Below are 115343 nucleotides of genomic sequence, written 5' to 3' on the forward strand. Positions count from 1 at the left end.
TCAGATAAATTCATCTCTTCGTTATTTCTAAATCGATAGACTAAATAGAGTTTAGCTTCTTTTACACTATCCCAAGATAGTCTTACTGTATTTTTAATATATTTCACTAATAATCGGTCAACAGCTTTAGGTGGTTTATTATCGACAGATTTAATAACAGGATGAATTGTAATATTATGCCAATATTCTGTTTTTATAGTTTCTAATAACTTGGTAATTCTATCATTATTTTGATTATTTATTGTATGATAACTATAAAGTAAACTCCCTTTAATTTCACTATAATTTTGATTAAATCTTAGTTGATTTAATATTTGATGTTGATTTTTTAAATTCGGATTAACATAATGACTAATATATAAGTTGACTTGAGTATCTTTTACTGTCTCTGCCCACCATTGTACTACATCAGCATATGGAGTAGATGGATCTTCAAATTCCCACTTGACTTGTGGGGCAATATAATCTACATATTCTTTTTTAACCCAAAATCTTGTATCAGCATATTCGTTACCATAACTCGTATAACCCGTTGTTTTAGAACCATTTTTATTATCTAAATTATAATTATCCCAAACACCATAAGGTGTTACTCCTAATTGAATACGTTTGTTATATTTATTATTATAATAAATAATCTCATCTTTTACATTTATAATTAAATCTGTAATATTCTGTCTTCTCCAATTATCAACCGTTAAATTGTCTTCATTGTTATTGTTAAACTGTTTCGAATCATTAAAATTACCAAGAGCACTCATTGGATAAAAGAAGTTTTCTAAATTTATCGCATCTATATCATAATTTTTAACAATTTCCATAATACTATCCAAAACAAATTGTTTTACATCTTCTTCTCCAGGATTTAATATATATTGATATTGACCATTAGTATTAGTTAAAGTTAATACATACTCAGGATGTTTATTGGCATAATTTTTTTCGCTTAAAGAATTAATAAAGAATACTTTTTCTAAATTAGTAGCATTAGATACTCGAAACGCATTAAATCCGGCATAAAATGAGATTCCCCTTCCATGAGTTACTGATATCATCCATTTTAAAGGATCCCACCCTGGGTCTTGGTCTTCTGTCCCCATTAAATATTTTGACCAAGGATTTAGCTCAGATTGATAAAACGCATCATTCGTTGGTCTAATTTGAAAAATGATCGCATTCATATTATATTCTTCTAAAGTATTTAATATTTCTTCATATTGAGCTTTAAATGCTTTAATAGAATTTTCTGTTTTAAAGTCTAAGTTTTTATTGGTATAAACATAGACTCCTCTAAATTGCTGTTTTACTACCTTTATTTCCTTTGGTAAAAACACTGGTTTTTCTGAGTAGCGAAAGATTATAGGTTTTGATGAATCATATTGATTCATTAACATCTCTTGTTCTTCTTCACTAGCATATACATTATTACAACTTATAAATAATAAAATGGTCATTAAAAATAACAACTGCAATTTCTTCATTTTTCATCACCTTAATCAACTAAATATCTAAAATCGATACTCTTATTATAACAAATAATATATTTATTATAAACCAAAATAAGGAACTAGTTATAAAATATAATTGAGTTATCTATAAGTCACAAAAACAATATTTAGTTATCACAATTTAGTCACACAATATAAATATAATGATATCGGTGAGAGAAAAGAAGATTATAACTAAATGTTAAATATTTAATTCTTTATATATCTTTTCATTTTTCTTTTCTAATGATATACTTATATGTGCATAGGAGGGATAAAATGGAAAATTGCAAAAAAATATTATCAACATTTTCTGGAGGTAAAATATTAGATGTCGGAACAGGTCGAGGAGAATTTATAAACTTTCTTAAAAATACCCTAAAAGATTACACAGATATAACTGGAATTGATACAACTCCTCAAGCAATTGAATTTTGTAAAAATCAATTTAAAGATGAAAATATTCAATTTATAGAAATGGATGCTGAAAAGATGGATTTTAATGACAATACATTTGATACAGTTTGCATTTCTAACTCACTTCATCACTTACCAGACGCAAAAAAAATACTGCAAGAGATGAAGAGGGTATTGAAACCAAATGGTCGTTTTATAATAAGTGAGATGTTTTGTGATAATCTAACGAATGCCCAAATGTCTCATGTTTTAATTCATCACTGGTCAGCAAAAATTGATTCAGCTCGTGGGGTTTATCATGATGAAACTTACAAGAGAGATGAAATTATTCAAATTGTTGACTTTTTAAACCTAAGTGATTTACAAATTTTCGATTATAAACATGAAACTGAAGATTCTAAATCAGAAGAATTATTCAAATACTTCGATGATTTAATTGATAAAGTTTTAGGTAGATTAGAAGTTGAAGGAGATTTATACTCATCATTAGAACAGGAAGGTAAGACAATTAAAGATTGGATTAAAGATTATGGCTTTGAATCAGCTACAGTATTAATGATTATTGGTAGCAATTAAAAATATATATAATAAAAAATACTTTCTAAAAAAATTTAGAAAGTATTTTTTTATCATTATTCTATCCAACCCACTTTTTTCGCCCATTCAGTTCGTTCTTTAATTCTTTCTTTATATGATTTAGTAGGTTTTTCATTTGTTTTTTTAACGATTTCCCTCATTCTTTTAATAGTTTCCTCCAAAGGTGGCAAACCCACTTGTTTTCGATAAGAATCTACAAGATTCATATCTTCAATTTCCCATGGACTTAACTCATCATTTTCATCAAATTCAAATTGTGTCCCATATTTTTGAGGGCGAAACTCAAAATAACAAATTCTATCATATAATACGGCTACTTCACTAGGATATATCTCATTTTTATTTGCAAGTTCCATTAATAATGGTAAGTTATCTCTTTGTAATGATGGACTACTAATTGCATGTTGTAAAATTAACCAAGCAGCATAAGCAGCTTCAGGACCTACTTTCGCAACAGTTGACCATCCTATTTCATATATAATTCTCTGTAGTTCTTCCGCATTTTCTAGATGTAGTGATTCTAGTTTAGGATGATAACCTTCATCCAAATCTATTGTTTTCTCTAATTCATTTTGAAGGGATATATCTTTCTTAATCATCTCTAGTAATGCTAAGGTTATCTCTTCTAATCGATTATTCATTATTATCACCTTCTTTTAGTTGTTTAAGTATATTCACTTAAATACTAAAAGATGACAATTCTATAATCCTAATTGCTCAAAGATTTCATCAATTGCTTCTAAATGATAAGAAACATTAAAGCAATTTTCTATTTCTAAATCAGTTAAATATTGTTTAATCGTTTGATCATTTTTTAATACTTCCTTAAATGAAACTTGATTTTGATAAGCTAACATTGCTTTTGGTTGGACAAGGTCATAAGATTCTTCTCTTGATAACCCTTTATCAACTAGTTTTAATAATACCCTTTGTGAAAATATCACACCATGTGTAGCGTAAATATTTTTCATCATTTGTTCGTCATATACGACTAATGTATCTATTACTTTTGAGAATCGATGCAACATATAATCTAGAAGAATAGTTGCATCTGGCATAATAATACGTTCGACAGATGAATGAGATATATCTCTTTCATGCCATAAGGCAATATCTTCATATGCTGGAACGATATACCCTCTAATTACTCTTGCGCATCCTGAAATGTTTTCTGATGAAATTGGATTACGCTTATGAGGCATCGCTGAAGATCCCTTTTGATTTTTATTGAAATACTCTTCCACTTCTTTTACTTCAGTTCTTTGTAAGTGTCTTATTTCAACTGCCATTTTTTCTAAAGACGATGCGATTAATGCTAAGGTAGATATGTAATTAGCGTGCCGATCTCTTTGAAGTGTTTGAGTTGATATTTTAGCAGCATGGATACCAAGATTTTCACATACATATTTTTCTATATAAATCGGAATATTAGCATGCGTTCCTACTGCTCCAGATATTTTTCCCACTTCAATTTCATTTGCAGCTTCATTAAAACGGTGCAGATTGCGGTTCATTTCTTCATACCACAATGCGAATTTCATTCCAAAAGTTGTGATTTCTGCATGTATTCCATGGGTTCTACCCATTTGAACAGTGTGTTTATATTGAAGCGCCTTTTCTTTTAAGATTCCAATAAAATTAGATAAACCTTTTCTTAATACTTCATTGATTTGTTTATAGATATATCCATTTGCTGTATCTACAACATCTGTAGAGGTTAATCCATAATGAACCCATTTTTTTTCTTCTTCTAAACTTTCACTGACTGATCTCGTAAATGCAATCACATCATGCTTTGTTTCTTTTTCTAATTCATTAATACGATTCATATCAAACGCAGCATTATCTGCAATTTTTTGAACATCTTCAAATGGTATATGACCTAATTTTGCCCATGCTTCACAAGACAAAATTTCAACTTTTAACCATGCTTTAAATTTATTTTCAACACTCCATAAATCTTTCATTTCTTTTCTGCTATATCTATCTATCACATTAATCCTCCAATGTTTTTATTTAGTCATTCGCTTACATGCCTCTAATGTGTTTTCTAATAACATTGTAATAGTCATAGGACCAACTCCACCAGGGACTGGTGTTATATAACCAGCTACATCTAATGCATTTTCAAAATCTACATCACCACATAATTTATTGTCAACACGATTAACTCCTACATCTATAACAACTGCACCAGGTTTAATCATATCAGCTGTAACAAATTTTGCTTTGCCAATCGCTGCGATTATAATATCTGCTTCTTTAGTATGCGATTTTAAATCTTTTGTTCTTGAATGACAAATAGTAACTGTCGCATTTTCACGTAGCAATAAATGAGCAACAGGTTTACCTACTATATTACTTCTACCCAATATTACAGCATGTTTCCCTGACATGTCAATATTAGTTTCTTTGATTAATTTAATAATTCCTGCTGGTGTACAAGGTAAGAAACATTGTTCTTTCAAAACCATTTTACCCACATTGATTGGGCTAAATCCATCAACATCTTTTTCAATACTAATTGTATTTATTATTTTACTTTCATTAATATGTTTTGGTAATGGTAATTGTACTAAAATACCATGAACGTCTGTATCTTGATTTAGTTTTTCCACTAATTCAATTAGTTCTTCTTCTTTAGTCTCTACTGGTAATTTAATTAAAGTAGATTTCATATTCGTTTGCTCACAGCCTTTTTGTTTTCCTGTAACATAAGACAATGAAGCTGGGTTGTCTCCCACTAAAACGACTACTAAATGCGGAACAACGTTAGTTTCATCAATAAATTGACACACTTTTTCTTTTAATTCTGATCTTATTCTTTTAGCTAAATCTTTTCCACTAACAACTATAGCGCTCAATCTTAACATCTCCCTATTTATTTTTTAATAATAAATGAAGTCTATTAATAGACTTCATTTATGCCATCTTTTAATTATTAGTAATATTATTGTCTTCAATAGCCTTAAACTCTAATATTTTATTTACCAAATCATCAATATCTTCAAAGGTAAATTCACTAATAATTCCAATCCGTAACATTAGGTTTGTTAATTTTCCCTGTCCCTTAGCAACTGAAAAATCATATCGATTATCTAAAAATTGAACTAATTTTTCAATATCATAATTATTATTGGCTAATACAGGAACCAAGGCATTACCTTTTATTTTTTCATCTTCAATAAACAATTTGAATCCAATTTCTTCCATCTTTTCTTCAACATATTTTCTTAGTGTCATTTTTTCAATAGCGATACATTCAATTCCTTTTTCCAATATTGCATCTAAAACAATATCTAGGGCTAATATTAATGAAGTAGATGGTGTATAAGGGTTTTGACCCTTTTTAAAATAATCTAAATATTTTTGATAATTCCAATAAAATTTCGGTAGATTAGAGTGTTTCATCACTTCTTTTGCTTTCTTTGATAACGCAACAAAAGCAAGGCCTGGTGGTAATAAAAACCCTTTTTGACTTGATGCTAATGCACAATCCACATTCCACAGGTCAAACTCAAATGGATGTATAATCATACCACTTATACAATCTGCGATTAATAAAGCATTTTTAGTGTGAATATATTGACCTAATTCTTTAATATCATTTAATACACCAGTTGATGTTTCATGATAAGTGACAAATACACCTTTGATATGAGGATATTTATCAAACATATCTTTTACATCTTGAAGATTATAAGTATCTCCCCAGTTATAATCAATAGAATGTACAGTAAGTTGATAGGTCTGACATATCTCTATAAAACGAACTCCAAAAAAACCAGTATTAATAATAAGCACTTCATCACCTTTTGAAAACAGATTTACAACAGATGATTCCATAGCCCCTGTACCAGATGATGTTAAAATAAGTACATCATTTTTAGTCATAAATACTTGTTGTAGTTTTTCAGTCACGCGATAGAGAAGGTTTTGATAATCACTCATTCTATGGTGTATGATATCTTTTGACAATTGTACCCGAACAAATTGTGGTATATTGCCAGGTCCTGGTGTAAATAATTTTTTCGACACTCTAATCGCCCCTTTATTTCAAAATCGTCATATTAGAATAATCCGTAAGCATTTCCTTCATCATCAACATCCATTGCAAGTGCTGCTGGCGCTTTTGGTAATCCCGGCATCGTTAGAACAGTTCCAGTTAATGCTACTAAGAATCCTGCACCTATAGAAGGTCTTAATTCTCTCACAGTAATTTTAAATCCACGTGGACGTCCAAATACTTTTGCATTATCTGACAATGAATTTTGTGTTTTTGCCATACAGATAGGCAGTTTATCCCAACCAAATGATTCATACTCAGCAATTTGTTTTTTAGCTTCAGCAGTAAACTCAACACCATCTGCGCCATATACTTTTTTACAAATCGCTTCGATTTTATTCTCAATAGAATCATCTAATTTATATAGTTGGTCAAATTTATTTTCTTTCACATTATCAATTTCTTTAATAATTCGTTTAGCAAGGTCTACTCCACCTTTGCCACCAAATTCCCAAACTTCTGACATCTCAATCGGATGATTATTCTCTTTACCCCAGTTTAATAACGCTTCAAGTTCGTTATCTGTATCAGTAATAAATTTATTTAATGCAACAACATAAGGTAAATTAAATTGTTTTATTGTATCGATATGTTTTTCTAAGTTTTCAATACCTTTAATTACTGCATCTACATTTTCTTCTTTTAAGTTTTGTTTGCTTACGCCACCATGCATTTTTAATGCACGTACTGTTGCTACAATAACAACAGCATTTGGTTTCATATCAGCTATTCGACACTTGATATCTAAGAACTTTTCAGCCCCTAAATCTGCACCAAATCCAGCCTCTGTAATCAAATAATCAGCTAATTTTATTCCTAATTTCGATGCGATTATTGAATTACATCCATGAGCAATATTCGCAAAAGGGCCACCATGAACTAATACAGGTGTATTTTCTACTGTTTGAACCAAATTCGGTTTAATTGCATCTGTTAACAATAATGTTAACGCACCTTCAACTTTTAATTCTCCTACAGTAACTGGCTTCTTATCATAAGTATAACCAACGACAATTTGAGCTAAACGTTTTTTCAAGTCGCTTAGGTCTTTAGCTAGACAGAAAACTGCCATTATTTCAGATGCACTAGAAATATTGAATCCATCTCCACGCATCACACCGTTAACACGGCTTCCTGTACCAATAATAACTTGACGTAATGCACGATCATTAATATCAACACAACGTTTAAAAGTAATATTTTTTGGATCAATATTTAAAGCGTTCCCTTGATAAATATGATTATCAATTAATGCTGCTAAAGTATTATTAGCCGCTGTAATCGCATGAATATCTCCAGTAAAATGTAAATTTAAATCTTCCATTGGAACAACTTGTGCATATCCCCCACCTGCAGCTCCACCTTTAACACCCATTACAGGTCCTAAAGATGGTTCTCTTAACGCAATAATTGCTTTTTTATTTATTAAAGCAAATGCTTCTCCTAATCCAACAGTTGTTGTTGATTTTCCTTCACCTGCTGGCGTTGGATTAATTGCGGTAACTAAGATAACTTTCCCATCTTTTTTCTCTTGTAACTTGTCTAACAAGTTAAGCGATAATTTCGCTTTGTACTTCCCATACAACTCAATGTCTTCTTCAGAAATTCCTAAATTTTCTGCAATCTTTTGAATCGGAAGCATCTTTGCTTCTTTGGCAATCTCTAGATCAGATTTAAACATTTTATCCCTCCTATATTTTTAGCAACAATCTAAAAAATTGTGCTCAACATGAAAACAATATTTCGATAGAAATATTTACTTCTATTTTAAAGCGTTACTAAGATTTTTGCAAGATGATTTGATTGATTTATCAGATGTTTTTAAATTATATTTAGCAAAATTTATTTTGATAAAGTAAAAATTTCATTCCTATAAAAAATGAAAGTCTTTACATACGTTTTGATTCACCGTATAATGAAATTAAATTTATATGGAGGAATAAATATGAATACGAAAAAGATTGTTTATTCAGGATTTTTAATCGCATTTGGTGTTTTGTTACCCATCATTTTTCATTTCATTCCTGGTAATTTAGGGCTTATATTATTACCTATTCATTACTCTGCATATTTTGCTGGTGGATTTTTTGGTCCTATTATTGGGGGAATTGTAGGATTGTTTACACCAATTATTAGTTATCAACTGACTGGTATGCCTCCACAACTTTCCTTTATATATATCGCAGCTGAAACCTTTGTTTATGGATTAGTATTTGGGTTTTTATATTATAAAAGACATCTTAACATATATGTTTCATTATTAATTTCTATGATTTTAGGTAGAATAACTAATTTTACAGGAACTTATATTATTGCTAATGTTATCTTAGGTAATATGGCCAAACCTTATCAAATTGTTAATATTTTTTATAACTTTTCTATTGGATTAATGGGTGCTGTTTTCCAATTTTTGATTATTCCGCTTGTTATCAAAAGAATTAATATGGTTTTTTCCTTTGATAAGCAAAGGCATGGTGTTTAATATGTTTAAATATCTAGAACCTGATAAAACTTGTGTTTTAATTCATGAAACCAAAGTTATATACGAATCAAAAGAAAATAGTGTTAAACCCTTCGTAAAATATATCTATTATCATGGTCTACCAAAAGAAAATACAATCTTAATCGATAAAGTTATTGGTGTTGCAATTGCCAATGTAGCCTTATATTGTAAACTAAATACCGTTTATGGTTTAATTATCTCTAAACCAGCTTTAGATTTACTTCAAAAAAATAACGTTAATGTCCATTATGAAACATTAGTTGATCATATCTTAAGACGTGATAAAACAGATATTTGTCCTATGGAGAAAAAAATATTAACAGCCAATTCATACGAAGAAGCATTTAATTATTTAAAACAGATTGTTATTGACAATAATCCAATTCACTTAAAGTAAATAAAGTTATCCACAACTGTGGATAACTTTATTTTAATATATATTTTTAAGAATAATTGTTTGTTCTCTATCAGGACCAACCGAAACCATAATTACTGGTACTTTAGTAATTTCTGAAATCTTTTTCACATAATTCTGTGCATTAATTGGTAAATCGTCAAAGTTTTTGATTTGTGATATATTTTCATTCCAACCAGGCATTTCAATATAAACTGGTCTACATCTTGAAAATTCTTTAATAGTTGAAGGGATGTATTTTATTTCTTTACCTTCTAATTCATAACCAACACAAAGTTTAATCTTCTCAAGTCCGGTTAGAACATCTAACAAATTAATAGATAGACCGGTTAATCCACTGACACGTCTTGTGTGAGAAACAATGACAGCATCAAACCATCCTATTCTTCTTGGACGACCTGTAACTGTTCCATATTCTTTTCCGACTTTTCGGATATAATCACCTGTTTTATCTTTCAATTCTGTAGGAAATGCTCCTTCACCAACTCTTGTAGAATATGCTTTAGTAACACCAACAACCTCATCAATTAGAGTAGGTCCTATTCCAGCTCCAATCGTCACAGCTCCAGCCACTGGGTTAGAAGAGGTTACAAAAGGATAAGTACCATGGTCAATATCTAACATGACCCCTTGAGCACCTTCAAATAAAATCTTTTTATCATTTTCTAGTGCCTCATCAATTTCAAAAGAAGTATCTGTTACATATGGTTTTAAAATTGATGCATACTTGCTATATTCTTTAAACATCTCATTAAAATCGAATGTTGGTTTATTATATTTTTTCAATATTTCATTTTTTTCTTTAATATGAAACATTAGTTTGTCTTTAAATATTTCAGGATCAATAAACTCTCCTACACGTATACCAGTTCTTGCATACTTATCAACATATGCAGGACCAATTCCCTTTTTAGTAGTTCCAACTTTTAGGTCTTCTCGTAATTCCTCTTGTAATTCATCTAGTGCCAAATGGTATGGTAAAATAACGTGTGCTCGATTAGATATTCTAATAGAATTTGTTGAAATCCTACGAACACTTAAATAATTCATCTCTTCTATTAATGATTTGGGGTTAATAACCATTCCATTACCTAAGAAAACTTTTTCAGCACTAAATATACCCGAAGGAATTAATTTTAATTTGAATTGTTCCTGATTAAATACTATTGTATGGCTAGCATTATTTCCACCTTGATATCTAACAACAATATTCGCTTTATGAGACAAGTATTCAGTAATTTTACCTTTACCCTCATCTCCCCACTGAGTTCCAACAACAACAACTGTTTTAGCCATGATATTTCCTCCACCAATTATATTTTTAATTATTAACTTTTATATAAACAACAATTAATCTTGATTGATTATATTAAATCTTTATGAATAATATTACGTGCAATCCACACACCATTAGCACCAGCTTGTGCTAATCCTCTTGTTATACCTGCTCCATCACCACCGACATATAATCCGTTTATTTCGGTTTCAAAATATGTATTTACTTTTGGTCTAGCAGAATAAAACTTAGCTTCTACTCCATAAAAAAGCGTATGTTCAGAAGCGATTCCAGGCGTTAAATGATCAAGCGCTTCTGTCATTTCAATTAAAGACTTCATAGTTTTGTAGGGAAGTACAAGACCTAAATCACCAGGTGCTGCTTCTAGTAAAGTTGGACTTACAAAACCCTCTTTAATTCTCTTTTCAGTTGTTCTTCGCCCTTTTAAAATATCACCATATTTTTGAACGATAATAGTTCCGCTTGATAACATGTTAGCTAACTTAGATACAACATGTGCATATTCATTAGGCTTATCAAATGGCTCTTCAAAAGTATGTGATACTAATAATGCAAAATTTGTATTATTACTTCCAAGTTTAGGATTTTTATAAGCATGTCCATTTGCTAGCATTGTACCTGAATGATTTTCAATAACAACATGACCAGAAGGATTGGAACAAAATGTTCTAACCGTTGTCCCTACACTTGTCCTAAAAATAAATTTCCCTTCATAAAGGTGTTCATTGATTTCATCCATGATGATGTTATTTGTTTCAACTCGAACCCCGATGTCCACTTGATTATTTGTCATATTAACTTTATATTTATTCATCATCTTTGTTAACCAACTTGAACCATCACGACCAGGTACAACAACAATATATTTGGCCTGAATTGATTGACCATCTTTTAAAATTACACCTTTAATTTTATTATGTTCAACAATTAAGTCTGTTACTTCGGTTTTGAATAAATAATCAATTTTGTTTTTCATTTCCTCATAGATATTCTTTAAAATATCTAAATTTTGTTCGGTACCTAAATGTCTTAATTTTGCTCTTAATAATTTTAATCCAACCGCATAACCTTTTTTTTCAATCTGTTTAACATCATCTGTATAAGGATCCGTAATGTGTTTTGTTGCTCCATGTTTTAAATTTATGGCATCGACATATTCAATTAAAGATTCTACTGTATTGGTAGGTAAATAATCTGTCATCCAACCACCGAATTCACTCGTGATATTAAACTTACCATCAGAATATGCACCTGCACCACCAAAACCATTCGTAATTGAACAAGCTGGATGACAACTTGATATTCCTTCACGATTTATTGGACATTTATCAATCTTTTTTTCTAATATAGGACATCTTCTATGATATATATCATGTCCCTTATCAATTAATAAAACTTTAAGTTCAGGTTTTTTTAACATTAATTCATAACAAGTAAATATTCCAGCCGGACCAGCACCGACTACGATGACATCATAATGCATTTTAATCCTCCTTATTATATCTCAATGTAAAATGCACCTATTTAAGGTGCACTTCCTCCATTAATTTTTTCCTCTATATTCAATTGTGATATATTCTTTAGTTTTCATATTTAAACCTCGAAATTTTTATTACCAATGTAATTATATAAGATAACAAGATATTTTTAAAGTGTTTTATGAATATTTTTATCCTAAGGCAACATCTAATGTCATCATTATAGCAAATCCAGCAATCGCTCCTAGTGTTGCTATCTTAGCTTCTTTATTTGATTTAGATTCTGGAATTAATTCTTCTACAACCACATATATCATTGCTCCAGCAGCAAAAGATAATGCATAAGGCAATAAATTTCTCATTGAAATAACTAGTACTGCTCCTATAATGCCCGCAATTGGTTCAACTATTCCTGATAATTGACCGTACCAAAAACTTTTTTTTCTTGAAAGACCTTCTCTTCGCAATGGAACACTAACAGCTGCGCCTTCTGGAAAATTTTGTAAACCAATTCCTATTGCAAGCGCAATTGCACCATATAAAGTTGCTCCTTCTAATCCTAATTTTGCAGCACCAAAAGCAACGCCTATTGCAAGACCCTCAGGAATATTGTGTAAGGTAATCGCTAATACCAATAAAATACTACGATTCCAACTTGTAGGAAGACCTTCAGAATGCTTCATTTCATTATCAGCATGAATATGTGGTAAAAATATATCAACAATTAGTAAAAAACCTGCACCTATTAAAAACCCTATTAAGGGTGGAATCCAAGGAATATTTCCATTCAATTCTGCAATATCTATTGCCGGTGCTAATAAAGACCAAAAAGAAGCAGCAATCATCACACCAGCACCAAATCCTAACATCATATCTAATACTTCTTTTTTGACATTTTTAAAAAAGAAAACTAATGATGCACCACACATCGTCACAAAATAGGTAAATAAAGTTCCTAATAAGGCTAATGTAGGTGCATTAAACTGACTTAACCACTCCACAAATATCACTCCAATTATTTTCATCCAATATTAGTATATTGTTAATATTTATTATTTGATATTGTAGAATATGAATTGGGTACTTTCATTAGGACTATTTATTAAGTTCATTGACTACTCCTATTTATTTATAAAAAGAAAAATACCAAAGGAATCAGTAATTCCTTAGGTATTTTTTTTATTATTCTATCTTTACTATAACAATTCGGAAGCTTTATTCGCACATCCAAAAACATCAATTTTATCTTTAACTACTTCAATAATTTCTTTAGCACCAGGACCAATTACTTTACGTGGGTCATAGACTTTCGTATCTTTTGCTAATACTTCACGTACAACTTTTGTAAAGGCTAATTGATTTTCGGTATTAACATTAATTTTACTTGTTCCACACGCAATTGCTCTTTTTATTTGTTCATTAGGAATACCAGTACCACCATGTAAAACTAATGGTGAATTTGTCGCAACTTTAATTTCTTCCATTTCTGTAAATCCTAATTTAGGTTCACCAACATAAGGTCCATGAACAGATCCTAATGCAGGTGCTAAACAATCAATATTTGTTTCAGTTACTAAACGAATACATTCTTCTTTATCAGCATAGCTAATACCACCGATAATTCCATCTTCATTCCCACCAACTGTACCAATTTCAGCTTCTACTGATAAACCACGAGCATGTGCATATTCCACAACTTTTTTAGTTTCAGCAATATTTTCATCTATTGGATGATGAGAACCATCATACATAACTGAAGTAAATCCAGCTTCTGTTGCTTTTTTAATATTTTCAAATGTAGTTCCATGATCTAAGTGAATCGCTACAGGAACAGTTATTTCTAAATCTTTCATTAACCCTTTAACCATATTAACAACTGTATTATATCCACCCATATATCTTGCTGCACCTTCTGATACACCTAAAATTACTGGTGCATTTTTTTCTTGTGATGCTGTCAAAATAGATTTAGTCCATTCTAAATTGTTAATATTAAATTGACCAACAGCGTACTTTCCTTCTTTTGCTTTTTCTAACATGATCTTCATATTCACTAATGGCATAAAAAATCCTCCTTAATTTATTCATTATTATAATAACACTTTTTTTTACGTTTTAACATTAATTTGTTAAATTTTTTAGTCGTTTAAACTTTTTTTAGAAGCTTCAACAAAATCTCTAAATAATGGATGCGGTCTATTTGGTCTAGATGTAAATTCTGGATGAAATTGACAAGCAACAAAAAATGGGTGATTGTCTATTTCAATTATTTCTACTAAATTTGTTTGCGGATTAAAACCTGAAAAAGTTAAACCTTTTTCTTCTAATAATTTTTTATATTGATTGTTAAATTCATAACGATGTCGATGACGTTCTTTTATTAATGTTTTATTATAGGATTTATAAGCTTTAGTTCCTTCTTTAATTTGACAGTCATATAAACCTAAACGTAGTGTTCCACCTAAATCAATTCCCTTATATTGATCTGGTAAATAATCAAAAATTGGATATGGCGTATTCTCATCCATTTCTGTGGAGTTCGCTTTTTTAAGATTCGCTACATTTCTTGCAAATTCAATCGTTGCAAGTTGCATTCCAAGGCATAATCCTAAGTAAGGAATTTTATTTTCTCTTGCATATTTAATTGCCTTCATTTTACCTTCAATCGCTCGAGCACCAAAACCACCTGGTACTAAAATACCCTGTACATTTTTTAAGTATTCATTGATGTTATCATCATTGATACACTCAGCATCAATCCACTTAATATTAACAATTAATTGATGGAAATAACCAGCATGCTTTAAAGCCTCAGAAACTGATAAATAAGCATCATGTAATTGGACATACTTTCCTACTAAAGCAATTGTAACTTCTTGTTTTAAACCTTTAACAGTTTTTACTAAATTTCTCCATTCACTTAAATCAATATGAGGTACATTTAGTTGTAGATGTTTACATACATACTGATCTAATCCTTGTTTATGTAAATCTAATACGACTTCATATAATATTTGAACATCTCTAGCCTCAACAACAGCTTCTTTTTGTACATCGCAAAATAAGGCTATTTTATCTTTTACTTCATCCTCTATTGGAACTTCTGTTCTTAAAATAATGACATCTGGTTGTATCCCTAAAGACCGTAATTCTTTTACACTATGTTGCGTTGGTTTCGTCTTTATTTCTCCAGCTGCTTTCAAATAAGGAACTAATGTATTATGAATAAAACATGTATTATGTACACCTACATCTCTTCTTACTTGTCTAACTGCTTCCAAAAAAGGTAATGATTCTATATCACCTACTGTACCACCTATCTCGGTGATAACGATATCTGCTTGACTTTCTTTGGCAACAGCAAATAGTTTATCTTTAATTTCATTTGTAATATGAGGAATTACTTGTACTGTCCTTCCCAAATATTCCCCTTGTCTTTCTTTGTTAATGACTGATTGATAAATTTTACCTGTAGTTATATTGGCATTTTTAGTTAAATTTTCATCGATAAATCGCTCGTAATGTCCTAAGTCAAGATCTGTTTCAGCACCATCTTTGGTAACGAAAACCTCTCCATGTTGATAAGGACTCATAGTACCTGGATCTACATTTATATATGGATCAAACTTTTGCATAAATACCTTTAACCCACGATCTTTAAGTAGACGCCCCAAAGAAGCAGCAGAAATACCTTTTCCTAACGACGATACAACTCCACCAGTTACAAATATGTATTTAGTCATAGAACACCTCCGGTTTGATATACATATTATTAATTTTTTCGAAAATCAAAAAAAAATGCTTTCCTTTTAAGGAAAGCGTAAATTTTTCGAGTGCCCTTATATATATTATCAAATTTAGTGGTAATATTCAACCATTTTTTATAAGTCTTCATCACCATCATAATCTTCTTCGAAATCTTCTTCGATTTCTTCTTCATCTAAATCTTCTACATCTTCCTGATTTCCTAAGTTATCAACACCACTTGAACTTTCAGAATCAAATATAAATTGATTTTCAAAAACATCATATTTTTGTCTGTTTTTTAAATCCCATTTATCGCTACTTACATTAACAAATTTACCACTTAATGTTAAGTCTGCATAAAAACGAGTAACTCGTTGTCTTAACTCATCTTCAGTTAATCCCATTAATTCACTTACTTCTTGAGCTATCTTTTTAAAAGATTGTGGTGTTTTTTTTCTTAGCATTAAATTTTCTGCTACTTCTAGCATTGACATGTTTGAAAAATTTTGAGTCATAATAAGTCCTCCTATTTTTAATTTACATCTTATCCGGTGCACTAACACCTATTATACTTAATGCATTACGAAGCGTAATTTGAGTGGCTTTAATAAGTGCTAGTAGTTGTTTTGTTTTTTCTATATTTTCTTCATTAATAACTTTTTCAGCATTATAAAAGCTATGAAAAGCTTGGGCTAACTCATTAATATAAAGCGTCATTCTATGAGGTGCTCTTTTAATGGCTGAATCAATAATTGATTTTGGAAATTCAGCTAATTTTTTCAGTACATCAAAAGCTTTTTCTGAATTAATATGATTATAATCATCTAATAAAACATAATTTATTTTCTTTTCATCTGCTTGCTTTAAGATACTACCTATTCTAGCGTGAGCATACTGAGCATAATACACTGGGTTTTCATTCGATTTTTTGGTAGCTAAATCAATATCAAAATCCATTTGTGAATCACCACTTCTCATCGCAAAGAAATATCTAATAGCATCTACTCCTACCTCATCAATTAAGTCACGAATCGTAAGTGCTTTTCCAGATCGTTTTGACATTTTATATTCTTCACCATTTTTAATTAAGCGAACCATTTGTATAATAAGTACTTCAAGCTTTTCTGAATCGCCAGATAAACACTCAATACTTGCTTTTAATCTTGGAATATATCCATGATGATCAGCACCTAGAATATCGATTAACTTATCATAGCCTCTTTCTAACTTATCAATATGATATGCAATATCAGGTGTTAAATATGTCAAAGTTTTATCAGTTTTTCTTAATACACGGTCTTTATCATCACCAAAAGCAGTTGATTTAAACCAGGTAGCACCTTCGTGTTCATAAATATAACCTTTAGCATCTAATTTAGTAATCGCTGTTTCAACTTTTTTTTCATCATATAATGCTTGTTCACTAGACCATACATTAAATGTGACATTAAATGTTTCTAAATCCTTTTTGATTTTCTCTAATTCAACTTTTTTCGCATATTCTCTAAATAGTTGATATCTTTCATTTGAATCATTTAAATATTTGTCACCATATTTTTCCACTAATTCTTTTGCGATGTTAATAATATCTTGACCATAATACCCATCTTCTGGCATGGTAGATTCTTTCCCTAGTAATTGTTCATAACGACAAATGGTTGATAAAGCTAAATTATGAATCTGATTACCTGCATCATTAATATAATATTCTCTTGCAACAATATAACCAGCTTTCTCTAATACTCTACATAAAGTATCACCAATAGCTGCACCTCTAGCGTGACCAATATGTAAATCACCAGTTGGATTAGCAGATACAAATTCAACATTAACTTTTGTTTGATTTCCATAATTGGTTTTTCCATAGGCTTCATCTAGTACTATTACATCTTTAATAATTTGAGTTAAATAATGATTATTCATATAGAAATTAATGAATCCTGGTCCAGCAATTTCAATTCTTTCTACATTATATTTTTCTTTATGAAATTTTTCTACAATTTCTTTCGCAATTATTTTTGGTGATTTACGAAAATCTTTAGCTAATTGCATTGCACAGTTGGTAGAATAATCTCCATTTATTTTTTCTTTAGGCTCTTCTAAAATAATATTTAGAGATTGATTTGTACAACCTAAATCGATAATAATTTGCTTCAAATGTTTTTTTATATCTTCTTGTAAACTTAATATTTTATTCATATTCTTCAACTCCTTTAATATATACTTGCATTTGATAATTCCCAACCACATGATCATCAAATAAAATATCATAATCTAAATAAATATTTTCATCAGAAAAATCATATTGATTCGTAAAAGTGGTTATTTCAGATGACACATATTCATTATTATAGAATCCCTTTGTTAGTTCTTTTTCAATATAAGGTTGTTTCATCCTAACTGAACCATTTCTAATGATAACTATCTGTTTTTCATCACATATTAACATTAATTGATTATATTTATTATTTTCCATTGATGGTTCCTTAAACTTGATGAAGGTTTTCTTATTCATAACATACCTTTTGCCTATTTCATTAAACTGAATTTCATGTTTTTGACCTTCATTAATTATATTCATTTTAAAATTGATATTTATTTTTTCATGCATAAAATCACCATATAAAGATAATTAACAATATATAAATTATATATATTATTTTAAAAAAATCAACAATTTAGTGTAATTATTATAAATTTTTTTTAACAAGGAGCAAACTCATCTGTTCGCTATAATATTCTTAATACAACTATTATAATCTCAAATGTCTATTTTATTCAAATTAAATGATACTTTTTTTGACTATTGTTGACAATTATAACTAATAAATCAAAAATCGTTTGTAAATATCTTTTATGAGATAGCTTTATATAAATCAGCATAGTATCCATTCCTACTAACTAGTTTTTGATGTGTTCCTCTTTCAGATATACCTTTATCATCCAACACGATGATTTCATTCACATTTTTTAGGGTAGATAAACGATGAGCAATAATTATACAAGTTCTTTCCAATGATAATTCCTCAAGTGCTTCTTGAATTTTTCTTTCAGTGATTGTATCTAATGAAGATGTTGCTTCATCAAGTATAAGTATTGGAGGATTTTTTAAGAATACACGAGCAATTGATATTCTTTGTTTTTGTCCCCCAGATAATTTAACACCACGTTCACCTGTTATTGTATCATAACCCTTTTCTAAAGAAATGATAAACTCATGAATTCTTGCTTTTTTAGCAGCTTCAATTACTTCTTCCATTGTTGCTGAGGGATTACCATACATAATATTTTCTTTTATTGTTCCATAAAAAATATAAACATCTTGTTGAACATGACCAATCGCTTTTCTTAAAGTATTTAAATCATAGTTTTTAATATTAATACCATCTACTAGTATTTCACCTTCAGTCACATCATAAAATCTTGGGATTAATTGAGAAATGGTTGATTTACCAACACCTGTTTCTCCTACTAAACCGATACTTTCACCTTTTTGAATAGATAAATTAAAATTTTTTATCACATATTTTTCATGATTAGTATACTTAAAACTAACATTTTTGAACTCAATAACACCTTTTGGATCTTTTAATATTACTGGATTAAGGGGATTTTGTATAACAGGTTCCATGTTCATAATTTCATAAAATCTTTCAATACCAGCAAGTCCAGTTTGAATTTGTTGAATTGAATTCATTAAACGTCTAATCGGTTGAATTGTATTATTAATATATAAGATAGAAGCAATTAAAATACCATCTAATATATTACCTGTATATAATAAATATCCTCCAATTAATAGAAAGGATAAATTGAAAAGGTTTATAATAAAATCATTACCCGTTATGAAAATTGTCATTGCCTTATAAGCCCCACTCCAACTATCACGATACTTGGCATTGTTTTTATTAAATTTATCATATTCATACAATTCATTTGTAAATGATTGTGATAATCTAATTCCACCAATTGAACTTTCAATCTGAGAATTAATTTCAGCATGTTCAACACGTACTTTTCTAAATCCATTTAACATTGCTTTTCTTCTTATAATAGAAAAGACTATCAATATAACAACATAAGTTAAAGCAACTAAAAACAAACGATAATCATACGTAAATAAAATTGTTAATGAACCAATAAGCATTATTATGGAAATAAAAATATCTTCAGGAACATGATGTGCCATTTCCCCAACATCCCTAATATCAGCAACTAATCGGTTCATAATCATCCCTGTTTTATTATCATCAAAATATGAAAAATTTAGTGTTTCTATTTTTTTAAAAAGATCATTACGCATATCATATTCAATACGTGTCCCCATAATATGACCCCAATAATTGACGATTACTTGTAATATAACCTTAAACAAATAAAGTGCTAGTAAAATAGAAGCAACAGTCAACATCATTCTCATGTTTTTATCAGGAATGTAATCATCGATTAATTTTCTTGTAACTGCAGGAAACAATAAATCTAAACCTGCAATTAATAATGCTGCAAACATATCAAGAATAAATAATACCATATGATTCTTGTAATAACTTATGAATTTTTTTATCATATTTAACCTCCATTCATACAAAAGAGACAAGTTACTTACCTGTCTCAGAAATATTAGTGACTTTTTTAAGCTTTCTTTCAAATTCTGTACGTGGCATTAAAATACTTCTACCACATTTTAAACATTTTATTCTAATATCAGCACCCATGCGGATGATTTGCCACTTGTTTTCACCACAGGGATGTGCTTTTTTCATGACGACAATATCATTTAAATTAAATGATTTATCTTGCATTTTTACACCTCACTAATCAACTAAATTTGCGATTTCATCTAAAGTCATGACTTTTAGAATTCGATTTAAATCTTCTGAATTGCTAAAATCAATAACCAGTTTTCCTCCCATTTCTTTAGAGAGGATTTTGATTGATGTTCCAAATTTATTCATTAATTGCTCTTCAAGATAAATTAAATTGACATCTCTTTCTACTTTTTTAGGTTTTTTTATTTGATTTTCTGATTTATTATCTTCTTTAATTAATTGTTCTAACGCACGAACTGAAAGATTTTCTTCTTTAATTTTATTAGCTAAATCTAATATTTGTTTCTCATCATTTAAACCAGCTAATACCTTAGCGTGTCCAAAATCAATAGATCCTTCATTAAGCATATTTTGAATATCTTCAGATAAATTTAATACACGTAATACATTTGTAATATGTGCTCTACTTTTCCCTATTCTTTCAGCAACTTCTTGTTGTGTTAAAGAATATTCATCAATTAACATTTTATATGCTAAAGCTTCTTCAACAACTGTTAAATCTTCTCTTTGTAAATTCTCTAATAGTGCAATTTCAGCCATGATTTGTCTGTTTATTTCACGAATAATAGCCGGTATTGTCTTTAAACCTAACTTACAACAAGCTTTATATCTTCGTTCACCAGCAACAATATAATAACCTATACCATCTTTAATTTTTGTGATGATAATTGGTTGAAATACACCATGTTCTTTAATTGATTGCGCTAATTCTTCAATTTTTTCTTCATCGAATATTTTTCTTGGTTGAAAAGGATTCCTTTTTAAATCTTTTAATGGAACTTCATTTATTTGTTCATTATCTTGTCTTTCTTCATCAAAATTTAAATTATCTTTAAATAACGCATCTAGTCCTTTACCTAAACGACTACTCATTATACTTCTTCACTTCCTCTGCTAACTTTAAATAGACTTTAGCCCCTTTAGAATTTGGTGCATAATCAATAATTGGAAGTCCGTGCGATGGTGATTCTGCCAAGTGCACATTACGTGGGATAATGGTAGAATACACTTTTTCACGGAAAAATGTTTTTACTTCTTTAGTTACTTCAATCCCTAAATTAGTTCTTGCATCAAACATCGTTAATAAAACACCTTCTAATGCTAAATTACTATTAAGATATTTTTGTGTAATTCTAATAGTATTTAATAATTGTGTTAGTCCTTCTAAAGCATAATATTCACATTGAACAGTGATAATAACAGAATCAGCAGCAGTAAGTGCATTAATTGTTAAAAGTCCTAAAGAAGGTGGACAATCAATAATAATATAATCATATTGTTCTTTATATTTTCTAATCGCATTACTTAGGCGATACTCTCTACTTTGAATGCCAACTAATTGTACTTCAGCACCAGCTAAATCCATAGTAGATGGAATAATATCTAAATTGCTTGTTCTTGTCTTAATAATAAGATCATCTGCATCAATTTGGTCAATTAATATATCATATACACTTTTTTTTAGTTCCCCACGATTTATTCCAATACCAGTTGTGGCATTTCCTTGAGGATCTATATCAATAATTAATACTTTATCTCCCAGACGGTTTAAACTTGCTGCCAAATTAATACTTGTTGTTGTCTTTCCTACCCCACCTTTTTGATTAGCAATCGCAATTATTTTACCCATTTTTATGCTCCTTTTATCAATATTATATTAATATTTTATCACAGATAATGGTAAAAAGATAGTAGAAAAACAAAAAGTTATCCACTTTTTGTGGAAAACTTTTATAAACTGTGGATAATTTACTTGGTTTTTGGAATCTTTATTTGGTAAATGTAAAATTCTTCATCTTCTAAATGATTAGTTTCTAATTCAATTCCTGATTGTTCTTTAATCATAAATATAGCGTGATTAATTGTATTAATCGCTATTCTAGCATCTTTCGATACTTTACTTATGATTTTACCTTTAGGTTTATTTTCTATATTTAATATTTTCTTTATACAATTTTCTGTTTCTTTTACAGTTAATTGTTTATCAATAATTTTATTCAACACTTGATATTGTTTATCTTCTTCTTTTAACATTAATAAAGCCCGTGCATGACGCTCTGTTATCTGTTTATTTAAAATACATTTTTGAATCTTAACTGGTAATTTTAACAACCTAATTTTATTCGCAATCGTAGATTGTGACTTCCCTAATTGATTGGCTAAATTCTCTTGTTTTAATTGATTAACTTCCATTAAAACTTTATATGCTTTCGCTTCTTCAATCGCAGTTAAATCTTCTCTTTGAATATTTTCTATTAAAGCAACAGATGCTGCATCTTCTTCATTTAAATCTTTTATAATTGCTGGTATTGTTTCTAAATTTAACGAAACACATGCCCGGTATCGTCTTTCTCCAGCTATTATTTCATATTGGTTATTGATAGTTCTTACAATAATTGGCTGTAAAACACCGTGGATTTTAATTGAAGCAGCTAATTCTTGAATTTTATCTACATCAAATATTGTTCTTGGCTGATTTTCATTAGTAATTATTTGTGTTAATTTAATGTGAACTATTTTCTCTTTATTATTTGAAAATATATTCATGTTCTCATCTCCCCAAATGAATTTGAGTTACTATTATTATTATACGAATATTTTTTTGTCGAAAAATAATGAATTATGTTCTATATGTCAAATTTTTACATGCTATTATTATATTCATCTTCTTCATCATTAATTTTCTTATTCTCATAAATATTTTTAATTATTTCTTCATTAGTAATAAAGAACTCTAATATTTCCTTACCAAATATTTCTTTGGCTTCATTAGATTTGAAATAGGCTAGAATCTGATCATGACTTAATTGATGAATATATGGCTTATCATTTCTTAAATGTTCATATAAAAAGATAATACCTAAAATTTGAGTTTCAATAGACATATCAGGGTTCATAAATAATAAATCGTAATTTTTTATATCATTTATTTGATTTCTTTTTGAATTTTTATAAGTTATAGATAAAACTAAACTAATTAATTTAGTTAATTTATAGGTAGACATTTCTTCAAAATGACTTATTTCTTTTTTTAATTGGTAACTTCCTAAGCTTTTACCTAGTATTTTATGAGGGCTTCGATGTTTTTGTAAATTTAAATATCGTTCAATTTTTTCTTTTAAATCTTCTTTAATATAAAATGATTCATTGATTAAATCCACATAATTAAATAATCTTTCTTTTGTTTCATCATTTACATATTGATCAGTATATGTGATTAATTCTTGATTTTTACCTAATAGATCAAAAATTGTTTTATGATACTTTAATTCAACTTCTTTTTGAATATCTAATTGATCATATAAATCATCAATTTCTTTTTCATTATAAAAAGCTCTAGCTGCTTGTACTAATAAAATAAGTACTAAAATACTTTCATATAAATAAGGTGTTAAATTATTAATTAAATAATTTGCGTTATTATAATTAACTATCGCTTCATCATATTTAAAATTAATAATTGTACCAAAAACAAAAATGATTAAATAACCTAAACCTACTGCCTTTTTGTCTTTAAATACACCAATAATCGCAATACCTAAGTAAATTAACATATACGTTGCAGGATTCTGTACATTAATAAATATATTAATCATAACAACGATTGTACCAATTATGGATATGTACATTGCTAAATATAATTGCTCATGACTATCCTTATTAATTAATATCGCATATGAAATAATTAGGTTAAGTACAAACACAGGTAAAACTAAGTTCAAAAAATTTATGAATGGCATCCGATTAAATAATAAAATTAACGTCGCAATAAAATTTGACACAAACATCGTTAAATTTACTAAAACTATTCTTTTCTTTAATACCATCATCTGTTTTTCATAAACTAATTCTTTATCTTCATATAAATAAGCCAAAATAACACCACCTTACATTTATTATAATGGTTTGTTTTTAATTTGACTATAGTTTCGGGGATATTTATTAGGAGTTTTATGTTTTTTTGTAAAGATTAGGATGTTTCGTGAACCTCCATTTAATGGAAGAGAAAACTCATGAACTGCTTTTAGTTCACACCCTAAAGTTTTTATTGCATTTTTAGCTTCTTGCAACTCCTCATGACCTGTCTGCCCCTTCATTGCAATAAATTTACCATTCTCTCTTACTAGTGGAACACATAATTCTGAAAGAATATTAAGTCTAGCTACAGCCCTTCCGGTTACAATATCATAACTTTCTCTATTGTTGACAGAAAATTCTTCTGCCCGACTATGAACCATGTTGACTTCATTTAAATCAAGTTTTTTGATTAAATGATTCAAAAACTGAATTCGTTTCCCCAAAGAATCAACAATTGTTATTTTTAAATCAGGTCTTACTATTTTTAATGGTATACTTGGGAACCCAGCTCCTGCACCGACATCACATAATTTAAAATTTTCTTCTATAGAACAATAAAACAATAATGATAATGAATCATAAAAATGTTTTAAATACACCTCATCCTTATCTGTAATTGAGGTTAAATTCATTTTTTGATTATACTCAACTAATATTTCATAATATTGTTTGAATAAAGAAAGTTGTTTCTCATCGATTTCAACATTATGTTTCTTTAAATCCTGAATAAATTCTTTTTCATTCATCAATGTTCTCCTTACTTCTTCGGTTATAGGTCTCTAAATAAACCATTAAAATTGAGATGTCACTTGGATTTACACCTGAAATTCTTTGTGCTTGTCCTATCGTAAGCGGTCGAATTTTATTTAATTTTTGTTTTGCTTCTATAGCTAAGTTTGGTATTTTATGATAATCAATCAATTGTGGTATGATTCTTTGTTCTAATTTATTCATTTTTTCAACTTGTGCTGACATCTTGCGAATATAACCAGCATATTTGACTTGTATTTCTATTTGTTGGATTTCTTCTTTCGAAAGGGTTGAACGTTCATTTAACAACGACATAAGATGTTGATATTTAATCTCTGGTCGTTTTAATAAATTCAATGGTGTAATCCCATCTTTTAAAGGTGCTGAATTAATACCAATTAAATAATCATTTACTACTTGTGTTGGATTAATTTTTAAACTATCTAGTCGTTTTTTTTCTGTTTCAATATGTGTTAATTTTTGTTTGAATTTTAAATATCTGTTTTCATCAATTAGACCCATTTGATATCCATACTCACGTAAACGTATATCAGCATTATCATGTCTCAAAAGTAATCGATACTCAGCACGAGAAGTCAATAAACGATATGGCTCATGCGTTCCTTTAGTAACAAGGTCATCAATCATTACACCAATATATGCTTCATTTCGTTTTAAAACAAATGGTTCTTTCCCTTGAATTTTTAATGTGGCATTGATTCCAGCCATAATACCTTGTCCTGCAGCTTCTTCATACCCACTTGTTCCATTGACTTGACCAGCAAAATAAAACCCTTTGATCAATTTTGATTCTAATGTAGGCCATAATTGTGTTGGATCGATTGCGTCATACTCAATTGCATAAGCATAACGAACAATCTTACAATTTTCTAACCCTGGAATTGTGTGTATCATTTCATCTTGAACTTCTTTAGGCAAACTTGTTGAAAATCCTTGAACATATATTTCTGGAATGTGCAAACTTTCTGGTTCTAGAAAGATTTGATGACGTGGTTTATCATTAAAACGTACGATTTTATCTTCAATTGAAGGACAATAACGTGGTCCTTTACTTTCAATTTTTTCAATCGCACCATACATTGATGATTTATTAAGATTACTTAAAATAATTTCATGTGTATCTAAATTTGTATAAGTTAAATAACAAGGTACTTGGGCTTCAAGTGGTTTATAATCAGTCGTATCAAAACTAAATGCATGGTATTCCATATCACCTGGTTGTATTTCTGTTTTTTCATAATTAACACTATCAATAGCGACTCTTGGAGGGGTTCCAGTCTTCAATCTCATTGTTTTAAAGCCCAATCTTCTTAAGTTATCTGACAACCCAAGTGATGGTTTTTCATCATCTGGACCACTTGACCAAATTTCACTACTAAGCATAATTTTTGACTGCATATAGGTACCTGCGGTAAGAATTACTGCTTTTGCGAGATACTTCTTATTATTTTCTAATACAATTCCTTTTATAACATTATCCTCAACAATCAAATCATCTACCATATCTTCTAATATCGTTAAATTTTCTTGATTTAGCAATGTTTCTTGCATGTTTTTAGGGTAATCTACTTTGTCAGCTTGAGCTCTTAATGCTTGTACACCCGGACCTTTTCCTGTATTTAGTAGACGCATTTGAATATGTGACTTATCTGTATTTCTTCCCATTTCGCCACCTAAAGCATCAATTTCTCTTACAACAATCCCTTTTGCAGGACCTCCTATTGAAGGATTACATGGCATATGAGCAATTTTAGATATGTTACCTGTGATTAATAAGGTCTTTAACCCCATTCTAGCTGGGGCTAGGGATGCTTCACATCCAGCATGACCGCCACCTATTACGATGATATCATACATAAACTCATGTTCCTCCTTTATAATATTAAACTTATTTATTATCATATAATATTATTTTACCATAATTGGTATTTTTATATCACCATTTCCAACATTTAATTATTCTAACACGATTTAGTTTTATTGTAAAATAATTACTACATTAAAAACATAAATTTTATATTGAATTTACTCACTATTTTTATATTATTCTCAACTAATGTATTATCATTAATTAAAATTCAGTTAAAGAAAAAAACCGCAAAGTATGCGGTTTTAAAATTCACAATTATTCGGAGTTCTTGGAAATGGAATGACATCACGAATATTTTCAATACCTGTTAGATACATTAACATACGTTCAAATCCTAAACCATAACCTGCATGCTTAACACCACCATATTTACGTAAGTCTAAATACCAATCTAGTTCTGCTTTAGGAATCCCAATTTCATCCATTCGTTTTACTAGTACATCATATCGTTCTTCACGTTGAGACCCGCCAATTAGTTCTCCTACACCTGGAACTAAAAGATCACATGCAGCCACTGTTTTTAAATCATCATTTAAACGCATATAAAAAGCCTTAATATCTTTTGGATAATTTACAATAAATACAGGGGCTTTAAAATATTCATCAGTTAAATAACGCTCATGCTCACTTGCTAAATCTATTCCCCATTTTACTTCATTTTCAAAATTTATCTTTGCTTTTTTTAGAATTTCGATAGCTTCTGTATATTCACAACGATGGAACTTGCTTTTTAATAATGTATTCAAACGATTTAATAATCCTTTTTGAACAAATTGATTAAAAAACTTCATTTCTTCAGGTGCTTTCTCTAAAACATATTGAATAATATATTTTACCATATCTTCTGCTAGGTTCATATCATCATCTAAATCTGCAAACGCAATTTCTGGTTCTATCATCCAGAATTCAGCTGCATGCTTATAAGTATTAGAATTTTCAGCTCGGAAGGTAGGACCAAATGTATAAACATCTCTAAAAGCCAAAGCAAATGCTTCTGCCTCTAATTGTCCTGTTACCGTTAAATTTGTAGATTTTCCAAAGAAATCTTGTTTAAAATCTACTTCTTTATTTTCATCAAGAGGGAGTTGTTTCATATCTAAATTCGTTACAGCAAATGTTTCTCCTGCTCCTTCAGCATCAGATGCTGTAATTAATGGAGAGTGCATATAGATAAAACCTTTATCTTGAAAGAAAGTATGAATTGCATGAGCAGTGATAGATCGCACTCTAAAAACTGCACTAAACAGATTCGTACGTGGTCTTAAATGAGCTACTTCTCTTAAAAACTCTTTTGAATGGCGTTTAGGCTGAATCGGATAATCTTCTAAACTATCTCCTTCTAAGAATACTTTCGTTGCTTTAATTTCAAATGGTTGTTTAGCTTGTGGGGTTAGAACAATTTGTCCTATTACTTTTACCGCAGCTCCCACACGGAATTTTTGGATATCTTTAAAGTTTTCTAAAGATTGTTCATATACAATTTGAACAGTTTCAAAGAAGGTTCCATCATTCACCATTAAAAATCCAAATTGTTTTTGAGCTCTGTTGTTTCTTATCCATCCTGATAATTCAATCGTTGAATCTTGATATTTTTCAATATCTCGATGTAACTGTCTTACGACTATTTGTTTCATTTTCTTCCTCCTCGTTTAATTTAGTATATGATAACTCATCAAGCTTAACTTCAATATCTGCTTTAGATATCGAGTCAAAATGTTTTTCTATTTTATGAGATGTTGTATGTAAATCTTTAACGTTTTTTGAAACTTGATCTATGCTTCTTGAAAGTTTATCCCATCTATCCTTATATCTTTTAAACTCTGTACCTAATTTATTCAATTCTTCATGAATAATCGCTGAATATTTATCACGTTCAATATTTTGTAGAATCACTTGGACTGTTGTTAATAGAAACATTAATGTTGTGGGAGATGCAATCCATACATGCGCTTTTTGTGAATAGTTAATTAAATCTGAATGATAGGCATTAATTTCAGCAAATATTGCTTCAGCTGGAATAAACATGATCGCTGAATCTGATGTTTCATTATAAATAATATATTTATTTTTAATATCATCAATATGTTTTTTTACATCTTGTTTAAATCTTTTTTTATTCTCATTTTTTTCTTCTAGACTCAAATTATTATCCATCATTTTTTTATAATTTTCTAGAGGGAATTTTGAGTCAATACATATATTTCCGAGTGGTTCTGGTGTATATAGAATAGCATCGGTAATTTTACCATTACTTAATTTTTTTTGTAATTCATAAACTTTAGAATTATGCTCCCCAAATGTTGAAATTAATATTTGTTTTAATTGTATTTCCCCAAAAGTTCCTCTTGATTTTTTATCTGTTAATACTTCTTGTAAGGAAATAATATTCGTGGAAAGACTCTCAATTTTTCTTTGGGCTTCATCTATTTTACTAATTCGTTCTAAAATATTATTGAAGGTTTTTGTCGTCTTTTCAAACCCTTCATTTAATCTTAACTCAACTTTATTATTAATTTGATCTAAACTATCTGAAATATTACGATTTAAATTTTCAAATAATTGATACATTTCTTTTTGTAGTTGATCTTTAAATCCATATAAATCAGTGTTCATCTTATTATGTAATGATAAAAATTCTTTAATAGTTTGTTCATTATATCTATTTATATTTATCACTATATTTTCTCTTAAATTTGAAAAATCTTCAGATAATGATTTTTGAATATTCAAAAACTGTGTTTGTTGATGAAATTTAAAATCATTCATCTCTTTTATAAATTGCTCATCATTTTCTTTTATCAAAAAGAATTTTATGACAATATAAAGATTTAATAAACAAAGAAAGCTTAATAAGCTAATTACGATAATCATATCAACTCCCAAAACATCACCACCTTTTAATTTTATACTTACTATCAAAACCGGATAAATAGTCTAGTTATGATATTATGAAAAACAAAAAAACAGCCAATCGTGTAAGGGACGAATGACTGTTATCCGCGGTACCACCCTGTTTGTCTTATAGACCTCTTAGGTATTCCTTTTTAACGGTAGGACTTCCGTCTTATTCTACTCTTAAAAAATTTCGATAAGAAACTCCGAGGTGTTCTTCTCTTTTAAATCTGTAATCGGCTCTCATCATCCCGACTTTGCTGTATCGACCATTAAAAGATACTCTCCTCATCAATGCTATTTAATATATAGATAATATATACACTATTTTTTTTGAAATGTCAACCATTTACTTAAATTGTTTGTTCTATTATTTCTTTTACTAGTTAATACATCGTCTATTTACCTAAACAAAACTTACTAAATAATTCATTAATCAAACTATCCCCTACTTCTTCTCCTAATATTTCACCTAAATAAACCCATGCTTCTTTTACATCAATTTCAATCATATCAACTGGCATTTCATCATCAATTGATTGTAGTGCATCAACTAACGATTTTCGAGCATTTTTTAATTTCGCAATATGTCTACTATTTGATAAATAAGTCATATCTTTATTCTTAATATCACCTAATTCAAATAATTTAATTATTTCTTTTTCAATTAACCTAATTCCTTTATCATTTAACATCGATGTTTCAATATAATGATTTAATTTACTCTTATCAATTTTAGAAACTAAATCAACTTTATTTATAATAATAATTCTTTTTTTATGTTTTGTTAATTGTAGTAAATCAATATCATCTTCTGTTAGACTTTCACTATTATTTAACACTAATAGTATTAATTCTGCTTCATAAATTACTTTACGCGTTCTTTCTACACCAATAGCCTCAACGATATCTTTTGTTTCTCTAACACCCGCAGTATCAATTAAGTTTAATGTAATACCACCAATATTTATATATCCCTCTATTAAATCTCGAGTAGTTCCAGCAACTTCTGTCACAATGGCTTTTTCTTCTCGCATTAATTTGTTTAATAAACTTGATTTACCAACATTAGGTCTTCCAACAATGACTGTTTTAATTCCATCACGAATTATTTTTCCAGTTTTAGCAATATCTAAAATATCATTCATTTCAGTAATGACTTGATTTATTTTTGGTTTTAAAATTTGATTAGAAACAACAACCGCATCATCATATTCTGGATAATCAATATTTACTTCAATATTTGCGATAACTGTTAATATTTCTTCTCGCAATTTTTTTATTAAATCAGATACTTGACCATCTAAACCATTAACAGCAATATTCAAAGATTCTTCAGTTTTTGCGTTAATTAAATCCATCACAGATTCTGCTTGTGCTAAATCAATTCTTTTATTTAAAAATGCTCTTTTAGTAAATTCTCCTGGTTCTGCTAACCTAGTTCCCTGTGTCAATAATATTTCAAGTATTTTATTTGTGACAAATACACCTCCATGACAATTAATTTCAACAATATCTTCTGTTGTATATGTTCTTGGAGCTTTCATCACAGATACTAAAACTTCATCAATAACAGATTGATCTTCGGGGTTGATAATATGTCCATAATTTATCGTATGAGATTTTACTGTACATAAATTCTTACCCTTATATACCTGATTGACAATTTCTATTGCTTGTTTACCACTTAACCTAATAATTGATATAGCACCCTCTCCTAAAGCAGTTGATATCGCAATAATTGTATCATCAAACATTATTTCACCTTCTTTTTTTTATAGTATCGTGTATTTTTATTGATTTTATTTAAAAATAAAACTGCATCATCTTAGATGCAGTTTTTAATTATCTTCTTTTAGGTTTAATTATTAAAGAACGATGTGGTTCTTCTCCAACTGATTCAGTATATACATCTCGCCACTCTGATAATTTTGTATGAATGATTCTCCGTTCATACGAATTCATCGGATCTAATTTAACTTCAATTTTAGTTCTTGCAACTTCTTTAGCAACTTTTGTTGCGATAATTTCTAACTGCATTTTACGTTTTTGTTTATAGCCGCCAACATCTACAACAGATATAATTCTTTCATCAGAATATCGACTAATCACATGTCTAGTAACGAATTGAAGTGCATCGATTGTACTACCTTCTCGTCCAATAAGTAATGGATTATTATCACTATAAATATTATACTTTACTTGATTTTTATTAGTTATCATTTCGATTTTTGCATCTATACCCATCTCTTTGATAACTTCTTTTAGGTACTTAAGTCCTTCTTCAGTTGGATTTACATTAAGAGAAACTGAAGCAGTAATTGAAGATCCTATTCCAAAAAAGCCTTTTTTCTCATTAGTAACATCAATTATCAATTTTTCTTCAGGTACTTTAAAGATTTCAATCGCTTTATTTTTAACTTCCTCGATATTTTTACCTTCAATTATCTTTTTTCTCATTATTTGTACCCCACTTTCTTAATGGTTTATTTAAAATTATTTTTTATTAGATTTCGAAGATTTAACTTCTGTATATTTCGCTTCTATTACATCATTATCTTTATTTTTTTTAAATGGTTTTTTAACCAAAATTATTTGTAATGTTGAGTAAATGTTACCTACAATCCAATAGACTGATAGTGCTGATGCTTGAGAAAAAGAAAATACAAACATCATACCAGGCATTAACCACATCATCATCTTCATCGTAGGATTACTTTTAGCTTCAGCTGTTAATCCATACATTGAGATAAATTGAAGTAAGACAGCTGAGGTTGCAACTAATATTGGTAAAAAATAGAATGGACCTGGTTTTGATAAATCAAGACCCAAGAAACTTAATCTACTTGCTGTATAACCAAATGTTACAGGAACTTTAACAACGGCATTATACATTGCCAAGAATATTGGCATTTGTAAAAATGGCATGACACAACCTGCAAGCATATTAACATTATTATCTTTATAAAGTTTCATCATTTCAATTTGTTGTTTATTACGAGACTCTGGATCTGTTTTACCAGCATATTTTTCATTAAGTTTTTTGATTTCTGGTTGAATAGCTTGCATTTTAAGAGATGTATCATTAGACTTAGTATAAATTGGGAATAAAATCGTTCTAACAATAATTGTTGTTAATAGTATTGCAAGGGCAAAAGATCCTGTATTATCTGTTATAAAGTCTAATAACCAAGCAATTGGTTGAACAAAAACTCGATCCCAAAAATAATCATAATTTAAAGGGTAAATCTCTTTCATATTTTTACCTTTATATACTTTTGCACATCCTGATAAATTAATTATCATCATGAAAGAAAAAGAAAGTAATAGGATTCTAGTAAATAACTTCTTCATATATTAAACCTCACTCTTTAATTAATTTCGATTTACTAAACACATTTAATAATTGCTTTTGTATTTCTAAATATTTTAGATTATTGACACTAGGTCTAACTATTATCAATATATCATAATTTTCAATAATTTCACTCTTTTTTTGATAAATTATGTCTTTTATTTGTCTTTTTATTTTATTTCGAACAACAGCATTGCCGATTTTTTTTCCTATCGACACAACAAAACGGAAGTGTTCCATATTATTTTGTTTTTTATAAACAATAAAATACTTATTTGCAACTGATCTCTTATCTAGAATAATCTTATGTATATAATAATTTTTCTTAATGATATACTTTTTTTTCATTCGTTTCACCAATTTCACGGTTGACGATTATCAAAAAGACCACTGTTTTAGTTTCAGTGGTCTTTATACTGCTAATCGTTCTCTACCTTTACTACGACGTCTTGCTAAAACTTTACGTCCGCCGTGTGTGGCCATACGAGCACGGAAACCATGAGTTTTACTACGTTTACGTTTATTTGGTTGATAAGTTCTTTTCATGATTATACACCTCCGATATAAGAACATATGCTAATAAATTATACTGAATATTTATTAAATTGTCAACCTTTTATTTGCCTTATATTAATGTTTTCCAATTATTCACATTTATTTTTTTATCAACAATCTGTTCATAATCGATTCTGTGGAAAAGTTGATAAGTAAATTTATTTATGTTATAACAAATATATTTATCACACTATCTATGTTAATTCTTTTCTTTTTTGTTTAATTTTATACACACTTTGTGGAAAAGTTGTCCGATATTACCTTTTTTTTCATAAATTTATTTATTTTTCCACAAAAAAATAGTAAAATTATACTGTATAGGTATTCATTATGAAGGAGGAAAATTTTTAATGTATGAGCAATATCAAGAACTTTGGTTAAAAACGCTTGATCGTTTATCAATAGATTTTGATAAAACTGAATTTGAAGAAATATTTAAGCCTGTAAACAAGGTATACAAATTTCATAAAAATCTTATCTATGTGGTTGCTCCTTCTCAATTTCATAAATCTAGAATTGAATCATTTCATATAAAGCATGTTGTTCGAGTTTTAAATGAACTGTCTCGAAATACTTTAGATACAGATGAAAATTTAGATGTTAAAATAATTACTAAGGATTACATCACAAATGACACAAATGTACCGATTAATGGTATAGATCCCAACATTAATAATTTATATCGACATAATTTAAAAGCAATATATACTTTTGAAAATTATGTCGTGGGACCAAATAACCGATTTGCAAATTTAGTTTCTTTGCAAGTTGCAAATCAACCTGGTAAAGTAGCGAATCCACTCTATATATTTGGTGGAGTTGGATTAGGAAAAACACATTTGATGCAAGCAATTGGAAATTTTATTTTAGATAATGATCCCAATAAAAAAATTTTATATGTTAAAACAGAAATTTTTATTGAAGATTATATTAAAAAAATAAAAAATAAAGTAGATTATGAATTTAATCAAAAATATAACAACATTGACGTATTATTAATTGATGATATACAGTTTTTATCCAAAAAAGAACAATCACAATTAGAATTCTTTAAATTATTTGAGAAAATGCATAATGAAAACAAACAAATTGTTGTTACAAGTGATCGACCAACTTTTGAATTAAAAGATATGATGGATCGATTAACCTCTAGATTTGAATGGGGAGCTCAAGTTGATATTAAAGAACCTGATGTAAACACACGAATCGATATACTTAAGAAGAAATTAGCCTCAGAGAAAATTGGATATGAAGAAATTCCAGTAGATATTTTAGAATATATCGCATGTAATTTTACAAGTAACATAAGAATTTTAGAAGGGGCTTTAAAAAGAGTATTATTTTATTCAACTATGATGAATAAAGAAATATCACTACAATTGACAAAAGAAGCTTTAAAAGATGTCATCCCAGAAATTAAAAGTATGAAGAATACAGAAATCATAGTAATACAAAAAACTGTTTGTGAATATTATAATATATCTTTAAACAATTTACTTTCTAAATCACGCAAAGCTTGTTATGTACTACCTAGACAAATTGCGATGTATTTAATTCGAGAAATTAAAAAATCTTCTTATCCTAAAATTGGAAGTGAGTTTGGAGGCAAAGATCATACAACGGTAATGCATGCCATTCAAAAAATTCAAAATTTACGAATAATTAACAATCAAGTAGATGAAGATATTAAGAAATTAATGAAACGTCTAAAATAGATACTGTTAATAACTAACAGTTTATCCAACTTTTATAAACACTTATGGTTTGACAAAATTCTATGTTATATGTCAAATTATTATAGTTATACACTTTTCCACAAGACTAATAATAATAATTAATATATAATAATAAATATATAGGAGGTAGTTAATATGAAGTTTAAAATAAAAAACAATATCTTCTCTGAAGCAATTAATAATGTTAATCGTGCTTTATCAACAAAAACACCTATGCCAATATTAAAATCTATTAAGATGGATTTAACAAATGAAGGAATATTTTTAACAGCTAGTGATTCAAATATTACAATTAAACAATTCATTCCTACTTTTATAAATGATATTCAAGTTATTAATATTGATGAGGTAGGCTCTGCAGCGGTACCAGGAAAATTATTATTAGAAGTATTAAGAAAAGCAAATGATGAATTTGTTGAATTAACAATGTTTGAAGGAAAAGTTATTAATATTAATTTTAAAAATTCTGATTTTACTTTAAATTGTCTTGATGTGAAAGAATATCCTAATATTGATTTAATCTCAACAGATAATCCAATAGAATTAGATAGCAATCAATTAAACGAAATAATTAAGCAAACAGTTATCTCTGTATCAACTAATGAAAGTCGTCCTATATTAACCGGTGTTAATTTTAAAATACAAAATAACATTTTATCGTGTGTTGCAACAGATAGTTATCGATTATCTGAAAAAGTAGTTTCATTTGATTTTGATTTACCTAACATTAATATTGTTGTACCAGGAAAAAGTTTATTAGAATTAGAAAAATTATTAATTACTTCACAAGGGAATGTACAGATACATTTAACAAATAATATTATTTCATTTAAGATGAAAAATATAATTTTCCAATCAAGACTATTAGATGGAAGTTATCCCGAAACATCTCGTTTAATTCCAAAAGAATTTGGATTAACACAACAATTTAACAGACAGGAATTAATAAATGTTGTTGATCGTGTTAGTTTATTATCTCGTGAAGGAGCAACAAATATTATAAAATTTGATATTTATGAAGATAAAACAATTGTTTCTTTGGATTCACCTGAAATTGGTAAAGTAGTAGAAGAAGTTCAACCTTTATCACAAGAAGGATCATTAATTAGAATTGGTTTTAATTCTAAATATCTGTTAGACGCTCTAAAAGTCTTAAGTGACAATAAAGTGACCATTAAATTTACAGGAGAAGTAAGACCATTTATTATTAAAACGAATGATGAATCAATTACTCAATTAATTCTTCCTGTAAGAATTGAATAATATTATCAAAAAAAAGAGCATTTTTAAATTCTAAAAGTGCTCTTTTATATATAGAGTTCCATTTTCATATTTTTCTTAAGATAACCTAGTTTATCATAAAAATGAATTGCATTCTGATTAAAAAACCAAACGTCAAGTTCTATAATATGACATTTTTTTTCATTGGCAAAGTCTACTATTTTTTGATGAATGATTTTCCCAATTCCTAAATTTCTATAATTCTTATCAACAACAAAATCGTAAATGCTAATTAAATGTCGTTCTTTACATAGTAAAGATTTTTTTTGCGTAATATACTTAAAAAATGTATAGCCGATTATTGTATCGTTTACTTCACAGACGATAATTTTTGAATTTTCGTCAAATAAATCCATTTTAAAATTTTCATGTGTAAAACACATTTCAGTATCGTTAAAAATATCAGATCGATTTTTAAAATGTAATTGATAAAGTTGTACTGCTAATTGATTAATTTGATTGTAATCTGACAAGTTGGCTTCTCGTATTCTATAATTCAATTTTATCACTATCCTTTTGTCTATTATATCAATTTCTTTTTTCTATAACAATCTTTTTATATTTTTAAATAATCAGGTAAATCACTACTAAAAACGGTGATTTTGTGATATAATTTATAAGGTTAGACATCAATTTAAAAGGTGATTTTAGATGATTAGAAAAGTTTTTATTCACACAGAATATATTACTCTAGGACAACTATTAAAATTCGAAAACATCCTCGAATCTGGTGGTTTAGTGAAGGATTTTTTAAATCAAGTTCTGATTACAGTAAACAATGAACCAGAAAAGAGAAGAGGAAAAAAATTATATCATGGAGATATCGTTAAAATTAAAGATTTAGGAACATATGAGATTATAAAAAATGGAGATTAAACAATTAACATTAGTTAATTTTAGAAATTATTCATCTTTAGACATTTCATTCAATAATAGAGTTAATATTTTTATTGGAAATAATGCTCAAGGAAAAACAACTTTATTAGAGAGTATATATCTTTTAGCGATATCAAAGTCTCATAAAACTTATAAAGATAAAGAAATTATTCGATTTAATGAAGCTTATTCTAAAGTAAATGCAGATTTATATAAAAATGATTCACTTGTAAATCTCGAGATTATTATTTCATCTCAAGGAAAAAAAGTTATGATTAATAATGTTGAAAAGAGAAAAATAAGTGAATATATTGGCGTTTTTAATGTTGTTATTTTTGCCCCTGAAGATTTAGATATAATAAAAGGTGAACCAACAAATAGAAGAAAGTTTCTTGATGTAGAAATCGGACAAATTTCTTCTATTTATATTTATCACTTGAATCAATATAATAAAGTACTTAAACAGAGAAATGAATATTTAAAACAAATTTCTCATAACAAGCAAGTTGACTATGCTTATTTAGATATTTTAACTGAACAATTAGCAAGACATGGAGAAATCATTACTAAAAAAAGAATTAATTTTATTAAAAAATTAAATATTTACGGAAATCATTTACACAAATATATTTCAAATTTTGAAGAGAATTTAACCATTCAATATAAATCAAATTATCATTTACGAGAAGAAGAGGTTACTTTTGACAATATTTTCAATGTTTATAAAAACAATTATCAAAAAGCGATAACAAAAGGTATTACACAATTAGGGATTCAAAGAGATGATATTAGATTTATTGTTAATAACATTGATGTAAGTGACTTTGGATCACAAGGTCAACAGAGAACTGCTGCTTTAGCGATTAAATTATCTTTAATAGATTTTATTAAGGAAGAAACTAAATATTATCCAATTGTATTATTAGATGATGTTTTATCAGAATTAGATGACACTAGACAAACGCAGTTATTAGATTGTATAAAAGATAAAGTTCAAACATTTGTGACAACAACAAATATATCTGGAATTAAAAGCGACCTTGTCGATAAAGCAGATATTTTTTATATTGAAAATGCACAAATCTTTAAAAGAGAAGGTGAACATAATGGAAAATAAAATTTATGATGCTAGTCAAATTCAAGTTTTAGAAGGATTAGAAGCGGTAAGAAAACGACCAGGGATGTATATAGGTTCAACGGGTGAAAGTGGACTACATCATTTGGTATGGGAAATTGTCGATAATGCTGTCGATGAATCCTTGGCTGGTTACTGTGATACTATTGAAGTAAAGATTTTAAAAGATAATGTTATTTCAGTTAAAGATAACGGAAGAGGTATTCCTGTTGATATACATCCTTTAACAAAAAAACCTGCGGTAGAGACCATTTTGACTGTATTACATGCAGGTGGTAAATTTGGTGGAGGTAGTTATAAAGTTTCTGGAGGTCTACATGGCGTTGGTTCTTCCGTTGTTAATGCTTTATCTGAATATTTAAAAGTCGTTATTCATATAAATGGTAAAATTTATGAACAGACTTATGAAAGAGGTATCCCTAAAACTGAACTTAAAGTTGTAGGAGAAACAAAAGAAACAGGCTCAACAATCATTTTTAAGGTTGATGACACGATTTTTACCGAAACAACCATTTATGATTATATCACCTTAAGAGATCGCATTAGACAGCTTGCATTCTTAAATAAAGGCCTATCCATTTCAATCGAAGATTTTCGAGATGAACATCGTAAAGAAACATTTTTATATAATGGTGGAATTATTGAATATGTTAAATACCTTAATAAAGGAAAAGAAGCAATTAATGATGAAATCATTTATGTTAGTGGTGAAAAATCTGTTCAGACAAATCTAAATTCAGAAGATAATGTTTCAATAGAAATAGCATTACAATATACTAAAGATTACAATAACAAGATTTATGCTTTTACTAACAACATTTATAATGAAAATGGTGGAACACATGAAACAGGATTTAGATCTGCTTTACTAAAAACAATCAATAAGTTCGCTAAAGATAAAGGAATGTTTAAAAAAGATGAATCATTAACAACTGATGATGTTCGTGAAGGATTAACCGCAATCATTTCATGTAAACATTCTAATCCACAATTCGAAGGACAAACAAAAGGAAAATTAGGAAATTATGAGGTAAGGAAAATTACAGATACGATATTTTCTGAAGGGTTAGAGAAATATTTTATTGAGCATCCAACAGATGCTAAAACAATAATTGAAAAAGCAATTAGTGCGCTTCATGCTAGAGAAGCTGCACGAAAAGCAAGAGATATGACGAGAAGAAAATCACCATTAGATTCCTTAGGATTTGCTTCTAAACTAGCTGATTGTCGTACAAAGGATCCAGTGAGATCTGAACTCTATATTGTCGAGGGTGACTCAGCTGGTGGTAGTGCTAAACAAGGTAGAGATAGTGAATTTCAAGCAATATTACCATTACGTGGTAAAGTACTTAATGTTGAGAAAGCAAATATTAATAAAATATTAGGTAATCGTGAAATTGTTTCAATGGTTCAAGCGATTGGAACAAACATTGGTAAAAGTTTTATTATCGATAATGCAAGATATCATAAAATTATTATTATGACCGATGCAGATGTCGATGGTGCACATATTCGTACTTTATTGCTAACTTTTTTCTTTAGATATATGCGGGAAATTATTGAGAGTGGTTATGTTTATATCGCTCAACCACCCTTATATAAAATATCTCAAGGTAAAAAAATCTATTATGCATATTCAGACAATGAGTTAGATGAAGTCTTAAGCAAAATATCTGAAGGTTCTAAACCTACATTGCAACGCTATAAAGGGTTAGGGGAAATGAATCCAGAACAATTATGGGAAACAACGATGGACCCAAGTGTTAGAACCTTAATCAAAGTAAGTATTGAAGATGCATATGAAGCTGAACAAGTATTTGAACGACTCATGGGAGACGATGTCGAACCAAGACGTGAGTTTATTCAACAAAATGCCCGATATGTTCAAAATCTTGATATATAATTTTGAACATTTCTAAGGAGTGAAAATATGGAAACACATAATAATATTGGTGAAACTATAAAAGATATTAATATAAGTCGTGAAATGAAGACTTCCTTTTTAAACTATGCAATGAGCGTTATTGTATCTCGTGCTTTACCTGATGTTCGTGATGGTCTAAAACCAGTTCATCGTCGAATTTTATATGCGATGTATGATTTAGGAATGCACCATGATAAACCTTATAAAAAATCTGCTCGTATCGTCGGGGAAGTAATGGGGAAATATCATCCACATGGTGATTCTGCGATATACGAAACAATGGTACGCATGGCTCAAAATTTTAGTTATCGTTATATGTTAGTAGATGGCCATGGTAACTTTGGTTCGATTGACGGTGATGGAGCTGCAGCGATGCGTTATACAGAAGCTCGTATGTCAAAAATTGCGATGGAAATGTTACGTGATTTAAATAAAAACACAATCGATTACCGTGATAATTATGATAGTTCTGAGAAAGAACCTAAGGTATTACCAGCTAGATTTCCTAATTTGCTTGTTAATGGTTCAACAGGAATCGCAGTTGGTATGGCAACGAATATTCCTCCACATAATTTAGGTGAGGTAATTGATGCTGTATTGGCGATTGCAGATGACCCTGAAATGTCAGTTGCTGAATTAATGGAGTACATAAAAGGACCTGATTTTCCAACTGGTGGAATTATATTAGGAAAAAATGGAATCAGAAGGGCATATGAGTTTGGACGTGGATCTATTGTTGTCCGTGCCAAATATGATATTATAGAAAATCATCATAAAAAGAGTATTATCATTACTGAAATCCCTTATCAAGTTAACAAAGCAAGATTAATCGAAAGGATTGCAGACTTAGCGAAAGATAAGCGGATTGAAGGTATAACTGATTTACGTGATGAAACAAATCGTAATGGAATACGAATTGTGATTGAATTAAAGAGAGATACTAATCCTGAAGTATTTATGAATAATTTGTTCAAACACACAGCTTTACAAAGTACTTTCAGCGTTAATATGTTAGCATTAGTTGATAATCAACCGAAAGTCCTAAATGTTAAACAAGCATTGGTTCATTATTTTAATCATCAAAAAGAAATCATTGTTAGAAGAACAAAATATGAATTAGAAAAAGCAGAAGCTAGAGCTCATATTTTAGAAGGATATAAAATAGCATTAGATAATATTGATCGAGTTATAGAAATTATTAAAGCTTCTGATAATGAAAATACTGCGGTTGAAAATTTAATTAGTACTTTTAGTTTATCTCATACCCAAGCTAAAGCAATTGTTGATATGCGTTTAAAACGTTTAACTGGCTTAGAGCGAGACAAAATTGATAAAGAATATAATGATCTATTAGTTCAAATCGCTGAATATAAAGCTATATTAGCTGATGAAGCTAAAGTGGTTGATATTGTAAGAACTGAATTAACAGAAATTAAAGAGAAGTTTTCTGACAAAAGAAGAACTGAAATTGTTTTATCTGATGAGTTCGATATTGAAGATGAAGACTTAATTCCTGTACAAGATATTATTATTACAGTAACAAGTAGAGGATATGTAAAACGTCTTCCTGTAGATACTTATAAATCACAAAATCGTGGTGGAGTAGGAATTAAAGGAATGGCAACATATGAAGAAGATTATGTTGAACATATGATTTATACTTCAACCCATCATAAAATCTTAGTATTTAGTAATTTTGGAAAAGTATACCAATTACGAGGATTTACTTTCCCAGAATATGGTCGAAATGCAAAAGGAATGCCTCTGGTTAACTTGTTGAATTTCGAAGATGGAGAAAGATTAAATAGTATAATCGCTATCAAAGATTATGATCCGGATAAGTTTTTAATCTTCTCAACTAAAAAAGGTATTGTTAAACGTACTCAATTAGACCTATTTGGTAATATTCGTAGCACTGGTATTAAAGCAATTAATATTAATGTTGGCGATGAATTATTAGCCGTTAGATTAACGAATGGTCAGAAAGAAATTATCATTGGTTCTTCTAATGGGAAATTAGTTCGTTTTATTGAAACCGATGTAAGATCAATGGGAAGAACAGCAGCAGGTGTCAAAGGTATTAGTTTAGAAGACGATGAGCAAGTAGTTGGTATGGATGTTGTTGAGAATGAAGAAGCACATGTTTTATCAATTAGTGAGTATGGTTACGGTAAGTTAACACCTATTAATGAATATCGTTTAACAAATCGTGGTGGAAAAGGTGTTAAGACAATTAATATTACTGACAAAAATGGAAAGTTAGTTTCTGTAAGAACTGTTATGAGAGAAAATCAAGATTTATTGATTGTGACAAATAAGGGAATGATTATAAGACTTCCAATCTCTCAAATCTCCATTACAGGTCGAGCAACACTAGGAGTAAGACTAATCAATTTAAAAGATGATCAATTAGTGGCTAGTGCTGTTATTGTACCAACTGATAATGAAGAAGACGATAATATTAATTAATATATATAGGAGGTAATATAAATGAAAAATATTGGTACTGAAAGAGTTAAGCGAGGTATGGCAGAAATGCAAAAAGGTGGCGTTATTATGGACGTAATAAACGCTGAACAAGCAAAAATTGCCGAACAAGCTGGTGCCGTTGCTGTAATGGCACTTGAAAGAGTCCCTGCTGATATTCGAGCAGCTGGTGGTGTAGCTAGAATGGCAGACCCAACCATTGTTGAAGAGGTCATGAATGCTGTATCTATACCAGTTATGGCTAAATGCCGTATTGGACATATTGTCGAGGCAAGAACTTTAGAGGCATTAGGTGTTGATTACATTGACGAATCCGAAGTATTAACACCTGCAGATGAAATGTTCCATCTTAACAAAAAAGACTATACTGTTCCTTTTGTTTGTGGTGCTAAAAATTTAGGAGAAGCTGCTCGTCGTATCGGAGAAGGTGCATCAATGATGCGTACAAAAGGTGAACCAGGAACAGGGAATATTGTTGAAGCAGTTCGTCATATGAGAATTGTTATGAGTCAAGTTCGTAAAGTAGTGAATATGAGTGAAGATGAAATAATGACATATGCTAAAGAATTAGGTGCACCATATCATGTATTATTAGAAATTAAAAAATTAGGTAAATTACCTGTTGTTAATTTCGCTGCAGGTGGTGTTGCAACTCCAGCTGATGCAGCTTTAATGATGCAATTAGGTGCTGATGGTGTTTTTGTTGGTTCTGGTATTTTTAAATCTAAAAATCCTGAAAAATTTGGAAAAGCTATTGTTGAAGCAACAACTTACTATCAAGATTATGGAAGAATCGCAGAATTATCTAAAGGTTTGGGGGAACCAATGAAAGGTATTGACATTTCAACTTTACAAGGGATAGAACCAATGAACGGTATTGGATGGTAAATCATTCAAATACTAAGCGCTGAGAACAGCGCTTTTTTTTATCTCCTGAATTGTCAATACAAATCCGACAAATAATTATGATACTTAAGCAACTGTAAGTAGTGTATCTACACCGGTTGTTTTATTCAACACCTTTGCAGGTGTTAAATAATTTAAAGACTTACGTGGAATGCTATTCCACTTATTTGCTATTAGGTTTAATTCTTCCTGGGTATAAACTGATAAAATAGTGGATTTAGGTAAATCTTTTCTTACAATACCATTGGAGTTTTCATTCAATCCTCTTTGTCCTGGAGAGCCTGGGTCACCAAAATAGATACCCACATCTACTAAACTCTCCTGCTCAATTTCTTTCCATTTTGAGAATTCTTTTCCACGATCAAAGGTAATTGTTATAATACAGTTATTAGGTAGTTCATTGAGCCAATTACATGTTGCTAATTTCACATCTTCACTTTTTCTACTTGCCTTTAACAAGATAATGTATTTAGTTTGTTTTTCAACTAATGTTACAATTGCAGACTTACGTTTCTCGCCCACAATTGTATCGCCTTCAAAGTGTCCATATTCCTCATTACTACTAGACATAGGGTACTTTTCATTGCGCTCATGAATCGTCTTACAGACGTTTATTTTACCTCTAGTTTCGTTATGCCCTTTAGGATTTCTTTTACCTTTGCGTCTTAGTTTATTCTTGTCTATTAAATCTCTTTTAACCATGTTGTATAAAGTTTTAGTTGAACATCTTTCTTCTACTTGATCTACTTTATCTCTACCAGCTATGGCATCTAGTGACCAATCAGAATCTAACCTATAATCAATTTCTTTTAGTTTTTCTTCAGATAACTTAATATGTTTTCTTCCACATCTTTTTCTATTTTCTTGGTACTGATTATAAATTTGAATTACTGTAAGTCCTTGAATAAACAACTTATAATACGTATAAACTTTATCTTTTCCTATTTGCATTCTAAGTGCACATTCTCTAGCTTTTATACCTAATCTATAATTTGCCTCTATATTTGTTAATTCATTTATGGTAATATGTTTATATGACATGTATGATACTCCTTTATTTGTTTGGCGATGAATTAAGTGTATCATACATGTCTTTTTTTGACACTTTATTTGTCTGATTTAATTATACAATTTGGGTCTTAATTAATATCTGAATTGAATGAATCACAAGTTGTTTACTAAATATTTAAAATGTGAATTAAAAATAATTTTACATAAATATAAGTTGAGGAACATTACGTAAGCAAATTAGAGAATAGGTATATTATTCATTATTTACTAACATTGTTTATTATTTAAGTACTAAGCACTTAATATATGTATATAATTTATTTGTTTTTTATTTATATGATTACAGAAGATAGTCTATGTGGTAAACTACTGGTAATAGATAAACTTTGTATAATCAAATATATCTACCGCAAATTTTATCTAAAAAATATAGGGAGGTATTTAAAATGGATGATTCTTTAAAAAAATTCCATTTAGAAATGGCAACATCAAATTTTAATAAAACCTGGGATTATATTGATCAAGAAAGTAGAACCGACCAAGACAATATTAATATGGTTCACCATGCACACGCTTCAAGATATCACTGGGGTATTATAGGACAACCAATTAATCTACAGCGTGGCGAATGGCAAATCTCTCGAGTATATTGTTTAATTAATATGGGAGAATCCGCCCTTTTTCACGCTAATGAATGTTTAAGACTGACTGAGGAAGAAAACATTAAAGGATTTGATTTAGCTTTTGCTTATGAGGCAATAGCTCGTGCGTATAAAGTTCTAAAAAACACTGATAAGATGAATCATTATAAACAATTAGGACTAAGTGTTTGTGAATTTATTGAAAATAAAGAAGATAAAGAATACACAATTTCTGAACTTAATACCATCTAGTCGTGCAATTTATTCAAGATTATCTGATTTAATTTATAATTACTTTTTTCTACAAAATGTTCCACGTAGAACATTTTGTAGAATTATCAATTTTATGATAATCATATATTGACTTTATAATGTTATGATATACAATATATATGGAATAATAAATTATAGTGAGTGTGATAATATGAAAATTGGAATTTTAGCTCTTCAAGGATCTTATTATGATCATCAAAAGTATTTTGATAAATTGAATGTTGAAACAATATTGATTAAAGAACCAAAACAATTAGAAGAAATAGATGCCTTAGTTTTGCCAGGTGGTGAAAGCACAGCGATGAGACGCTTGATAGACAGGTATCATTTCATGGATGAATTAATCACTTTCTGTACATCCAAGCCAGTTTTTGGTACTTGTGCAGGAATGGTTCTTCTCGCCAAAGAAAACATTGGTTTTCCAACCCATATTGGTGTTCTTGACGTTAAACTTAAAAGAAATGCTTTTGGTAGACAAATTGCAAGTTTTGAAGAAACAGTATGTTTAAAAGAGATAGGGAATGTAGAAGGTGTTTATATAAGAGCACCATATATTGAAGTAGCTAGTAATGAGGTAGAAGTGTTAGGTACTCATAGAGATGCAATTGTTGCTGTAAAGCAGAACAATATATTAGCGACCTCATTTCATCCTGAATTAACAGAAGATTATAAAATTGGTAATTTTTTCATTAATATGATTGACAAACATAAAAAAGAATAATAAAATATATAATAATATTAAAAGCGATGATAAGGATTAGTAATAATATTAGTTATTAAAGAGAGTCAGTATTTGGTGTGAACTGATATAACGGTATTATGAATCAACCTTTGAGTAAAATGTTGAAACATTTTCGGATTAACCGTTATCTTATTAAAGTTGAGAGTGTAAACTCTAACTAGGGTGGCAACGCGGGTAAACTCGTCCCTAATATTGGGATGAGTTTTTTTGTTTTTTCTAAATAATAATCATTAAGGAGGCAATTATGTTAGATGCAAAACTTATTAGAGAAAATTTTCATGAAGTAAAAAAACGTTTAGAATTAAGAAGTGGTGATTTTGGTTATCTAACTAACTTTCAGAAGTTAGATGATAAACGTAGAGACATTATCCTTGAGGTAGAAAAATTAAAAGCTCAAAAAAACAGTGTTTCAAAACTAATTGGTCAATACAAAAGAGAGAAGAAGGATATAAAACCATTATTAGATGAAATGAATCTCGATACAGAGAAAATCAAAAGTCTAGATGAAGAGTTAAGACTTATTGATGAACAAATACGGGAAATCCTATTAATGACACCTAATCTACCTAATGAAAATGTTCCACGTGGAACATCAGAGAGTGATAATATTGAAATTAAGAAGGTAGGAAAACCTACAGAATTTAATTTTACTGCAAAACCACATTGGGAGTTAGCAGAAGATCTTGATGTAATTGATTTTAACAGAGCTGGAAAAGTAACGGGCTCAAGGTTTGTAATTTATAAATCCCTTGGTGCTAAACTAGAAAGAGCGTTGATTTCTTTTATGTTAGATGTTCATACAGAACAACATGGATATAAAGAATTAATGCCACCTGCAATTGTAAATAGAGATAGCATGACAGGAACTGGACAATTACCAAAATTTGAGGAAGATGCTTTTAAAATGTACAACAATGAAAACTATTTTCTAGTACCAACAGCAGAAGTTCCTGTAACGAATTATCATCGTGATGAAATATTAAGTGTTGATGATCTACCTATTTCATATTGTGCCTACTCACCTTGTTTTAGATCTGAAGCTGGTTCAGCTGGGCGTGATACAAGAGGAATTATCAGACAACATCAATTTAATAAAGTTGAATTGGTCAAATTTTGTAAACCTGAGGAATCATACGAAATCTTAGAACAATTAACTTCAAACGCTGAAAAAATATTGCAACTATTGGAGTTGCCATATAGAGTAATTGAACTTTGTGGTGGAGATTTAGGATTTAGCGCTGCTAAGACATATGACCTAGAAGTTTGGTTACCATCATATAATGACTATAAGGAGATATCTTCATGTAGTAATTTCGAAGATTATCAAGCTCGTAGAGCTAATATAAAATTCAGACGTACATTAAAAGGGAAGCCTGAATTTGTTCATACACTAAATGGCTCAGGATTAGCGATTGGTCGTACATGGGCAGCTATTGTAGAAAATTATCAACAAGAAGATGGTAGTATTTTAATACCTAAAGTATTACGTCCTTATATGGGTGGTAAAGAATATGTTAAATAGTTATTTAAAAAAAGCATATTAGTTTATGCTTTTTTTGATTTACTTTACTCTAGGAAATATAATGGATAAATATAATCATATTATTATATGTTTGTTTTAATTTAAAAATAGTTCAATGTATGGTAAAATAGGTTGATGTGAGGATGTGGTAAAATGAAAATAACAGTTTTAGCAAGTGGTAGTAAAGGTAATTGTACTTTGATTGAAACTGAACAAAATAAATTTTTAATTGATATAGGAATTTCATATAAAGCTTTAAAAAATAAATTAAGTGAAGTGAATGTTGAAGTAGAAGATATTGATGCAATTTTTATTACACATGAACACTCTGATCATGTAAAAGGATTAGAAGTATTGATAAAGAGGCATAATATTTATATTGTATTAAGTCATGGTAGTTATCAAGCTATTGTATCACGAAAAAAAATTGGAGTAATGTATGAGTACTATAATGTAATAGATGCAGATGAAGAGGTCTACTTAAATAATACGTGTATAACCCCTTTTCATGTATCACATGATGCTTTAGAACCATTTGGTTATATAATTAAAGGGGATAATAAAAAGGTCGTGTATTTAACTGATTCAGGTTATATTAGCCAAGAGAATGAAGAGCGAATACAAGGTGCAAATGTGTATATTATGGAAACAAACCATAACATTGAAATGTTGATGTGTACGAATAGACCTTGGAGACTTAAACAAAGAATATTAGGAGATAATGGTCATTTATGTAATGAAGATGCATTACATACGCTTTTAAGAATTGTAAATGATAAGACCCAAGCTATTTATTTAGCACATATTAGTGAAGAGGCAAATAATGTTGATTTATTGATGTTGACTGTCAAAGATATATTTTCACAATGTATTCATAATGAAAATATAAAATTTATTATCGCTAAACAACATGAGTTAAGTGAATCAACGGTAATATAAAATGGTGATAAGATGAAAATTAAAATTATTTCTGTAGGGAAAATAAAAGAAAAATATTTAGTTAATGGAATAAATGAGTATTTAAAACGTTTGACACCTTATGTGAAAATTGAAATAAATGAAATACCAGATGAAAAGGCTTCGGAAAGTTTAACCCAGACCCAACTTAATCAAATTAAAGATACTGAAGGAAAAAAAATATTAACTAAAATATCTGATGATGATTATGTGGTTGCCTTAGCAATTGAAGGAAAACAAAAAAGTAGTGAGGAATTAGCGAGCTTTTTCAATCAGCATATGATCTATAATGGACGAGATATTGATTTCATTATAGGTGGTTCCAATGGTTTAAGTGAAGCGGTAATAAGAAGATCAAACGAATTATTATCGTTTTCAAAATTTACATTTCCTCATCAAATGATGCGATTTATTTTATTAGAACAAATATATCGTTCATATAAAATAATTAAAAATGAACCATATCACAAATGACCTAAAACAAAGCGAGATTTTTAGTATTTAGGTTAGTGTCAGTAGTTATAAATAATACATCATAACATATTGTTGGTAAGATGTAATTTAAATAAAAGCTTAATAAAGATTATCGATGTACTTCATAAAACAAATAGTTCAACTTTCTGAGAAAAACCTATTAGAATATAGGAACAGAGAAAAGAAAAAATACAATAAAAAGAATACTTATGGAACACAGTCCATAAGTATTTTTGTCTACTTTGAGTTTTATACCAATTCTTTCTATAGTAATGGTATATTATTTTTTTTAGAGAGGTTGATAATATGAAAAGGTCGATTCGATTTGTACAGATATAAAGATTTTATCAAAAAAAAATAGAATCAAAAATACTTAAATAGTTAATCATAATAAAAAAGTGTGATTGACTATAATAATATAGAGTAAATTTAATTTGTTAAAACTAAATATAGTCAAATTTAAGTAAATGTATATAATTAAGCAAACGTTCAATAAAGATACTTAAGCAAGGAGTATTCTTTTTTTATACGAGTGGAACATGATTTATACTGAGTTCCTAATATTTTTTAGGGCAAAGTGATTATTATCACGTTTTTGAAAACATTTATTATATTATGCTCTTGTCTTAAAAATAAAGGCTCTTTGTCAAGTAGTGTGGGTAGAGAATATCCAATAAACTGACATTAAATCAATTACGAGGATTAAGCTGAATGACTTAGTCCTCTTTTCATTGTTCCCATTCCATGAGAAATGAGAATTCGTAGTTTAAAATGATGATAGCTTCTATAACCAAAAGCTATACGCTTGATAACTTTAATTTTATTATTTATACCTTCAATTACACCATTTGTATAATTAGTAGACATTAGATTTAGAATATAGGATTTATTCTTACGAATAGATTTAACTGATGTTTTCATATAAGCTGATATGTTTGGGTATTCTTGTTCAATTTGATCAAGAGTAGTTGTAAAGAGTTCTGGATTTTTGTTTTTAATACTATGTAAAAGGTCCTGATATAGTTCATATGTATCTCTAAGTTCATTACTTTGATCTAGTAAATAATTTACAATATCTTCTTCACACATCATTTGTTTAAAACAATAAACTTTTCTATAATTTTTGATGTCTAATTTAGCCCGATCTTTCAATATAAGCTTCCAATAACGTTTAAACTTATTGTAGTTCTTTTTATCTTGATTCATAATTCTAACTCTAGTTTTATTTAATGAGCGAGAGATTAATTGAATAATATGGAATTTATCCATAACTATTTTAGCGTTAGGAAAGAGCATCTTTATAAGTTGAATGTAGGGCTTGTACATGTCGATAACGATTAATTTTACACTTCTCCTTGCTTTTTTAGTGTATCGTTGGAAATATTTGATTAATGAATTTAAGCGTCTATCTTCAACGATATCAATTATGCTTCCATTATGAGCATCACAAAAAGAAAAGACATAGCCCCTACTGATGATTTAACTGATTTAAATTCATCAAAACAAAGTTGTTCAGGTAAATAATTATAATTAGGCTTATGCACTTCATAGAAACTGTTTATAACACGATTTACAGTGGAATGTGATACATTATGTTCTTTGGCTAAATCACACTCAGAAATCTTATTAGAAGCTGAAAGAGCAACAGCTACTTTAGTATTATTAGATATATAACAATGTTGATTAACAATAGATGTCTTGAGAGTAAAGGTACTATTACAATGATGACATTTATAACGTTGTTTTTTAAGTTTTAAATAAGCATTCATATTAGATACTTTAGGTAAAGTTATTGTAGATGTCTTAAAGCCATGCTTTTCAAACTGGTTATCAAATACACAACCACATGAATAACAATATTGAGGCTGATATGTGAGAGTTCCATAATAGATTTGTGATCTAACACCCTTAATAATTTCTTCTGAGTAAAAGTTTTCATTAAAAGAAATATTTTCATCTTTTAAATTTAGTACTTTTACGATACAATTGTATTGAGACATATTTCCAATCCTTTCATTAGTGATTTCGTCGTTATTAATTGTATCAGGATATTGGAAATCTGTCTCATTTTTTTATGCAAATTAAATGGTGTGAGTTTATTACCCACACCAAATATTATAGAACCAAAATAAAAAACCCTCTAAAGAGGGTTTTTTGAGTAGAAGAGTAGTTATAGCTTTGTAGATATTAGTAATCCACCAGTTTAGCTGGTGGATAATTTATTTATTTCGTCCAAGTAGTTGGATTTTCATACCAGTTCGATAATTGCTTAAATTCTTGATTTGTTATATAGTTTTCTTCAAGAGCGACATGGATTAACACATTATAATTAGATAATGAATGATAAGATATCTGTTCTTTACTAAAGTTAAGATTAGCTTCTTTAAATAGGTAACTAAATATTGAAACGACACCTAATACACTCACATTTTTTTCTCGTAATGTTTTTACAACTTCTAATGATGATTTACCAGTAGAAATTAAATCTTCGATTACAACTACTTTTTGGTGTTCAGTAATCTTTCCTTCAATCGCATTTGTTTTCCCATGAGTTTTAGCGCTAGTTCTTACATAACCCATTGGTAAATCAAGGATATCTGCAACAAGAGCAGCATGGGCAATGCCAGCTGTAGCAGTTCCCATAATCATTTCAACATCTGGATAATGTTGTTTTATTAATTTAGCTAATCCTAATTCAATCTCTTTTCTTATTTTGGGATAGGATAATGTTAATCGATTATCAGTATAAATTGGCGCTAAAATACCTGATGCCCATGTATAAGGATTATTTGGCTGTAATGTAACAGCATTTATATCTAATAAATATTTCGCTATTTTTTTTTCCATATTATCTCTCACTTCCTATAAATTTTCCAACTATATGTTTATACGTATTGACAGGGTCTTTGGAATGAGTAATGCTTCTTCCAACGACAATGTAATTTGTTCCAAGAGTTTTAGCTATTTGAGGTGTAGCAACTCTTACTTGATCATTTAAATCATCATGTTCTAAACGTATTCCGGGGGTTACCGTTAAAAACGAATTTCCTAATTTTTCATGAATAAGTTTTGATTCTAAAGGTGAACACACGATTCCATCTAAGCCTGCTTTTTTTGTATTTTCCGCATAATGCATAATACTATCATTAATAGATTTGTTAATTAATAATTCATGTTCTACTGTTTGTTGTGATAGTGATGTCAATAAAGTCACAGCTATACACAGAGGTCTTTTATTATTGCCTTCACTTAAACCTTCTATAGCGTATTTCATCATATCTATTCCACCTAAAGCATGGACATTAACCATATCAATGTCTAATTTAGAGAGATTTTTCATAGACTTGTACACTGTATTAGGAATATCATGAAGTTTTAAATCAAGAAAAATTTTATGACCTTTTGATTTTAACTCTTTAATAATATCAGTACCCTCTCTATAAAAAAGTTCCATTCCTACTTTTACATATAGATTTGAATTAAACTTATTTATAAATTGAAGTGTTTCTTGTTTGCTTGGAAAATCAAGCGCGATAATAACATCTTTTTGCATATTAACCCTTCTATCCATAATATACTTCTTCATCTAATAGATTTTCTGATTTCGCAACCACAATTGCCGTCGCACTATCACCTACGACATTAAGTGAAGTTACCAGCATTTCGATTGGGCGATTAATCGCAAGGATTAAGGAATATGCCATTAAAGCAGCTTCATTATTATAACCCATCCCTGTTAAAAGGGTACATAATATAATAGCTCCTGCACCAGGGGCTGCGGGGGTACCAATTGATGCTAAAACTGTCAATAAAGATATTAGGATAATATTACCTAATGATATGTCGTAACCTGCAAACGATGCGATAAATACTGTTGCAATTACTTGCATTATCGCTGTACCGTTCATATTTACAGTCATACCTAGTGGTAGAACAAATGAAGCCACTTCACTATCTACCCCTAATTCTTCAGTAGTTGTATTGGTGTTTAGAGGTAATGTAGAAGCACTTGATGATGTTGAAAACCCAAATAAAGCGACTTTACTAATTTTTTTCACAAATGGTAATGGGTTTAATTTTCCAAATACCATTACATATACAGCGTAACCAAAGATTAAGAACAATAACAAGCAAATCACTACTACAATAACATAAGATAATGCTGGATAAAGATGATCTACACCATAAATCGCAAATGTACGTGTTAATAATACAAAGATGGCGATTGGTCCGAATTTCGATATAACTATATTTAAAAATACAACTATGATTTGGTTAATATCTTCAAGTAATTTCTTTAAAACTAAAATCTTATCGTTTAATGTATTAATCGCTAAACCTGTCACGATTGCGACAAACACAACAGCTATAATACTTCCATTTGTTGAAAAAGCAGATAGTATATTACTTGGAATCGCATTTACAATTACTTGTAAAGGATTTCCACCAACTGTCCCTGATTTACTTGCAATGTTTTCAATACTTGTTTCAAATATACCTAAATGGTAACCTAATAACGCGAATGTACACGCAAGAATCAAAGCAAATAAATAGGTGGTAGAAAAACCAAAGATTGTTTTTAATGATATTCTTCCAAGTTTTTTAGTATCTGCAATTTTGCACATTGCAAGGGTGATAGATGTAAATACCATAGGTACTATTACTAGTTGTAATGCTCTAATAAAAAGTTGTCCTATGATATAAAAGATTCCTATTGCTTGATTGTTTTTGTGAATATCTTCAAATAAGATATTGTTGATACTATTCCAAAGTTGACTATTTCCATTTTTGATCAATTCTTCTCTTAAGAATATAAATCCTGTACCTACTAAAATACCTGCCACTAAAGCAATAAACATATGCTTAGCGAGCTTATTGTTTTTTGATTTGTTTATCATACTAAAATCCTCCTATAATTTTTATAGGATACCAATAAAAAAAACCTTAAGCCAAAAAGATAGCTTAAGGTAAAACTCATAATAAACTATGTACAATTTTCCTTATTAGTCTCACAGGACTATCTTAAAGGCATCCTAATTCTTTTGTATTCTACACTAAACCCTAACTAATGTCAATTCCTTTTTTATAATAATTCACTATTATTAGACGCGTATTTTTCATAAAAAACTTTAAATTTTTCTTATTAAATCATTTAAATTAAGTATATTTAAAAAATAATTTGTATCAAGTCTTATTTAATAACCCAAAAATTACCATTATAATAACTAAAAATATTAATGATGAACTGTACCATAAATGAACTAGAAGAATACCGACTGAGTTGGTATTCTTTTTTGAACTTAATATTTTATAAAAAAGATTTGTTGGTTTACCTTTAGTAAGGTAAATCATTTTTTACCTAATAAATAAATTATAAAACAAAGTATATCTATCTCTATAATATACAAAAGAGTTATAGTAAGGTATAATTAAAAAAAAGGTAAATGAATAGTATTAAGGCTTATAATAAATTGAGAGAAATGAGGGGTTATAATAATGAATGATGTGAAATTTAAACGTAAAATAGCAAATAATAAATTGTGTGCTAAAATATGCTTTATTATTTTTGCTATATCGGCATTACTTTTTTATATTGGTATTATTATTGAGGATACAAAATATAAAATAGAATATGCAAAATTAATGAATATAGGGATGGTCATTATATTACTTTGTGGTATTTTATTTATCATTTTATACTATTTTTTTAAAACGAAAGCAACTAAGTATAGAATCCAATTAATAATAAATATATTACTAAATACTGATTATAGTTTTACTAGTATTCCATATGTAGAAACGAATAAAGCACAAGTATTATTTAAAGAATCAGATGTTATTACTAATATGTTTTTTAAGAAATATATCCAAGGTGAAATTATTGAGACACCATTCACATGGCGTTATCTCAAAGTGATGAAAGAGTATTGGTTCTTTTATCTATGCTTGGGAACTTTTTTATTAAATTTAATTAACATTGAAGTTTTAATAGTATTAACGATTATAACCTATATGTTATTTATCTACTTCAAAGGTGATTATCTTATAATTCACTTTGAAAATCCATTTTCATTTACAGGTTATAGTAAAAACATTAGATTTTTGAGAAAAGAAATAAAAAGCTTATCACATAAAGAGGTAGTTAATGATACTGTGATATACACTGATAATATTAAAGGATTTAAATCTTATGTTTCTAAGGATTTCTTACAAATCATAGAAAATATATCAAATATTAGAAAAGTTGAGTTTGCATTTTATTATAACCAATTTCATCTTGCTATAAAAAATAAGTATAGTATCTTAAATAATTCTGTTTGGATTAAACTAGATCAACAACTCAATCACTACTATCTATTAAATGACAATTTGAAACAACTGGTTCAATTAATAAATAATAAAAATAGGGATTTAATGAAAAGTGAAGTAAAATAGATTTTATATATTTTGAAAGAAATATAATGATACCCTTACTCCTTAAAAAGTATCAAAAAATTATAGTAAAGGTAACTGCAGTATGCTACAGAGGTTCATCAAAGTATAAAGAAAAAAAATATTACTTGTTACGAATAGGATTTAAAAAAGTATGTTGAATAATTTTTGTTAGAAGAATGTTAAATTAGTGTTATTCAATCAATTATTCTGAATATTTACAATTTAATTGATAAAATGGGACTAGTTATGTGAAGTATGGTAATATAGGGTTTTATATAATAATTTGATAATATATAAGGGAGATTAATTATGAGTGCAATATTTAAAATGCTAGTACTTTCTTTATTATTAGTAAGTATAACGGGATGTTACACTAGATACAATCAACGAGAAGTGGATGATGATCGGAAGTACAATCATAATGGATTCAAATGTTATAAAGGTTTTGATTGGGTAACTTCAATTCATAGGCTATATGCAATTAATGATGAATTGAAACAAAAAAAGGAAATTCATTTTTATAAAGTGTGTGAAGAACCATGCACTATTTTTGGTAAAGATGTAGAGGATAAACTCGAAGATGATTTAAACTCTATTAATCTAGAAGTTGCATATATTTATCCTGCATCTAATAATGATAAGTTTCACTATTTAATCAAGAAAAAATTTCCAAATTTAAAAAAAATAATTTTTATGGAAGATATGAACAATTCTATTCCAAATTTTGATGGTATAGAAATATATTCAAGAAATGGGATTTCTATAAAAGAAGAAGGAAATGGAGGGTATATTAAAGAATCAAGAGCTACTTTTTACATTAATTATGACTCTAATGAAAAAGTGATAAGTCCGTATTATCAAATAAGTTTTGATAATACAGATGAAATGATTACTAAGCCATCAAATCCATATAGAGAAGGTTATATATTTGATGGTTGGTATATTGAAGAAGAATGTTTAAATATGTTTAATTTTAATGATGTAAATAACAAAAAAATCGATAGTATTAATTTATATGCTAAGTGGATAAAAAAATAATATGGTTTTGTTATTGAAATTAAAAATATTATTAAAGCCAAAATCAATAATAAAACCTTATTACACACGATTGAAAGGTATTTACATAATAACTGTTAAAGAAAACAAAGGATAAGTTATAATAAATTTATCCTTTTTAATTAAATGTAATCATAACTAATGTATAGTGTAAATTAATTATACATTTAAGGAAATAATAAAATCTATTATATTCAAATGTTGATTAAAGAACATGTTTTTTTAGTAAACTAGTATAACAAAATAATATATTAAACAATTATTTAATTAAAATTATTTAAAAAAAGGTTGACCTAAAGTTAACTCTAGGTAATATATTTATAATGAGCTAACTATTTAGAATGCAAGTGTTTTTTAATAAAAATTTTAAAAAATATTTTCTAAATAAATAAGTATGCAAAAAGAACTCAAGGAACTTTGAGTTTTAGATCTTTGATAATTTAATATGTTAATGATTAGTTACATAAGCTGTATTATATTTCAATATAGAATATATGGTTCTTATAACTTTCTTTCCTACATGGCTTAATGCAACAAAATGGTGTTTACCTTCATTAATCTTTTTTTGATAATATTTAGAGAATTTTTCATCTGAATGAATGATTCTATTAGATACATGATGTATTGCATAACGCATGTATTTTGAGCCTCGTTTTGACATTTTCGAATTACTAGATTCAAATTCACCAGATTGATAAATAGATGGTTCAGCACCAATAAAAGCAACTAGTTTATCTTCACTAGAAAATAATGAAATATCGCCAATACCGGCAATTAATATTGCTCCTGTTGTATATCCAACGCCAGGAATAGAAAGAATTATAGAAAAGTGTTTATCCATTATTTCTTTTATGTAGTTATCGTATTGATCTAGTTGTGAATTTAAAAACTGAATTTTCTCAACAATTAATCGGATTTCAAAAGCATAATATGAAGCATCATCGCCAATAGATTCTTTCGCTAATTGTTTAATTAATTTCGCAGTGGTTAAATAGTGATGGCCCTTAGAATGCTTTTTAAGAAGATTAGATAACGCATCTATACGTGTGTTTTTGATTACAGAAGGAATAGAGTAGGTTTTTAATAATTCTAATGAACAATTTAATCATGTTTTTTCGAAGCAACATCAATACCTACATAAATCATGATATATAAATCCTCCCATATAAATAGCTATTACTAGTAGCGTGTCACTACAAACTTTATAAATGTAACCTCGCTATTGATAAACAGTCTATTCGCTGTAACTAACTAATTAACATATTAAATAAAGCTGTAGCTATAAACTCACTAAAACAGTCTTATAAGCTGTAAGGTGACAGAAAATAGTCTACTAGTTATTAAATATAATTATAATATAAAAAATGTAGTTACAGCAAATTATGACTGTAATTACATTATACGAGGTGATAAGTATGTTAATCAATTGTATTTCTAAAAGATGTGGTGTATCTATTGATACTTTACGATATTATGATAAAATAGGTCTCCTTAGCCCTAGTAGAAGAAATAAAATTAGGGATTATTCGGAAGAGGATGTTGAAATACTAGATACAATAATTGCGATGAAAAACATGTTATTTAGTTTAGAAGAAATTAAAAATATATTGGATTTAGATTATCAGATTGACCAACAAATGAAAAACCAACAGATTGATTATAAGGTATGTAAAGTTTTATTAACTGAACTTAATAATAAATATGAAGCAATGATAAAAAAAGAATCTGATATTAAAAAAATTAAAGGACAATTGAAACACTTAATATCTAAAATAAATGATTTAATTACTAGAGAGGTGAATGAAGATGGTCAGTAATTTACCGATATCTAAAATAGGGTATGGATGTTATGCATTAAGTGGTGCTTATGGTAATCAGATGAGTCATTCAGAAAAGATGACATTAATCAATCAAGCGTATGACTTAGGAATCACTTATTATGATACAGCAAGTAGTTATGATGATACAGAAAGTATATTAGGAGAAACATTAAAAAGCAAAAGGCATAATGTTACTTTTGCTTCAAAAGTTGGAATGGATGGCGTAAAAGCTAATTTAACTAAACAAGGTATTATTAAATCATGTGAAAATAGTTTGAAAAATTTAAAAACAGATTATATTGATATATATCAAGTTCATTATAATGACCCTAATACACCTATTAGTGAAACGATTGCTGGGTTTGAGCAATTAAAAAAAGATGGAAAAATTCGATATTATGGCATTGGTCACTTACCAATATATGAAACGATTGAATATTTAAAAAACGGTAATGTATCAACCATACTAGCAGAAATGAGTGCAATCTCATTGTTTCGTTATCGGGAGTTAGAACCGTTGTTATCTAATTATGACTTTAGGATGGTTGCATTTAGCGTAACAGGAAGAGGAATGCTCTCAGGAAAAATTACTACTGATACGAAATTTGATAAAGATGATATAAGGTCAATTGATCCCTTGTTTAAACGAAACAAATTGAAGTTTGGTATTAATATTGCTAACAATCTTAAATTAATCGGAGAAAAGCATCATAAAACAGCTGTACAGATGGCAATCGCTTGGGTTTTACAAAAAAAAGGAATTCTTACTGCTTTAATAGGACCTACTAAATATGAACATTTGAAAGAAAATACAGAAATATTAAATCATCAATTGAGTAATAAAACCATGAATGATATAGAGATCATGCTTGAAAAAGAACAAAAATTATTAGACAAATGTTTAAAAGATGATGTAGAATGTATCTTGAATCAATCGATGTGCACAAACTATAATCAATTGTATGAGGATTTAGTTTATGTGTTAGAATACTGTATTGAGAATAATGAATTATCATCTGAATTAGGGATTAAACTATTTGAGAAGTTATTAATCAATAAAAAAGTGAAAAATTATTCGATAAAGGCATTAGAAAGTGTAAAAAAAGAGATTCAAGATAATAGAATAATAAAAATATAAAAAGGAAGGTTAAAAATGCGAATAAATAAATACATTAGTGAATCTGGTATTTGTTCTAGAAGAGAAGCAGATAGATTAATAGAAAACAAGAGGGTAAAAATTAATGGACAAATTGCGGAAATTGGGAGTCAAGTCTCTGAAAATGATAGAATAGAAGTAGATGGTAAGATAATTGAGCGAAAAGATAGATCTATTTACATAGCCTTAAATAAGCCAGTTGGTATAACAAGTACAACAGATCGTTCAATAGAGGGGAATATTGTTGACTTCATTAATCATAAAGAAAGGATATTTCATATTGGGCGATTAGATAAAGATTCAGAAGGGCTTATTTTAATGACTAATAATGGAGACATTGTTAATGAAATCTTACGTGCTGAAAACAATCATGAAAAAGAATATATCGTAACAGTCAATAAAAAAATTACTGATGAATTCATAATAAACATGTCAAAAGGAGTAAGAATTCTAGGAACAACAACAAAACCATGTAAAGTAAGTAAATTAAATGATCGAATATTCAAAATAATAATTACACAAGGTTTAAATAGACAAATCAGGCGTATGTGCCAAGTATTTAATTATAAAGTTGTAAAACTACAAAGAGTAAGAATCATGAATATTCACCTTGGTAATTTAAAAATAGGAGAGTGGCGGTATTTAACACCTGAAGAATTACATGAATTGATGAATTTATTAAAATAATTGATAATGATTATAATTAGATATAAAAAGTGCTATGAATTTGTGTTTAATATAACTCATAATAAAATGGTTGATAGTATTTAATCCTCTGTAAAAAGAGGATTTTTTTTTAATATTGTTTTTATATTACCTAATAATGATAAATACATCCATAATATATTAAACAAAAACATAGACAAAAAGAAACTAATCATTTATATTTGAAAAAATCATTGACAATAGGTAAATGTCATAATATACTGTGTTTAGATGTGTATCTAAATGTATTTGATTTATATACAATAATTATTACTTGTTTAGATAGATATCTAAATAACGATAAATCAAAAGAAAGGGGGATTAAATATGAGTGTTGTTAAGAAAATTCCATCAGAAGATATAAAGAATTTTGTAATGCTTTATAGCAATGCATATCCTGGGATGTTAATTAATACTAATGAAGAGATAGAAAAGAGGGTAAGCTATTTTACTAAAATTCAAAATGATTCTTCAAGTGAAAATTTTTATGGTTTATATCGTGAAGGACAGCTACTTGGGGGGATGTTATTACATGATTTTAAAATGAATTTTCACAACAAAATAATGAATGTAGGTGGATTAGGTTCAGTAGCGGTTGAATTTTTACATAAAAAAGAAAAAGTCGCCAAAGAATTAGTTGAAGCTTATTTAAGACATTATAAAGATAGAAATGCGAATCTTGCTTTACTGTATCCTTTTCGTCCTGATTTTTACATGAATATGGGATTTGGATATGGAACGAAAATGAATCAATATAGGCTTGAACCAGGAAGTTTTCCAAAAAGTTCTTTAAGAAAAAATGTTTGTTTCTTAGATGAAAGTGATAAAAAGAATATTATCGATTGTTATAATTATTATGTTTATAATCATCATGGAATGATTGAACTGAAAGAACGTGAATCAGAGAATATGTTTAAAAATCCTAATTTAAAGGTGGTTGGTTATAAAATTAATCAAAAATTAGAAGGATTTATGTTTTTTAGTTTTAAACCAGATAAAAGTAATTTTTTACAAAATGATATGGTTATTCACAGATTAGTTTATAACACTAGAGATGCGTTAAAAGGTATGTTTTCATTTTTGTATTCTCAGCTTGATCAGATAAGACATGTTTTCATTAATACCCAAGAAGAGTCACTATATCATATCTTACAGAATCCAATGAATGATTCTAATCAAATCATTCCTCCTGTCTACCATGAAACAAATACGCAGGGTGTAGGATTAATGTATCGGGTGATTGATACAAAAGGTTTATTTATGGATTTAAAAGAGTTTAACTTTAATCATGTATCTTGCTTGTTAAAATTATCTATACATGATAATTTTGTGGAAGAAAATAATAAATCACTGTATATTGAATTCATTGATGGTTATGCACAAGTTACAAATGAAAAAGAATTTGATGTAGAGATATCGATGAATATAGCTGAGTTTTCATCATTAATCATGGGGGTTGTAAGTTTTAAATCCCTATATGATTACTCATTAGCCGATATTTCAGATATTAGTTATTTAGAAAAAATCAATAAATTATTTGCATTCTCTGAAAAACCAATCTGTATGACAGGTTTTTAAAAATAAATTAAGAATAGGTGGTGTATTAAGTTGGCAATGACATCTAAATATTTAACACAACAAAAAAATGTTGTGAAAGAATTAGTTGACAGACTGTCAAAAAAGTTTGAATTTGTATCTGTTCTTGGTGTAGATACAAACGGAAAAAATTTTCGTGTAAATCGTAGTGGAACATCAATTGAAGATTCGATGTGGACAGAGAGAGGATTTTTAGTAAGAGTTTATCAAAATGAAATGTATAGTGAGTATGCATTTAATAAAATTTCAGTTGAGAAATTGGATACTATTGAAAAAGAAATAATTCTTAAAACTAAAGTTTCTGAAAATGTAAAAAGAAGTCCGTATGTAAAATTAATTAAATATCCACTTTTAGAAGAAGAAGAAGTCGTTGGTTCATTTATTAAAAACAAAGATATTGAAACCGAAAAATTAGATCATCAATTAATTGTGGATAAGTTAAATTCAATCAAGGACAATGCATTTAAAAAATCTGATCTATTGGTAAATGTTATTGTAGGATTTGAACAAGTAAATATTTCGAAAATATATATTTCAAACAGAAAGAATCTTGAACAATCTTATACATGGGGAAATGCTGTATTAGCACCGATCGCTAGAAAAGGTCAGGAAAACAAATACTTCTATGAAGGATTCTCTAGTTTAAATCCAATGGAATTATTGGATCAATTAGAGTCAAATTATGAAGAAGTAGTTAATAAATCTTTAGCGTTATTAGATGCTGAAAAAGTAACACCAGGTGTCTACGATATTATTTGTGAACCTGATATTACAGGGTTAATTGCTCATGAAGCTTTTGGACATGGTGTAGAAATGGATATGTTTGTTAAGAACAGAGCGAAAGCCGTTGAATATATTGAAAAACCTGTAGCATCAGAACTTGTAACAATGCATGACGGTGCAGCTAGTGCAGAAGATGTTTCATCTTATGCATTTGATGATGAAGGTGTATTAGCACAGGATACAGTTGTTATTGACAGGGGGATATTAAAGACAGGAATTTCAGATGTAATTTCTGCATTAAGATTAAATAAAAAGCCTAGTGGAAATGGTAAAAGACAATCATACCATAGAAAAGCTTATTCAAGAATGACAAATACTTTTTTTGATGGTGGAAAAGATAAGTTAGAAGATATGATAAAATCCATTGAATTTGGTTATTTAATTACTGGAATGATGAGTGGAATGGAAGATCCTAAAAACTGGGGTATTCAGTGTGTTGCTATGATGGGTGAAGAAATAAAAGATGGGAAATTAACTGGAAAATACGTATCACCAGTTATTATGACTGGATATGTACCAGATTTATTAAAATCAATTTCTATGATGTCAGAAAAAGTGGAGTTGTTTGGAACAGGAGTATGTGGAAAAGGTCATAAAGAATTGGTTAAGGCTTCAGATGGGGGTCCATACATTAAAGCGAGGGTGAGATTAGGATGAGGTTAGATCGATTAATAGAAATTTTAAATAATAGTGAAAGTATAAATGGATGGAAATTAGAAGAAACTAATCAAAAATCATATGAATTGTATTATATTAGACGAGATTTAGAAATGAACCGAGCAAAAAACATACATAATATTCGGTTAACTGTATATAAAGACTTTGATATAGATGGTGTTGAATATAAGGGAAGCTCTGTAACTAAATTACATCCTACGATGACTGAAGAAGAAATCATTCAAGCAATTAATAATGCTGCTTATGCTTCTCAATTTGCCAAGGTGCTTTATTATCCACTTGTAAAACCAAGTGAAGAAAAATTAGAAGTGATTGAAAGTAATTTTAAAGAAAAACCAATTGAAGAATATTTATCTGCAATAGTGGAAGCTATTTTTAAAGTGGATGTTTATGAAAAAGGATCAATTAATTCAACTGAAATATTTATCACTAAACTGAAAACACGACTAGTAAATTCATGTGGAATTGATTATTCATCTGAAAAATATTTAGGAACAGTTGAGTTTATTACCAATTGGAAAGAAGAAAAAGAAGAAATAGAATTATTCCAACATATTGATTTTGGTGATATGGATAGTGAGAAGTTAACTCAGGAAGTTAAAGAGATGCTAGAAATGAGTAGAGCTAGAGCAATTTCAAAATCAACACCTGCTTTAGGAAAACATCGAGTGATTTTATCAGGAGAATCAGTAAAACAAATGATGGAGTACTACTACAACCAATCTGCTACAGGATATGTTTATGAGAAGTTTTCAACAGCTAAAATAGGTGAAAGTATTCAAGGTGATGAAATTAAAGGTGACAAACTATCGATAACACTAAAACCTTGTTTAAGTGGATCGATACACTCAGCAGTTTTTGATAATGATGGTGTAATATTAAAAGAAGTTAATATTATTAAAGATGGAATAATAAAAAGTTTATGGGGTAATCAAAGATATTCTTATTATTTAGATTTAAAGCCAACTGGAGTTATTCGTAATATGGAAGTAATGTGTGGTAAAAAATCAATTAAGGAATTAAAGAAAGATCCTTATTTAGAAGTAGTATCTTTTTCTAGTTTCCAATTAGATGATTTTACAGGTTATTTTGGTGGTGAAATCAGATTAGGTTGGTATTATGATGGTAATGAAATCATACCAGTATCTGGTGGTTCTATTTCTGGAAATATAAAAGATAAACATGGTGAAATGTATTTATCTTCAGAAAAAATATCTATTAATGAATATTTAGGACCAAAACACATGGTAATAAATGATGTTACGGTTGCAGGAAATTAAAAATGTAGAAGGTTATTCAGGTGAATAACCTTCTTGTCTAAGGAGTAAAAATGAAACACTTGAACAAGGACTTTAAGCTTGATGTTAATCAAGCAATTGAATTTCAAAATGTATTAGTAGCTCTTTATGGACAAAATAATTTTTATAAATTCTTAGAAGAAGATAATATAAAATTTGATTGTTTAGTTGATAAATACATTGAAAAAATGAAAAAGAAACTCACATTATATATGAAATGGGAATTAAACTATTTTTTCAATATGGGAGAATTTACACTGTATAGTATGGGTAGAATGATTTATATGAAATATATTCTTAATCATTCACCTATAAAAAAAGTAGAAGAATTAATCCGAATTATAGAAAATAGTGATTCTATAATATTCGCCAAAGCTATATTTTTATGCCATATGTACATTAATAAGTCTAGGATAAATTTTAAAAAAGTAGAAAAAGAAGTGAATAGTATTTCTGAGATGATAGAAATTATAAAAAACACAACCTATCAATTTGAAGATACGAAAGTAAAAATTATTGAATGTCTAGAAAATCTTGAAGAAACTAAACAACGATATTGTTTACTTCTTAACAATATATATCAAAAGATATACAAAACATATGAAGAAGATATACTAAAATTAGTAATAAAGAAAAAAACAAAATATGAAGATCGCTTTAATCGTGATCCCGAACAATTTTGTAAAGATTGTTTTAATACAGATTTAGAAGTGTTTGGGAATAAAGTGTGTATTCACATCAGTTTTTTCTGGAATATTGGGTATGAGTATTGGCCTAAACAATTTGGTGAAGAAGTGATTATTCTTGGTGCAAACTCACATTTAAAGGATATAACTATACCTCAAAAAGAAAAAATCTTTAACTTTTTGAAGACGATATCTGATAAGAGTCGTTTAGAAATAATCCATTTATTATCAGAAAGGCCATATTATGTAAATGAGTTGGCTGAAAAATTAAATTTTAGTACAGCAACCATCTCTTATCATTTAAGTAAATTACAAGAAATTAATATAGTTGATTTTAAAAGAAGAGATCAACGATTTTATTACTTTTTATTAGATAATCAAATTAAAAATTTATTTAAAGAAGCATCAGAACTATTTGTAGAATAAATAACAAAAAAAAGTGGAAACATTCCACTTTTTTTATATTATCATCTTTTTAATTTGATTGGCTACACCATCCACACCTTGATTATCAGTATTTATTTTTGTTGTGTCTAACTGTTGATACATGGAGAGTCTATTAAGACTGGTATTTATGCTATCTACATCTCTGTTATCGTTTTTCATTCGTTTTTCTAAAGTTTCTTTACTACATACTAAAGAAATATGATATTGTTGTGTCGCTTGTAAATTGAGATTGTTTAATATTTCATTTATGATTTCTTGCTTATGCATAACCCACGAGAAGATGATGTATCGAAAATTATCATTTTGAAGATAGTTATTTAATAAATAGCATATATTTTTAATTACCATTTGTTTATTTGATTCATCAAAGTTCCATGGATTCATTTGCCAACACCAATCACCATCTAACCAAATTGAGGGTTGAAGGATGTTATGAAGTGCCTTACTAGTTGTTGTTTTTCCAACGCCCATTGTACCGCCAATAAAGATTATTTTTTTCATGTTTTCACCTCGTATTATAAGTTTATTATAGCATGTAATTAAAATTTTTAAAAAAAATGATTAAAAAAAGTTGACAAAGATAAATATGTGACATATAATAGACTACGTAGTCTAGACCATATGGTCTAGACCGATAAGTCTATTAATTGGGGAGGAATGTAAAAATGTTTAATGTTGAGAATTTAACATTTAAATATCCAAAAAACAAACAGAATACAATTAAAGGAATTAGTTTTGAGATTAAACCAGGTGAAATATTTGGTTTATTAGGTCCTAGTGGTGTAGGTAAAAGTACTACTCAGAAGATTTTAACAAAGTTATTAACCAATTATTCTGGTGTAGTCAAGTACAAAGGTAAAAATCTAGATACATATAAAAAAGATTTTTATCAAGAAATTGGTGTTGGATTTGAAATGCCTGTTCACTTTTCAAAATTGACAGCGGAAGAAAATTTACACTTTTTTCAAAAATTATATCGAAGTCATGCTGATATTGATGAATTATTAAAAAGAGTTGGATTATATGAACACAGAAAAAAACAAGTGAATGAATTTTCAAAAGGAATGAAATCAAGATTAAATTTTGTACGTGCACTAATTAATAATCCTAAAATTTTATTCCTAGATGAACCAACAAATGGATTAGATCCTAAAAACGCTAAAGTTATCAAAGACATAATAAGAGAATATAAAGCTAATGGAGGAACTGTGTTATTAACAACACATCTTATGAATGATGTTGATGAATTGTGTGACCGTGTTGCTTTCTTAGCAGATGGAGTAATAGCAGAAATTGATACCCCGAAAAATTTAAAATTAAAACATGGGAAGCGTGAAGTAGAAGTAGAGTATGAACAAAATGAAAAAGTTATAAAAAATCAATACGAGTTAGATAATATAGGATTAAACAATGATTTTATAAATGTGATTAAAAATAATAAAATTATCACAATTCACAGTAAAGAAACAACCTTAGATGATATTTTCATCAAAGTAACAGGAGTGAAACATCATGAATAATTTTATTGTATTGTTAAAAGGTGAATTACAAAGAATGAAAAAATACAATATTGTTGCAGCAAGTTTTCTTACAGTACTTATATGGATTGGTGTTCTTCAATTTAGTGGTCAAAAAGATGTTACACATTTGTTTCCAATCTTCATATTTGTTGATGCAACAACTATGTCGATGCTAATGATTGGGGTTACGATGTTTTTTGAAAAACAAGAAGGTGTATTGAAATCATTATTTGTTTCACCAATAAATAAAAATCAATACATTTTAGCTAAAACATTCGCAAATATTAGTTCAAATTTATTTACATTAATTGTCCTTTATATCTATTCTATATTAGTTAAAGAAATTCACGTTAATATTTTGGGGTTAATAGGAGCGGTTGTTCTTATAGCGATATTTCATTCATTAATTGGTTTTATCTTAACTTACTATTCTAAAGACTTTACAAATATGTTAATAGCAATGATGAAATATATTTTTGTTTTAGGTGTTCCTGTATTACTAGAACAATTATCAATTATTAAATCAGATATAATATCAAAATTATTGTATTTTGTTCCTACAAAAGCTTCTATGAATTTATTACAGGTAGCATCAAACACTACATTAAAGTCTTGGGAAGTGGTTATATCCCTTGCCTACATGATCATAGCTTCGATTTTGATTTTCATTTTTGTATCAAAAAGATTTGATAAATTTGCGATAAAGGAAAGTGGTGTATAACATGTATAAAAGTTTTTTAAAAAGTGAACTAAAGAAATGGTTTAGAGACTCAATGATGAAAGTTATGTTAATCTATCCACTAATATTATGTATCATTGGACGGTTTGTGATACCAGCTATCGCTAAAACAAGTCACTTTGAAGTTGATCCAATAGCAGACTATTTAGTCAGTGTACTAATTTTAATAACTCCATTAATATATGGTGCTTTAATTGGCTTTTCCATCTTAGATGATCGGGATGATAAAGTATTAACATCTATACGTATAACACCATTAAGTGTTCATCAATTTATCTCATTTAGACTAATTGTTGGGACGCTATTAGCTTTTATTGGTTGCATAATTGTTATGTGGTTTTCTAATATAGGTTCATTCACCTTTGGTGAAATTATTGCATTATCATTTTTATCAGCTTTAGCAACTCCGGTTAGCGGATTAATAATTAATGCCTTAGCGCATAATAAAATTGAAGGTTTTGCAGTAATGAAAGGGACTGGAACAATTATTATTTTTCCTATAATTGCTCTCTATTTTACTGATGCTAAAGAATTTATCTTTTCTCTAGCACCTGGATTTTGGCCAGCAAAAGCAATTAGTAGTATTGTTAGAAATGATAGTCTATTACTATCTTATACCCAATATTACTTAATAGGATTAATCTACGTAATTGTTCTAAACATTATCGTCTATCAAATTTTCTCAAAAAAAATGCAAGTAAATTAATCATTTAGGGATAAGTAATTTATCCTACTAATCATTTATTTTTTAACATATAGATGTTATAATAAATGACAGTGATAATTTCATACAGTAGAGGTGATTACATCATGGAAGATCATAAGAAAAATTTTGAGAAAAAACAGGAATTAATCGATGCAGCTATAGAAGAGTTTGGAAATAATGGGTATGAGAAAGCATCATTAAATAATATTTTAAAAGCAGCAGGGATTAGTAAAGGAACATTTTATTATCATTTTAAAAATAAAGAAGATCTTTATTTTTATCTATTGACCTTTATGGCAGAAGATAAACAGAAATTTTTTCAAGATAGATTAACAATGGAATTATTTAATCAAGATTTCTTTACCATATTTGAAAAATTAATTGAATTTGCCTTAGAATTTGCGACTCAAAATCCACAAATTAATAAATTTGCAGAAAGTTATATGAAAGAAAAAAATAATCTAATTTATCAAAAGATTGTTGAACATTTTGGTGATCAAAGAGTAGACTTTTTCGATGCTATTATTGATAAAGCTTATCAAAAAGGTGAAATTCGACAAGATATATCAATTGAGTTTCAGAAAAATATGGTTTATTACTTAATGACACATGTGGTTGAAATTGCTGATATCATAGAAATAGAAGATTTCAAAAAAGCATCGATAGAATTAATTAAATTTATCCGACATGGTCTAGAAAATTCAAATAATAATTAGGGTAAAAACTGTAAATGTGTCACATTTACAGTTTTTTTTATTAATAGTATAAATAAAAGAATCATTTCCTGTGATTCTTTTTTTAATATTATCATTAATAATCACAAATTTAAATAAGATATAAATAGATAGTTAACTTGGAGGAAAATTATGTTTAAAAAAATAGTAAATCCAGATTTATATCATGGTGAAAAGAAGAAGAAAAACTTTTTCGAGGGATGGTATTATAAAATTACTGATAAAGAAAATAAATATTCTTTCGCGTTTATTCCAGGTATTATAAAAGGTAAAATATTGGGTGAGGGACATTCTTTTATTCAGGTATTAGATGGTAAGAATCATAAATTTTATTATTTAAAATTTACTAAAGGTAATTTTAAATCTCAACATAAACCTTTTAGTATTGAAATTAATAATAATTTATTTTCATTGAAAGAAATTAGATTAAGTCACTATGATGAAAGGTTACAAGTTGTCGGATCGTTAAAAATAGTCGATGTCATTAAATGGCCAGATTCATTAATTAATCCAGGTAGTATGGGTTTTTATAATTATCTATGGTTTATGGAATGTTACAGTCAAGTTTGTTGCTTAGATGGAAAACTTGTTGGTAAGCTGATGATTAATCATGAAGAGATTGATTTTTCTGGTGGTAAGATATATATTGAAAAAAATTGGGGATCAAATTTTCCTGAAAATTATATCTGGGTTCAAGCAAATAATTTTTTTGATGAAAATGCTGCTTTATCTATGTCAATGGGACGTGTTCCTCTCGGGCGTTATCATTTTAATGGTTTTTTGACTGCGTTTCGCTTTAATAATAAAGTATATAAATTTACATCAATCAATCGTAGTAAGATGGATTTAGAATTTGATCAAAACAATGTTAATATTACCTTCAAAAAAGATAATTATCAATTGTCTATTGAAACAAGATGTAAAGCATCTGATTTTATGACAATTAAAGGACCAAGTGATGGAAAAATGAATCGTGACGTGAGGGAAAGTATTATCAGTGAGGTTAGAGTTGAATTAATTGATTTATATAAAGAAATGATTTTATTTCAAGGGATAAGTCAAAATTCAGGAGTTGAAATAATGGGAAATATCAGAACGTTATTAAGCAAATAAAAAAAGTTTATAATGAAAAAATCATTATAAACTAGTATCTTTTTTAACAACAAATTGATTTCTCATGGATTGATGTAATTGTATATCATCTAATGTTTCTCCAAATCTTTGAAAATGAATTACTTCTCTAACTCTTAGAAAATTAATTGGTTTTGTGACATCTGGGTCATCTGTTAGATTTAGTATTTGTTCGTAGGTAGCTCTTGCTTTTGATTCTGCTGCTAAATTTTCATGTAAGTTAGCAACAGGGTCACTAGTATTACTCATAGAAGCAGTTGTAAAAGCTTCTCCTGACGGGCTTTGTGGGAAAATGTGATTATCCCAGACAGCATAATAACCTTGAAGGCCTGCTTCCTTAAATTCTTCAGGCGTTGCATCTCTAGATAGTTGAAAAATGATAGATTGTATCATTTCTAGATGAGCTAGTTCTTCTGTACCAATATCATTTAATACAGCTTTAGATTTACTTGTTGGCATATTAATTCGTTGTGTTAAATAACGAATCGCTGCTCCTAATTCGCCATTTGGACCCCCAAATTGAGTTGATATCGCATTCGCTAATTTCAAGTTTGGTTTTCTGATATTAACTGGAAATTGTAATTTCTTTTCATATACCCACATATTATACCTCCATGTCTCCTTCCCATGGCCATTTGTCATCTTCAGCTACCCAATTCCAATAGTTACCACTAAAAGGAGATTCACCAAAGTTAAAAAATGGTCCATACTTTTCATTATATAATTGTCTTAATTGTTGTAATGACTTAGAAACATAACTATAATCCTTTAATGCTTGTGGATCATTCGGATGTGTATTTAAAAATAAATTTAAATCAACAGCAGAAAAACTTAATTCTTGTATTTTTTTATTTAACTCTTCTTTAGTTAACATATTTTCCATAACCTATTCCATCCTCCTATGATTTAAATGGATATGGTGATTTATATTCTTGATATAAATCTTTAAATATTGTACCTTTATATAAAGCCTCATTAACATTATATAAATTGTGATATTGTTGATAAGGTACATAAGCTTGAGCTAGTTTAGGACTATATTTATTATCTCGTGATTGCCTATAGACATGATTCATCATTTCTTGAAGCACCGCCTTCATTATTTTTTCGATATATGATATGTGTTTATGTTTTTTTTAGTTACATATAATAAATTAATTAGTATTTTTGTCTAGTAAAGACAATATAATATTAACGGATAAAAAAAGGAGGATAATATGAATAATATTTGTAAAGTAAAACATGTTTTTCCAGGTGGTAATACAACTCAAGGGTTTTATTCATTTTATGATTATATACTTCCTCAAGAAGAAGCTAATCATATTTATTGTCTTAAAGGTGGACCTGGTGTGGGAAAATCTTCATTTATGAAAAAAATAGGAAAAAAAATGACAGATTTAAATTATTTTGTTGAATATCATCATTGTTCATCAGATCCAAATTCATTAGATGCGCTTGTTATTCCATCTTTAAAAATTGCATTAATCGACGGAACTAGCCCTCATATAGTTGATCCTCAAAATCCTGGTGCTGTAGATGAAATCTTGAATTTAGGTCAATTTTGGAATGAAGAGGGTATGAAACAACATAAACATGATGTGATTAACACAAACGAAGATATCAAAAGACAATTTGATAAAGCTTATCAATATTTAAAAGCAGCTAAAGAAGTATATAATACCTACGAGATAACAGAGAAGAAGGCTTTTGATCAAAATGTATATAATGTGGTAAAGGCTAAATTAATTTCTGAATTGTTTCATAATATCCCAATAAAACACAAACTTGGAAAAGATCGCCATTTATTTGGATATGCATTAACCCCTATTGGGATTACAGAATTTCGAGATACTTTAATATGTAACTATGAGACAAGATATATTATTAAAGAATCAGTTGGAGCATCAAGTGAAGAGCTTATGAATGAAATTGTAAAAGAAGCAATTAAAAAAGGGTTATATCTAGAGTGTTATCACTCTCCAATTAAGGTAGAAAAAATAGAAGATATCTTAATTCCTGAATTAAACCTTTCAATCTCTGTGGATAATAAATATAATAACTTTGATTTTGAATATAATAAGAAAATAAATTTATTGAATTTATTAAATAAAGATACTCTTAATGATTATAATGATGAAATTAATGAAGATAAAGAACTATTTGAAGTCTTGCTCTATAAAGCATTACATTATATAAACAAAGCAAAAAGTCTTCATGATAAACTAGAAGAGTATTATATACCAAATATGAATTTCAAAGAAGTTGACAAATATATGGAAACAGTCCTTGCTAAAATATTGAAGAACAAAAAATAAATTAAAATCTCCAAGAGTGTATTCTTGGAGATTTTTACTTAATAAATGATTTAATTAATGATATAATAAAAATGTCAATAGTTGTAAAAACAATATTAATAAAAAATACTTAGGAGGAATAATGAAGGTTGAAGAAAGATTTTTAAATTATGTTAAGTTTGATACGACTGCAAATGAAGATTCTATGGATTGCCCAAGTTCAAAAGGGCAAATTGAATTAGCAAAATATATTGTAGATGAATTAAAGAACTTAGGAATAAAAGAAGTTGCATTAGATGAATTTGGTTATATTTATGCAACGATTCCAAGCAATATAGATAAGGAAGTTCCAACAGTAGGTTTTATAGCTCATATGGATACAAGCCCAGCTATATCTGGAAAAGACATAAAACCGAGAATTGTTAAATATGATAATGAAGATATTGTATTGAATAAGGAATTAAATATTACTCTATCAAATAAGGAGTTTCCTAATTTAAAGCAATATGTTGGCAAAGAATTGATTGTTACAGATGGTACGACTTTATTAGGTAGTGATGATAAAGCTGGTGCTTCTGAGATTATTACTGCGGTTGAATATTTATTAACTCATGATATTAAGCATGGAACAATAAAGATTGGATTTACACCAGATGAAGAAATTGGTCGAGGAGCAGATAAATTCGATGTTAAATTATTCAATGCTGATTTTGCTTATACGGTTGATGGTGGTGTGATTGGTGAATTACAGTACGAAAACTTTAATGCAGCAAGTGCAAAGATCAATATTCAAGGGAAAAGTGTTCATCCAGGTGATGCTAAAAATAAAATGATTAATGCTTCACTAATCGCAGCTCAAATCGCTTCAATGTTTCCAAAAGATGAAGTGCCTGAGAAAACGGAAGGTTATGAGGGATTTTATCATTTATCACAAATACAAGGGAATGAAGAAAAAGCAACGCTAGAATATATTATCCGTGATTTTGACAAGGATAGTTTTGAAAACCGTAAAACTTTTGTAAAAGAAGTTGTTAGTAGGATAAATGAAAAGTATGCTGAACCAATCGTCAAACTAACGTTAAAAGATCAATATTATAATATGAAAGAGAAATTTGAAAACGCAATGTACATTATTGACACAGCAAAAGAAGCAATGATGGATGTTGGTGTAGAGCCTAAAATAATTCCGATTCGTGGCGGAACTGACGGTGCTAGACTTTCATATATGGGATTGTTAACACCAAATATTTTTACTGGTGGACATAATTTTCATGGTAAATATGAATATGTTCCAATTGATTCAATGGAAAAAGCAGTTGAAGTCATATTAAAAATAATAGAAAAAGTTATAAAATAAGAGGAGGTACCAATTTAAGATTTCTTAAATTGGTCTTCTTTTTAATAATATAATTTGTTAAGGAGCTATTAAATGGAACTATGGGATGTATATAATAAACATAGACAAAAAACAGGACGAACACATAAACGAGGGATTCCATTAAATGAAGGAGACTATCATTTAGTGGTACATGTGTGGATTGTTAATGATCAGAGAGAGTACTTAATACAAAAGAGACAACCTTGGAAAACCATGCCTAATATGTGGGATTGTTCTGCAGCAGGTTCAGCTATAGTAGGGGATAATAGTGAACAAGCTGCTATTCGTGAGGTAAAAGAAGAAATAGGAGTAGATTTGGATATTAATAAAGGACAAGTTCTATTTACTCATCGATTTTCATGTGGTTTTGATGATATATGGTTAGTTAAACAAAATATTGATTTGAAAGATCTAAAATTACAATATGAAGAAGTAGCTGAGGCTAAGTGGGTAACCTATGATCAAATAAAAAGGATGGTAACTGAAGGTAGATTTATAAATTATCATTATCTAAATTATATAAACGAATTAATAAATTCTGATTTTTTATTTGGTTAATCATAACATATAAGAACATCAGTAAATTATAGGTAGTAGGTTGTGACAAAATATAGAATATTGAAACTCAAAATAAGGGGAGGAAAATTTGTCAAAATTATCAATGGTTTTATTAATTATTATGATTATTTTATTAATCATTACGACTGGATGTGGATTTGCGATTCATTATGGAAAAGATGCATTTAAAGATGCAGTTACTGGACATATGGTGTTAGGTGTTTTATGTTTGATTTTTGCAGTATTTTTATTAGGTAGTATATTAATTAAAAAATAAAAGGAGAGAAGAGTTTATGAAAAAAGTAGCATCTATTTATGCAATTTTTATGGGGATTTCTATGATTGGGATGTGGATAGTTTTTTATTTATCAAGTAGTATTCCTGAAATAAATACGAAACCAGTTGAGTTGGGTATGCATGTATTAGCAGAAATATTAACCGCGATAGTATTAATTTTAGCTGGTATAATGATGTGGTTGAGAAAAAAGAGAGCGAAAACTATATATTTCTTAGCATCAGGGATGTTATTATACACATTGATTATGAGTCCAGGTTATTTCTTGCAGAAAAAAGAAATTGGATTTACAATCATGTTTGCTTCCTTTTTAATTATTTTAATCATTATTATTATTTCTTTAATCAAAGAATGTGATGAAAATGGAAATTAATAAGCTGGTAGAAGAAATCATTGATAATTGTCAAGTTTCAATGATTAGTTCAGTTGATTCTGAGGGTTATCCTAATACAAAAGCCATGCTTCCACCACGTAAAAGAGATGGAATAAAAAGGTTCTATTTTTCCACAAATACCTCATCTATCAGAGTTAAACAATTTAAAGAAAATCAGAAAGCATCCATATATTTTTATGATCATTCAAAATTTAAGGGAATTATGTTTAAAGGTAGAATGGAAGTAGTTAGTGATTTAAAAGCGAAAGAGATGATTTGGAGAGATGGCGATGAATTATACTACCCTAAAGGAATAAGAGATGATGATTATTGTGTGTTAATATTTAAAGCAGAATCTGCAAGATATTATGAAAACTTTCACTCAATAGATTTTAAAATCAAATAGAGAATTATTTAAAGCATCTATCCTCAGAGACATATAAAAAGTAGATTATGTAACAAGTACATAATAATCGATGTTACCTTAGTGTGTATATAGTATACAAAATAAATTAATATATTGGTATTAATCACAAAAACATCACATGATTTTAATACAATATAATAAGTATAAAGATAAGGAGATGTTATTATGAAAAGATTAAGTTTTTGTATTATATTTAGTCTTTTCCTTATAATAGGATTATCCACGAAAGCTACAACAACAAATACAGATAATGACAGTGATAATCAATTGATCGATGCAGGATTAGTACCTGGAGATTTTTTCTATTTTCTAGATCGATTTTTTGAGAATGTTTCATTAAAAGTAACTTTTAGTGATGAAAAGAAAATTGAAAAGCATATTAAATTTTCTCAAGAACGACTGGCAGAGCTAAATGAAATGAACCCTGAGAAAAAACATGAATGGGTTGATAAATTATATGATGATTATGGGGTAAATTTAAATAAGGCAAATGATATGTTAACCAATTTAATTTCTGAAGGTAAAATAAATAAAAATAAAAAGGAAAAGCTACAAATTGCCATTGAAGATGTGACTTCAAAAGAAGAGATGTTAAATGAAAAAATAAAGGACAAGATTAACGAAGAAGTAAAGGATAAAGTTAAAGAATTAAAAGTACAAACTTATTTAACAGCGATGTGTGAAGATTTAACAGAAGAAGAGATGAATAGTTTAAGAGAAAATAATATTAAAAAACATGATATGGTAAGGATTAAGGCTTTAGCAATGCTATCAGATATGAGTATATCCGATATTTTAGATTTAGATATATTTTTACAAGATGACCCTACCAGTAAAAAAGTTGAAAAGAAAATTGATTTTGAGAAATTAAAGACGGAATTAGATATAGATAAAGAACAGTTAATTAATGATTTAAAAGAGTATCATAAGACATTAAATCAAAATAGAAAGGCAGAAAAAGAAAAACAACATGCAGGGAATGAGAAAGGAAAATCACAGGAACAAATAGATAAAATAAGAGAAGAAGCCGAGAAAAGACAAGAGGAAGCACAAAAAAAACGAGATGAAATAAAAGAAAGAATTAAAGATAAAATGAATGGAAAAGAAGATAATAAAGGAAATGGAAAACACCATTAAAGAAGGAGGGATACTCATTTGAAAACTAAAATTTTAGTATGCGATGATGAAAGACATATTAGACGATTAATTAGCGATTATTTAATTAATGAAAACTATGAAGTCATTGAAGCAATTGATGGTGAAGATGCAATTGATAAATTTTATGATAATCATCACATAGATTTAATTATTTTAGATGTTATGATGCCTAGGAAAAATGGATATGATGTGGCAAAAATAATTAGAAAAGAATCGGATATCCCTATAATTTTTTTGACTGCATTAGGTAATGTCCAAAATGAATTAGAAGGATTTGAATCTGGTGGTGATGATTATATTTCAAAACCATTTGAATATTCTGTTTTTATCGCTAGAGTAAATGCTATGTTAAAAAGGAATAATACGATAAAATCACATTGTGTTAATGGCTTAGAAATTAATGTTAATGAGCATTATGTAAAAGTAAATGAAGAAACGATTAATCTAACTCCAAAGGAATACGAATTATTATTATTTCTAATAAATAATAAAAATAATACTTTATCTCGAGAACAGATATTAAATAATGTTTGGGGTTATGATTATTATGGAGATACACGAACGGTTGATACACATGTCAAACAATTAAGATATAAACTTAAAAATGAAGGAAATAGTATAATTACGATAAGAGGCTATGGATATAAATTTGAGGTGAAATAATGAAATCATCAATAAAGAAGAGATTTTTTCTAACATTTTTAATCATTTTACTCGTTTCAGAATTATCTTTATTAGCTTTATCAAAATTGTTTCTAGATGATATAGTTATTTCAGCTAACAAAATATTGATTAGAAAAGTCTATAATGAGTACAAGCCCTATCTGGAACTAAATAATGTTGATATAGAACAATTAAATAGTATATCTAGTAAAAATGATATTGGTATCGTGGTTTATGATAATGGTACTGTTACTGCTTGTAGTTCATTATTTTTATGTAAGAATGAAAGTTCAACCTTGCCAACTTATGTAACAAATTATTTGTCTTATGTAAATGAAAATGAATCTGCATCAAGAATTATTAATTTAAAATTATTAAATGTAAACCAATTAGTTTACATGTACAATATGGGAAATGGTCGCTTCATCATTATTGATAAAGCATTACACTCAATAGAGGAAATAAGCCAGATTATGATTGGTTTTATACAAATTACAGGGGTTTTAGTATTTATAATAGGATCTATTGTCATTTATGTTATTGGTAATGAAGTTACTAAACCAATTATTAAAATAAGTCATTACGCAAATGATATAGCTAATCTTAAATTAGATGATAAAATATCAATAACAAATCATGATGAAATTGGACAACTTGCACAAAATATGAACTTAATATCTGAAAGATTAAATATAGCATTAAAAGAACTTAATGAAAGAAATGAGTCCTTAAAAGAAGATTTAGAGAAAGAAAAAGAATTAGACAGAAAACGTGTTAAATTTTTTTCAACAGTCTCACATGAATTTAAAACGCCTATTACAATCATCCAAGGTTATGCTGAGGGGATGAAACATCACGTCGTTAAATCACAAGAAGATATGGATGAATATTGTGATGTTATCATAGAAGAAAGCAAAAAAATGGGTCGGTTTGTAAATGATTTATTAAATTTATCGTTATATGAATCTGGAAATTTCATGTTAAATAAAACTGATTTTGATATTGTGGAATTAATAAATATAACAAAAAATAAATTTAATGAAGCAATAAGTGATAAACAAATACATTTTCAATTCGATGGTATTCAGTCGTCAATAATTAATGCAGATAAACATCGTGTTGAACAAATTATAAATAATTTAATAAGTAATGCGGTAAAACATGTAGAAGAAAATGGAATCATTAAGATTTCGATAAATGATGATGAAAACCATGTTATATTAAGAATTTTTAATAATGGTGAGAGAATAGACAAGAAAGAAATAAACAATATTTGGAGTTTGTTTTATAAATTAGAGAATAACAAAAATCATATTGGAACAGGAATAGGATTGGCGATTGTTAAATCTATTGTTGAGTTACATCATGGAAATTATGGTGTGGTAAATAAAAAAGATGGGGTTGAATTTTACATTGAACTACCTAGAAATTAGTCCAGATACATAAAAAATCTGGACTTTTTTATATATCAATATTACCTGAGTTTTGCAACTGTAAACATATTTAACCCAAATTATCATTTTATATAAAGGAAAATTGGTTTTTTCATACTAACTTTTTGTTGTGTTCCATGAGATTTTTACTATAAATGTTAATAATCACCAATCTTACATTAGAATTATCAAGTAATCAATCATACTTAGTTAGGGTATTTCATGCTGTTGTTTTTGAAGAAATCCAATAGCGTTTAAGATGAAGTAGTTAATGAAATAACTTATTTAAGACAAAATGTGATAAATTATAACAAGATAATATAATAATATAAAGGTATGTTAGGTAGATTTTACTCATATTATTAAAAGGGAGGATTTTTTATGTTTTTAGTCCAATTTTTAGCAAAGGATTTTCATGAAACATTACTTTTTGGCTGGGTTTTTGGAGGGATATCACTGATTTATTTATTACTACCACGAAAAGTATGGTATTTTTTGCTTAGAACACAAAAAAATATTGATGAGTGGGAAGAAGATGTTAAATCGCTAGGTACTAGAAAACATCACATTGAAGTGAACTATGAAAAATCATATACCGTAGGTAAAATAGCTGCATTCATTTTATTGTTATATTGTGTTTTTATTATTGTACGAAATAGTTGAATAATTAGTAAAATGACCAAAATTTTGTAAAGAAAAGATAACATAATCAGAATTATTGAATAATATTTTATATAACTTTACTTTTCATAATATTCTAATGGGATTTTATTTTTTGTCAAGTTACCATAAAAAAAGTTCAGAAGATCTGAACTTTTTTTGTGCCAAGATATGATATAATATAATAAGTTTTTGATGGAGGTAAACAAATGGCACGATATTTTAACAACAAACTTGTAGAGTTATTAGCTCCTGCTGGAACTTTTGAAATATTTAAAGAAATTATTAAAACCAAATGTGATGCTGTTTATTTTGGTGGTCGAATATTAAATATGAGAATGATAAGACCAGGTTATAATTTAATTGATAGTGAAGTAATAGAAGCGATAAAGATAGCTCATCAATATGATAAGAAAGCATATGTAACCATTAATAATCTAAATGGTCAAGAAGATATAGATGCTGCAAAATCATACTTAACCTTTTTAGATAAAGTGGCTAAGCCTGATGCAATTATTGTTCAAGATATGGCAATTATAGAACTCATAAAGGAAATGAAATTATCGCTAGAAATACATTCATCTGTTATGATGAATGTTCATAATTTAGAAACTGTAAAAGCACTTGATAAAATTGGAGTAAAACGTATTGTTGTATCACGAGATTTTTCTTTAAACACTGTACGTTATTTTAAAACAAAAGTACCTCATATGGAATTTGAATACTTTACACATGGAGATATGTGTACTGTTCATGGGTCTCAATGTTATTATAGTTCATTATTATTTGGTATGAGTAGTAACCGTGGTAGATGTTTAAAACCATGTAGATGGTGGTATCAAGTTAAAAAAGATGGAAATGTTCATGATCCTAAATTTCCGCTAGCGTCTAAAGATATGTATATGTATGAGCATTTACCTGAGATGATAGAAGCTGGTGTTACCTCATTTAAGATTGAAGGTCGAATGAGAGAAAAGGATTTTATTGTAAAATTAGTAAATTGGTATGGTGATGCATTAGATAGATATATTAAAGATCCACTTCATTTTGATCGTTATCAGGATAAAGAGGAAATGTATAAGATGAGAAAAAGAGATTTATCGACTTGTTATGCATTATCAAAACCTGGTTTAGATAATATTAATACGCGATATGAAGGAACAGGAAAATTTTATAGTACCGGTAAAATGTTTTCAAAACCGACTGTTGAAAAAGAGATTAATGAAGTTAAAATTAAAGAAATTAAAGGTATAATTAATCATTATCCTAAAAAACCTAAGCAATTAAAATTATCTGTAAAAGTTAATAATATAAAGCAAGCATTGTTATGTATTCAGAAAAAAGTAGATATTATCTACTTATCAGGTAATGTATATCAACCTGATAAACCATGGTGTGTTGATGATATAAACATGATTTGTAAAAATAAAGGAAATTCAAAAATATTATTAGGTACACCTAAAATTTTTGACGAGTTAGATTTCGAAAGGTATCATCATTTATTAAAGTATAATCAATTTAATCTTGATGGAATTAGTGTCACAAATATTGGTGCTTTATCATTTTTTAAATCATTTGGTTATGATTTATATGGAGATTATGCATTTAATATATATAATGATTTAGCATTAAAATTTTATAATAAATATGATTTGAAACAGAGTGCTTTATCTATTGAAATGCCTATTAATGATCTATGTGCAACCATTAATAAATCACCCATAAAGACTGAATTAATTGTTCATGGGTTAATAGATGTTATGCACCTAGAACACGATTTATATGAGAATACATTAGCTTTTGATATAATAGGTAAGGAAAATAATCTTTATGTTGATAATCAAATATTAGTGTTAAAAAATGAGGCAGGAGAATATCCTATTTATAAAGATGATAGAGGTCGTAATCATCTACATAATACAAAAGAAATCAACTTAATTAAAATAATGGATAATTTAGCAACAATTGGTTTAGATTGTGTCAGAATTGAAGCACAGACTTATACATTAAATCAGATGGATTGTATTTTAGATGTATATTCAAAGTATTTAAGTAAAGATATCACAGTAGAAGAAGCGTCAAAACGCTTAAAACCAAATTATTATGGGTACACATTAGGTGCACTCTATCATGAGGTGAAATAATTGGATAATATTGGTGCAAAGAAAATAATTGAAAAGAAAAAGGCTTATTATATGCCATGTTCCTATCATTTTTATCAAAACCCACCACAAATAGTAAAAGCATTAATGCAGTATTATTATGATGAGAAAAACAATCCTTATCTTGATTTTTTTGGAGGAGTTTCTGTTGCTAATTGTGGTCATTGTAACCCAGAAATAACAAAAGTGACAATCGAACAATTACAAACTTTACAACATACAACAACCATTTATTTAACTCAACCAATGTATGATTTAGCTGAAAAATTAGCTGAAGTAATGCCAGGAGACATTAAGAGAAGTTTCTTTTGTAACTCTGGAAGTGAGGCTAATGAAGGGGCTATGTTATTAGCTCGTCTATACACTCAAAAGAAAGAGTTTATCTATCTAGAAGGTGGATTACATGGTAGAACATTTTTAACAACAAATGTAACGGGTATTTCGATGTGGAGAGGTGATCCATTTTTAGATGAAAATAATTTTCATATGGTAAAAAGACCATGGGATATAAATTTAGACATTGAAGAAGCTGCTAAGATATCACTGCAAGAAATTAGACATTTATTGGAAAGTAGAGGAGATAAAATCGCTGGATTTATCGCTGAACCGATTCAAGGTAATGGTGGAATTATTATTCCTCCTAAGTGGTATTTTAAGGAAGTTAAGAAATTATGTAAAAAATATCATGTATTAATGATTGTAGATGAAGTACAAACAGGATTTGCTCGTACAGGTAAAATGTTTGCGATTGAACATTTTGATGTTGTTCCTGATATAATGGTGGTTGCCAAAGCATTAGGAAATGGGATTCCAATAAGCGCATTTTGTTCAACTGATGAAATAGCTAATGTGTTTACAAAACCTTCAGCATCAACATTAGGAGGAAATGCTGTGTCATCAAAAACAGCAATTGCAGTACTTGATTATATTGAAAAACATCAATTAATTAGTCATGCTGAAAAAATGGGAAGTATATTAAAAAATAAACTAGTAATATTAAAAAAAAAATTCCCACTAATTAAAGAAGTACGAGGGAAAGGATTAATGATTGGGGCTGAGTTAAGAGAAATAGATGGCAGTGAAGCTAGTGATAAAACAGATATCATTTTAGAAAAAATGAAAGACAGAGGAATTATGATAGGGAAGAATGGTTTTGGTCGAAATGTACTAGCTTTCCAACCCCCACTGATCATTACAGAAGAAAATATAGAATATCTAATCAGTAGTTTTGAAAGTGTTCTAAAAGAAATAAAGTAAAACTAAAATTTAAAAAAACGAATTGTGTCACAACAATTCGTTTTTATTTATTGTCAAATATTGTAAAAATTTGGAATTTAATGTACAATTAAATTAAAGAAATGAGGAGGGAATTATGAATAAGAAATTTGTTATTTTAGTTTTATTAATATTATCAATTATAATTGTATGTCCATTACCGTTTGATAATGGAACTTTTTTAGTAGGAGTATTAAATAATCAGGGACATATTAATCAACTAGATTATTTGTTTAGATTAATCGGGATGACTTCAGGATTTAATATCATATGTTATGTTCTTATATTAGTAGGAATGATTTTTTATTTTAAATGTTATAGTTGTAGTAGTGATTTTGTATTCACTAGTTTTATAGTGATTTATGTAATATTATTAATTACTCAGGCAAAAGGATTTGAATTTCTGATGAGATTTAGTTCATCGAATAATTTATCTGAACATGTCATATCAGTTGAAACAATGACTAAAATTTTGTTAATTATCACTTTATTATTAATGACAATCCTTACTATATTATTTATAAAATTAGTAATGGACAGTTATAGCAGGGATTATCAAACTCCTGTTATTATTTTCACTATATTAGTGTATATTACACAAAGTATTTTATTTATAGGATCACATGTTTATACTACTAAAATCGCAAATTTAAATATTTCTAATAGATATACATCTAAACCATCACCAATATTTCAAAATTTTCTAAATTTTAGCGATGTGATGAGTATCATATCTTTGTTAGTAATTACAACTATGAAGATATTATTTATATTAGTAGTTATAAAAGAAGGTATTTTCATTAAAGAAGAACATAATACCAATATTGAATAAAATGCATCATAATATAAAAGGAGGTGTTGGTAAATAAGGTTTATGAACTGAATCTTTACTGATACCTCGTAAACAAAACTCGTGGATCACTATTTTGTGATTTTCACGAGTTTTTATTTTTTTTAGAATAATTTTTTAGAAATAAAGAGTACACAAATATAAATTCTTTTATACAAAGTTCTTATCTTTAAATTCAATTAAAGAACCTGACATAAATCGATGATACTTGTTAATATTTCTAGCGAACACATAAAACATTACTTCTTTATATACTGGTTGATTTATGGTTGAATCTCTTTAAATCATCACTAATTAAATGCCTTACGTCCTCTTTGTTTATACGTACTTAGAAACATAGTAAAATCTAATTCCTTCATAACTTCTTTAAGTGTATAATCAGGATCATTTTCTGGTAATCCAATTTCATATAAATTATAATTAAAAAACTGTTACCCTATTTCGAAAAATTGCTTATAATAATTATTGGTAATCATAGTTATATTTTAACAAATATAATAGCAACTCCAAGGAGTTGCTATTATTGTTTTTATAGGTCTTTGTTATTTAATTTACCGACAGGACTTTTTTATATGCCTTCCCAGACTATTTTATCCTCTGTTGAAACATCAAAATAGGATAGTATACGGAAAACAATTTGATTGATGACTTCATCTAAATCTTTAGGGTGATGATAAAATGCTGGAACTAATGGAAAAATAATAGCACCTGCTTGTTGTAAAGTTAATAAATTATTAAGATGTATAGAAGATAAAGGTGCTTCACGGAAGGCGATGAGTACTTTTCTTTTTTCTTTTAATTGAACATCACATGCTCTAATCAATAGATGATCACTTGTACCATTCGCAATTTTTCCGATAGTTCCCATACTACATGGTAAGATAATCATCCCATCAACTTGAAAGGAACCACTAGCTATTTTATTGAACATATCATTAATTGGGCATAAGTGTAGATGTTGATAATTAAGTGACTCAATATATTTTTTAAAGTCATTTTTAATTTCATATTCAAATACTTCTTCACCTGTTTTTGTAGCTACTACATAAATTTCACACTTTTCTAGTATCAATATTTCAAGCAATTTTTTAAAGAAAACAGAACCTGTTGCACCTGTTAAACCGATAATAATTTTTTTCATGTAATCATTCCTTTCCTAGAATAAGAAAATATCAAGGCAAGTAAAAGTAAAAATTGAAATACTAATCAACTGATTAAGTTTATATGAAGCTAATTTCATTAAAATACTATTATGTGGATTTACGATTTTATGTTCAAATAATAATAATATTGAACTGATAAATATTCCTATAAGATAAATTAATGACAGTTGAGGAACAACAAAGACTAGAGATAGTAATAGTAAAATCATTAGTAAATGAAATATTTTCGCTATTAGTAGTGCTTTTTCTAATCCGAATTTTGCAGGAATAGAATAAATTTTGTTTTCACGATCAAAGGTAATATCTTGAGTACCATAAATAGTATCAAAACCAGCATTCCATAATGCTACGGCAACAAATAAAATGATTGGAATAATATTAATATCAACAAAAGCAATGGGAATTGTTTTTGAATTAAAGGTGATAAAAAAGAGTTCATTTGTTACTGCCATCCATGCACCTAAAACTGCAAAAGCACAAGCGATACCTAGGAATAAATGACAATAGGACGTAAAGCGTTTAGTATATGGATATATGGTAAAAAAGAGAATTGGGATTGGGGATAAATAAAAACATATTTCATTTATCTGAGATGCTGCATAAAAGTATACTAAATAAGATAATATAGTTACTAAAATAGATTCCATACTTTTTATTTGCCCACTTGAAATATGTCTAGATTCGGTTCGTGGGTTTTTAGCATCAATTAGTCTATCTGCATAGCGATTAAAAGCATTGGCTCCTGTTCTTGCACCAACTAATGCGATTAAACCATAAATGATGATTTTGATTTCTGGTAGTCCATTTGCGGCAATAAACATTGTAATTAAGGCAAATGGAAGTGAAAACAAGGTGTGACTGAACATCACCATTTCTCCATATAAATAAATTCTTTTAGTTATTCTCTTCATTAAAACCATATTTTAACCACTTCAAATCTACTTTATTTTTTATATCATCAGTCATAATAATATCATTAGGCCATTGTCTATTTCCATTTTCACTAGGCAATTTTCTAGTTGCATCGATTGTAACAACTTTAAAAGAAATAGAGTTAATAACAATTTCATTAAAGTATAAATCACGATTAGCATCAATATTGTTAAATAATCGCCAAAAACATTGCCAATCTTTATATATATTAGTATATTGATCAAAAATACTAATCCATTTAAACTGTTGTAATTGTGGACTTTTTCGTAAATAGTTATAAAGTTCTTTTACCTGTTGATCGTTAGATTTATTAATTTGAATCACTAACAATTTAAAATCATCGTTATTTTGGGGTAAGCGGATGTCTAGAATAAAATTAAATTGTGTATTTAAAATTTTCAATAACTCTTCTTTTTCTAAGTGTTTGTAAAATAAATATTTTTTTTCATTAGATAAATCATACGAAGATTCTTCGTTAAATTTAGTCGTTGCATCAATTCCCAATCGTGAACCAAAAAAAGCATTTTTTGATGAATGATCTAAGGCATCTAATGGACCTTCAGTAATCACGATATCTTCATCTAAATTGACTGTATCAATCACAGTCCAGAAGATGTCTTGATAATCTTTTATATTTTTATCAGCATCAACGGTACAAACAAATTTTTGATACATCATCTGTCCTGTACCCCAAAAAGAATTCATGACTTTATGGGCATGCTTTGGATATTGTTTTTTAATTGATGTAATCGCACAATTGTGGAAAACACCTTCAAAAGGCAGATGTAAATCAACGATTTCTGGGACAGGCATTTGCATTAATGGTAAGAATATTTCCTCTGTTGCTAGTGCCATATAGCAATCTTCCATAGGTGGAATCCCCACAATTGTTGCATGGTAGATGGGATTTCTTTTACGTGTAATTTTTTCAATATGGAAAACAGGATAAAAATCAGGTAATGAATAGTAACCAGTATGATCACCAAAAGGTCCCTCTAATCGGGTATCTTCATTAATATCGACATATCCTTCAAAGACAAATTCGCTATTTGCTGGTACATATAAATCATTGGTAATACATTTTACAATAGGGAGAGACCTTCTACGTAGGAAAGATGCAAACATCATTTCATCGACCATTTTTGGTAATGGAGCAGTTGAAGCATACACTGTAGCTGGGTCTGAACCTACTACGACGCTAACAGGCATCTTACTCATTCCTAACTTGCGATATTTATCATAAATTTCTCTTCCATCTTTGTGCCAATGCCAATGCATCCCAGTTGTTTTTTTATCGTATACTTGCATACGATACATCCCCATGTTTTGTTGATTTGTTTCAGGATCCTTTGTGATAACAAGTGGTAAAGTAAAGAATCGTCCACCATCTTCTGGCCAACATTTTATAATGGGAATTTTATCTAAATCAGGTTCTTCAATCACTTCATGACAAGCTGCTTTTTTCACTTTATGTGGAAAAGAGAAATAAAGTCTTAACAATTTAGGTAATGATTTAATTTGTTTAGGTAGTGTTTTGTAGTTAGATATATCAATAAAATCATTGATATCTTTTGCGATGGATTCAAGATTATCTACCTCTAGTGCTAATGACATTCGCTCTAAAGAACCAAAAGCATTGATTAATAATGGATAGGGTGAGTTTTTAATATGATTAAATAATAATGCTTTGTTTTGCGTGGTTGATTTCATAATTCGATTCGCTATTTCTGTTATTTCTAAATCACGACTCACCTCTTCATTGATTTCAATGAGTTGATCTAAGGATTGTAATTTTTTCATATATGATTGTAAATCACTATAAGCCATACTATATTAACCTCCATTTTACTATTTGATTATAACATAAATCAAAATTTTATATAAACATTTATCTTCATTTATGATATAATTCATTTGTATTGTAAAGGAGCGAACAGAATGAAAAAACTAATAACATTATTATTTTCCATCGCATTATTAGTTGGAATAACAGGATGCAAAAAGGAAAAAACAGAGTCACTACATATAGGGTTAATGAAAAGTTTATTATCTGTACCTTATTATTATGCACAAGAACAAGGTATCTTTGAGAAATATGGTGTTGATGTTAAATTAGAACTCTATAATAGTGCTAAAGATAGAGATGCAGCATTTAAAGGAAATAAAATAAATGGAGTAAGTACTGATTTAGTCGCAGCGTTATTGTATTTAAATTCAGGTAAAGATATTGTGATTACTTCCCAAACAGAAGAGAAATTCAGACTAGTCACAAGAAAAGATTATGGTGTAACATCTGTTGAGGATATTCAAAAAGCAAAAATTGGATTATCTGAAAATACAGTAATTGATTATTTAGTTGACTATGTTATGAAAGAAAACAATATTACATTAGTTGAGCAAAATAACATTGATGAAAATAATCAAGATAAGGTTTATGCTAGAATTCCAATTCCAGTTGTACCTGATCGTTTTTCCTTATTAAAAGAAGGAAAAATCGATATGGCAATCATTCCAGAACCATTTCCTTCTTTAATGATTGCTGAAGGTGGCGTTGAATTATGGAATAATATAGATGAAGATTTATATGTTACATGCTTTGTTGTTGATAAGAATTTCGCTGAAAGTAATTATGAAATGATTAAAAACATGAATTTAGCACTAAATGAAGCTATTAAAGAGATGATGGAAGGAAGTTATGAAGATTACAAACATATTATTACCGATCCTGCCCATGTCTTAATTCCTGAAAAAAGTTTAGGAATTGTTGAACAACAAGTTTTTCATCCACTAAAAAATCCAAGCCAAGATACATTTGAGGATGTACTTGCATGGTGTAAAGAAAAAAATATAATCAGCAAAGATTATCAATTAAAAGAAATTTTATTCCCGTATCAATTAGAAGATCAATAATAAAATTAGCCATCATTGATGGCTTTTTTTTGAAATGAGGTTATAAAAATGATAAATATTAATCATTTAACTTATCAGTATTTGGATAATCAACCTGTATTAAGTAATTTAAATCTTAAACTAGCTAGAAATGATAAAATAAGCATTATTGGTCGATCAGGTTGTGGAAAAACCACTTTATTACTATTATTAGCTGGTTTATTAAAACCAACTGATGGTGAAATTGAAATAGATGGAGAACCTTTACATGATGTTAGAAGTAAAACAGGTATCATCTTTCAAACTGGTGGTTTATTCCCTTGGAAGACCGTCTATGGAAATTGTGCATTAGGACTAAAAGCAAGAAATATATCAAAAAAACATATAGATTTAAAAATAAATCAAGTATTAGATCAACTTGAAATAAGTCACTTGAAAAATAAATATATTAAGGATCTTAGTGGTGGAGAAAAACAACGTGCAGCGATTGCTAGAACGCTTGTTTTGGATTCTGATATTTTATTATTTGATGAACCATCTTCTTCTTTAGATGCTTTCACAAAGGAGAATTTTCAAGATTTATTATTAAATATTTATAAACAGTATGAATTGTGTTCTGTTATTGTCACACATGATATCGAAGAAGCAGTTTATTTGGGTCAAAAAATCATCGTCATGAAAGATGGACAAATCGTTGAGGAAATTAATAATGATTCATTGTTTGGGGATAAAGACGCTAGAAAATCAATTGCATTTTACGAAAAATGTATAGAAGTTAGAAAAAGATTGGAGTAATGCATATGAAAAAAAGTATTGGGTTAATTATTATTATTTTAATTTGGTATTTATTTTCGATTGTTTTCCCTCAACAAATTCCTTATCCACAGGATGTTATCATTAATTTTTTTAAAATATTTAAAACGCATTTATTAATACCAACAAAAGAATCAGTAACCCTTTTATTTACTGGATTATTACTGTCTATCATAGTAGGTGTTCATATTGGAATATTAATGGGATTATCTAAACGAGCGAATCAAATGCTTGATCCTGTGGTATATGCCATCTATCCAATTCCTAAATCAACTTTGGTACAAGTACTTATTGTCATCTTTGCTTCAATGTTTTGGATGAAGACAACATTAATATTTATAATTGTTGTATTTCCAGTTATTATCACTGTTAAGGATGCGATTAAAAATATTCCTAAAGAAGTTTTTTATCATGCAAAAAGTCTTTCGTTAAATAATAAGGATATGTATAAAGAGATATTGATTCCAGCAATTTTACCAAATTTGTTATCAACAACAAGAATAAGTATTGGAACTTCAATTGCTGTATTATATTTAAGTGAGACTCGTGGAATTGGGAGCGGATTAGGTTATTTTATCGATAATAGTATCCACACAAGTAACTTAAATATGTTTACTGGTATCTTTTTGCTAAGTTTAATTGGTTATGTATTATTTGTAGTAATTGACATTTTAGAACACAAATTATGTAAATGGATTTAATAATGGAATATTTTACAAAATTAATGTATTTAATAATTATATTTAGGAATTTATTCAAAAAGATTGCATTTTCATACTATTTTAGGTATATATAGAATATCTAGTAATTAAAGACGGGGAGAATAAAATGTTAGAAATTAAAGAGTTAACTAAACGTTATGGTGAAAAATTAGCTGTTAATAAAATTAATTTTTCAGTAAAACCAGGTGAAATCTTTGGTTTTTTAGGACCGAATGGTGCCGGAAAGACAACAACTATTAAAATGATTGTTGGATTACTAAAACCAGATGAAGGACAAATTCTTATTAATGGGTTTAATAATCAAGTTGACATTTTAGAAGCTAAATATCAATTTTGTTATGTGCCTGATAATCCAGAAGTATTTGAAAAAATAACTGGATATGATTACTTACAATTTATGTGTGATGTATTTAAAGTACCATTCGAAGAAAGAGAAGAAAAAATAAACAACTATTTAGAAAAATTAATGTTAAAAGACGATGTAAATGGATTTATTTCTGGATATTCACATGGGATGAAACAAAAAATTGTTATAATAGGTGCTTTAATCGCTAATCCGAAAGTTTTGATTTTAGATGAACCAATGGTAGGATTAGATCCAAAAGCGCAACATACTGTTAAAGAATTATTAGCTGAACATTGTAGTCGTGGAAACAGTGTGTTTTTCTCAACACATGTTTTAGAAGTTGCAGAAAAAGTGTGTGATAGAGTTGCTATTATTAATAAAGGAGATATCATTGCTTTAGGAACATTAGAGGAGATTCGTTCAAAAATAGGAAAAGAAGAATCTCTTGAAAATATCTTCTTGGAGTTGACTGAATAATGAAAGAATTTTTAAACACATTTAATTTTCTTTTAAAACAAAGTTTATCACTATCACACATAATCAACAAAGTAAAGACAGATAAAAAATATCGTAATATGTTAATTTTAGTTATTGCTGTTCTTCTTATTTGTATTCCAAGTTATACGGTTTTTATTAGAACATTTATTAAATTATTTGAAACATTTGAACTATTAGGTATTCAATTATTTCTATTTATCGTAATGGCCATAATCTTATCCATATTATTCATTCTATTCTTTGGAATGTTTCAAATCATTGCTTATTTTTACTTTTCAAATGATGTTAAAGTACTGACTCCTCTACCTATAAAACCAAGTTATTATCTGATCAGTAAATTTTTCGTCATTTATATTTGGGAATTAATCTTTAGTGTATTCCTTGTGTTACCATTTTTTATCATCTATGGGATTTACCAACATATTTATATTTATCAATGGGTAACGATGTCGCTTAGTTTTATATTACTACCGATAATTCCCCTTGTAATAGTGAGTATCCTCACTGTATTACTGATGAGTTTAACCAATGTTTTTAAAAATAGAGATGCCTTAAGAATGGTTGGTTATACGATTTTAGTTCTTGGATTACTTACGATTCAAATGTTCATATTTAAAAATATTATCTTTGAAGGTTCACAAGATCCATTAGAGGGTTTAAAAAACTTAGTTGATAATATTTCGAGTTTCTTAGACCAGTTTTCTCTATATTATCCTGTAACTAAATTAATTGAATATTCAATACATGGTAATCTTATGCAAGCCATTTTAAGTGTAATTATATATTTAATTATATCGTTAGTCTTTGTTTATCTATTGTCTAAAGTATTACAGGCACTATTTATTAAGAGTTATTTAAAAGAACAAAATAATCCTTCTAGAAAGAAAAAGGTTAATAGAAAAAGTATTAGTAATAAACAGGGGGATGGGAATGTAGGCTTATCAATCGCTAAAATTGATTTTATAACGCTATTAAAAGTTCCGATTTATGCTTTTAATTCATTATCGATTATCGTTTTATTACCCTTGTTATATATTATTGCAACAACAGTTATGCAAAGTACAACAGATGCACAACAGTTAAATCGATTTTTATCACTTTATAATCAATATAAAAATGAATTTTGGTTAGCAGTTACTTTGTTTTTAATTGTCTCAAGTGCATTAATGCCTATTTCATCAACAACATTTTCTCGTGAAGGGAAAACAAATTGGATTATGCGAACTCTACCAATAAAACCAAGGGATCATATCCTAGGTAGAGTTTATACACCATTTTTTACTCAATTGGTTTTCAATGTAGTGATGACTGTTTTGTTAATCATTACATTGGTTCAAAGAGGTAGCTCTGTTTTAGAAAATATTGGGTTTGGATTAGTTGTAATATTATTATCATTAATAGCTGGTTTACCATTACTATTAATGGGCGTTTATATTGATTTAAAAAGACCAATGTTAAAATGGGATAATCCGCAACAGCCTGTGAAACAAAATATGAATGTAATAATTTCAATGGGTCTTGGAATCGGTTATGGTACTTTGTTATATATTTTATATCAGTTTGTATTTAGCTTATTCCTACCTAGTTATATGATGTTTATTGTATTATTGATAATTGGACTTGTGCTAACTTATATAACTTATCGAATACTTGAAAAACAATTTAATAAGAGTCTTGTTGTCATGGACTAATTTAAAAAGAAACGATAGTTGCTTATCGTTTCTTTTAGATTTTTAAGATTTTATAAATTTTATGAATTTAAGAAGGTACGAAAGTATAAATATTATTTCACTATTACTATCAAATAAACAAATTTAGTTAAAAACTAAACAATAATTTAATGTAGAAATTCTTAGAAACGCAATATATGAAAACTAAAACTTTAAATATCTTTACATATATCTATATAAGTGTATAATATAGTAGAGGTGATGAATTTGAAAGAATATATTAGTAATTTAAAATTAGAAACTGAAACAAAGGCAATTGTAATGGGGATTCATGATGAAAATCAAAATAGAATAATTGAACCCATTATTAATAATTTAAGTGAAAGAAAAGAAATATACCGTTTTGGAGAAATAACAGTTTTTTATCCAATTGATCAATTTAAAACAAAGAAGTTCATTTTTATTGGTTTAGGTAAAAAAGAAAAGTATTATCTTCAAGATATTCAAAGCTTGTTTTCTAAAATTGCGAAAGCAATTGATTGTGATACAGTAATTGATATAGATTCTTTTCAATGTTTAGAAAGTAATATTCATTTATTATGTGAAAAAGCAGTAGAAACGATTGATTTAGTCAATTATCGTTTTAATGACTATAAAACTAATAATGTTAAGGAAGAAAGTTTTGAGATTAGCATTTATAGTAAAGAGGACGTATCTCAAGCGATTTTAACAGGTAGTATTTATGCTAGAGGGACAAATAGTGCTAGAAACCTTGTAAATGAACCAAGAAATAAAATGACGCCTTCAATTTTAGCAGATTATGCGAAAGATTTAGCAAAAGAACATAACTTATCATGTGATATTTATAATAAAAAAGAGATTGAAGCATTAGGTATGGGTGCTTTCTTAGCTGTAAATCAGGGATCTAAAGAAGAAGCAAAGTTAATTCATTTAAAATATCGTAATGCAGAAAATGATCCTGTAACTGCCTTGATAGGTAAAGGACTTACTTATGATTCTGGTGGTTATTCTCTTAAACCTAAAAACGGAATGGCTGGAATGAAATCAGATATGGGGGGTGCTGCCTCTGTATTAGGAGCAATTGAGATTATTGCCCGTAAACAAATGAAAGTCAATGTTGATGTAATTATTGCAGCCACAGAAAATCTGATCAATAGTGAAGCAATTGTTCCAGATGATGTTATTGTAACAATGAATGGTAAAACAATAGAAGTATTAAATACAGATGCTGAAGGAAGACTAACACTAGTAGATGCAGTAACATATGCAAAAGAAAATAATGCAAGTAAAATTATTGATGTAGCAACCTTAACAGGTGGAGTAGTAACAGCACTTGGAACAGATATTACAGGTGCATTTACAAACAATAATGACTTACTCAGTGAAATAAAAGAGACATCTGTTAAAGCAGGAGAGGCAATTTGGCAATTACCAGTTGATGCATTTAGAGAAAAATGTAAAAAAAGTGATGTAGCAGATTATAATAACTCGCCTGGACGTGAAGGACACGCTTCATTTGGTGCTGCTATTATCGCAGAATTTGCTGAGGAGACACCTTGGGTGCATTTAGATATCGCAGGGACTTGTACTAAAAAAGCTTCTCATTTGTTAGGACCATCTGGTGCTACAGGAGTAATCGTTAGAACATTAGCGAAAATATTTGAATAAAAAAATGACCTTTATGGTCATTTTTCTTTATAAGTGTGCCAGGCATGTCTATTAACTAGGTGGTGAAAGTCCACTACACGGGAAGATGACTAAAGTGTTAGCCAAGTACAAGGGCGCCTATTGGGAAGTAGGGTCTGAAGGAAGTAGGAGGCAAAATTTTGGCTCGAGGAACACGAATCACATCAGGCGGGTATTATGGATGAGTTTGCTTAACAAAACAAAGTCCGTAGTCATCAAAGCAATAATACACGTAAATGTGGCGAGTATATGAAATGAAAGTGAATAGACTTACCCTGGGAGATCTCATGGACACGTCACGAGCGTGGTTGAAAAAGATTTATCGTGAGAAGTCAGCAGAGCCATAGTAGGGTCCAAACCGAAGGGCGAAACAGTATGTTTAATTGTAAATGTAAATTATAAGACTATATGAACAGTAGAAAATCAGGATTACCTACCTAACTTCGATGGTATCGTAAGGAACCTAGGAGCCTTTAGGACAAACAGTATGGTCTTAACAATGAAAGGAGCAATTACTAATGGAAAATCTTCTAGAATTAATCTTAAGTAACTGCAATTTAAATGAAGCCATCGCTAGAGTAGTGAAGAATAAAGGTGCTGCTGGAATTGATGGGATGAATGTTGAACAAGGAAGATTACATTTTATGAAACATGGTGATGAAATTAAAAGAGCCATAAGAAATAGAAAGTATAAACCTAACCCCGTTAGGAGAGTAGAAATACCAAAACCTGATGGTGGGGTAAGACTACTAGGAATACCAACGGTTATAGATAGAATCATTCAACAAGCCATTAATCAAGTGCTATCACCAATATTTGAGAAACAATTTAGTGACTCTAGTTTTGGATTTAGACCAAATCGAGGTTGTCATATGGCAATTGAGAGAAGTTTAATGTATTTAAATGATGGTTACAAAGTAATAGTTGATACGGATTTAGAGAAATTCTTTGATAAGGTTAACCATGATAAACTCATGCAAATATTATCTTTAACAATTAAAGATAGTGATTTAATGAGTTTGATAAGGAAATATCTAGTTAGTGGTATCATGATAAATGGAGTCGTAATAGATAGTGAGGAAGGAACACCACAAGGAGGACCATTAAGTCCATTATTATCAAATATCATGCTTAATGAACTAGATAAAGAGTTAACTAAAAGAGGATTAAGATTTGTACGATATGCCGATGACTGTAATATATATGTAAAAAGTATACGTGCAGGACAAAGAGTAATGGAGAGTATAACTAACTTTATTGAAAAGAAGTTAAAACTCAAAGTTAATCAGAGTAAAAGCAAAGTAGATTACTATAATAAAGGAATCAAATTTTTAGGCTTTGGCTTTTACTACAATCCCAGGCACAGACAAGTTAGAATCAAAGTACATCCAAAATCAATTAAAAGAATAAAAGAAAAGATTAAGAAATTAACATCTAGAAGATGGAGTATCAGTTTAGATTATCGGTTACTCAAAATAAAACAACTTATAACAGGTTGGGTTAATTATTATAAAGTAGCCGATATGAAATGGTTATTGATGAAATTAGATGAACAAATAAGATTTCGTGTAAGAATGTGTATTTGGAAAGCATGGAAAAGGATTGGGAAACGATTTAAATCCCTAAAGAAACTAGGTGCAAGTCGTCAAAAGGCTTGGGAATACGCAAACAGTAGAAAAAGCTATGCGCGAATCGCACATAGCTTTATCTTAACAACTACGATTACAAATAAAAGATTAGAACATCGTGGTCTAATATCAATGACCGAATATTATTTATCTGTTAGATAACATATTGAACCGCCGTATACCGAACGGTACGTACGGTGGTGTGAGAGGTCTGAAATGAATAGAAAACTATTTATTTCTTCCTACTCGATTTGCTCTTGTATTCTTAAAGCTATGTTTTCTAAATCTTCTTTAGAATATTTATCCATATGACAGGTGTAAATCGCTCTAAAACCATCATTATCATTGTATCTTGGAATTAAATGAACATGATAGTGGAAAACAGTTTGTCCTGCGGCTTCACCATTGTTATTTACTACATTTAAGCCTTTTGCTTGAAAAGCATTCATAATTGCTTTTGCAATTTTAGGGACTTGTTTATATAAATGTGATATTGTCTCTTCATCGATTTCAAATACATTTTCGTAATGTTTTTTTGGTATAATAAGCGTATGTCCCTTAGTTATTTGTGAAATATCTAAAAATGCAATGATTTTTTCATCTTCATATATTGTTACACCAGGTATTTCTTTATTTACTATTTTACAAAATAAACAGTTATTCATTATTTCCTCCTAATATTTGGATGTATATACATATATTATATCAAATATCATTTTTAAATGAAATATGATATAATATTAAAGTTAGAAATGAAGAAAGGATGAGAGCTATGGGAAATAAAAAAGATGTAGAAAAATTAATATTTATAGCTCTTTTAGTCGCATTAAGTGTTGTTTTAGGAATAGTTGATACCTTTTTATCTTCTTTTGTCTCTGCTCAAGGTGTACGAATAGGACTAGCAAATATCGTTATATTAACCGGTCTTTATTATTTGAACTTTCGTGAATCTTTATTATTAATAATTTTAAAATCATTATTAACTGGATTATTACTAGGAAATCCAATGATTTTTTCTATAGGATTTTCTGGCACATTATTGAGTTTTTTGATTATGTATGGTTTACTTCATTGTGCAAAAAAGATGGTTAGCTTGACTGGTGTTAGTATTGCAGGGGGAATTGGGCATAATATAGGACAAGTTATCGCTTTGTTTTTTTATTGGGGTATTACAGTTGTTTTTAGTTTGTTTTGGTTAATCCCAATTGGAATAGGAACTGGAATTTTTGTTGGTAGTGTCGTATCAGTTTTAAGAGGTTATTTAAATAAGGGACAAGTGTTTAAGTCAATTACTCAAACAGAGGATAATAAAATTACATTGGAGCAGTTAATAAATGAAGAATAGTATAATTTTTGAAAATGACTGGGATTTAGTTCTAAGCGAAGAAACTAATAAGCCATATTTTATTGAATTAATGAGGCTAGTCGAAGAGGCGTATCAGGATGAAATAGTATATCCAAAATATGAAAACTTATTTAATGCTTTAAAATTAACACCTTTTCATAAAGTGAAGGTTGTTATTATTGGTCAAGATCCTTACCATCAAAAAAATCAAGCCCATGGACTGAGTTTTTCTGTTCCAAAGGGTGAAAAGATTCCAAAATCACTTCATAATATTTATTTAGAATTATGTAGTGATTTAAATGTGGAATATCCTGAACATGGAAATTTAATCTCGTGGGCAAATCAAGGGGTATTATTATTAAATACTGTCTTAACGGTTTGTGATAGTAAGCCAGGTTCTCATAGAAATATTGGTTGGGAGAATTTTACAAATGAGATTATCCTTAAGTTAAATAAAAAAGAAACGCCTGTTGTGTATTTATTGTGGGGAAATGATGCTAAAAAAAAGGAATCATTAATCTTAAATAATAACCATCATATATTAAAGAGCGTCCATCCATCGCCATTATCAGCATATCGAGGCTTTTTTGGTTGTAAACATTTTTCAAAAACTAATCAAATTCTTAAGGATTGTCAAATAGAACCAATAAATTGGCAAATATAAAAGTAGGCATTTGCCTACTTTATTTAGTTTGATTTTGATCTATATTATCTTTTTTACGTAATTGTGTAGATGGTCCTGTACCTGGAATATTAGGTGCTGCATATGGATATTGGTAATTAATCTCTTCATCAAACGTAATATAATTTAAGAAGATTGTTAGCAATAGATAACGCATATTTGTTACTGGGTCTCTTAAGATTATGTGATCTTTTCCAGCAGCTTCAATTGCACCTTTAAATACTTTACTTCCCCATTGTGCATTATCAAAATTCATATAAACAGTTGCTACCTTATCTTTGTTTAGTCTTAAAATATTTTCAATATATGATTCTTCAAATCGTCCAAATCCAGGTTGGAGTGGTGGTAAGTTTCCAGTATAACCTATAGGTCCAACTTGTGGTGCTAAACCAGGTTGTTGATAGAATCCTGGTTGTGGAAAACTTGTTGGTTGAGTTGGTTGTGGTTGAATAGTATCCATAGATGGATAAGTTGGAGTTGTATAAGAACTCATAAAATCCCCCTTTTAAATAAATTTAATAACAATTTTCAGCTGCTAAAGGTTGGTAAAAACAATGACTTTTAAATCTGCCTGAATTCCATTGTCCAAACCATTGTTCTCTACAAGCTTCATCGAATGGGTTGTAGAACCATAGGGAAGTTGTAGCAGGAACAAACCTTTCGCCAGCAAGTACTCTTCTCGCTAAACGTTTATCGATTTCTCGGGCTGGCTGATAAAAATATGATTTTTGAGTTGCCTCAAATCCACCAGGTGATTGATAAACCATCTGTTGTATATTACGGATGTCTCTAAAATCAAGACAATCAGCTCGAACGCGATTTACTCCAACATTCCCAACTAACAACATACCTAGTCTACCATCACCTTCAGCTTCAGCACGGATAAGTCTAGCAAGGGTATCAACATCTTTTTCGGTATAAGGAACAACAGCCAAAATAATCACCTCAATATTAAAATATATGACAAATTTCCTTAAAAGTTGCCTAATTTAAAGAAAAACCACATAAATATCGTAAAAAATTATGAATTAATAATATTTATATATCTGTATGTAGTATTTTTTGGTAAAATAATAATATAACATATAGAAAGTTGGTTAAGGATGAAAGAAATAAAAGTATTTCGTGATCCAATATATGGCTATGTAAAAGTTGAAGCAGAACTGATTTGGAATTTAATACAGACAAAAGAATTTCAAAGATTACGAAGAATACATCAGTTAGGCGGTGTCTATGTCGTTTATCATACAGCTGAACATTCACGTTTTTCTCATTCTTTAGGAGTTTATGAGGTAGCAAGAAGAATTATTTATGAAGTTGATGCTATTAGAAAAACCCTAACAAAAGAAGAGAGATTAATCACCCTATGTGCAGCTTTACTACATGATATTGGACATGGTCCTTATTCTCATGCTTTTGAAATGGTATTTGATACCATACATGAAGAATATTCTATAGATATTATATTAGATAAAAATACAGAAGTTCATCAGTTGTTAGAAAAACATAAAAAAGGCTTTTCAAGAAAAGTTTCTAATATCATTAATAAAAAATGTTATAATGAAAAATGCGATGAAAATACTTGTCACCACCAAATAATGAATCATATCATTAGTAGCCAATTAGATGCAGATAGGTTAGATTATTTACAAAGAGATGCGTATAATTCTGGTGCTACTTATGGTGAAATTGACTTAGAAAGAATCATTAGGAGTTTTTTAGTTGTTGATCAAAAAATTGCTTTTAAGTATACCTCAATGCATGCGATTGAAGATTACTTAATGAGTCGTTATCACATGTATTGGCAAGTTTATTTTCATCCAGTTGGTGTAAGTTATGAAATTCTTCTTGTTAGTATCTTTAAAAGAGTAAAATATTTAATTCAACATAATTTTCCTTTTAAGAGTAATATTGATGTGATTAAGAGATTTATAAAAAAAGAAGTTGATATTAAAACTTATTTGGAATTAGATGAGCCATGGATGATTTGTATAATTAAGGATTGGCGAAATGAAGAAGATCAAATACTAGCTGATTTGAGTAACCGTTTCTTAGATCGGTGTTTATTTAAATATATTGGTTGTCAAACAAAGGAAATATTAGATAATAAATATAATAAAATGGTAAAAATATTTAATAAATATCACATTAATACGAGCTATTATTTACACCGTGATACCATTGTAAAAGAGGCTTATCAGTACTATAACAATGATAGCTTAAATAAAGAACCTATCCTTTTATTAGTAAATGATGAACTTGTTGAAATAGCTGAATTATCTCATGTTGTAAAAGGTATTCAAAAAGTAGGGGCAAAAACTGATTATAAACTTTACTATCCAAAAGAAATTATTGATAATCTTTCATTAGAGGATCAAAAAGAAATCCATAATATAATACAAAGTTAATAACAATAAAAATCCTCGCCTTCAAAATTAAAGGTGAGGATATATTTTTATACAAAATTAAATTATTCATTTTCACTTAATAAATATAACACTGAAAAGAGATGATATTTTTTAGTATTTTCTTTAGCTTTTTTATTCTTGCCTAACCGTTCTAAAATGGTCTTTAATTCCTGAATATCTTCTTCAGTTAAGTATACTAAATTTTGATTAACGATTTCAATATCAGATGAATCAGAATCATTATTCTCAGTTAAAGATAATGGATCGATGTTTGCGATTTCATTTAATATAATTTGTTTACTATTTTCATACTGGTTTTCCACAAGCCTTTGTGCTTCATTTAAAATGATTTGATTAAGTTCTTTATTGTTTTCTGAATAATGAATAGCATATGAATTAGCAGTTAATTCATAATATTTTGCTATAATACCGTTAATTTCTTTAGTATAAGCTAATTTCAATATCTCTACCTTTTCAAGCTTTTTTACGTGATAATGAATTTTGGCAGGAACTTCATGTAATTTATCCGCAATTTCTTTTACTGTAGCCGGCCGATTAAAATTTCTGTAAGTGGTTAAAATACTTAAGCGATAAGGATCTGAAAAAGCTTTAATTTCTTCTAGTGTTTTTAATACTTTCTTCTCTAACATAATTAACACCTCAATCCTATTATACTACATATTTACTCCTTGCGAAATGTTTTATTCATCATTGGTAAAAATGAAATGAATAGAATACCTAATCCCATACTGAAATAGATAAATTTTAATGGGATAAATGATGCTAAGCTACCAGATAGTGCACCACTAACTGGGGTTATACTGAGTGATATCATTGAAAGGAGTGCAAATACTCTTCCCATCATTTCTTTTGGTGTGTGTTTTAATAAATAAGTTCTTAATGGTGTTGTAATAAAAACTATACTTAGTCCAATCAAGAAAAATATAGAAGAAGCATATAGTAATGGATTAATGATACTAAAGTTTATAAACCCAGGTACACTTAGTCCTGATATAAAAATTCCAGTAAAGGCACATCCTAAAACTATCATAATACTTTTTTTCTTTTTATTCATAAATGAGATTATAAGCCCTCCTAAAATTGTACCAAGGGAAAGTCCAACTGAAAGCATACTTAATCCAATAGCGGTACTTTTTATAATTTTTTCTACATAAACAGGCATTAATACACCGACTGGCGCAGTAAAGAAGTTAGTGGCCATTATTAGTAAAATAGCGATGAGTATAACTTTTTGATGAATGATAAATTTGAATCCATCTTTTAAGCTAGAAAAATAAGAGTTTAAGTTTAATTTTGTATTATTCTTTTGCTCTTCGAAAAATAATCTTGATAGAATTAAACTTGATATAAAGAAGGTAATTCCATCAATTATCATCGCTCCAAATACTCCTAAGTAAGCAATAATAAAACCAGCTATACCAAAACCAATTAATTCAATGGTTGATGCGATTGATTGTGATATTGAAGTTGCTTTTAAGTAATCTTCTTCGTTAATCACAAGGGAAAAAATACTAGATTTACTTGGACTAACAATTGTTTCAATACTTGAGGTTAATAGTGTTAATAATAATATTTGCCATACTTCAAGGACATTTAATAAATATAAGGTTGCTGTTGTACTAACAATTAATCCTCTTGCAATATCTCCAATAATACATATTTTCTTTTTTGAGAAATAATCAACTAAAACACCCATGAAAGGACTTAAAATGATTCCAGGCAATCCATTAATCAAAAATATTGTTCCTAGTAAGAGTTCTGAATGGGTTAGTTGATAAACCATCCATCCATAAGCCACCATATCAATTGAATCCCCTAAGCGCGAAATGGTGTTTGCGAGTAATAATTTAACAAAAGAAATATTTTTATAAAGCGATTGATAGTTTGTTTTAATCTTTGATATAATTTCCATGATACTCTCCCTTAAAAATTTATTAACGTTAAAATTATTTTATCGTTAACAATATTTTATCGAGAAAATTATTTTTTGTCAAACATTTTTTATAAAAAATTAAATTTTATTTTAGTTATAGTAATATTTAATAAAAAATAGTATCAATAATTAAAAAAAGTCATCAGTTCGATTGAACTAATAACTTTTTTTTGATATGCATTTATGACCTACTAATTTTTCATTATATTTATTATAAGTCTAATTGTTTTTTTAAAAAATAAGATTAAATATTCGTCGAATTTATATGTTCATTCAACTCAATTTAATCCTCGTGTTATACTTATATTATTATGCAAAAAAATAATCCAAAATAAATATTATACCAACTAAAATTCCTAAAACACCTAATATTTTAATAAAAGAAATATATTCATCACTTGGAGTACTATCTTTATACATCCACGAACCAGATATCGTTGTTAATACTCCAAAAAATTTAGGAAATTTAAATGCTAATAGTCCGATCAGAATGATAACTATTCCAATTATTAAGTAATTATCATTATTATGCTGTTCTTGTGTATACTGTGATAAAAAAAGCCATGTATATTCTTTCATAATACCTTCTCCTTTAATAACTACTAGGTATAGGATATCATTTATTCCAATATATGTAAATTAATACTTGATATAACCTAAGTTTTGGAGTTCAATAATTTTTATTGTATAAATATAAAAATCCCTAAATTCAGTAAAATGTACGTTATTTGATATAGAGGACTATTTTACTATATGAAAAAAGTTAAATTAAGTAAATAAGTGTAAAAAAACCAAATAGATAAAGTTAAGATAAAATATAGAATATATCAAAAAAAATAAATATTATAATAATATTTTTCTTTTATATTTTTATATTGAGAAATAATAAATGTCAGAAAGAAATAAAAAAAGAGCGAACTGAGTTTCATCTCTAATTCGCAGTATAAATCTATAAAAAAATTTAATAAGTTCCCTAAGGAGGATAACTTATAGGTTTATAAAATAAATTATAACAAAAATTATACCCACTATAACACCTACAACTCCACAAATTCTAACAAATAAAATATATTCATCACTTGGAGTAGCATCTTCATACATCCACCCGCTAGAAAGCATTCGCAATAATGCAAAAAAATGTGGTGCTATAATTGCGAATAGTCCTATCAAAATAAATATTATTCCAAATATCATAAAGTCATCATATCCATCAGTATAAGTTTGCTTTTGTGGATTTTGTGGATAATAAGATAAAAAAAACCATATATATTCTTTCATAATGTCTCCCCCTCTTAATAATAACTATGTTTAGAATATCACTTTTTCCAATTTATGTAAATATTTTAGAGGTTAAAATAAAAACACACGGATTATTACCGTGGTTTTAAAGCAATATCTATTTATTTTTAGGAGGTCTTGGTCCATAATACTGATAATAACGTACCTTGATGGTACCATTAAATAATTTACGTTCACGATTTGCTTTTTTATTAAATAGAGTTTCAAATCCGCTTAATGATGTAATAATGTATTTTGACCAAGTTTCTAGTGGGTTAAACAACTCACCCATATCACGAGTAATATTATTTACTTCCCCTTTATCCTGTAATCTTTCACCATATGGCGGGTTCGAGATAAGAACTGTATAGTTATCAGAATATTTAATATTTCTAAAATCATTAACGGAAAATGAAATACAGTCATCAATGCCTGCTTCTATCGCATTGTTTCTTGCGCTTTCAACTGCTTTAGGGTCTATATCTGAGGCCATAATATTAATCTTTGTCTCATAGTCGATAGCATCTTTAGCTTTTTGAATTTCATCTTCCCAAATGGTACCTTCCATGATAGGCCAGTACATTGATGCGAAGTCACGTTTTAAACCAGGGGCAATATTTCTTCCAATGAGAGCTGCTTCAATCGGTATAGTTCCAGACCCACAGAAAACATCATATAAAATGCGATTTTTATTCCAATAACTCAAGGAAATCATAGCTGCAGCTAGTGTTTCTTTAATTGGAGCAGCAACATTATGTTTTCTGTAACCACGTTTGTGTAGTCCTGCACCACTTGTATCTATTGTTAATGTAGCGATATCTTTTAATAAAGCAACTTGAATTGTAAAATCTGCTCCTGTTTCTTCAAACCAGTCAATATGATAAGTGGTTTTTAAACTTTCAACAACTGCCTTTTTGACAATTGCTTGACAATCGGAAATGCTAAATAATGTTGATTTAATTGATTTACCATTGACGGTAAATTTTCCATCAATCGGGATGAACTTTGACCATGGAAGTGCTTTTGTTTGATCAAATAGTTCTGTAAAAGTTAAAGCCTTAAATTCCCCTACTTTTAAAAGAACACGATCAGCGCTTCTTAACCATAGGTTAGCTCTGGCTATACCTGCTAAGTCACTTTCGAAGGTAATCTTTCCATCTTCAACAGATAAAACATGAAAACCTAAATCTTTCACTTCTTTTTTAACGACTGTTTCAAGTCCAAAAGTCGTTGTCGCTATCAGTTCTACTTTTTTCATTTTACGTATGAACTCCTTATTTATCTTAATCAATATTTATTCTACCAGTAGTTTGTTTTAAAAGCAATCATACTATTTATATTGTAATCTTAAAAGCAGATTTAATCCATTTATATCATTGTTGCTATTTTATAATTAGATGAGGATAATGATATTATATTAAATTTTATTTGAACAAGAAAAGAATATATAGTAAAATATAACATAATAAAAGAATAAGGGAGAAATGGTATATGAATTTAAGTGAGTTTTTTAAACAGGGTGTAGATGGTGAGTTTCAATATTTTACTTTAGCACACTTTATTCCTTTAATCATAATGGCTGGAATAATATTTTTAATTTATAAAAAGCAAGATTATTTGCGTACATGTAAACATGAAAAGAATCTAAGATTAATATTAGCGTTTATCATAATAGTGATTGATATGTCCTATTTTTGGCAAAAGATGTATGTTGGCACAGATATAAAGGATCATCTACCACTTACTGTATGTGGATGGGCAGCAATATTTGGTGCATTATTAATATTAAGTGAAAGTCAATTTTTATTTGATATTGTTTATTTTTGGGGATTTGCTGGGTCTTTTAATGCGCTAATTACACCAGCAGTTATTACAAATAGTGGCCCAATGCATTTTAGATATTATCAATTTTGGATTGAACATAGTTCAATATTTATTGTCTTGTTCTATATGATATTTGTTTTTCGAATGCGGCCAACACTAAAATCTTTTGTAAGATCATTTATTATGTTGTGTCTTTTAGCAGCATTAAGTATTTATGTCAATTTTCAAATAGAAGGGGCAAATTATTTATTTTTAGCGTCTACTGAAGCTGGAGATTCAATATTAAACTTTTTACCAACTAATTTATTTATGAGAGTGTTAATCATGGGAACGATATCGATTATTTTATACATAATTGTTTATATACCATATTTTATTAAGGATTTAAAAGCCAAAAAAGTAAATATAGATTTAAATGAACAATTGGCAATTGAATAAGGAAAAAATAATTGAAAGATAATATAACTAGGTTTAATAGAAGGCTCTAACAACTAATGTTAGAACCTTCTATTTTTAATATTCAGAAGCTAAAAGCATGGTTGAATATTCTTTTCCATTTTCATCATAATCACTAATAATATACACTTTCTCATTAATTGATTGAAGAATTTTCGAAGTGTATGCTTCATTGTTTAAATACTCTGGTACTTCTTGTTCATGTTTAATAACTAAAATATACTCTCCAGCTACTTTTTTAGTTATTAGTTTAAATATTTGTAAGTAATCAGGTTCAATTATATTGGATGTAACAAAGTCATCTAGGACGGACCATATTTGATTTATCACATTACAATCGATTGTTGATACAATACCTCTTGTGACATATCGTAGTCCTTTAAACTTATATTTCAACTTCTTTCACCTCAATTCCTTATTATAAATAAATACATGTCTGATTATATTTACGCTCATATAATTTAATTTTTATTCATTTATAAATTTATAAACAAGATTGTTGGTTGTCTACTTGGGATATTACGATTATATAATTCAGGAGTTATATCTATATAGGTAAGTAATTTTGGATAAAATACAAGTGGAAAATATTAAACAGAATCAAGTAAATAATTTGAGACACCAATTCAAATATTAACATAGTTTAACAGTTATAAAGTAAGATGATATTCGCTCGTTATAATGATAAGTTGTGATATTCATTGATTTTATAAATAAATTGTAAAAGCTGATAAGAAATATCAATCTTTATTTGGATTTATGGTAAAATAGGGATGGTGATAAAATGAAAATAAAAGAAATGATTGTGGTTGAAGGTAAAGAAGATACAAGAAGATTAAAGGAAGTCTTTCATCATATAGATACAATTGAAACGAGAGGTAGTGCTTTGAGTGAAAGAACGCTTGAATTGATTAAAGAGGCTCAGGAAAAACGTGGAGTGATAATTTTTACGGATCCTGATTATCAAGGTGAGAGATTAAGAAGTCTTATTAATCAAGCAGTACCTGGGTGTAAAAATGCTTATATTAAAAAAGATAAAGCGATTGATTACAAGAAACACAAAGTAGGTGTTGAACATTGTTTGACTGAGGATATAATAGAATCATTATCTTGTATAACTGAAATAAATGAAGTTGAATGCGATGTAACGTATGCTGATTTATATGAGTTGAAAATAATTGGTAGTAAAAATAGCCAGGCAATTAGGGATTATTTAAGTGATACGCTTCATTTAGGGTATAATAATGCGAAGCAGTTTTATAAGAAAATAAATATGTTTAATATTTCAAAAGAAACAATTATTAAGTTAATTGATGAATATAATGAAAAGAATGTGGTGAAACAGGATGAGTAAAGATATTGCGACAGTATCTAGAACACGTGAGATAATTAAAAAATATGATTTTCATTTTAAGAAAGCTTATGGGCAAAATTTTTTAGTGGACGTAAATATTCTTCAAAAGATTGTGGATAATGCTGATATTACTTCCCAAACTATGGTGATTGAAATTGGACCAGGAATTGGTTCATTAACTGAACAATTAGCAAAGAAAGCAAAGAAAGTCATAGCATATGAAATAGACCGTTCCTTAATGCCAATTCTTGAAGATACCTTAAGTGATTATGACAATATTAAAATTCTGAATGAAGACATTTTAAAAGCTAATGTCTTAAAAATGATTGAGCATGAATTTATTGATTGTTCTGATATTGCAGTTGTTGCTAATCTTCCTTATTACATTACAACCCCTATTCTTATGAATCTAATACAACAAAGATTACCGATTAATCGTTATTGTGTGATGATGCAAAAAGAGGTAGCAAAGAGATTATGTGGTGGACCAAGCACGAAAGAATATAATGCCCTAACGATTGCAGTACAATATTATACAGTACCAAAGATTGTGATGAATGTACCACGGACTGTTTTTATCCCTGAACCAAATGTTGATAGTGCTGTCTTAAAACTTGATGTTAGAGAAAAACCTGTTGTAGAAGTTAAAGACGAATCGATCTTTTTTAAAGTCGTTCGAGGAAGCTTTATTCAAAGAAGAAAAACAATCTATAATAATTTAAAACAATCCCTTAAAGAAATAAAACCAGAAAAAATAATGGAAGCATTAGAAAGAGTTAATATTAGTCCATCAATAAGAGGTGAGGCATTAACAATTGAACAATTCGCTTTATTAAGTGATGAATTATTAAAAATAATTTCATTATAAAAAGTTATCTTGATAAAATGAATAGGCTAAATAAATTAGCCTATTTTTTTGGTTGAGTTTAAATGTTGTACATATTTTATATTTCAATCATAGTATAATAACAGGTGATATTATGATAAGTATTGGTGATATTGTAGGAAGAAAATCTTATAATTTAGATGTGATTTTTGAAGTTGTTTCACTTGATGATAATGGGGTGGCTATTTTAGTTGGGAAAACAATACGATTAATAGCTGATGCCCCAATTGATGATTTAGAAATCATGGATGATGAAAGAGTCGTACGTGAAGAAGAAAAAGAGGAAGAAATAATTGAAATCATATCAAATCAAAACTTAAAAAAAAACAGAAGAAAATACTTGATGGGGAAGATACTACACATTGATGGTGATGCGAAATACATGAATAAGTGTTTAGATTTGTATAAAAAGATGGGAATTCATGCCGTTGGAATCGAAATGAAAGAACAAGATATTCCTAATCTTGTATTAAAATATGTTAAATATCTAACACCAGATATTGTGATCATTACCGGACATGATTCATTTAATAAAAATGAAAAAGATGATGTAGAAAATTATCGTAACAGTAAATATTTTGTGCAAGCAATTCAAAATATACGACAAACGTATCCTGTTTTAAATCAACCAATTATCATTGCAGGGGCTTGTCAATCGCATTTTGAAGCTTTAATCGCTGCAGGTGCTAATTTTGCGAGTTCTCCAAATCGGGTAAATATTCAATCCCTAGACCCAGCCATTATCGCTGTTAAATGTTGTTCAACAGGTACAACTGAAATGATTAAAGTCTATGAAGCCATCGAAAGAACAAGCAATAAAATTGCTGGAATTGGTGGGATTGTTTCGTTTGGTACCATGAAAACTTTATATTATTAAAAAAAAAGATTGATAATAACCAATTTTTAACTATAATAATAAATGTATAATTTAATACATTTATTTTTTTTGATGGAGGTTCATATGATTATTGAAAAAGCTCCTGCTAAAATAAATTTAGCACTTGACGTATTAGAAAAACGAAAAGATAATTATCACAATTTAAAAATGGTTATGACAACTATTGATTTATATGACAGATTAACTTTTGATAATATACAAGAGGATAAAATCATTTTAAATTCAAATAAGCTTTATCTACCGGTTGATGAAAAAAACTTAGTTTATAAAGTTGCAAAATTGATTAAAGATTCTTACAATATAAATTCAGGAATAAAAATCTTTATCAATAAAAATATACCTATTGCGGCTGGACTAGCTGGAGGTAGTAGTGATGCTGCAGCAACAATAAGAGCGATGAATAAAATGTTTAAATTAGGATTGAGTTTATCTGAGATGATTGATATTGGAATGCAAGTAGGATCAGATGTACCTTTTTGTATTTATAATAAAACAGCAATTGCAGAAGGAAGAGGAGAAATTATAACCCCATTAAATAAAGTTCCTAAATGTTGGGTGGTCCTTGTTAAACCACTATTTGGTGTATCTACTAAGGAAGTCTTTGAAAATATAAATATTAATAAGATATCACATCCTAATGTAGAAAAAATTATTGGTGCGATTAAAAATCAAGATTACCATTCATTGTGTCAATCAATTGGAAATTTTTTAGAAGAAGTCACTTTTAAATTATATCCTGAGGTCGAAGAGATTAAAGGTAAGTTACAAATATTAGGTGCAGATGCTGTTTTAATGAGTGGCAGTGGCCCTACTGTGTTTGGATTAGTGTTAAAAGAACGGAAAGCAAAAATTATAATGAATAGTATTGATCGAAATAAATATGAAACGCATGCAGTGCGAATTTTGGGATAATTTGTCAAAAACTGTTGTAAACCCTTACATTTGTGATATAATTAAATTATATTAGACTTAAAACGAAATAATACATATAGTGAGGGGAATTGCAATGAAAGTTACAAATGTCAGAATAAAAAAAATAGAAGATAAAAATCGTCTAAAAGCAGTGGCTACGATTACGTTTGATGAGTGTTTTGTTATCCATGAACTTCGATTAATTGAAGGTGAAAATGGAATGTTTGTGGCTATGCCAAGCAAACGAAACAATAAAGGTGAATTTAGAGATGTATGTCATCCTATAACGAAAGAATTTAGACAAGAAATTGAAGAAGTGGTCTTACATACTTATAATGAAGCAGAGTAAAACTATAACAATCTCTATTAAATAGAGATTGTTTTCTTTTTTTTATGAAGATTTATTTTCATTTAATAATATATTGTTTATAATAGGAGTAGTGATAAAAGAAAGGAAGTGTAGGAATGGAAGATTTTGCGATTATTTTAGCCGCAGGGAAAGGGAAGCGGATGAAATCGAACCTATCTAAGGTTTTACATCCTGTTTTAGGGAAACCAATGATTAGTCATGTGGTTGATAATTTAAATGAAATATGTATAGATAGAAAAATTTTAGTTGTTTCGGAAGATGCAAATGATATAAAGGATTTATTACAAGACAAAGTTGAATATGTAGTCCAAAAAGAACGATTAGGGACAGCTCATGCTGTGAGAATGGTAGAATCATTAATTGAAAATGAGGAAGGAACGACAATTGTTATCTGTGGTGACACACCATTAATCACAAGCAAAACAATTAATGCTTTGATTGAATATCATAAACAAAAAAATGCTGATGCAACTGTTTTAACAACCATTGTTAATAATCCTAATGGTTATGGAAGAATTATTCGAGATGAAAGAAATCAATTAGTAAAAATTGTTGAAGATAAAGATACTAATAATGTCGAAAAATTAATCAAGGAAGTTAATACAGGGACGTATTGTTTTAATAATAAAAAACTCTTTAATGCCCTAAAAAAAGTGAAAAACAATAACAAACAAGGAGAGTATTATTTAACCGATGTTATTGGAATTATAAAAGAAGAAACAGGGAAGGCTTATCCTTTTATAACAAAAGATGTTGATGAAACATTGGGAATTAATAACCGTGTTTCATTAGAAAAAGCAAATCAAATATTAAAAAGAAGAATTAATGAGAAATTAATGGAAAATGGTGTAGCTATAATTGATAAAGAAAATACTTATATATCAATTGATACGGTTATTGGAAATGATACGATTATTTACCCAGGAACCGTATGTATGGGGAAAAATGAGATAGGAAGTCATTGTACCATCGGTCCTAATACAGAGTTATCTAATTCCAAAATCGGTAACCACTCTAAAATTAAACATTCTGTTATAACAGATAGTGTTGTTGGAGATAATACAACGGTAGGACCATTTGCTCACTTTAGAAATCACGCGATAATCGGTGAAAATGTGAGAATTGGAAATTTCGTTGAAATTAAAAATGCTAACTTTGGTGATAACAGTAATGCAGCTCATTTAGCTTATATTGGAGATGCAAAAATTGGTAAAAATGTCAATATGGGTTGTGGTACAATTACAGTTAATTATGATGGAAAAGTAAAACACCAAACTCTTATAGAAGATAACGTTTTTGTTGGGTGTAATTCAAATTTAATTGCTCCTGTAACAATTGGGGATAACTCTTACATTGCTGCAGGGTCAACAGTAAACAAAGATGTCCCAAGTGATGCATTAGCAATTGGTAGAAGTAAACTTATTATTAAAGAAGGGTATGCGAAAAAATTTAAAAAATAGCGCTAACAATATTTGCATTATACTAAGGATATAGGTAAAATATAATTTGGATAAAATAATTGGAGGTTTTTCTATGTTCTATGAGCAAAAAAAAGTCAAACTATTCTCTCTCTCATCCAATCAAAAATTAGCTCAAGAAATTTCAGATGCATCAGGGATTCCATTATCACGATGTGAAGTCAAACGTTTTGCTGATGGAGAAGTGAGCATTGATATTCATGAAACAGTTCGTGGGCACGATGTATTTGTTGTTCAAACAACAAGTTGTCCTGTTAATGAAAATTTAATGGAAGTATTGATTATGATAGATGCTTTAAAAAGAGCATCTGCTAAAACAATGAATATTATTATGCCGTATTATGGTTATTCACGTCAAGATAGGAAAGCAAGAGCTCGTCAACCTATTTCAGCTAAATTAGTTGCGAATTTACTTCAAGCAGCAGGCGCTAGTCGTGTATTAGCAATGGATTTGCATGCTGCCCAAATTCAAGGATTTTTTGATATTCCAATTGATAATTTTGTAGCAATGCCGATTATTGCTCGTTATTTCAGAGAAAAAGATTTTTCTCAAGAATTAGTTGTTGTTTCACCAGATCATGGTGGTACTACAAGAGCAAGACAACTTGCTGACTATTTAAATTGTCCAATTGCGATTATAGATAAAAGACGTCCACGTCCAAATGTAAGTGAAGTTATGAATGTCATTGGTAAAGTGGAAGGTAAGATTGCAATTATTATAGATGATATGATAGACACAGGTGGTAGCATTGTAAATGCAGCTAATGCTTTAAAAGAACGAGGTGCTACAAAAATTTATGCAGCTTGTACCCATCCAATATTTACCTATCCTGCCAATGAAAGAATCGAAGAATCGATTATTGAGGAATGTGTAGTAACTAATACTATAAGCCTTCCAGAAGAAAAAATAACTCCAAAAATAGTTCAACTTTCAGTTGGTCAATTATTGGGGCAAGGGATTATAAATATAATAAAAGATGAATCGATAAGTGATCTATTTACACTTTAGAATGAAAAAAAACAGATGACTTCATAGGAAGTCGTCTTTTCATATTAGAAACAGGTGATATAAATGAAACTCATTGTTGGACTTGGAAATCCTGGTCGCAGATATGAAAATACAAGACACAATATTGGATTTATGGTTATTGATGAATTTGCGAAAAAAGAAAAAGTAAAATTAAATTTAAAAACAAAATTTAAAGGTGAAGTAGCACAAACAACTATTCATAATGAATCCGTCATTCTTCTTAAACCAAATACATTTATGAATGATTCTGGTAAATCAGTACTAGCGCTTAAACAATTTTATCAGATTAATGATGAAGATATACTAGTCATTCATGATGATCTTGATTTACTATGTGGAAAAGTTAGGATCCGGCGAAAAGGGAGTTCAGGTGGTCAAAAAGGTCTAAAATCAATCATTAGTTGTTTAAATAGTGAAAATTTCAATCGATTAAAAATTGGAATTAATCGTGATGAATTCATACCAGTTGTGGATTATGTTTTAGGAAAATTTACATCAGAACAAAAAAAAGAAATTGATATATCAATAGTAACTAGCGTAGAAGCGATTTATGATTGGTTAACACATGATGTTGTATATGTCATGAATAAGTATAACTAATAAGGAGCGAAACATATGGATAGTGTAATTCGCTATATGAATGACTTGTTAGTAACACATAGAATTGATAAATTATTACATAAAAAAAACCAAAAGTTATTAATAAGCAATGTAAATGAAAATGTAGTCTCAGTATTAATATCCCATTTTTTTGCACACATAAATCAAAATATTATGGTGGTAACATCTAATTTATTTCAAGCCCAAAAAACATATGACAAGTTAGTGCAGGTGCTAGGTGAAGAGCATGTGCACTTTTTCCCTATGGATGAATTTATTTCAGCAGAAATGCTGGCTTCAAGTAATGAATTTCGTCAGGAACGTATTGATACAATAGTAAACGTTATTGAAAATAAAAAAGGTATAATAATAACACATACT

General features: G+C 28.5%; 113 protein-coding genes, 1 pseudogene and 2 other annotated features (2 of these 116 only partly in view). Of the genes and pseudogenes, 62 read left to right on the forward strand and 52 right to left on the reverse strand.

Annotation, left to right across the window (positions count from 1 at the left end):
* Window positions 1–1481, reverse strand: the 5' portion of a protein-coding gene (locus tag KHQ81_13670; protein QVK17862.1) for a family 10 glycosylhydrolase. Its footprint begins 268 nt before the window's first position; 1481 of the gene's 1749 nt are visible here — the first part of the coding sequence; it begins with the start codon at window positions 1479–1481; its stop codon lies off the left edge, out of view.
* A gap of 285 nt (window positions 1482–1766) precedes the next feature.
* Here KHQ81_13670 and KHQ81_13675 point away from each other — a divergent pair, with 285 nt between their 5' ends.
* Entirely contained in the window at window positions 1767–2480 is a 714-nt protein-coding gene (locus tag KHQ81_13675; GenBank protein ID QVK17863.1) for a class I SAM-dependent methyltransferase, read from the forward strand.
* 56 nt (window positions 2481–2536) lie between these two features.
* On the opposite strand, the gene KHQ81_13680 is transcribed toward KHQ81_13675, so the two are convergent.
* The 5 genes from KHQ81_13680 to KHQ81_13700 form a co-directional block, all read right to left on the reverse strand.
* Window positions 2537–3142, reverse strand: a complete 606-nt coding sequence (locus KHQ81_13680) for a hypothetical protein (protein ID QVK17864.1) — start codon at window positions 3140–3142, stop codon at window positions 2537–2539.
* A gap of 60 nt (window positions 3143–3202) precedes the next feature.
* On the reverse strand, window positions 3203–4495 hold the full coding sequence (gene purB / locus KHQ81_13685; GenBank protein ID QVK17865.1) for an adenylosuccinate lyase: 1293 nt from the start codon (window positions 4493–4495) through the stop codon (window positions 3203–3205).
* 18 nt (window positions 4496–4513) lie between these two features.
* A complete protein-coding gene (gene folD / locus KHQ81_13690; protein QVK17866.1) occupies window positions 4514–5365 on the reverse strand; it encodes a bifunctional methylenetetrahydrofolate dehydrogenase/methenyltetrahydrofolate cyclohydrolase FolD in 852 nt (283 codons plus the stop codon).
* Between the two features lie 70 nt (window positions 5366–5435).
* A complete protein-coding gene (locus tag KHQ81_13695; GenBank protein ID QVK17867.1) occupies window positions 5436–6539 on the reverse strand; it encodes an alanine--glyoxylate aminotransferase family protein in 1104 nt (367 codons plus the stop codon).
* Window positions 6540–6571: 32 nt separating this feature from the next.
* Window positions 6572–8248: a formate--tetrahydrofolate ligase gene (locus KHQ81_13700; protein ID QVK17868.1), complete on the reverse strand. Its 1677-nt coding sequence runs from the start codon at window positions 8246–8248 to the stop codon at window positions 6572–6574.
* A gap of 264 nt (window positions 8249–8512) precedes the next feature.
* On the opposite strand from KHQ81_13700, the gene KHQ81_13705 reads away from it, so the two are divergent.
* Both KHQ81_13705 and KHQ81_13710 read left to right on the forward strand, forming a co-directional pair.
* A complete protein-coding gene (locus KHQ81_13705) occupies window positions 8513–9049 on the forward strand; it encodes an ECF transporter S component (GenBank protein QVK17869.1) in 537 nt (178 codons plus the stop codon).
* Between the two features lies 1 nt (window position 9050).
* Window positions 9051–9467, forward strand: a complete 417-nt coding sequence (locus KHQ81_13710; protein QVK17870.1) for a DUF1893 domain-containing protein — start codon at window positions 9051–9053, stop codon at window positions 9465–9467.
* Between the two features lie 33 nt (window positions 9468–9500).
* Here KHQ81_13710 and KHQ81_13715 read toward each other — a convergent pair whose 3' ends face one another.
* From KHQ81_13715 to rpmH, 23 genes are all read right to left on the reverse strand, one after another.
* A complete protein-coding gene (locus KHQ81_13715) occupies window positions 9501–10781 on the reverse strand; it encodes an adenylosuccinate synthase (protein ID QVK17871.1) in 1281 nt (426 codons plus the stop codon).
* Between the two features lie 68 nt (window positions 10782–10849).
* Entirely contained in the window at window positions 10850–12271 is a 1422-nt protein-coding gene (locus KHQ81_13720; GenBank protein ID QVK19648.1) for an NAD(P)/FAD-dependent oxidoreductase, read from the reverse strand.
* A gap of 180 nt (window positions 12272–12451) precedes the next feature.
* Complete coding sequence (locus KHQ81_13725; GenBank protein QVK17872.1) at window positions 12452–13285, reverse strand: ZIP family metal transporter; 834 nt, start codon at window positions 13283–13285, stop codon at window positions 12452–12454.
* 171 nt (window positions 13286–13456) lie between these two features.
* The gene (gene fba, locus KHQ81_13730) at window positions 13457–14323 is read right to left on the reverse strand and encodes a class II fructose-1,6-bisphosphate aldolase (GenBank protein QVK17873.1); all 867 of its coding nucleotides are present in this window, start codon (window positions 14321–14323) and stop codon (window positions 13457–13459) included.
* A 75-nt stretch (window positions 14324–14398) separates the two neighbouring features.
* The gene (locus KHQ81_13735; GenBank protein QVK17874.1) at window positions 14399–16003 is read right to left on the reverse strand and encodes a CTP synthase; all 1605 of its coding nucleotides are present in this window, start codon (window positions 16001–16003) and stop codon (window positions 14399–14401) included.
* Window positions 16004–16141: 138 nt separating this feature from the next.
* Window positions 16142–16522: a DNA-directed RNA polymerase subunit delta gene (gene rpoE, locus KHQ81_13740; protein QVK17875.1), complete on the reverse strand. Its 381-nt coding sequence runs from the start codon at window positions 16520–16522 to the stop codon at window positions 16142–16144.
* A gap of 22 nt (window positions 16523–16544) precedes the next feature.
* Window positions 16545–18206 carry an arginine--tRNA ligase gene (locus KHQ81_13745; protein QVK17876.1) on the reverse strand — a complete coding sequence of 554 codons (1662 nt, stop codon included), beginning with the start codon at window positions 18204–18206 and terminating at the stop codon, window positions 16545–16547.
* Window positions 18199–18618: a DUF1934 domain-containing protein gene (locus KHQ81_13750; protein QVK17877.1), complete on the reverse strand. Its 420-nt coding sequence runs from the start codon at window positions 18616–18618 to the stop codon at window positions 18199–18201. The genes KHQ81_13745 and KHQ81_13750 overlap by 8 nt, the downstream gene beginning before the upstream one ends.
* Window positions 18619–18861: 243 nt before the next feature.
* Window positions 18862–20574, reverse strand: a complete 1713-nt coding sequence (locus KHQ81_13755; protein ID QVK17878.1) for an ABC transporter ATP-binding protein — start codon at window positions 20572–20574, stop codon at window positions 18862–18864.
* A gap of 31 nt (window positions 20575–20605) precedes the next feature.
* Window positions 20606–20809, reverse strand: coding sequence for a DUF951 domain-containing protein (locus KHQ81_13760; GenBank protein QVK17879.1), 204 nt, complete (start codon window positions 20807–20809; stop codon window positions 20606–20608).
* A gap of 12 nt (window positions 20810–20821) precedes the next feature.
* The gene (locus KHQ81_13765) at window positions 20822–21709 is read right to left on the reverse strand and encodes a ParB/RepB/Spo0J family partition protein (protein ID QVK17880.1); all 888 of its coding nucleotides are present in this window, start codon (window positions 21707–21709) and stop codon (window positions 20822–20824) included.
* Window positions 21702–22466, reverse strand: a complete 765-nt coding sequence (locus tag KHQ81_13770) for a ParA family protein (GenBank protein ID QVK17881.1) — start codon at window positions 22464–22466, stop codon at window positions 21702–21704. Before KHQ81_13770 ends, KHQ81_13765 begins: the two co-directional genes overlap by 8 nt.
* A 119-nt stretch (window positions 22467–22585) precedes the next feature.
* Entirely contained in the window at window positions 22586–23383 is a 798-nt protein-coding gene (noc, locus tag KHQ81_13775; GenBank protein ID QVK17882.1) for a nucleoid occlusion protein, read from the reverse strand.
* A gap of 95 nt (window positions 23384–23478) precedes the next feature.
* Entirely contained in the window at window positions 23479–24711 is a 1233-nt protein-coding gene (locus KHQ81_13780; protein QVK17883.1) for a hypothetical protein, read from the reverse strand.
* 21 nt (window positions 24712–24732) lie between these two features.
* The gene (gene rsmG / locus KHQ81_13785; GenBank protein QVK17884.1) at window positions 24733–25440 is read right to left on the reverse strand and encodes a 16S rRNA (guanine(527)-N(7))-methyltransferase RsmG; all 708 of its coding nucleotides are present in this window, start codon (window positions 25438–25440) and stop codon (window positions 24733–24735) included.
* On the reverse strand, window positions 25433–27322 hold the full coding sequence (gene mnmG, locus KHQ81_13790) for a tRNA uridine-5-carboxymethylaminomethyl(34) synthesis enzyme MnmG (protein ID QVK17885.1): 1890 nt from the start codon (window positions 27320–27322) through the stop codon (window positions 25433–25435). The genes rsmG and mnmG overlap by 8 nt, the downstream gene beginning before the upstream one ends.
* A 255-nt stretch (window positions 27323–27577) precedes the next feature.
* Entirely contained in the window at window positions 27578–28969 is a 1392-nt protein-coding gene (gene asnS, locus KHQ81_13795) for an asparagine--tRNA ligase (protein QVK17886.1), read from the reverse strand.
* The gene (locus tag KHQ81_13800) at window positions 28929–30206 is read right to left on the reverse strand and encodes a DNA recombination protein RmuC (GenBank protein ID QVK19649.1); all 1278 of its coding nucleotides are present in this window, start codon (window positions 30204–30206) and stop codon (window positions 28929–28931) included. The genes asnS and KHQ81_13800 overlap by 41 nt, the downstream gene beginning before the upstream one ends.
* A 104-nt stretch (window positions 30207–30310) precedes the next feature.
* Window positions 30311–30531: a binding site (T-box leader), on the reverse strand.
* Window positions 30532–30625: 94 nt separating this feature from the next.
* The gene (gene mnmE / locus KHQ81_13805) at window positions 30626–31984 is read right to left on the reverse strand and encodes a tRNA uridine-5-carboxymethylaminomethyl(34) synthesis GTPase MnmE (GenBank protein QVK17887.1); all 1359 of its coding nucleotides are present in this window, start codon (window positions 31982–31984) and stop codon (window positions 30626–30628) included.
* Between the two features lie 88 nt (window positions 31985–32072).
* Window positions 32073–32687, reverse strand: a complete 615-nt coding sequence (locus KHQ81_13810) for a KH domain-containing protein (protein QVK17888.1) — start codon at window positions 32685–32687, stop codon at window positions 32073–32075.
* Window positions 32688–32723: 36 nt separating this feature from the next.
* Window positions 32724–33581 carry a YidC/Oxa1 family membrane protein insertase gene (locus KHQ81_13815; protein ID QVK17889.1) on the reverse strand — a complete coding sequence of 286 codons (858 nt, stop codon included), beginning with the start codon at window positions 33579–33581 and terminating at the stop codon, window positions 32724–32726.
* Window positions 33582–33591: 10 nt separating this feature from the next.
* Window positions 33592–33930, reverse strand: coding sequence for a ribonuclease P protein component (gene rnpA / locus KHQ81_13820; GenBank protein ID QVK17890.1), 339 nt, complete (start codon window positions 33928–33930; stop codon window positions 33592–33594).
* 63 nt (window positions 33931–33993) lie between these two features.
* Complete coding sequence (gene rpmH / locus KHQ81_13825; GenBank protein QVK17891.1) at window positions 33994–34128, reverse strand: 50S ribosomal protein L34; 135 nt, start codon at window positions 34126–34128, stop codon at window positions 33994–33996.
* Between the two features lie 359 nt (window positions 34129–34487).
* Between rpmH and dnaA the strand changes: the two genes are divergently transcribed.
* Both dnaA and dnaN read left to right on the forward strand, forming a co-directional pair.
* Window positions 34488–35852: a chromosomal replication initiator protein DnaA gene (gene dnaA, locus KHQ81_13830; GenBank protein QVK17892.1), complete on the forward strand. Its 1365-nt coding sequence runs from the start codon at window positions 34488–34490 to the stop codon at window positions 35850–35852.
* A 156-nt stretch (window positions 35853–36008) separates the two neighbouring features.
* Entirely contained in the window at window positions 36009–37136 is a 1128-nt protein-coding gene (gene dnaN / locus KHQ81_13835) for a DNA polymerase III subunit beta (GenBank protein QVK17893.1), read from the forward strand.
* A 44-nt stretch (window positions 37137–37180) separates the two neighbouring features.
* Here dnaN and KHQ81_13840 read toward each other — a convergent pair whose 3' ends face one another.
* A complete protein-coding gene (locus KHQ81_13840; protein ID QVK17894.1) occupies window positions 37181–37654 on the reverse strand; it encodes a GNAT family N-acetyltransferase in 474 nt (157 codons plus the stop codon).
* Between the two features lie 151 nt (window positions 37655–37805).
* On the opposite strand from KHQ81_13840, the gene KHQ81_13845 reads away from it, so the two are divergent.
* From KHQ81_13845 to pdxS, 5 genes are read left to right on the forward strand one after another with little or no spacing between them, the layout of a single operon-like run.
* Window positions 37806–38030 (forward strand): RNA-binding S4 domain-containing protein, encoded by a 225-nt coding sequence (locus KHQ81_13845; protein QVK17895.1) that lies wholly within the window; start codon window positions 37806–37808, stop codon window positions 38028–38030.
* The gene (recF, locus tag KHQ81_13850; protein QVK17896.1) at window positions 38020–39147 is read left to right on the forward strand and encodes a DNA replication/repair protein RecF; all 1128 of its coding nucleotides are present in this window, start codon (window positions 38020–38022) and stop codon (window positions 39145–39147) included. The genes KHQ81_13845 and recF overlap by 11 nt, the downstream gene beginning before the upstream one ends.
* Window positions 39137–41068: a DNA topoisomerase (ATP-hydrolyzing) subunit B gene (gyrB, locus tag KHQ81_13855; protein ID QVK17897.1), complete on the forward strand. Its 1932-nt coding sequence runs from the start codon at window positions 39137–39139 to the stop codon at window positions 41066–41068. The genes recF and gyrB overlap by 11 nt, the downstream gene beginning before the upstream one ends.
* A gap of 27 nt (window positions 41069–41095) precedes the next feature.
* A complete protein-coding gene (gyrA, locus tag KHQ81_13860) occupies window positions 41096–43558 on the forward strand; it encodes a DNA gyrase subunit A (protein ID QVK17898.1) in 2463 nt (820 codons plus the stop codon).
* 21 nt (window positions 43559–43579) lie between these two features.
* Window positions 43580–44464 (forward strand): pyridoxal 5'-phosphate synthase lyase subunit PdxS, encoded by an 885-nt coding sequence (gene pdxS / locus KHQ81_13865; protein QVK17899.1) that lies wholly within the window; start codon window positions 43580–43582, stop codon window positions 44462–44464.
* An 84-nt stretch (window positions 44465–44548) separates the two neighbouring features.
* Here the strand turns inward: pdxS and KHQ81_13870 are convergent, their stop codons facing one another.
* Entirely contained in the window at window positions 44549–45523 is a 975-nt protein-coding gene (locus tag KHQ81_13870; protein ID QVK17900.1) for an IS30 family transposase, read from the reverse strand.
* A 416-nt stretch (window positions 45524–45939) separates the two neighbouring features.
* Between KHQ81_13870 and KHQ81_13875 the strand changes: the two genes are divergently transcribed.
* The 5 genes from KHQ81_13875 (at window position 45940) to rlmH (ending at window position 50102) form a co-directional block, all read left to right on the forward strand.
* Window positions 45940–46386: a hypothetical protein gene (locus KHQ81_13875; GenBank protein QVK17901.1), complete on the forward strand. Its 447-nt coding sequence runs from the start codon at window positions 45940–45942 to the stop codon at window positions 46384–46386.
* Window positions 46387–46558: 172 nt separating this feature from the next.
* Window positions 46559–47128, forward strand: coding sequence for a pyridoxal 5'-phosphate synthase glutaminase subunit PdxT (pdxT, locus tag KHQ81_13880; protein QVK17902.1), 570 nt, complete (start codon window positions 46559–46561; stop codon window positions 47126–47128).
* A gap of 17 nt (window positions 47129–47145) precedes the next feature.
* Window positions 47146–47340 (forward strand) — a binding site (T-box leader).
* Between the two features lie 53 nt (window positions 47341–47393).
* Window positions 47394–48671 (forward strand): serine--tRNA ligase, encoded by a 1278-nt coding sequence (gene serS, locus KHQ81_13885; GenBank protein ID QVK17903.1) that lies wholly within the window; start codon window positions 47394–47396, stop codon window positions 48669–48671.
* 153 nt (window positions 48672–48824) lie between these two features.
* Entirely contained in the window at window positions 48825–49610 is a 786-nt protein-coding gene (locus KHQ81_13890) for an MBL fold metallo-hydrolase (protein ID QVK17904.1), read from the forward strand.
* Window positions 49611–49622: 12 nt separating this feature from the next.
* Window positions 49623–50102, forward strand: coding sequence for a 23S rRNA (pseudouridine(1915)-N(3))-methyltransferase RlmH (rlmH, locus tag KHQ81_13895; GenBank protein ID QVK17905.1), 480 nt, complete (start codon window positions 49623–49625; stop codon window positions 50100–50102).
* A gap of 702 nt (window positions 50103–50804) precedes the next feature.
* On the opposite strand, the pseudogene KHQ81_13900 reads toward rlmH, so the two are convergent.
* The 4 genes and pseudogenes from KHQ81_13900 to KHQ81_13915 all read right to left on the reverse strand — a co-directional run bounded on the left by KHQ81_13900 (window position 50805) and on the right by KHQ81_13915 (window position 54961).
* A pseudogene (locus KHQ81_13900) lies at window positions 50805–52102 on the reverse strand (ISL3 family transposase).
* A gap of 223 nt (window positions 52103–52325) precedes the next feature.
* Window positions 52326–52949, reverse strand: coding sequence for an orotate phosphoribosyltransferase (locus KHQ81_13905; GenBank protein ID QVK17906.1), 624 nt, complete (start codon window positions 52947–52949; stop codon window positions 52326–52328).
* 1 nt (window position 52950) lies between these two features.
* A complete protein-coding gene (gene pyrF / locus KHQ81_13910; protein QVK17907.1) occupies window positions 52951–53655 on the reverse strand; it encodes an orotidine-5'-phosphate decarboxylase in 705 nt (234 codons plus the stop codon).
* A 10-nt stretch (window positions 53656–53665) separates the two neighbouring features.
* Window positions 53666–54961 (reverse strand): dicarboxylate/amino acid:cation symporter, encoded by a 1296-nt coding sequence (locus KHQ81_13915; GenBank protein QVK19650.1) that lies wholly within the window; start codon window positions 54959–54961, stop codon window positions 53666–53668.
* A gap of 637 nt (window positions 54962–55598) precedes the next feature.
* Here KHQ81_13915 and KHQ81_13920 point away from each other — a divergent pair.
* Window positions 55599–56537, forward strand: a complete 939-nt coding sequence (locus KHQ81_13920; GenBank protein QVK17908.1) for a hypothetical protein — start codon at window positions 55599–55601, stop codon at window positions 56535–56537.
* A 309-nt stretch (window positions 56538–56846) separates the two neighbouring features.
* Window positions 56847–57575 carry an InlB B-repeat-containing protein gene (locus KHQ81_13925; GenBank protein ID QVK17909.1) on the forward strand — a complete coding sequence of 243 codons (729 nt, stop codon included), beginning with the start codon at window positions 56847–56849 and terminating at the stop codon, window positions 57573–57575.
* Between the two features lie 466 nt (window positions 57576–58041).
* Here the strand turns inward: KHQ81_13925 and KHQ81_13930 are convergent, their stop codons facing one another.
* Window positions 58042–58434 (reverse strand): IS110 family transposase, encoded by a 393-nt coding sequence (locus KHQ81_13930; protein QVK17910.1) that lies wholly within the window; start codon window positions 58432–58434, stop codon window positions 58042–58044.
* A 574-nt stretch (window positions 58435–59008) separates the two neighbouring features.
* Between KHQ81_13930 and KHQ81_13935 the strand changes: the two genes are divergently transcribed.
* The 7 genes from KHQ81_13935 (at window position 59009) to KHQ81_13965 (ending at window position 66741) form a co-directional block, all read left to right on the forward strand.
* Window positions 59009–59410: a MerR family transcriptional regulator gene (locus KHQ81_13935; protein QVK17911.1), complete on the forward strand. Its 402-nt coding sequence runs from the start codon at window positions 59009–59011 to the stop codon at window positions 59408–59410.
* Window positions 59400–60551 carry an aldo/keto reductase gene (locus tag KHQ81_13940; GenBank protein QVK17912.1) on the forward strand — a complete coding sequence of 384 codons (1152 nt, stop codon included), beginning with the start codon at window positions 59400–59402 and terminating at the stop codon, window positions 60549–60551. Before KHQ81_13935 ends, KHQ81_13940 begins: the two co-directional genes overlap by 11 nt.
* A 15-nt stretch (window positions 60552–60566) precedes the next feature.
* Window positions 60567–61256, forward strand: coding sequence for a 23S rRNA pseudouridine(2604) synthase RluF (gene rluF / locus KHQ81_13945; GenBank protein ID QVK17913.1), 690 nt, complete (start codon window positions 60567–60569; stop codon window positions 61254–61256).
* A 345-nt stretch (window positions 61257–61601) separates the two neighbouring features.
* A complete protein-coding gene (locus tag KHQ81_13950) occupies window positions 61602–62852 on the forward strand; it encodes a GNAT family N-acetyltransferase (protein ID QVK17914.1) in 1251 nt (416 codons plus the stop codon).
* Between the two features lie 24 nt (window positions 62853–62876).
* Window positions 62877–64310 (forward strand): TldD/PmbA family protein, encoded by a 1434-nt coding sequence (locus tag KHQ81_13955; protein ID QVK19651.1) that lies wholly within the window; start codon window positions 62877–62879, stop codon window positions 64308–64310.
* Window positions 64307–65611: a TldD/PmbA family protein gene (locus tag KHQ81_13960; GenBank protein QVK17915.1), complete on the forward strand. Its 1305-nt coding sequence runs from the start codon at window positions 64307–64309 to the stop codon at window positions 65609–65611. The genes KHQ81_13955 and KHQ81_13960 overlap by 4 nt, the downstream gene beginning before the upstream one ends.
* A gap of 50 nt (window positions 65612–65661) precedes the next feature.
* On the forward strand, window positions 65662–66741 hold the full coding sequence (locus KHQ81_13965; protein ID QVK17916.1) for a winged helix-turn-helix transcriptional regulator: 1080 nt from the start codon (window positions 65662–65664) through the stop codon (window positions 66739–66741).
* A 33-nt stretch (window positions 66742–66774) separates the two neighbouring features.
* Here the strand turns inward: KHQ81_13965 and KHQ81_13970 are convergent, their stop codons facing one another.
* The gene (locus KHQ81_13970; GenBank protein ID QVK17917.1) at window positions 66775–67263 is read right to left on the reverse strand and encodes an AAA family ATPase; all 489 of its coding nucleotides are present in this window, start codon (window positions 67261–67263) and stop codon (window positions 66775–66777) included.
* 164 nt (window positions 67264–67427) lie between these two features.
* Between KHQ81_13970 and KHQ81_13975 the strand changes: the two genes are divergently transcribed.
* The 5 genes from KHQ81_13975 to KHQ81_13995 all read left to right on the forward strand — a co-directional run bounded on the left by KHQ81_13975 (window position 67428) and on the right by KHQ81_13995 (window position 71574).
* Window positions 67428–68282, forward strand: a complete 855-nt coding sequence (locus KHQ81_13975; GenBank protein QVK17918.1) for an ABC transporter ATP-binding protein — start codon at window positions 67428–67430, stop codon at window positions 68280–68282.
* Window positions 68275–69003: an ABC transporter permease gene (locus KHQ81_13980; protein QVK17919.1), complete on the forward strand. Its 729-nt coding sequence runs from the start codon at window positions 68275–68277 to the stop codon at window positions 69001–69003. The genes KHQ81_13975 and KHQ81_13980 overlap by 8 nt, the downstream gene beginning before the upstream one ends.
* A gap of 1 nt (window position 69004) precedes the next feature.
* On the forward strand, window positions 69005–69727 hold the full coding sequence (locus KHQ81_13985) for an ABC transporter permease (GenBank protein QVK17920.1): 723 nt from the start codon (window positions 69005–69007) through the stop codon (window positions 69725–69727).
* A gap of 104 nt (window positions 69728–69831) precedes the next feature.
* Complete coding sequence (locus KHQ81_13990; protein ID QVK17921.1) at window positions 69832–70443, forward strand: TetR/AcrR family transcriptional regulator; 612 nt, start codon at window positions 69832–69834, stop codon at window positions 70441–70443.
* 150 nt (window positions 70444–70593) lie between these two features.
* Window positions 70594–71574: a hypothetical protein gene (locus KHQ81_13995; protein ID QVK17922.1), complete on the forward strand. Its 981-nt coding sequence runs from the start codon at window positions 70594–70596 to the stop codon at window positions 71572–71574.
* Window positions 71575–71598: 24 nt separating this feature from the next.
* Here the strand turns inward: KHQ81_13995 and KHQ81_14000 are convergent, their stop codons facing one another.
* The 3 genes from KHQ81_14000 to KHQ81_14010 are packed head-to-tail and all read right to left on the reverse strand — an operon-like array spanning window position 71599 to window position 72668.
* The gene (locus KHQ81_14000; protein QVK17923.1) at window positions 71599–72195 is read right to left on the reverse strand and encodes a manganese catalase family protein; all 597 of its coding nucleotides are present in this window, start codon (window positions 72193–72195) and stop codon (window positions 71599–71601) included.
* Window position 72196: 1 nt separating this feature from the next.
* On the reverse strand, window positions 72197–72466 hold the full coding sequence (locus KHQ81_14005; GenBank protein ID QVK19652.1) for a spore coat protein CotJB: 270 nt from the start codon (window positions 72464–72466) through the stop codon (window positions 72197–72199).
* 25 nt (window positions 72467–72491) lie between these two features.
* Entirely contained in the window at window positions 72492–72668 is a 177-nt protein-coding gene (locus KHQ81_14010; GenBank protein ID QVK19653.1) for a spore coat associated protein CotJA, read from the reverse strand.
* Window positions 72669–72809: 141 nt separating this feature from the next.
* On the opposite strand from KHQ81_14010, the gene KHQ81_14015 reads away from it, so the two are divergent.
* From KHQ81_14015 to KHQ81_14075, 13 genes are all read left to right on the forward strand, one after another.
* Window positions 72810–73907 carry an ATPase gene (locus KHQ81_14015; GenBank protein ID QVK17924.1) on the forward strand — a complete coding sequence of 366 codons (1098 nt, stop codon included), beginning with the start codon at window positions 72810–72812 and terminating at the stop codon, window positions 73905–73907.
* Between the two features lie 118 nt (window positions 73908–74025).
* Window positions 74026–75243 (forward strand): peptidase T, encoded by a 1218-nt coding sequence (gene pepT / locus KHQ81_14020; GenBank protein QVK19654.1) that lies wholly within the window; start codon window positions 74026–74028, stop codon window positions 75241–75243.
* A gap of 72 nt (window positions 75244–75315) precedes the next feature.
* Window positions 75316–75822 carry an NUDIX domain-containing protein gene (locus KHQ81_14025; GenBank protein QVK17925.1) on the forward strand — a complete coding sequence of 169 codons (507 nt, stop codon included), beginning with the start codon at window positions 75316–75318 and terminating at the stop codon, window positions 75820–75822.
* A gap of 88 nt (window positions 75823–75910) precedes the next feature.
* Window positions 75911–76099 carry a hypothetical protein gene (locus KHQ81_14030; GenBank protein QVK17926.1) on the forward strand — a complete coding sequence of 63 codons (189 nt, stop codon included), beginning with the start codon at window positions 75911–75913 and terminating at the stop codon, window positions 76097–76099.
* 16 nt (window positions 76100–76115) lie between these two features.
* Window positions 76116–76490 (forward strand): hypothetical protein, encoded by a 375-nt coding sequence (locus tag KHQ81_14035; protein QVK17927.1) that lies wholly within the window; start codon window positions 76116–76118, stop codon window positions 76488–76490.
* On the forward strand, window positions 76474–76896 hold the full coding sequence (locus KHQ81_14040; GenBank protein QVK17928.1) for a pyridoxamine 5'-phosphate oxidase family protein: 423 nt from the start codon (window positions 76474–76476) through the stop codon (window positions 76894–76896). The genes KHQ81_14035 and KHQ81_14040 overlap by 17 nt, the downstream gene beginning before the upstream one ends.
* Before the next feature lie 186 nt (window positions 76897–77082).
* Entirely contained in the window at window positions 77083–78054 is a 972-nt protein-coding gene (locus KHQ81_14045; protein ID QVK17929.1) for a hypothetical protein, read from the forward strand.
* Between the two features lie 18 nt (window positions 78055–78072).
* The gene (locus KHQ81_14050; GenBank protein QVK17930.1) at window positions 78073–78738 is read left to right on the forward strand and encodes a response regulator transcription factor; all 666 of its coding nucleotides are present in this window, start codon (window positions 78073–78075) and stop codon (window positions 78736–78738) included.
* Complete coding sequence (locus KHQ81_14055; protein QVK17931.1) at window positions 78738–80171, forward strand: HAMP domain-containing histidine kinase; 1434 nt, start codon at window positions 78738–78740, stop codon at window positions 80169–80171. The genes KHQ81_14050 and KHQ81_14055 overlap by 1 nt, the downstream gene beginning before the upstream one ends.
* A 381-nt stretch (window positions 80172–80552) precedes the next feature.
* Window positions 80553–80834 (forward strand): hypothetical protein, encoded by a 282-nt coding sequence (locus tag KHQ81_14060; protein ID QVK17932.1) that lies wholly within the window; start codon window positions 80553–80555, stop codon window positions 80832–80834.
* 206 nt (window positions 80835–81040) lie between these two features.
* Entirely contained in the window at window positions 81041–82975 is a 1935-nt protein-coding gene (locus tag KHQ81_14065; protein ID QVK17933.1) for a U32 family peptidase, read from the forward strand.
* 51 nt (window positions 82976–83026) lie between these two features.
* Window positions 83027–84250, forward strand: a complete 1224-nt coding sequence (locus tag KHQ81_14070) for an aspartate aminotransferase family protein (protein ID QVK19655.1) — start codon at window positions 83027–83029, stop codon at window positions 84248–84250.
* Window positions 84251–84365: 115 nt separating this feature from the next.
* Window positions 84366–85100 carry a hypothetical protein gene (locus tag KHQ81_14075; protein ID QVK17934.1) on the forward strand — a complete coding sequence of 245 codons (735 nt, stop codon included), beginning with the start codon at window positions 84366–84368 and terminating at the stop codon, window positions 85098–85100.
* 586 nt (window positions 85101–85686) lie between these two features.
* Here the strand turns inward: KHQ81_14075 and KHQ81_14080 are convergent.
* From KHQ81_14080 to KHQ81_14090, 3 genes are read right to left on the reverse strand one after another with little or no spacing between them, the layout of a single operon-like run.
* Window positions 85687–86259: a UbiX family flavin prenyltransferase gene (locus KHQ81_14080; protein QVK17935.1), complete on the reverse strand. Its 573-nt coding sequence runs from the start codon at window positions 86257–86259 to the stop codon at window positions 85687–85689.
* Window positions 86260–86274: 15 nt separating this feature from the next.
* On the reverse strand, window positions 86275–87201 hold the full coding sequence (gene ubiA / locus KHQ81_14085; protein QVK17936.1) for a putative 4-hydroxybenzoate polyprenyltransferase: 927 nt from the start codon (window positions 87199–87201) through the stop codon (window positions 86275–86277).
* Entirely contained in the window at window positions 87176–89041 is a 1866-nt protein-coding gene (locus KHQ81_14090) for a menaquinone biosynthesis decarboxylase (protein QVK17937.1), read from the reverse strand. The genes ubiA and KHQ81_14090 overlap by 26 nt, the downstream gene beginning before the upstream one ends.
* Window positions 89042–89152: 111 nt before the next feature.
* On the opposite strand from KHQ81_14090, the gene KHQ81_14095 reads away from it, so the two are divergent.
* From KHQ81_14095 to ltrA, 7 genes are all read left to right on the forward strand, one after another.
* Window positions 89153–90124: an ABC transporter substrate-binding protein gene (locus tag KHQ81_14095; GenBank protein QVK17938.1), complete on the forward strand. Its 972-nt coding sequence runs from the start codon at window positions 89153–89155 to the stop codon at window positions 90122–90124.
* A 48-nt stretch (window positions 90125–90172) separates the two neighbouring features.
* Window positions 90173–90898 (forward strand): ATP-binding cassette domain-containing protein, encoded by a 726-nt coding sequence (locus tag KHQ81_14100; GenBank protein ID QVK17939.1) that lies wholly within the window; start codon window positions 90173–90175, stop codon window positions 90896–90898.
* A gap of 5 nt (window positions 90899–90903) precedes the next feature.
* A complete protein-coding gene (locus KHQ81_14105; protein QVK17940.1) occupies window positions 90904–91617 on the forward strand; it encodes an ABC transporter permease subunit in 714 nt (237 codons plus the stop codon).
* 127 nt (window positions 91618–91744) lie between these two features.
* The gene (locus KHQ81_14110; GenBank protein QVK17941.1) at window positions 91745–92461 is read left to right on the forward strand and encodes an ABC transporter ATP-binding protein; all 717 of its coding nucleotides are present in this window, start codon (window positions 91745–91747) and stop codon (window positions 92459–92461) included.
* A complete protein-coding gene (locus tag KHQ81_14115) occupies window positions 92461–94173 on the forward strand; it encodes a hypothetical protein (GenBank protein ID QVK17942.1) in 1713 nt (570 codons plus the stop codon). The genes KHQ81_14110 and KHQ81_14115 overlap by 1 nt, the downstream gene beginning before the upstream one ends.
* Window positions 94174–94419: 246 nt before the next feature.
* Window positions 94420–95841 carry a leucyl aminopeptidase gene (locus KHQ81_14120; protein QVK17943.1) on the forward strand — a complete coding sequence of 474 codons (1422 nt, stop codon included), beginning with the start codon at window positions 94420–94422 and terminating at the stop codon, window positions 95839–95841.
* Between the two features lie 536 nt (window positions 95842–96377).
* Complete coding sequence (gene ltrA / locus KHQ81_14125) at window positions 96378–97649, forward strand: group II intron reverse transcriptase/maturase (protein ID QVK17944.1); 1272 nt, start codon at window positions 96378–96380, stop codon at window positions 97647–97649.
* An 80-nt stretch (window positions 97650–97729) separates the two neighbouring features.
* Here ltrA and KHQ81_14130 read toward each other — a convergent pair whose 3' ends face one another.
* Window positions 97730–98152, reverse strand: coding sequence for an HIT family protein (locus KHQ81_14130; protein ID QVK17945.1), 423 nt, complete (start codon window positions 98150–98152; stop codon window positions 97730–97732).
* Window positions 98153–98259: 107 nt separating this feature from the next.
* Between KHQ81_14130 and KHQ81_14135 the strand changes: the two genes are divergently transcribed.
* The gene (locus KHQ81_14135) at window positions 98260–98832 is read left to right on the forward strand and encodes a Gx transporter family protein (GenBank protein QVK17946.1); all 573 of its coding nucleotides are present in this window, start codon (window positions 98260–98262) and stop codon (window positions 98830–98832) included.
* Entirely contained in the window at window positions 98822–99496 is a 675-nt protein-coding gene (locus KHQ81_14140) for a uracil-DNA glycosylase (protein ID QVK17947.1), read from the forward strand. Before KHQ81_14135 ends, KHQ81_14140 begins: the two co-directional genes overlap by 11 nt.
* A 19-nt stretch (window positions 99497–99515) precedes the next feature.
* On the opposite strand, the gene gerQ is transcribed toward KHQ81_14140, so the two are convergent.
* On the reverse strand, window positions 99516–99974 hold the full coding sequence (gene gerQ, locus KHQ81_14145) for a spore coat protein GerQ (protein ID QVK19656.1): 459 nt from the start codon (window positions 99972–99974) through the stop codon (window positions 99516–99518).
* A 55-nt stretch (window positions 99975–100029) separates the two neighbouring features.
* A complete protein-coding gene (locus KHQ81_14150) occupies window positions 100030–100449 on the reverse strand; it encodes a cell wall hydrolase (GenBank protein QVK17948.1) in 420 nt (139 codons plus the stop codon).
* Window positions 100450–100617: 168 nt separating this feature from the next.
* Between KHQ81_14150 and KHQ81_14155 the strand changes: the two genes are divergently transcribed.
* On the forward strand, window positions 100618–101922 hold the full coding sequence (locus tag KHQ81_14155; protein QVK17949.1) for an HD domain-containing protein: 1305 nt from the start codon (window positions 100618–100620) through the stop codon (window positions 101920–101922).
* Window positions 101923–101984: 62 nt separating this feature from the next.
* Here the strand turns inward: KHQ81_14155 and KHQ81_14160 are convergent, their stop codons facing one another.
* The 5 genes from KHQ81_14160 to KHQ81_14180 all read right to left on the reverse strand — a co-directional run bounded on the left by KHQ81_14160 (window position 101985) and on the right by KHQ81_14180 (window position 106412).
* Complete coding sequence (locus KHQ81_14160) at window positions 101985–102572, reverse strand: helix-turn-helix transcriptional regulator (protein QVK17950.1); 588 nt, start codon at window positions 102570–102572, stop codon at window positions 101985–101987.
* Between the two features lie 32 nt (window positions 102573–102604).
* Window positions 102605–103855, reverse strand: a complete 1251-nt coding sequence (locus KHQ81_14165) for an MFS transporter (GenBank protein QVK17951.1) — start codon at window positions 103853–103855, stop codon at window positions 102605–102607.
* A 330-nt stretch (window positions 103856–104185) separates the two neighbouring features.
* Entirely contained in the window at window positions 104186–104455 is a 270-nt protein-coding gene (locus KHQ81_14170; protein QVK17952.1) for a hypothetical protein, read from the reverse strand.
* A gap of 408 nt (window positions 104456–104863) precedes the next feature.
* Complete coding sequence (locus tag KHQ81_14175; protein QVK17953.1) at window positions 104864–105154, reverse strand: hypothetical protein; 291 nt, start codon at window positions 105152–105154, stop codon at window positions 104864–104866.
* Window positions 105155–105272: 118 nt separating this feature from the next.
* Window positions 105273–106412, reverse strand: coding sequence for a class I SAM-dependent RNA methyltransferase (locus tag KHQ81_14180; protein ID QVK17954.1), 1140 nt, complete (start codon window positions 106410–106412; stop codon window positions 105273–105275).
* Window positions 106413–106645: 233 nt separating this feature from the next.
* Between KHQ81_14180 and KHQ81_14185 the strand changes: the two genes are divergently transcribed.
* Window positions 106646–107416, forward strand: a complete 771-nt coding sequence (locus KHQ81_14185; GenBank protein QVK17955.1) for a TIGR02206 family membrane protein — start codon at window positions 106646–106648, stop codon at window positions 107414–107416.
* A 75-nt stretch (window positions 107417–107491) separates the two neighbouring features.
* On the opposite strand, the gene KHQ81_14190 is transcribed toward KHQ81_14185, so the two are convergent.
* Window positions 107492–107830 carry a hypothetical protein gene (locus tag KHQ81_14190; GenBank protein QVK17956.1) on the reverse strand — a complete coding sequence of 113 codons (339 nt, stop codon included), beginning with the start codon at window positions 107828–107830 and terminating at the stop codon, window positions 107492–107494.
* Window positions 107831–108218: 388 nt separating this feature from the next.
* On the opposite strand from KHQ81_14190, the gene rnmV reads away from it, so the two are divergent.
* From rnmV to mfd, 9 genes are all read left to right on the forward strand, one after another.
* Window positions 108219–108788 (forward strand): ribonuclease M5, encoded by a 570-nt coding sequence (gene rnmV, locus KHQ81_14195; GenBank protein ID QVK17957.1) that lies wholly within the window; start codon window positions 108219–108221, stop codon window positions 108786–108788.
* Window positions 108781–109656, forward strand: a complete 876-nt coding sequence (gene rsmA, locus KHQ81_14200; protein ID QVK17958.1) for a 16S rRNA (adenine(1518)-N(6)/adenine(1519)-N(6))-dimethyltransferase RsmA — start codon at window positions 108781–108783, stop codon at window positions 109654–109656. The genes rnmV and rsmA overlap by 8 nt, the downstream gene beginning before the upstream one ends.
* A 112-nt stretch (window positions 109657–109768) precedes the next feature.
* On the forward strand, window positions 109769–110551 hold the full coding sequence (gene yabG / locus KHQ81_14205; protein QVK17959.1) for a sporulation peptidase YabG: 783 nt from the start codon (window positions 109769–109771) through the stop codon (window positions 110549–110551).
* 84 nt (window positions 110552–110635) lie between these two features.
* Window positions 110636–111484, forward strand: a complete 849-nt coding sequence (locus KHQ81_14210) for a 4-(cytidine 5'-diphospho)-2-C-methyl-D-erythritol kinase (GenBank protein ID QVK17960.1) — start codon at window positions 110636–110638, stop codon at window positions 111482–111484.
* Between the two features lie 94 nt (window positions 111485–111578).
* Complete coding sequence (spoVG, locus tag KHQ81_14215; GenBank protein ID QVK17961.1) at window positions 111579–111833, forward strand: septation regulator SpoVG; 255 nt, start codon at window positions 111579–111581, stop codon at window positions 111831–111833.
* A gap of 116 nt (window positions 111834–111949) precedes the next feature.
* The gene (glmU, locus tag KHQ81_14220) at window positions 111950–113314 is read left to right on the forward strand and encodes a bifunctional UDP-N-acetylglucosamine diphosphorylase/glucosamine-1-phosphate N-acetyltransferase GlmU (GenBank protein QVK17962.1); all 1365 of its coding nucleotides are present in this window, start codon (window positions 111950–111952) and stop codon (window positions 113312–113314) included.
* Between the two features lie 73 nt (window positions 113315–113387).
* Window positions 113388–114341 (forward strand): ribose-phosphate diphosphokinase, encoded by a 954-nt coding sequence (locus tag KHQ81_14225; GenBank protein QVK17963.1) that lies wholly within the window; start codon window positions 113388–113390, stop codon window positions 114339–114341.
* Window positions 114342–114404: 63 nt separating this feature from the next.
* Complete coding sequence (gene pth, locus KHQ81_14230) at window positions 114405–114962, forward strand: aminoacyl-tRNA hydrolase (protein QVK17964.1); 558 nt, start codon at window positions 114405–114407, stop codon at window positions 114960–114962.
* 15 nt (window positions 114963–114977) lie between these two features.
* Window positions 114978–115343 carry the 5' portion of a transcription-repair coupling factor gene (gene mfd / locus KHQ81_14235; protein ID QVK17965.1) on the forward strand. Its footprint extends 3150 nt past the window's final position, so only the first 366 of its 3516 coding nucleotides appear in the window; its start codon is at window positions 114978–114980; its stop codon lies beyond the right edge, outside the window.

It is taken from the genome of Mycoplasmatota bacterium (genome assembly GCA_018394295.1).
GTDB lineage: Bacteria > Bacillota_I > Bacilli_A > Haloplasmatales > Haloplasmataceae > JAENYC01.

Coding starts and splice junctions, on each gene's coding strand:
- KHQ81_13675 (QVK17863.1), top strand. CDS start 1,767: ATGGAAAATTGCAAAAAAATATTATCAACATTTTCTGGAGGTAAAATA.
- KHQ81_13680 (QVK17864.1), bottom strand. CDS start 3,142: ATGAATAATCGATTAGAAGAGATAACCTTAGCATTACTAGAGATGATT.
- KHQ81_13700 (QVK17868.1), bottom strand. CDS start 8,248: ATGTTTAAATCTGATCTAGAGATTGCCAAAGAAGCAAAGATGCTTCCG.
- KHQ81_13705 (QVK17869.1), top strand. CDS start 8,513: ATGAATACGAAAAAGATTGTTTATTCAGGATTTTTAATCGCATTTGGT.
- KHQ81_13710 (QVK17870.1), top strand. CDS start 9,051: ATGTTTAAATATCTAGAACCTGATAAAACTTGTGTTTTAATTCATGAA.
- KHQ81_13715 (QVK17871.1), bottom strand. CDS start 10,781: ATGGCTAAAACAGTTGTTGTTGTTGGAACTCAGTGGGGAGATGAGGGT.
- KHQ81_13725 (QVK17872.1), bottom strand. CDS start 13,285: ATGAAAATAATTGGAGTGATATTTGTGGAGTGGTTAAGTCAGTTTAAT.
- fba (QVK17873.1), bottom strand. CDS start 14,323: ATGCCATTAGTGAATATGAAGATCATGTTAGAAAAAGCAAAAGAAGGA.
- KHQ81_13735 (QVK17874.1), bottom strand. CDS start 16,003: ATGACTAAATACATATTTGTAACTGGTGGAGTTGTATCGTCGTTAGGA.
- rpoE (QVK17875.1), bottom strand. CDS start 16,522: ATGACTCAAAATTTTTCAAACATGTCAATGCTAGAAGTAGCAGAAAAT.
- KHQ81_13745 (QVK17876.1), bottom strand. CDS start 18,206: ATGAATAAAATATTAAGTTTACAAGAAGATATAAAAAAACATTTGAAG.
- KHQ81_13750 (QVK17877.1), bottom strand. CDS start 18,618: ATGCATGAAAAAATAAATATCAATTTTAAAATGAATATAATTAATGAA.
- KHQ81_13755 (QVK17878.1), bottom strand. CDS start 20,574: ATGATAAAAAAATTCATAAGTTATTACAAGAATCATATGGTATTATTT.
- KHQ81_13760 (QVK17879.1), bottom strand. CDS start 20,809: ATGCAAGATAAATCATTTAATTTAAATGATATTGTCGTCATGAAAAAA.
- KHQ81_13765 (QVK17880.1), bottom strand. CDS start 21,709: ATGAGTAGTCGTTTAGGTAAAGGACTAGATGCGTTATTTAAAGATAAT.
- KHQ81_13770 (QVK17881.1), bottom strand. CDS start 22,466: ATGGGTAAAATAATTGCGATTGCTAATCAAAAAGGTGGGGTAGGAAAG.
- noc (QVK17882.1), bottom strand. CDS start 23,383: ATGAATATATTTTCAAATAATAAAGAGAAAATAGTTCACATTAAATTA.
- rsmG (QVK17884.1), bottom strand. CDS start 25,440: ATGAATGAAAAAGAATTTATTCAGGATTTAAAGAAACATAATGTTGAA.
- mnmG (QVK17885.1), bottom strand. CDS start 27,322: ATGTATGATATCATCGTAATAGGTGGCGGTCATGCTGGATGTGAAGCA.
- asnS (QVK17886.1), bottom strand. CDS start 28,969: ATGAAACAAATAGTCGTAAGACAGTTACATCGAGATATTGAAAAATAT.
- KHQ81_13800 (QVK19649.1), bottom strand. CDS start 30,206: ATGATTATCGTAATTAGCTTATTAAGCTTTCTTTGTTTATTAAATCTT.
- mnmE (QVK17887.1), bottom strand. CDS start 31,984: ATGTTTGATGATACAATTATTGCGATATCAACTGCTTTAGGAGAGGGT.
- KHQ81_13810 (QVK17888.1), bottom strand. CDS start 32,687: ATGAGAAAAAAGATAATTGAAGGTAAAAATATCGAGGAAGTTAAAAAT.
- KHQ81_13815 (QVK17889.1), bottom strand. CDS start 33,581: ATGAAGAAGTTATTTACTAGAATCCTATTACTTTCTTTTTCTTTCATG.
- rnpA (QVK17890.1), bottom strand. CDS start 33,930: ATGAAAAAAAAGTATATCATTAAGAAAAATTATTATATACATAAGATT.
- rpmH (QVK17891.1), bottom strand. CDS start 34,128: ATGAAAAGAACTTATCAACCAAATAAACGTAAACGTAGTAAAACTCAT.
- dnaA (QVK17892.1), top strand. CDS start 34,488: ATGTATGAGCAATATCAAGAACTTTGGTTAAAAACGCTTGATCGTTTA.
- dnaN (QVK17893.1), top strand. CDS start 36,009: ATGAAGTTTAAAATAAAAAACAATATCTTCTCTGAAGCAATTAATAAT.
- KHQ81_13845 (QVK17895.1), top strand. CDS start 37,806: ATGATTAGAAAAGTTTTTATTCACACAGAATATATTACTCTAGGACAA.
- recF (QVK17896.1), top strand. CDS start 38,020: ATGGAGATTAAACAATTAACATTAGTTAATTTTAGAAATTATTCATCT.
- gyrB (QVK17897.1), top strand. CDS start 39,137: ATGGAAAATAAAATTTATGATGCTAGTCAAATTCAAGTTTTAGAAGGA.
- gyrA (QVK17898.1), top strand. CDS start 41,096: ATGGAAACACATAATAATATTGGTGAAACTATAAAAGATATTAATATA.
- pdxS (QVK17899.1), top strand. CDS start 43,580: ATGAAAAATATTGGTACTGAAAGAGTTAAGCGAGGTATGGCAGAAATG.
- KHQ81_13870 (QVK17900.1), bottom strand. CDS start 45,523: ATGTCATATAAACATATTACCATAAATGAATTAACAAATATAGAGGCA.
- KHQ81_13875 (QVK17901.1), top strand. CDS start 45,940: ATGGATGATTCTTTAAAAAAATTCCATTTAGAAATGGCAACATCAAAT.
- pdxT (QVK17902.1), top strand. CDS start 46,559: ATGAAAATTGGAATTTTAGCTCTTCAAGGATCTTATTATGATCATCAA.
- serS (QVK17903.1), top strand. CDS start 47,394: ATGTTAGATGCAAAACTTATTAGAGAAAATTTTCATGAAGTAAAAAAA.
- KHQ81_13890 (QVK17904.1), top strand. CDS start 48,825: ATGAAAATAACAGTTTTAGCAAGTGGTAGTAAAGGTAATTGTACTTTG.
- rlmH (QVK17905.1), top strand. CDS start 49,623: ATGAAAATTAAAATTATTTCTGTAGGGAAAATAAAAGAAAAATATTTA.
- KHQ81_13905 (QVK17906.1), bottom strand. CDS start 52,949: ATGGAAAAAAAAATAGCGAAATATTTATTAGATATAAATGCTGTTACA.
- pyrF (QVK17907.1), bottom strand. CDS start 53,655: ATGCAAAAAGATGTTATTATCGCGCTTGATTTTCCAAGCAAACAAGAA.
- KHQ81_13915 (QVK19650.1), bottom strand. CDS start 54,961: ATGTTTATTGCTTTAGTGGCAGGTATTTTAGTAGGTACAGGATTTATA.
- KHQ81_13920 (QVK17908.1), top strand. CDS start 55,599: ATGAATGATGTGAAATTTAAACGTAAAATAGCAAATAATAAATTGTGT.
- KHQ81_13925 (QVK17909.1), top strand. CDS start 56,847: ATGAGTGCAATATTTAAAATGCTAGTACTTTCTTTATTATTAGTAAGT.
- KHQ81_13930 (QVK17910.1), bottom strand. CDS start 58,434: ATGGATAAACACTTTTCTATAATTCTTTCTATTCCTGGCGTTGGATAT.
- KHQ81_13935 (QVK17911.1), top strand. CDS start 59,009: ATGTTAATCAATTGTATTTCTAAAAGATGTGGTGTATCTATTGATACT.
- KHQ81_13940 (QVK17912.1), top strand. CDS start 59,400: ATGGTCAGTAATTTACCGATATCTAAAATAGGGTATGGATGTTATGCA.
- rluF (QVK17913.1), top strand. CDS start 60,567: ATGCGAATAAATAAATACATTAGTGAATCTGGTATTTGTTCTAGAAGA.
- KHQ81_13950 (QVK17914.1), top strand. CDS start 61,602: ATGAGTGTTGTTAAGAAAATTCCATCAGAAGATATAAAGAATTTTGTA.
- KHQ81_13960 (QVK17915.1), top strand. CDS start 64,307: ATGAGGTTAGATCGATTAATAGAAATTTTAAATAATAGTGAAAGTATA.
- KHQ81_13965 (QVK17916.1), top strand. CDS start 65,662: ATGAAACACTTGAACAAGGACTTTAAGCTTGATGTTAATCAAGCAATT.
- KHQ81_13970 (QVK17917.1), bottom strand. CDS start 67,263: ATGAAAAAAATAATCTTTATTGGCGGTACAATGGGCGTTGGAAAAACA.
- KHQ81_13975 (QVK17918.1), top strand. CDS start 67,428: ATGTTTAATGTTGAGAATTTAACATTTAAATATCCAAAAAACAAACAG.
- KHQ81_13980 (QVK17919.1), top strand. CDS start 68,275: ATGAATAATTTTATTGTATTGTTAAAAGGTGAATTACAAAGAATGAAA.
- KHQ81_13985 (QVK17920.1), top strand. CDS start 69,005: ATGTATAAAAGTTTTTTAAAAAGTGAACTAAAGAAATGGTTTAGAGAC.
- KHQ81_13990 (QVK17921.1), top strand. CDS start 69,832: ATGGAAGATCATAAGAAAAATTTTGAGAAAAAACAGGAATTAATCGAT.
- KHQ81_13995 (QVK17922.1), top strand. CDS start 70,594: ATGTTTAAAAAAATAGTAAATCCAGATTTATATCATGGTGAAAAGAAG.
- KHQ81_14000 (QVK17923.1), bottom strand. CDS start 72,195: ATGTGGGTATATGAAAAGAAATTACAATTTCCAGTTAATATCAGAAAA.
- KHQ81_14005 (QVK19652.1), bottom strand. CDS start 72,466: ATGTTAACTAAAGAAGAGTTAAATAAAAAAATACAAGAATTAAGTTTT.
- KHQ81_14010 (QVK19653.1), bottom strand. CDS start 72,668: ATGAATCATGTCTATAGGCAATCACGAGATAATAAATATAGTCCTAAA.
- KHQ81_14015 (QVK17924.1), top strand. CDS start 72,810: ATGAATAATATTTGTAAAGTAAAACATGTTTTTCCAGGTGGTAATACA.
- KHQ81_14025 (QVK17925.1), top strand. CDS start 75,316: ATGGAACTATGGGATGTATATAATAAACATAGACAAAAAACAGGACGA.
- KHQ81_14035 (QVK17927.1), top strand. CDS start 76,116: ATGAAAAAAGTAGCATCTATTTATGCAATTTTTATGGGGATTTCTATG.
- KHQ81_14040 (QVK17928.1), top strand. CDS start 76,474: ATGAAAATGGAAATTAATAAGCTGGTAGAAGAAATCATTGATAATTGT.
- KHQ81_14045 (QVK17929.1), top strand. CDS start 77,083: ATGAAAAGATTAAGTTTTTGTATTATATTTAGTCTTTTCCTTATAATA.
- KHQ81_14055 (QVK17931.1), top strand. CDS start 78,738: ATGAAATCATCAATAAAGAAGAGATTTTTTCTAACATTTTTAATCATT.
- KHQ81_14060 (QVK17932.1), top strand. CDS start 80,553: ATGTTTTTAGTCCAATTTTTAGCAAAGGATTTTCATGAAACATTACTT.
- KHQ81_14065 (QVK17933.1), top strand. CDS start 81,041: ATGGCACGATATTTTAACAACAAACTTGTAGAGTTATTAGCTCCTGCT.
- KHQ81_14070 (QVK19655.1), top strand. CDS start 83,027: ATGCCATGTTCCTATCATTTTTATCAAAACCCACCACAAATAGTAAAA.
- KHQ81_14075 (QVK17934.1), top strand. CDS start 84,366: ATGAATAAGAAATTTGTTATTTTAGTTTTATTAATATTATCAATTATA.
- KHQ81_14080 (QVK17935.1), bottom strand. CDS start 86,259: ATGAAAAAAATTATTATCGGTTTAACAGGTGCAACAGGTTCTGTTTTC.
- ubiA (QVK17936.1), bottom strand. CDS start 87,201: ATGGTTTTAATGAAGAGAATAACTAAAAGAATTTATTTATATGGAGAA.
- KHQ81_14090 (QVK17937.1), bottom strand. CDS start 89,041: ATGGCTTATAGTGATTTACAATCATATATGAAAAAATTACAATCCTTA.
- KHQ81_14095 (QVK17938.1), top strand. CDS start 89,153: ATGAAAAAACTAATAACATTATTATTTTCCATCGCATTATTAGTTGGA.
- KHQ81_14100 (QVK17939.1), top strand. CDS start 90,173: ATGATAAATATTAATCATTTAACTTATCAGTATTTGGATAATCAACCT.
- KHQ81_14105 (QVK17940.1), top strand. CDS start 90,904: ATGAAAAAAAGTATTGGGTTAATTATTATTATTTTAATTTGGTATTTA.
- KHQ81_14110 (QVK17941.1), top strand. CDS start 91,745: ATGTTAGAAATTAAAGAGTTAACTAAACGTTATGGTGAAAAATTAGCT.
- KHQ81_14115 (QVK17942.1), top strand. CDS start 92,461: ATGAAAGAATTTTTAAACACATTTAATTTTCTTTTAAAACAAAGTTTA.
- ltrA (QVK17944.1), top strand. CDS start 96,378: ATGGAAAATCTTCTAGAATTAATCTTAAGTAACTGCAATTTAAATGAA.
- KHQ81_14130 (QVK17945.1), bottom strand. CDS start 98,152: ATGAATAACTGTTTATTTTGTAAAATAGTAAATAAAGAAATACCTGGT.
- KHQ81_14135 (QVK17946.1), top strand. CDS start 98,260: ATGGGAAATAAAAAAGATGTAGAAAAATTAATATTTATAGCTCTTTTA.
- KHQ81_14140 (QVK17947.1), top strand. CDS start 98,822: ATGAAGAATAGTATAATTTTTGAAAATGACTGGGATTTAGTTCTAAGC.
- gerQ (QVK19656.1), bottom strand. CDS start 99,974: ATGGATACTATTCAACCACAACCAACTCAACCAACAAGTTTTCCACAA.
- KHQ81_14155 (QVK17949.1), top strand. CDS start 100,618: ATGAAAGAAATAAAAGTATTTCGTGATCCAATATATGGCTATGTAAAA.
- KHQ81_14160 (QVK17950.1), bottom strand. CDS start 102,572: ATGTTAGAGAAGAAAGTATTAAAAACACTAGAAGAAATTAAAGCTTTT.
- KHQ81_14165 (QVK17951.1), bottom strand. CDS start 103,855: ATGGAAATTATATCAAAGATTAAAACAAACTATCAATCGCTTTATAAA.
- KHQ81_14170 (QVK17952.1), bottom strand. CDS start 104,455: ATGAAAGAATATACATGGCTTTTTTTATCACAGTATACACAAGAACAG.
- KHQ81_14175 (QVK17953.1), bottom strand. CDS start 105,154: ATGAAAGAATATATATGGTTTTTTTTATCTTATTATCCACAAAATCCA.
- KHQ81_14180 (QVK17954.1), bottom strand. CDS start 106,412: ATGAAAAAAGTAGAACTGATAGCGACAACGACTTTTGGACTTGAAACA.
- KHQ81_14185 (QVK17955.1), top strand. CDS start 106,646: ATGAATTTAAGTGAGTTTTTTAAACAGGGTGTAGATGGTGAGTTTCAA.
- rnmV (QVK17957.1), top strand. CDS start 108,219: ATGAAAATAAAAGAAATGATTGTGGTTGAAGGTAAAGAAGATACAAGA.
- rsmA (QVK17958.1), top strand. CDS start 108,781: ATGAGTAAAGATATTGCGACAGTATCTAGAACACGTGAGATAATTAAA.
- yabG (QVK17959.1), top strand. CDS start 109,769: ATGATAAGTATTGGTGATATTGTAGGAAGAAAATCTTATAATTTAGAT.
- KHQ81_14210 (QVK17960.1), top strand. CDS start 110,636: ATGATTATTGAAAAAGCTCCTGCTAAAATAAATTTAGCACTTGACGTA.
- spoVG (QVK17961.1), top strand. CDS start 111,579: ATGAAAGTTACAAATGTCAGAATAAAAAAAATAGAAGATAAAAATCGT.
- glmU (QVK17962.1), top strand. CDS start 111,950: ATGGAAGATTTTGCGATTATTTTAGCCGCAGGGAAAGGGAAGCGGATG.
- KHQ81_14225 (QVK17963.1), top strand. CDS start 113,388: ATGTTCTATGAGCAAAAAAAAGTCAAACTATTCTCTCTCTCATCCAAT.
- pth (QVK17964.1), top strand. CDS start 114,405: ATGAAACTCATTGTTGGACTTGGAAATCCTGGTCGCAGATATGAAAAT.